The sequence below is a fragment of the Providencia vermicola genome (assembly GCF_010748935.1).
In the GTDB taxonomy this organism is placed as follows: Bacteria; Pseudomonadota; Gammaproteobacteria; order Enterobacterales; family Enterobacteriaceae; genus Providencia; species Providencia zhejiangensis.
In genome coordinates this window covers 3867900-3983242 of the sequence record NZ_CP048796.1, presented here as the reverse complement: position 1 = coordinate 3983242, position 115343 = coordinate 3867900, and the positions used below count along the sequence as shown (strand labels likewise).

106 protein-coding genes, 5 tRNA genes and 4 pseudogenes (1 of these 115 only partly in view) are annotated in these 115343 nt (G+C 42.6%); 71 read left to right on the top strand and 44 right to left on the bottom strand.

Annotated features, from left to right (window positions below; translation table 11 throughout):
- Positions 1-338, bottom strand: the 5' portion of a protein-coding gene (gene rsgA, locus G3341_RS18055; protein WP_163863233.1) for a small ribosomal subunit biogenesis GTPase RsgA. 715 nt of this gene lie to the left of the window's left edge; only the first 338 of its 1053 coding nucleotides appear in the window; its start codon is at positions 336-338; the stop codon falls past the left edge of the window.
- Between the two features lie 117 nt (positions 339-455).
- Here rsgA and orn point away from each other — a divergent pair, with 117 nt between their 5' ends.
- The 5 genes from orn (at position 456) to G3341_RS18030 (ending at position 2168) form a co-directional block, all read left to right on the top strand.
- Positions 456-998 carry an oligoribonuclease gene (orn, locus tag G3341_RS18050; RefSeq protein WP_154624509.1) on the top strand — a complete coding sequence of 181 codons (543 nt, stop codon included), beginning with the start codon at positions 456-458 and terminating at the stop codon, positions 996-998.
- Positions 999-1279: 281 nt separating this feature from the next.
- On the top strand, positions 1280-1492 hold the full coding sequence (locus G3341_RS18045; protein WP_154624508.1) for a DUF1471 domain-containing protein: 213 nt from the start codon (positions 1280-1282) through the stop codon (positions 1490-1492).
- 370 nt (positions 1493-1862) lie between these two features.
- Positions 1863-1938 (top strand) — tRNA-Gly (locus G3341_RS18040).
- Between the two features lie 39 nt (positions 1939-1977).
- Positions 1978-2053: transfer RNA gene (locus G3341_RS18035), tRNA-Gly, on the top strand.
- Positions 2054-2092: 39 nt separating this feature from the next.
- Positions 2093-2168: transfer RNA gene (locus G3341_RS18030), tRNA-Gly, on the top strand.
- A 687-nt stretch (positions 2169-2855) separates the two neighbouring features.
- Here the strand turns inward: G3341_RS18030 and queG are convergent.
- Positions 2856-4013: a tRNA epoxyqueuosine(34) reductase QueG gene (gene queG / locus G3341_RS18025; protein WP_163863231.1), complete on the bottom strand. Its 1158-nt coding sequence runs from the start codon at positions 4011-4013 to the stop codon at positions 2856-2858.
- A gap of 345 nt (positions 4014-4358) precedes the next feature.
- Here queG and tsaE point away from each other — a divergent pair, with 345 nt between their 5' ends.
- From tsaE to hflC, 8 genes are all read left to right on the top strand, one after another.
- The gene (gene tsaE / locus G3341_RS18020) at positions 4359-4823 is read left to right on the top strand and encodes a tRNA (adenosine(37)-N6)-threonylcarbamoyltransferase complex ATPase subunit type 1 TsaE (protein WP_154623468.1); all 465 of its coding nucleotides are present in this window, start codon (positions 4359-4361) and stop codon (positions 4821-4823) included.
- A 13-nt stretch (positions 4824-4836) separates the two neighbouring features.
- Positions 4837-6129: an N-acetylmuramoyl-L-alanine amidase AmiB gene (gene amiB, locus G3341_RS18015; RefSeq protein WP_163863229.1), complete on the top strand. Its 1293-nt coding sequence runs from the start codon at positions 4837-4839 to the stop codon at positions 6127-6129.
- Between the two features lie 12 nt (positions 6130-6141).
- Positions 6142-8106: a DNA mismatch repair endonuclease MutL gene (gene mutL, locus G3341_RS18010; protein ID WP_154623466.1), complete on the top strand. Its 1965-nt coding sequence runs from the start codon at positions 6142-6144 to the stop codon at positions 8104-8106.
- Positions 8099-9040 carry a tRNA (adenosine(37)-N6)-dimethylallyltransferase MiaA gene (miaA, locus tag G3341_RS18005; protein WP_163863227.1) on the top strand — a complete coding sequence of 314 codons (942 nt, stop codon included), beginning with the start codon at positions 8099-8101 and terminating at the stop codon, positions 9038-9040. The genes mutL and miaA overlap by 8 nt, the downstream gene beginning before the upstream one ends.
- Positions 9041-9146: 106 nt before the next feature.
- Entirely contained in the window at positions 9147-9443 is a 297-nt protein-coding gene (hfq, locus tag G3341_RS18000; protein ID WP_154623464.1) for an RNA chaperone Hfq, read from the top strand.
- 101 nt (positions 9444-9544) lie between these two features.
- Complete coding sequence (gene hflX / locus G3341_RS17995; protein WP_154623463.1) at positions 9545-10825, top strand: ribosome rescue GTPase HflX; 1281 nt, start codon at positions 9545-9547, stop codon at positions 10823-10825.
- An 86-nt stretch (positions 10826-10911) separates the two neighbouring features.
- Positions 10912-12117, top strand: coding sequence for an FtsH protease activity modulator HflK (gene hflK, locus G3341_RS17990; RefSeq protein WP_154623462.1), 1206 nt, complete (start codon positions 10912-10914; stop codon positions 12115-12117).
- A gap of 2 nt (positions 12118-12119) precedes the next feature.
- Positions 12120-13124 (top strand): protease modulator HflC, encoded by a 1005-nt coding sequence (gene hflC / locus G3341_RS17985; protein ID WP_154623461.1) that lies wholly within the window; start codon positions 12120-12122, stop codon positions 13122-13124.
- Between the two features lie 27 nt (positions 13125-13151).
- Here the strand turns inward: hflC and G3341_RS17980 are convergent, their stop codons facing one another.
- Positions 13152-13289 carry a hypothetical protein gene (locus G3341_RS17980; RefSeq protein ID WP_163863225.1) on the bottom strand — a complete coding sequence of 46 codons (138 nt, stop codon included), beginning with the start codon at positions 13287-13289 and terminating at the stop codon, positions 13152-13154.
- 105 nt (positions 13290-13394) lie between these two features.
- On the opposite strand from G3341_RS17980, the gene G3341_RS17975 reads away from it, so the two are divergent.
- Positions 13395-14693 carry an adenylosuccinate synthase gene (locus tag G3341_RS17975; RefSeq protein ID WP_154622437.1) on the top strand — a complete coding sequence of 433 codons (1299 nt, stop codon included), beginning with the start codon at positions 13395-13397 and terminating at the stop codon, positions 14691-14693.
- Between the two features lie 118 nt (positions 14694-14811).
- Here the strand turns inward: G3341_RS17975 and G3341_RS17970 are convergent, their stop codons facing one another.
- On the bottom strand, positions 14812-16014 hold the full coding sequence (locus G3341_RS17970; protein WP_154622438.1) for a mechanosensitive ion channel family protein: 1203 nt from the start codon (positions 16012-16014) through the stop codon (positions 14812-14814).
- A gap of 642 nt (positions 16015-16656) precedes the next feature.
- On the opposite strand from G3341_RS17970, the gene nsrR reads away from it, so the two are divergent.
- The 7 genes from nsrR to rplI all read left to right on the top strand — a co-directional run bounded on the left by nsrR (position 16657) and on the right by rplI (position 22001).
- On the top strand, positions 16657-17079 hold the full coding sequence (gene nsrR, locus G3341_RS17965) for a nitric oxide-sensing transcriptional repressor NsrR (RefSeq protein ID WP_163863223.1): 423 nt from the start codon (positions 16657-16659) through the stop codon (positions 17077-17079).
- A 42-nt stretch (positions 17080-17121) separates the two neighbouring features.
- The gene (gene rnr, locus G3341_RS17960; protein ID WP_163863220.1) at positions 17122-19587 is read left to right on the top strand and encodes a ribonuclease R; all 2466 of its coding nucleotides are present in this window, start codon (positions 17122-17124) and stop codon (positions 19585-19587) included.
- A gap of 66 nt (positions 19588-19653) precedes the next feature.
- On the top strand, positions 19654-20400 hold the full coding sequence (gene rlmB / locus G3341_RS17955; RefSeq protein WP_154622440.1) for a 23S rRNA (guanosine(2251)-2'-O)-methyltransferase RlmB: 747 nt from the start codon (positions 19654-19656) through the stop codon (positions 20398-20400).
- Between the two features lie 159 nt (positions 20401-20559).
- On the top strand, positions 20560-20955 hold the full coding sequence (gene rpsF / locus G3341_RS17950; RefSeq protein WP_154622441.1) for a 30S ribosomal protein S6: 396 nt from the start codon (positions 20560-20562) through the stop codon (positions 20953-20955).
- A gap of 8 nt (positions 20956-20963) precedes the next feature.
- The gene (gene priB, locus G3341_RS17945; RefSeq protein ID WP_163863218.1) at positions 20964-21281 is read left to right on the top strand and encodes a primosomal replication protein N; all 318 of its coding nucleotides are present in this window, start codon (positions 20964-20966) and stop codon (positions 21279-21281) included.
- Between the two features lie 4 nt (positions 21282-21285).
- Complete coding sequence (gene rpsR / locus G3341_RS17940; RefSeq protein ID WP_000135199.1) at positions 21286-21513, top strand: 30S ribosomal protein S18; 228 nt, start codon at positions 21286-21288, stop codon at positions 21511-21513.
- A 38-nt stretch (positions 21514-21551) separates the two neighbouring features.
- Positions 21552-22001 carry a 50S ribosomal protein L9 gene (rplI, locus tag G3341_RS17935; RefSeq protein WP_154622442.1) on the top strand — a complete coding sequence of 150 codons (450 nt, stop codon included), beginning with the start codon at positions 21552-21554 and terminating at the stop codon, positions 21999-22001.
- Positions 22002-22102: 101 nt separating this feature from the next.
- On the opposite strand, the gene G3341_RS17930 is transcribed toward rplI, so the two are convergent.
- Complete coding sequence (locus tag G3341_RS17930; protein ID WP_163863215.1) at positions 22103-22753, bottom strand: LysM-like peptidoglycan-binding domain-containing protein; 651 nt, start codon at positions 22751-22753, stop codon at positions 22103-22105.
- A 231-nt stretch (positions 22754-22984) separates the two neighbouring features.
- On the opposite strand from G3341_RS17930, the gene fklB reads away from it, so the two are divergent.
- A complete protein-coding gene (fklB, locus tag G3341_RS17925) occupies positions 22985-23605 on the top strand; it encodes an FKBP-type peptidyl-prolyl cis-trans isomerase (RefSeq protein WP_154622444.1) in 621 nt (206 codons plus the stop codon).
- Positions 23606-23700: 95 nt separating this feature from the next.
- Here fklB and G3341_RS17920 read toward each other — a convergent pair whose 3' ends face one another.
- A complete protein-coding gene (locus G3341_RS17920) occupies positions 23701-24669 on the bottom strand; it encodes a hypothetical protein (protein WP_154635666.1) in 969 nt (322 codons plus the stop codon).
- A 571-nt stretch (positions 24670-25240) separates the two neighbouring features.
- Here G3341_RS17920 and cysQ point away from each other — a divergent pair.
- On the top strand, positions 25241-25981 hold the full coding sequence (gene cysQ, locus G3341_RS17915) for a 3'(2'),5'-bisphosphate nucleotidase CysQ (protein ID WP_154623673.1): 741 nt from the start codon (positions 25241-25243) through the stop codon (positions 25979-25981).
- A gap of 53 nt (positions 25982-26034) precedes the next feature.
- Here cysQ and mqo read toward each other — a convergent pair whose 3' ends face one another.
- The 4 genes from mqo to G3341_RS17895 all read right to left on the bottom strand — a co-directional run bounded on the left by mqo (position 26035) and on the right by G3341_RS17895 (position 29488).
- Positions 26035-27528: a malate dehydrogenase (quinone) gene (mqo, locus tag G3341_RS17910; RefSeq protein ID WP_154623672.1), complete on the bottom strand. Its 1494-nt coding sequence runs from the start codon at positions 27526-27528 to the stop codon at positions 26035-26037.
- Positions 27529-27537: 9 nt separating this feature from the next.
- Positions 27538-27927, bottom strand: a complete 390-nt coding sequence (locus tag G3341_RS17905; protein ID WP_154623671.1) for a hypothetical protein — start codon at positions 27925-27927, stop codon at positions 27538-27540.
- A gap of 419 nt (positions 27928-28346) precedes the next feature.
- The gene (locus G3341_RS17900; protein ID WP_163863213.1) at positions 28347-28937 is read right to left on the bottom strand and encodes an NUDIX domain-containing protein; all 591 of its coding nucleotides are present in this window, start codon (positions 28935-28937) and stop codon (positions 28347-28349) included.
- A 146-nt stretch (positions 28938-29083) separates the two neighbouring features.
- Positions 29084-29488, bottom strand: a complete 405-nt coding sequence (locus tag G3341_RS17895) for a YgiW/YdeI family stress tolerance OB fold protein (RefSeq protein ID WP_154624524.1) — start codon at positions 29486-29488, stop codon at positions 29084-29086.
- Between the two features lie 178 nt (positions 29489-29666).
- Between G3341_RS17895 and qseB the strand changes: the two genes are divergently transcribed.
- Both qseB and qseC read left to right on the top strand, forming a co-directional pair.
- Positions 29667-30329, top strand: a complete 663-nt coding sequence (gene qseB, locus G3341_RS17890) for a quorum sensing response regulator transcription factor QseB (protein ID WP_154624525.1) — start codon at positions 29667-29669, stop codon at positions 30327-30329.
- Positions 30326-31675 (top strand): quorum sensing histidine kinase QseC, encoded by a 1350-nt coding sequence (qseC, locus tag G3341_RS17885; protein ID WP_163863211.1) that lies wholly within the window; start codon positions 30326-30328, stop codon positions 31673-31675. Before qseB ends, qseC begins: the two co-directional genes overlap by 4 nt.
- 167 nt (positions 31676-31842) lie before the next feature.
- On the opposite strand, the gene G3341_RS17880 is transcribed toward qseC, so the two are convergent.
- The gene (locus G3341_RS17880; RefSeq protein WP_163863209.1) at positions 31843-32403 is read right to left on the bottom strand and encodes a YtfJ family protein; all 561 of its coding nucleotides are present in this window, start codon (positions 32401-32403) and stop codon (positions 31843-31845) included.
- Between the two features lie 303 nt (positions 32404-32706).
- Here G3341_RS17880 and G3341_RS17875 point away from each other — a divergent pair, with 303 nt between their 5' ends.
- On the top strand, positions 32707-32913 hold the full coding sequence (locus tag G3341_RS17875) for a DUF1107 domain-containing protein (RefSeq protein ID WP_014657315.1): 207 nt from the start codon (positions 32707-32709) through the stop codon (positions 32911-32913).
- Between the two features lie 91 nt (positions 32914-33004).
- Here G3341_RS17875 and G3341_RS17870 read toward each other — a convergent pair whose 3' ends face one another.
- Positions 33005-34372, bottom strand: coding sequence for a hemolysin family protein (locus tag G3341_RS17870; RefSeq protein WP_154624528.1), 1368 nt, complete (start codon positions 34370-34372; stop codon positions 33005-33007).
- A gap of 148 nt (positions 34373-34520) precedes the next feature.
- Positions 34521-35162, bottom strand: coding sequence for a peptide-methionine (S)-S-oxide reductase MsrA (gene msrA / locus G3341_RS17865; RefSeq protein ID WP_163863207.1), 642 nt, complete (start codon positions 35160-35162; stop codon positions 34521-34523).
- Positions 35163-35295: 133 nt separating this feature from the next.
- On the opposite strand from msrA, the gene tamA reads away from it, so the two are divergent.
- From tamA to G3341_RS17850, 3 genes are read left to right on the top strand one after another with little or no spacing between them, the layout of a single operon-like run.
- Entirely contained in the window at positions 35296-37038 is a 1743-nt protein-coding gene (gene tamA / locus G3341_RS17860) for an autotransporter assembly complex protein TamA (protein WP_163863204.1), read from the top strand.
- Positions 37035-40805 carry an autotransporter assembly complex protein TamB gene (gene tamB / locus G3341_RS17855; protein WP_163863202.1) on the top strand — a complete coding sequence of 1257 codons (3771 nt, stop codon included), beginning with the start codon at positions 37035-37037 and terminating at the stop codon, positions 40803-40805. The genes tamA and tamB overlap by 4 nt, the downstream gene beginning before the upstream one ends.
- A 3-nt stretch (positions 40806-40808) precedes the next feature.
- Positions 40809-41159 (top strand): gamma-glutamylcyclotransferase family protein, encoded by a 351-nt coding sequence (locus tag G3341_RS17850; RefSeq protein WP_154624531.1) that lies wholly within the window; start codon positions 40809-40811, stop codon positions 41157-41159.
- Positions 41160-41265: 106 nt separating this feature from the next.
- Here G3341_RS17850 and ppa read toward each other — a convergent pair whose 3' ends face one another.
- On the bottom strand, positions 41266-41796 hold the full coding sequence (gene ppa, locus G3341_RS17845; RefSeq protein ID WP_154624532.1) for an inorganic diphosphatase: 531 nt from the start codon (positions 41794-41796) through the stop codon (positions 41266-41268).
- A 211-nt stretch (positions 41797-42007) separates the two neighbouring features.
- Complete coding sequence (gene fbp, locus G3341_RS17840; protein WP_154624533.1) at positions 42008-43015, bottom strand: class 1 fructose-bisphosphatase; 1008 nt, start codon at positions 43013-43015, stop codon at positions 42008-42010.
- A gap of 301 nt (positions 43016-43316) precedes the next feature.
- Between fbp and mpl the strand changes: the two genes are divergently transcribed.
- Positions 43317-44696 carry a UDP-N-acetylmuramate:L-alanyl-gamma-D-glutamyl-meso-diaminopimelate ligase gene (mpl, locus tag G3341_RS17835; protein WP_154624534.1) on the top strand — a complete coding sequence of 460 codons (1380 nt, stop codon included), beginning with the start codon at positions 43317-43319 and terminating at the stop codon, positions 44694-44696.
- Between the two features lie 184 nt (positions 44697-44880).
- Here the strand turns inward: mpl and argR are convergent, their stop codons facing one another.
- Complete coding sequence (gene argR / locus G3341_RS17830; RefSeq protein WP_154624535.1) at positions 44881-45351, bottom strand: transcriptional regulator ArgR; 471 nt, start codon at positions 45349-45351, stop codon at positions 44881-44883.
- A gap of 439 nt (positions 45352-45790) precedes the next feature.
- Between argR and mdh the strand changes: the two genes are divergently transcribed.
- Positions 45791-46729, top strand: coding sequence for a malate dehydrogenase (gene mdh / locus G3341_RS17825; RefSeq protein WP_154624536.1), 939 nt, complete (start codon positions 45791-45793; stop codon positions 46727-46729).
- A gap of 79 nt (positions 46730-46808) precedes the next feature.
- On the opposite strand, the gene G3341_RS17820 is transcribed toward mdh, so the two are convergent.
- Positions 46809-47081 (bottom strand): helix-turn-helix domain-containing protein, encoded by a 273-nt coding sequence (locus G3341_RS17820; RefSeq protein WP_154624537.1) that lies wholly within the window; start codon positions 47079-47081, stop codon positions 46809-46811.
- A gap of 517 nt (positions 47082-47598) precedes the next feature.
- On the opposite strand from G3341_RS17820, the gene G3341_RS17815 reads away from it, so the two are divergent.
- A complete protein-coding gene (locus G3341_RS17815; RefSeq protein WP_154622861.1) occupies positions 47599-47946 on the top strand; it encodes a DNA-binding protein in 348 nt (115 codons plus the stop codon).
- A gap of 146 nt (positions 47947-48092) precedes the next feature.
- Positions 48093-48455 carry a DNA-binding protein gene (locus tag G3341_RS17810; protein ID WP_154622860.1) on the top strand — a complete coding sequence of 121 codons (363 nt, stop codon included), beginning with the start codon at positions 48093-48095 and terminating at the stop codon, positions 48453-48455.
- A gap of 25 nt (positions 48456-48480) precedes the next feature.
- Here G3341_RS17810 and ispB read toward each other — a convergent pair whose 3' ends face one another.
- Entirely contained in the window at positions 48481-49452 is a 972-nt protein-coding gene (ispB, locus tag G3341_RS17805; protein ID WP_154622859.1) for an octaprenyl diphosphate synthase, read from the bottom strand.
- Between the two features lie 335 nt (positions 49453-49787).
- On the opposite strand from ispB, the gene rplU reads away from it, so the two are divergent.
- The 3 genes from rplU (at position 49788) to cgtA (ending at position 51676) form a co-directional block, all read left to right on the top strand.
- Positions 49788-50096 carry a 50S ribosomal protein L21 gene (gene rplU, locus G3341_RS17800; RefSeq protein ID WP_004915752.1) on the top strand — a complete coding sequence of 103 codons (309 nt, stop codon included), beginning with the start codon at positions 49788-49790 and terminating at the stop codon, positions 50094-50096.
- 19 nt (positions 50097-50115) lie between these two features.
- Positions 50116-50373 (top strand): 50S ribosomal protein L27, encoded by a 258-nt coding sequence (gene rpmA / locus G3341_RS17795; RefSeq protein WP_004915755.1) that lies wholly within the window; start codon positions 50116-50118, stop codon positions 50371-50373.
- Between the two features lie 130 nt (positions 50374-50503).
- Positions 50504-51676, top strand: coding sequence for an Obg family GTPase CgtA (gene cgtA / locus G3341_RS17790; protein ID WP_154622858.1), 1173 nt, complete (start codon positions 50504-50506; stop codon positions 51674-51676).
- A gap of 75 nt (positions 51677-51751) precedes the next feature.
- On the opposite strand, the gene dacB is transcribed toward cgtA, so the two are convergent.
- Positions 51752-53200: a serine-type D-Ala-D-Ala carboxypeptidase gene (gene dacB, locus G3341_RS17785; RefSeq protein ID WP_154622857.1), complete on the bottom strand. Its 1449-nt coding sequence runs from the start codon at positions 53198-53200 to the stop codon at positions 51752-51754.
- Positions 53201-53460: 260 nt separating this feature from the next.
- Between dacB and greA the strand changes: the two genes are divergently transcribed.
- Positions 53461-53937 (top strand): transcription elongation factor GreA, encoded by a 477-nt coding sequence (greA, locus tag G3341_RS17780; RefSeq protein ID WP_154622856.1) that lies wholly within the window; start codon positions 53461-53463, stop codon positions 53935-53937.
- 118 nt (positions 53938-54055) lie between these two features.
- Here the strand turns inward: greA and yhbY are convergent, their stop codons facing one another.
- A complete protein-coding gene (gene yhbY, locus G3341_RS17775) occupies positions 54056-54349 on the bottom strand; it encodes a ribosome assembly RNA-binding protein YhbY (protein ID WP_154622855.1) in 294 nt (97 codons plus the stop codon).
- 207 nt (positions 54350-54556) lie between these two features.
- On the opposite strand from yhbY, the gene rlmE reads away from it, so the two are divergent.
- The 16 genes from rlmE (at position 54557) to G3341_RS17695 (ending at position 72904) form a co-directional block, all read left to right on the top strand.
- The gene (gene rlmE / locus G3341_RS17770; RefSeq protein WP_154622854.1) at positions 54557-55186 is read left to right on the top strand and encodes a 23S rRNA (uridine(2552)-2'-O)-methyltransferase RlmE; all 630 of its coding nucleotides are present in this window, start codon (positions 54557-54559) and stop codon (positions 55184-55186) included.
- A gap of 57 nt (positions 55187-55243) precedes the next feature.
- Complete coding sequence (gene ftsH, locus G3341_RS17765) at positions 55244-57220, top strand: ATP-dependent zinc metalloprotease FtsH (RefSeq protein WP_154622853.1); 1977 nt, start codon at positions 55244-55246, stop codon at positions 57218-57220.
- Between the two features lie 68 nt (positions 57221-57288).
- Positions 57289-58137: a dihydropteroate synthase gene (folP, locus tag G3341_RS17760; protein WP_154622852.1), complete on the top strand. Its 849-nt coding sequence runs from the start codon at positions 57289-57291 to the stop codon at positions 58135-58137.
- A complete protein-coding gene (gene glmM, locus G3341_RS17755; protein ID WP_154622851.1) occupies positions 58130-59467 on the top strand; it encodes a phosphoglucosamine mutase in 1338 nt (445 codons plus the stop codon). The genes folP and glmM overlap by 8 nt, the downstream gene beginning before the upstream one ends.
- Positions 59468-59728: 261 nt before the next feature.
- Complete coding sequence (gene secG / locus G3341_RS17750; RefSeq protein ID WP_154622850.1) at positions 59729-60067, top strand: preprotein translocase subunit SecG; 339 nt, start codon at positions 59729-59731, stop codon at positions 60065-60067.
- Between the two features lie 93 nt (positions 60068-60160).
- Positions 60161-60250 (top strand) — tRNA-Leu (locus G3341_RS17745).
- A gap of 58 nt (positions 60251-60308) precedes the next feature.
- Positions 60309-60385, top strand: a tRNA-Met gene (locus G3341_RS17740).
- 207 nt (positions 60386-60592) lie between these two features.
- A complete protein-coding gene (rimP, locus tag G3341_RS17735) occupies positions 60593-61045 on the top strand; it encodes a ribosome maturation factor RimP (RefSeq protein ID WP_014657325.1) in 453 nt (150 codons plus the stop codon).
- A gap of 23 nt (positions 61046-61068) precedes the next feature.
- Positions 61069-62577 carry a transcription termination factor NusA gene (gene nusA / locus G3341_RS17730; RefSeq protein ID WP_154622849.1) on the top strand — a complete coding sequence of 503 codons (1509 nt, stop codon included), beginning with the start codon at positions 61069-61071 and terminating at the stop codon, positions 62575-62577.
- A gap of 23 nt (positions 62578-62600) precedes the next feature.
- Entirely contained in the window at positions 62601-65333 is a 2733-nt protein-coding gene (gene infB / locus G3341_RS17725; protein WP_154622848.1) for a translation initiation factor IF-2, read from the top strand.
- A gap of 202 nt (positions 65334-65535) precedes the next feature.
- Positions 65536-65946 (top strand): 30S ribosome-binding factor RbfA, encoded by a 411-nt coding sequence (gene rbfA, locus G3341_RS17720; protein WP_154622847.1) that lies wholly within the window; start codon positions 65536-65538, stop codon positions 65944-65946.
- The gene (gene truB, locus G3341_RS17715) at positions 65946-66890 is read left to right on the top strand and encodes a tRNA pseudouridine(55) synthase TruB (RefSeq protein ID WP_163863200.1); all 945 of its coding nucleotides are present in this window, start codon (positions 65946-65948) and stop codon (positions 66888-66890) included. The genes rbfA and truB overlap by 1 nt, the downstream gene beginning before the upstream one ends.
- A gap of 122 nt (positions 66891-67012) precedes the next feature.
- A complete protein-coding gene (gene rpsO / locus G3341_RS17710; RefSeq protein ID WP_154622845.1) occupies positions 67013-67282 on the top strand; it encodes a 30S ribosomal protein S15 in 270 nt (89 codons plus the stop codon).
- Between the two features lie 401 nt (positions 67283-67683).
- Positions 67684-69807, top strand: coding sequence for a polyribonucleotide nucleotidyltransferase (gene pnp / locus G3341_RS17705; protein ID WP_154622844.1), 2124 nt, complete (start codon positions 67684-67686; stop codon positions 69805-69807).
- Positions 69808-69885: 78 nt separating this feature from the next.
- Positions 69886-70803 (top strand): lipoprotein NlpI, encoded by a 918-nt coding sequence (gene nlpI, locus G3341_RS17700; protein ID WP_154622843.1) that lies wholly within the window; start codon positions 69886-69888, stop codon positions 70801-70803.
- A 169-nt stretch (positions 70804-70972) separates the two neighbouring features.
- The gene (locus G3341_RS17695; protein WP_163863198.1) at positions 70973-72904 is read left to right on the top strand and encodes a DEAD/DEAH family ATP-dependent RNA helicase; all 1932 of its coding nucleotides are present in this window, start codon (positions 70973-70975) and stop codon (positions 72902-72904) included.
- A 237-nt stretch (positions 72905-73141) separates the two neighbouring features.
- On the opposite strand, the gene G3341_RS17690 is transcribed toward G3341_RS17695, so the two are convergent.
- The 3 genes from G3341_RS17690 to G3341_RS17680 all read right to left on the bottom strand — a co-directional run bounded on the left by G3341_RS17690 (position 73142) and on the right by G3341_RS17680 (position 76036).
- The gene (locus G3341_RS17690; RefSeq protein WP_154622841.1) at positions 73142-73516 is read right to left on the bottom strand and encodes a YjaA family stress response protein; all 375 of its coding nucleotides are present in this window, start codon (positions 73514-73516) and stop codon (positions 73142-73144) included.
- A gap of 102 nt (positions 73517-73618) precedes the next feature.
- Positions 73619-74335: a two-component system response regulator BtsR gene (btsR, locus tag G3341_RS17685; protein ID WP_154622840.1), complete on the bottom strand. Its 717-nt coding sequence runs from the start codon at positions 74333-74335 to the stop codon at positions 73619-73621.
- Between the two features lie 15 nt (positions 74336-74350).
- Complete coding sequence (locus G3341_RS17680; RefSeq protein ID WP_154622839.1) at positions 74351-76036, bottom strand: sensor histidine kinase; 1686 nt, start codon at positions 76034-76036, stop codon at positions 74351-74353.
- 240 nt (positions 76037-76276) lie between these two features.
- On the opposite strand from G3341_RS17680, the gene G3341_RS17675 reads away from it, so the two are divergent.
- The 7 genes and pseudogenes from G3341_RS17675 to G3341_RS17645 all read left to right on the top strand — a co-directional run.
- A complete protein-coding gene (locus tag G3341_RS17675; RefSeq protein WP_163863196.1) occupies positions 76277-77248 on the top strand; it encodes an HlyD family secretion protein in 972 nt (323 codons plus the stop codon).
- A gap of 11 nt (positions 77249-77259) precedes the next feature.
- Entirely contained in the window at positions 77260-78405 is a 1146-nt protein-coding gene (locus tag G3341_RS17670) for an ABC transporter permease (RefSeq protein WP_163863194.1), read from the top strand.
- Positions 78405-79565 (top strand): ABC transporter permease, encoded by a 1161-nt coding sequence (locus G3341_RS17665; RefSeq protein ID WP_154622836.1) that lies wholly within the window; start codon positions 78405-78407, stop codon positions 79563-79565. Before G3341_RS17670 ends, G3341_RS17665 begins: the two co-directional genes overlap by 1 nt.
- A 267-nt stretch (positions 79566-79832) precedes the next feature.
- A complete protein-coding gene (locus tag G3341_RS17660; protein ID WP_163863192.1) occupies positions 79833-80240 on the top strand; it encodes a DUF350 domain-containing protein in 408 nt (135 codons plus the stop codon).
- Positions 80241-80256: 16 nt separating this feature from the next.
- Positions 80257-80973: a DUF1190 domain-containing protein gene (locus G3341_RS17655; protein WP_163863190.1), complete on the top strand. Its 717-nt coding sequence runs from the start codon at positions 80257-80259 to the stop codon at positions 80971-80973.
- 2 nt (positions 80974-80975) lie between these two features.
- Positions 80976-82169 carry a glutathionylspermidine synthase family protein gene (locus G3341_RS17650; RefSeq protein ID WP_163863188.1) on the top strand — a complete coding sequence of 398 codons (1194 nt, stop codon included), beginning with the start codon at positions 80976-80978 and terminating at the stop codon, positions 82167-82169.
- A 158-nt stretch (positions 82170-82327) separates the two neighbouring features.
- Positions 82328-82495: pseudogene (locus G3341_RS17645) on the top strand (PAAR domain-containing protein); the annotation flags it as partial.
- 256 nt (positions 82496-82751) lie between these two features.
- Here the strand turns inward: G3341_RS17645 and G3341_RS17640 are convergent.
- A complete protein-coding gene (locus tag G3341_RS17640; protein ID WP_154622831.1) occupies positions 82752-83627 on the bottom strand; it encodes a U32 family peptidase in 876 nt (291 codons plus the stop codon).
- Between the two features lie 13 nt (positions 83628-83640).
- Positions 83641-84636 (bottom strand): ubiquinone anaerobic biosynthesis protein UbiU, encoded by a 996-nt coding sequence (gene ubiU, locus G3341_RS17635; RefSeq protein ID WP_154622830.1) that lies wholly within the window; start codon positions 84634-84636, stop codon positions 83641-83643.
- A gap of 419 nt (positions 84637-85055) precedes the next feature.
- Between ubiU and ubiT the strand changes: the two genes are divergently transcribed.
- Positions 85056-85580 (top strand): ubiquinone anaerobic biosynthesis accessory factor UbiT, encoded by a 525-nt coding sequence (gene ubiT, locus G3341_RS17630; RefSeq protein WP_163863186.1) that lies wholly within the window; start codon positions 85056-85058, stop codon positions 85578-85580.
- Positions 85574-86077 (top strand): GNAT family N-acetyltransferase, encoded by a 504-nt coding sequence (locus tag G3341_RS17625; protein WP_154622829.1) that lies wholly within the window; start codon positions 85574-85576, stop codon positions 86075-86077. Before ubiT ends, G3341_RS17625 begins: the two co-directional genes overlap by 7 nt.
- Here the strand turns inward: G3341_RS17625 and G3341_RS17620 are convergent.
- The gene (locus G3341_RS17620) at positions 86059-86361 is read right to left on the bottom strand and encodes a GIY-YIG nuclease family protein (RefSeq protein WP_154622828.1); all 303 of its coding nucleotides are present in this window, start codon (positions 86359-86361) and stop codon (positions 86059-86061) included. The two genes, G3341_RS17625 and G3341_RS17620, sit on opposite strands and share 19 nt — an antisense overlap.
- A 297-nt stretch (positions 86362-86658) precedes the next feature.
- Between G3341_RS17620 and G3341_RS17615 the strand changes: the two genes are divergently transcribed.
- The gene (locus G3341_RS17615) at positions 86659-86910 is read left to right on the top strand and encodes a DUF1471 domain-containing protein (protein WP_154624840.1); all 252 of its coding nucleotides are present in this window, start codon (positions 86659-86661) and stop codon (positions 86908-86910) included.
- A gap of 114 nt (positions 86911-87024) precedes the next feature.
- On the top strand, positions 87025-87462 hold the full coding sequence (locus tag G3341_RS17610; RefSeq protein ID WP_163863184.1) for a YhbP family protein: 438 nt from the start codon (positions 87025-87027) through the stop codon (positions 87460-87462).
- Here G3341_RS17610 and nrdG read toward each other — a convergent pair.
- The 7 genes and pseudogenes from nrdG to G3341_RS17575 form a co-directional block, all read right to left on the bottom strand.
- A complete protein-coding gene (gene nrdG / locus G3341_RS17605) occupies positions 87459-87923 on the bottom strand; it encodes an anaerobic ribonucleoside-triphosphate reductase-activating protein (RefSeq protein WP_163863182.1) in 465 nt (154 codons plus the stop codon). The two genes, G3341_RS17610 and nrdG, sit on opposite strands and share 4 nt — an antisense overlap.
- Before the next feature lie 4 nt (positions 87924-87927).
- Positions 87928-90066: an anaerobic ribonucleoside-triphosphate reductase gene (gene nrdD, locus G3341_RS17600; RefSeq protein WP_163863180.1), complete on the bottom strand. Its 2139-nt coding sequence runs from the start codon at positions 90064-90066 to the stop codon at positions 87928-87930.
- Between the two features lie 655 nt (positions 90067-90721).
- Positions 90722-91168: a GNAT family N-acetyltransferase gene (locus G3341_RS17595; protein ID WP_154624843.1), complete on the bottom strand. Its 447-nt coding sequence runs from the start codon at positions 91166-91168 to the stop codon at positions 90722-90724.
- 335 nt (positions 91169-91503) lie between these two features.
- Entirely contained in the window at positions 91504-91890 is a 387-nt protein-coding gene (gene ridA, locus G3341_RS17590; protein WP_004915899.1) for a 2-iminobutanoate/2-iminopropanoate deaminase, read from the bottom strand.
- A 98-nt stretch (positions 91891-91988) separates the two neighbouring features.
- Positions 91989-92453 carry an aspartate carbamoyltransferase regulatory subunit gene (gene pyrI, locus G3341_RS17585; RefSeq protein WP_154624844.1) on the bottom strand — a complete coding sequence of 155 codons (465 nt, stop codon included), beginning with the start codon at positions 92451-92453 and terminating at the stop codon, positions 91989-91991.
- 13 nt (positions 92454-92466) lie between these two features.
- Positions 92467-93402, bottom strand: a complete 936-nt coding sequence (pyrB, locus tag G3341_RS17580) for an aspartate carbamoyltransferase (RefSeq protein WP_154624845.1) — start codon at positions 93400-93402, stop codon at positions 92467-92469.
- Between the two features lie 313 nt (positions 93403-93715).
- Positions 93716-93904 (bottom strand): annotated as a pseudogene (locus G3341_RS17575) (phosphonate ABC transporter permease); the annotation flags it as partial.
- Between the two features lie 38 nt (positions 93905-93942).
- On the opposite strand from G3341_RS17575, the pseudogene G3341_RS17570 reads away from it, so the two are divergent.
- Positions 93943-94149: pseudogene (locus G3341_RS17570) on the top strand (HAD-IA family hydrolase); the annotation flags it as partial.
- Between the two features lie 140 nt (positions 94150-94289).
- Here G3341_RS17570 and argF read toward each other — a convergent pair.
- Positions 94290-95315, bottom strand: coding sequence for an ornithine carbamoyltransferase (gene argF / locus G3341_RS17565; RefSeq protein WP_163863178.1), 1026 nt, complete (start codon positions 95313-95315; stop codon positions 94290-94292).
- 163 nt (positions 95316-95478) lie between these two features.
- Between argF and rraB the strand changes: the two genes are divergently transcribed.
- The gene (gene rraB, locus G3341_RS17560; protein WP_195848196.1) at positions 95479-95889 is read left to right on the top strand and encodes a ribonuclease E inhibitor RraB; all 411 of its coding nucleotides are present in this window, start codon (positions 95479-95481) and stop codon (positions 95887-95889) included.
- Between the two features lie 196 nt (positions 95890-96085).
- Here the strand turns inward: rraB and G3341_RS17555 are convergent, their stop codons facing one another.
- The 6 genes and pseudogenes from G3341_RS17555 to G3341_RS17530 all read right to left on the bottom strand — a co-directional run bounded on the left by G3341_RS17555 (position 96086) and on the right by G3341_RS17530 (position 104247).
- Complete coding sequence (locus G3341_RS17555) at positions 96086-96283, bottom strand: heavy-metal-associated domain-containing protein (RefSeq protein ID WP_163863176.1); 198 nt, start codon at positions 96281-96283, stop codon at positions 96086-96088.
- 58 nt (positions 96284-96341) lie between these two features.
- A complete protein-coding gene (gene cueR / locus G3341_RS17550; protein ID WP_154624849.1) occupies positions 96342-96806 on the bottom strand; it encodes a Cu(I)-responsive transcriptional regulator in 465 nt (154 codons plus the stop codon).
- Between the two features lie 44 nt (positions 96807-96850).
- On the bottom strand, positions 96851-97120 hold the full coding sequence (locus G3341_RS17545) for a glutaredoxin family protein (protein WP_163863173.1): 270 nt from the start codon (positions 97118-97120) through the stop codon (positions 96851-96853).
- Between the two features lie 58 nt (positions 97121-97178).
- Positions 97179-99677, bottom strand: coding sequence for a heavy metal translocating P-type ATPase (locus G3341_RS17540; protein WP_163863171.1), 2499 nt, complete (start codon positions 99675-99677; stop codon positions 97179-97181).
- Positions 99678-99878: 201 nt separating this feature from the next.
- Positions 99879-103018, bottom strand: a pseudogene (locus G3341_RS17535) (efflux RND transporter permease subunit).
- On the bottom strand, positions 103018-104247 hold the full coding sequence (locus G3341_RS17530; RefSeq protein ID WP_244316450.1) for an efflux RND transporter periplasmic adaptor subunit: 1230 nt from the start codon (positions 104245-104247) through the stop codon (positions 103018-103020). Before G3341_RS17530 ends, G3341_RS17535 begins: the two are co-directional and overlap by 1 nt.
- 286 nt (positions 104248-104533) lie before the next feature.
- Here G3341_RS17530 and G3341_RS17525 point away from each other — a divergent pair, with 286 nt between their 5' ends.
- The 3 genes from G3341_RS17525 to G3341_RS17515 all read left to right on the top strand — a co-directional run bounded on the left by G3341_RS17525 (position 104534) and on the right by G3341_RS17515 (position 105822).
- A complete protein-coding gene (locus G3341_RS17525) occupies positions 104534-104824 on the top strand; it encodes a DUF1471 domain-containing protein (protein ID WP_244316449.1) in 291 nt (96 codons plus the stop codon).
- Positions 104825-104853: 29 nt separating this feature from the next.
- Positions 104854-105213, top strand: a complete 360-nt coding sequence (locus G3341_RS17520) for a helix-turn-helix domain-containing protein (RefSeq protein ID WP_154624855.1) — start codon at positions 104854-104856, stop codon at positions 105211-105213.
- A 210-nt stretch (positions 105214-105423) separates the two neighbouring features.
- On the top strand, positions 105424-105822 hold the full coding sequence (locus G3341_RS17515; RefSeq protein ID WP_154624856.1) for a MerR family transcriptional regulator: 399 nt from the start codon (positions 105424-105426) through the stop codon (positions 105820-105822).
- A 52-nt stretch (positions 105823-105874) separates the two neighbouring features.
- Here the strand turns inward: G3341_RS17515 and G3341_RS17510 are convergent, their stop codons facing one another.
- The 4 genes from G3341_RS17510 to pepA all read right to left on the bottom strand — a co-directional run bounded on the left by G3341_RS17510 (position 105875) and on the right by pepA (position 111792).
- The gene (locus tag G3341_RS17510; protein ID WP_004915956.1) at positions 105875-106375 is read right to left on the bottom strand and encodes a GNAT family N-acetyltransferase; all 501 of its coding nucleotides are present in this window, start codon (positions 106373-106375) and stop codon (positions 105875-105877) included.
- Between the two features lie 304 nt (positions 106376-106679).
- The gene (locus G3341_RS17505; protein WP_163863168.1) at positions 106680-109574 is read right to left on the bottom strand and encodes a valine--tRNA ligase; all 2895 of its coding nucleotides are present in this window, start codon (positions 109572-109574) and stop codon (positions 106680-106682) included.
- Positions 109575-109587: 13 nt separating this feature from the next.
- On the bottom strand, positions 109588-110037 hold the full coding sequence (locus G3341_RS17500) for a DNA polymerase III subunit chi (RefSeq protein ID WP_154624858.1): 450 nt from the start codon (positions 110035-110037) through the stop codon (positions 109588-109590).
- Positions 110038-110280: 243 nt separating this feature from the next.
- Positions 110281-111792, bottom strand: coding sequence for a leucyl aminopeptidase (gene pepA, locus G3341_RS17495; protein ID WP_154624859.1), 1512 nt, complete (start codon positions 111790-111792; stop codon positions 110281-110283).
- A gap of 278 nt (positions 111793-112070) precedes the next feature.
- Here pepA and lptF point away from each other — a divergent pair, with 278 nt between their 5' ends.
- On the top strand, positions 112071-113168 hold the full coding sequence (lptF, locus tag G3341_RS17490; protein WP_163863162.1) for an LPS export ABC transporter permease LptF: 1098 nt from the start codon (positions 112071-112073) through the stop codon (positions 113166-113168).
- Complete coding sequence (gene lptG / locus G3341_RS17485) at positions 113168-114244, top strand: LPS export ABC transporter permease LptG (RefSeq protein ID WP_163863161.1); 1077 nt, start codon at positions 113168-113170, stop codon at positions 114242-114244. Before lptF ends, lptG begins: the two co-directional genes overlap by 1 nt.
- The last annotated feature ends 1099 nt before the right edge of the window (positions 114245-115343 follow it).

Below are 115343 nucleotides of genomic sequence, written 5' to 3'. Positions count from 1 at the left end.
TCATAATAGTCAGGTCGTGTTAAGACTGAGCGGCGCTCATGAACCGCTTCGACAATGCCGTTCACCTTGTTATCTGTTTGCGTATTCAGTGCCGGGCGCCAAACAACACGGTCGCCAGTCACAAGAGACGAGATAGTGCGGCGCAAGTTACAACGCTGCAATGTACCGTCATTGGCTTCAATATCAGCATGTTGTCCAAACCGGCTGATAACTAGCCCTTCTTGTGCTTCTCCTAGTTGACTATCATCAATTTCAGTGACATTTTGTTTTTTCAGTCTTTTTTGATGATTTGCCTGCACGCGGCGCTGCTGGCCTTTTGACAATTTCTGCTTAGCCACCTGACCTCTCTTGATATTGTTGGCTGAGTTTTTTTGTTTGCTTCATTGAGTGGATCGCGTCGATACCTCAAACGCGCTATCATACACGAATTCCACCGGATCAAGTTAGGGTATATGATGCAAAAGAATGAGAATAATTTAATCTGGATCGATTTAGAAATGACCGGTCTCGATCCTGAGCGTGACCGTATTATCGAAATCGCGACTATTGTTACGGACAGTCAACTTAATATTTTAGCACAAGGTCCTGTCATTGCGATTCATCAAACACAAGCGCAATTGGATTTGATGGACGAATGGAATGTCAATACGCATACAGGAAGTGGATTAGTTGAACGTGTTAAAAGCAGTACGTTCAGTGAACATGACGCTGAATTAGCGACGATTGCTTTCTTAGAGCAGTGGGTGCCAAAAGGCGCTTCACCAATTTGTGGTAATAGTGTTGGTCAAGATCGTCGTTTTTTATTTCGCTATATGCCTGAATTAGAAAGTTATTTCCATTATCGCTACCTTGATGTCAGCACATTAAAAGAGCTAGCTCGTCGTTGGAAACCGGAAATACTGGGGGGATTTACGAAAAAAGGTACTCATCAAGCATTAGATGATATTCGTGAATCCATTGCTGAATTAGCCTATTACCGCGAAACTTTTATTAAATAAAGCCTATTAGACCAGGCGATTAAAAATAGATGGGCCACCGATAAGTGGCCTATTTATGTTAGTAACTGACCTTCTTTAACTCCTCGTTATTGTTGACGTATTCATGACTTATTTTCCTAATAGGATGAAGTGCTGATCTCGCTATTTTTATTCAAAAAAATTGATAAACAAAGCAAAATTTAGTTGCTTTTATTTGCGGTAACTTGAGGTTAAATTAATGGCATAGCAGATAACAAGGGTTATCAAGTCAATTTTAACGATAAAATTAAAGGATAAAAATTATGAACATGATTAAAACATTAACAACAGCTTCATTGTTATCTTTAGTGGCTTTCGGCGCTTCAGCTCAAACGGTTACAGCAACGGGTGACACGCTAGCTTCTACCGAAGCTATGATTGCTCAGAAAGCAAAAGAGGCGGGTGCGGACAGCTACAAAATTACCAGTGCGCGTGTTGGTAATTTCGTGACAATGAGTGCAGATCTCAATAAATAAGCCTTGTTGCTAAGTCGAGTTAACGGAATGCCTATTGAAGGCACTCCGTTGCTTGCGATATTAACTGCTTACCGCTATTTATCTCATCTCTCTTTATCATCAAATGGCTGTCAACATGTCTGTTAGCGTGCTTTATTGTTGAGTGCGTTATGCGGAATAACACAAAAGTAAAAAAGTGTTAACCGATTGAAATCAGAAGGTTACTTTCATCGTTGATAAAATCATCACAATGCCCAATTTATCAGCAAACGAACAAAAAAATGAAAAATTTGCGACAAGGGACTTGCCTGCCGTGCAATTTCTCGTATAATGCGCTCCCCGTACCGATGAAGATTTTTATCTGTACGGTAAAGCAAAAAGATGCAGTTTTGCGGGAATAGCTCAGTTGGTAGAGCACGACCTTGCCAAGGTCGGGGTCGCGAGTTCGAGTCTCGTTTCCCGCTCCAAACTCTCTTAATGTTTTGCTAAAACACTATTTTCGGTCTGCGGGAATAGCTCAGTTGGTAGAGCACGACCTTGCCAAGGTCGGGGTCGCGAGTTCGAGTCTCGTTTCCCGCTCCAATCTCTCTTAGTGTTTTAGTTGCAGTACTCACACCAAATGCGGGAATAGCTCAGTTGGTAGAGCACGACCTTGCCAAGGTCGGGGTCGCGAGTTCGAGTCTCGTTTCCCGCTCCAAAATTCACTGTATTTTCGACGCCATCCACACTCATTTTAAAGCCACAGATCGTTTACCTAAGCAAAAACCGTTATTTATCGATATTGAATATCGTGAACGATATGGCGATTATTCTTTTAAGCCTAAGCGAAAGGCGCTGCCTTGATACGGTTCGGGATCTTTTTAGGATCTTGGGGATTTTTCTGCTTGCATTCATTAGGTTGCCGCCATAGAATAGCCACCCCTTACTGATTGGGGAAATAAATTATTATTTCAAATGTTATAGTTTTGGTTGCGTAGTATACAAAAGATCTATTTTTTGCCGTTTTAGTTAATTTTATTGTTCCAATCTTACATTTTTATAACTTTACTTCTGTTGTGAGTAGCAAAAAGTCGCTTTATTTTAGTTTCCTGCCGTGAATAAGTTATCCACAATCTATTATCGAAACAAAGTCGCTTATAAGTCTCTGTAATACTTTATTACACAGAGTTATCCACAGGATGTGTCTGTGAGTATTTTTACATAATTGAAAAAATAATTTCCAAGAGTTATTAATTATCTTATTGAATTTAAAGTATAAAAAAATTTGCTGAAAATGTGGGTGTCATAACTTGCAAATCCTTTAACCATTGTCAGTTAAGCAATTTTTTATTTTATTCACACGAGGTTGACTTTTGTCTATTTAGGATATAATGACGTATTATTTTTAAGCGTCTCTAGGCAAACCTTTAGATATGGCACGTACAAGGCGTTTCTGTTGTGAAGTTTGAATAGTCACTTGGTTTTCTTCTCTACGATTCAATTGTTGTTGTATCGCCCATTGGACATGTTCATCTAGCATTTCCCCCATGCCTAAGCGGGAACGTAAAGCGATGACGATATTGTCTTGATAAGGCGCATTTCCCAATGCCACACTGATGTTTCTTAGCCATTTCAGGTAACCAATGCGGCGAATTGCAGAGCCTTCAGTGACTTTTAAAAAAGTGGCTTCATCCCAACTAAAGAGATCGAGAAGCTCCGGTGTGTGTAGCACCCGTCTTGGGCTGAAATCCTCTTCGTCAGTTAATTGAGAAAAACGATTCCAAGGACAAATTAATTGGCAATCATCACAACCGTAGATACGGTTTCCCATTAGGGGGCGAAACGCTTCTGGGATTGGGCCGTCCAGTTCAATTGTGAGGTAAGAAATACAGCGGCGAGCATCCACAACGTATGGTTCAACAATTGCCCCCGTCGGACAAGTTGTCATACAGGCAACACAACGGCCACATTGCTCCTCAACGGGCTGATCGACAGGAAGGGGTAAGTTGACCAGCAATTCACCGAGAAAAAACCAGGATCCAGCTTCACGATTGAGGATCAACGAATGTTTACCCGTCCAGCCCAAACCGGCTTTGACGGCGAGTGGACGTTCTAAGATGGGAGCAGAATCAACAAAAGGGCGAAAATTGAGTTCTTCTGAACAGATGTGTTCTCGACAATAGGCTAAAATACGGTCACTCAGCATTTTTAAGCGTTTTTTAAGTAGCTTGTGATAATCTCTACCTAAGGCATAACGGCTAATATACCCCAGTTTAGGGTCATTGAGAGTGCTCGCAAAAGCGGCTTTTGCAGGAAGGTAATTCATACGTACACTAATGACGCGCAATGTGCCAGGGTGTAACTCATGTGGCCTTGCTCGCATCATTCCATGGCGTTCCATCCACGCCATATCGCCATGATACTGTTTATCCAGCCATGCCTGCAATTTTGGTTCTTCTAATGAAAGGTCAGTGTCACAAATACCGACTTGCTGGAAGCCAATTTCTACTCCCCATTGCTTGATATTTTGAGCGAGAAGGTTGAGATCAAGAAGTGTTGCCATGAGATTTTATCGTGATACTAGGCTCTATACCTTGCTAAGCGTTATTGACGTTTGGTGGTCTGTTTGTCTGTGAATGCATCTTATTTGAGTGAGACCCCAAATACCGTGTTCAGTCATCTAAGCTGGACGCCCTCCATTTCTTGAGAACTTTATCATGGCTAGGTGAATTCACAAAATATCGACTTGTTAATCTCGTTGTGTGATTAAGTTCGATGACTAATTTAATATCCATGATGCCAATATTTCTGTAATGTTATTTAAGAAAAATGGATCGGCTTGAGTTAATATAGTCGTTAATATCAACATTGATCTGTTTTTTCCTTACTATAGCTGATTGAATAATTCATGAAAGAACGCATATTACAACTTGCCAACGAAGAGCAAACCGTGGCACTAGGGCGTGCAGTTGCACAGGCCTGCAAACAAGGTGCAGTGATTAACTTGTATGGCGATCTTGGGGCGGGTAAAACAACGTTTAGTCGAGGTTTTTTGCAGGCATTAGGGCATCAAGGTCATGTGAAAAGCCCGACTTACACACTGGTTGAGCCTTATGATCTCCCTGAGCGACAAGTTTTTCATTTTGATCTTTATCGTTTAGCCGACCCAGAAGAATTGGAATTTATGGGGATCCGTGACTATTTTTCCCCTGAGTCGATCTGCCTAGTTGAATGGCCTCAACAAGGTAAAGGTTTTCTACCTGAGGCGGACTTGGAACTTCATTTGACCTATCAGGATAAAGGACGTCAGGCTCACTTGATTGCTTTTTCTGCAAATGGGGAGTCGTTGTTAGAAGAACTACCCGCTCTTTAAGGATATATTGCTCATGACGAATGCATTACCAAGAAAAATAACCGATAGGCGCATTGCTTCCTACTTATTACTATTGATGATTTTTGCGCTCTGTCTCGTTGCACGGCCTGTTCAGGCAGCAACGTTAGCGAACATTCAAGTAGATAACAGCCCATCAAGTGCACAGGTCACACTCTCCTTTGCTGGAGGTAACCCTGACTACAAATATTTTCCCCTGCATTCGCCAGAGCGTCTCGTCATTGATATTAAACAAAATGGCGAAATTATGGGTTTACCGATGAAACTCCCTGCGGGTGATTTAGTGAAAGTTGTTCGCACGAGTCAGCCACCGGATAGTCGGCATAAACGTATTGTTTTGGAGCTGACAAAAGCAGCCAAGGTACAAACGTCGCTGAAACAAGTTGCTGGTCAATATCAAGTGGTGTTTAGCCTTTCGACAGGGAAAGGTGGGACATCTGCACCGTCGAATAACATAACTCAACCAGTACAGGCCGTTGGCAATAATAGTGCACAGGATAAGCCGTTAAAAATGAACGCGGCGGGACAACAAAAAACGCCTGTACCAGTGCAAGCCAATAAAACGATGCCAAAAGGTGCTAAACAGGTGGTGATTGCAATTGATGCGGGCCATGGTGGTAAAGACCCCGGTGCGATTGGTAAAAATGGTTATCGTGAAAAAGATGTTACCTTGAGTGTGGCGCGCAAACTGTATGCCAAATTGGCGGCAGACCCCATGTTTAAGCCGGCAATGACCCGTGACGGTGATTATTTTATTTCAGTGAGTGGCCGTTCTGATGTTGCACGTAAGAAAGGCGCCAATATGTTAGTGTCTATTCATGCTGACTCCGCGCCAAACAGCAGTGCGAGAGGGGCATCGGTATGGGTTCTTTCTAATCGTCGTGCTAACAGTGAATTAGGTAACTGGCTTGAGCAGCGCGAAAAACAATCTGAATTATTAGGTGGAGCTGGTGATGCCTTAAGTGGTGCGGATCCTTATTTGAGCCAAGCGGTCCTTGATTTGCAATTTGGTCATTCACAGCGAGTGGGGTATGACGTTGCCGTCCAAGTGATTAAACAACTCAGAAAAGTTGGCAATATTCATAAACGTAGCCCTGAGCATGCCAGTTTAGGCGTACTGCGTTCGCCGGATATCCCTTCAATTTTGGTTGAAACAGGGTTCATTAGTAATAGTGCGGAAGAACAATTGCTAAAATCAGACGCTTATCAAGAGCAAGTTGCTGAAGCAATTCATCAAGGTTTGCGCCAATATTTCCTAGCAAACCCTCTGCAAGCCGCACCTAATTAAGAGGTGATAGCGATGGCGATCCAGATTCTTTCCCCTCAACTTGCTAACCAGATTGCTGCTGGAGAGGTAGTGGAGCGTCCTGCCTCGGTTGTTAAAGAGTTAGTTGAAAATAGCTTAGATGCTGGTGCAACACGCATTGATATCGATATTGAGCGTGGTGGGGAGAAATTAATTCGTATTCGCGATAATGGTAATGGCATCAGTAAAGATGAATTAGTTTTGGCTTTAGCACGTCATGCAACCAGTAAGATAGCGACATTAGATGATCTTGAAGCCATTATGAGTATGGGCTTTCGAGGGGAAGCGCTGGCCAGTATTAGTTCAGTTTCACGCTTAACGTTAACGTCAAAGCCCGCGGAACAATCCGAAGCATGGCAAGCGTATGCGGAAGGGCGGGATATGACGGTGACGGTAAAACCTGCTGCTCACCCAAACGGCACTACGGTAGAAGTGCTTGATCTGTTTTATAACACCCCCGCTCGCCGCAAATTTATGCGTACTGAGAAAACGGAATTTGGTCATATCGACGAAATTGTGCGACGTATTGCACTTTCTCGGCCTGACGTAGCGATTAATTTGAATCATAACGGTAAGCTTGTTAAGCAATACCGAGCGGCTCATGATGAAGTGCAACAAGAACGTCGATTAGCAACGGTTTGTGGAACAGGGTTTATGCAAGGCGCACTGGCAATCGCGTGGGAGCACGGCGATCTCGGTATAAAAGGCTGGGTAGTCTCCCCTGACAATACGCTTTCTGTCAGTGATATTCAGTACTGTTATGTGAATGGCCGCATGATGCGAGATAGGTTAATCAATCATGCTATTCGTCAAGCTTATGAAGGACACCTTGATGATAATCAACAGCCTGCTTATGTCCTTTACTTGACCATAGATCCTCAACAAGTTGATGTGAATGTGCATCCTGCTAAGCATGAGGTGCGTTTTCATCAAGCTCGCTTAGTCCATGATTTTATTTATCAAGGGGTTCGGACAGCATTGTTGAATGCTCATGGCGCCGATGAATTGCCTGGCATTGAGCCTGTTACGCATGAATTAGCCAATCGGACTTCCGCAGGTGATAATTATTTTTCATCACCAACAGGTTTTAGTGCGCAGGAAAATAAACAAGCGGCCTATACTCAAGAAGAACGCGAACAAGAGCATGATGAGCAATCAAAAAAAGCGCGTTTTACGCCATCACTATCGGCCCAGCCAGCGGTATCAGTCAATCGTGATATTCAAGGAAAAAGCGCTTATTCCCCTTCTTCCTCAAATTATGACCGAAAAGCAGGGCAGTTATATCAGGCGTTAATGTCGGTTCCTGTGGCTGAAGAGGATAAAAAACCATTATTTCCGGCTCGACAACCACTAGATGTTTCAACAATTTCTTCCCAATCAGTCGCAGAAAATGCCAACAACTTCACATTTGGCAAAGTATTGACAATTTACGCAAAAAACTTTGCATTAATTGAGTCTTCATTAGGGCTAATCCTGTTATCCTTAACAGAAGCAAATTATTTGCTGAAGTTGGCTCAATTATCACCAAAGGGTGAAGCGTTGAAACCTCAGCCATTATTGATCCCGTTAAAATTATCATTGAGTGCTGATGAAATTGCGGTTTTTCAACGTAACAAGGAACAATTGACATTATTTGGTGTTGAAGCCACGATATCTCATGGAAAAGTAACTATTCATGCGGTATCGTTACCGCTAAGAACACAAAATTTATCTCAGCTTTTTTCAGGTTTGCTGAATTTTTTGTCGACAAAAGAGCATGTCTCTCATCAAGATATTGCTCAATGGCTTGCAAAAACAGTTTCTCGAGAAAAAATGCAAGAAAGCTGGAGCTTAGCACAAGCAGTTCAGTTACTCGCTGATGTTGAGCGGCTTTGTCCACAGTATGTCAAAAAGCCGTCACCAACATTATTACAATTAATTAATTTACAACCCGTGGTAGCTACACTAACAAATGAGTGAACTGTTAACTCAGAAAAAACCGAATGCTATATTCCTGATGGGGCCGACAGCCTCCGGTAAGACCGCGTTGGCAATTGCTTTGCGTCAACACTTGCCTGTGGAGATAATCAGTGTCGATTCGGCGTTGATCTACCGTGGTATGGATATCGGTACAGCGAAGCCAAATGCAGAGGAACTTAGTCAAGCCCCTCACCATCTGATCGATATTCTCGATCCTTCTTTGCCGTATTCCGCCGCCGATTTCCGGCGAGACGCATTAAATGTAATGGATGAGATTACTTCTCAAGGTAAAATTCCATTACTGGTGGGTGGCACAATGCTTTATTTTAAGGCGTTGTTAGAAGGGCTTTCACCATTGCCTTCAGCGGATCCTGCTATCCGTGCTGAGATTGAAGATATTGCACAGCAACACGGATGGGCTGACATTCACCGTCGTTTAGCTGAGGTTGATCCGGTTGCGGCGGCTAGGATTCATCCTAATGATCCGCAAAGATTATCTCGAGCTTTAGAGGTATATCTCATTTCAGGGAAAACTTTGACTGAAATGACTCAAACAGCGGGTGAAGAATTACCTTATAATGTGTTTCAGTTTGCTATTGCGCCTCAAGATCGTAAAATTTTACATCAGCGCATTGAACAACGCTTTCATCAGATGTTAGATGCTGGATTTGAAGAGGAAGTTAGAGCGCTTTATAACAGAGGTGACCTCCATGTTGACTTGCCCTCTATCCGTTGTGTGGGGTATCGACAAATGTGGTCTTATCTGGAAGGCGAAACAGATTATGATGAAATGGTTTATCGGGGAATTTGTGCAACACGCCAATTGGCAAAACGTCAAATTACCTGGTTGAGAAGCTGGGAAAATGTTCACTGGCTAGATAGTGAACAACCACAGCTAGCGCTTAAGTCTGTTATGCAGGTTATATGTGCATAGAGCCAAGGTTTGTGTACAATTAGAATGTTAAGCGCAATTTTTGAGTAGTTACTTTTTGGAATCGAAAGATTCTCATTTAAAAACAACAAAATAAGGAAAACATAGAATGGCTAAGGGGCAATCTTTGCAAGATCCGTTCCTGAACGCATTACGTCGTGAAAGGGTTCCGGTCTCAATTTATTTGGTTAACGGCATCAAATTGCAGGGTCAGATTGAATCTTTTGACCAGTTTGTCATTTTACTAAAAAACACGGTTAGCCAGATGGTTTATAAGCATGCTATCTCTACCGTTGTCCCTGCTCGTCCTGTTTCTCATCATAGCGGTAGTGCTGCTGGTGGGGCAGGTAATGGCAATTATAACACTGGTGCTCCTACTCAACAGGATGGCGAAGCCGCTGAGTAAGGCCAGTTGTGCGTTAAAATTCAAGGAAAACATAGGTAGGGAGACTTTACCTGTGTTTTTCCTTTGTATTGATAGTGATTAAGCCTAAGAGGTTATAGCCCTTGTTTGATAGGTATGAAGGCGGTGAGCTGGCTGTATTAGTGCATGTTTTTTTCTCACAAGAAAAGGACACGGAAAATCTAACCGAATTTGAGTCACTCGTGACATCGGCAGGCGTTAAACCTGTACAGATAGTCACAGGCAGTCGTAAGTCTCCTCATCCTAAGTATTATGTCGGAGAAGGGAAAGCGGAAGAAATCGCGGAGGCGGTGAAGGAAAGTGGCGCGGATGTGGTGTTATTCAACCATACTCTGAGTCCAGCGCAAGAACGTAATCTCGAAAGGCTATGCCAATGTCGGGTCGTCGACCGCACAGGGGTCATTTTAGATATCTTTGCTCAAAGGGCGCGCACGCATGAAGGGAAGCTTCAAGTTGAGCTTGCGCAATTACGCCATCTATCAACTCGCTTAGTGAGGGGATGGACGCACCTTGAGCGACAAAAAGGCGGAATTGGCTTACGTGGCCCTGGTGAAACTCAGTTAGAGACTGACCGTCGGTTATTAAGGGGAAAAATCAGTCAGATTTTATCCCGTCTCGGCCGAGTAGAAAGACAACGTGAACAAGGGCGTCAGGCGCGAAATAAAGCGGATATTCCAACGATTTCGCTTGTTGGTTATACCAACGCCGGTAAATCGAGTTTATTTAACCGGATGACGGCTTCTGACGTTTACGCTGCGGATCAACTGTTTGCGACACTGGATCCCACATTAAGACGTATTGATGTCGATGATGTAGGAACTGTTGTGCTTGCAGATACTGTTGGTTTCATTCGCCATCTGCCTCATGATTTAGTTGCTGCCTTTAAAGCAACACTGCAGGAAACTCGCGAAGCAACATTATTGCTTCATGTGATTGATGCAGCAGATAGCCGTTTGGATGAAAATATTCATGCGGTCGAAAGTGTATTGGAAGAAATTGAAGCTGATGAAATTCCGACACTTTTAGTTATGAATAAAGTGGATATGCTGGAAGAATTTATCCCGCGTATCGACAGAAATGAGGATAACAAACCGGTTCGTGTCTGGGTATCAGCGCAAACGGGTGAAGGTATCCCCTTGTTGCTACAAGCATTGACGGAACGCCTTTCAGGTGAAATCGCACATGTTGAAATGCGTTTACCACCTAGTGAAGGCCGCTTACGTAGCCGTTTTTATCAACTTCATGCGATTGAACGTGAATGGCTTGAAGAGGACGGCTCAATTGGCCTTGAGGTGCGTATGCCAATGGTTGATTGGCAGCGTTTGTGCAAACAGGAACAACAATTACCTAGTTATGTTATCTAACATGTCGCTAGGAAATGGAATTGATATTAAGAGTTATTTGTTGCTCTTAACCCGAAAAATCAATCATAAAGATATGGAGCTAAAACATGGCGTGGAATCAGCCCGGTAATGACGGACAAGACCGCGATCCGTGGGGAAGCGGCAATAAAGGCGGCAACTCTGGCGGGAACAAAGGTGGTCGAAAACGTGGGGCTTCTGATCTCGACGATCTCTTTCGTAAACTGAGCAGTAAGCTTGGTGGTAAAAAAGGCGGCGGTGGTGATGGTGATAATAAACAACCCTCTCAAATCAGCGGTCGTCTTGGTGTATTGGCTCTTGCTGCCATCGTAGTTGTATGGGCTGGATCAGGTTTCTATACCATTAAGGAAAGTGACCGAGGTGTTATATTACGCTTTGGCGAGTATAGCGGTGTTGTCGGACCTGGTCTGAACTGGAAGCCAACATTTATTGACAAGGTTATCCCTGTTAACGTTGAAACCGTTCGTGAACAAGCGACTAACGGTATGATGCTAACGTCAGATGAAAACGTGATCCGCGTTGAAATGAACGTTCAGTATCGTGTCACTGATCCTGCTGAATACCTGTTCAGTGTGACCAACCCAGATAACAGTTTACGTCAGGCTCTTGATAGTGCTGTGCGTGGCGTTATCGGTCAGTCAGCAATGGAACAAGTGTTGACAACAAACCGTGCATTTATCCGTGATGTTACGCAAAAAGAGCTAGAAGCAACAATTGCGCCATACAAAATGGGTATCACACTGCTCGATGTCAACTTCCAAGCTGCTCGTCCGCCTGAAGATGTTAAAGCCGCATTCGATGACGTAATCGCTGCAAGGGAAGAAGAACAAAAAACCATTCGTGAAGCTCATGCTTACCGTAACGAAGTTCTGCCAATGGCAAAAGGTAACGCACAAAAGCTAATCGAAGAAGCTGAAGCTTATAAGGCAAGTGTTGTCTTTAAAGCAGAGGGTGAGGTTGCAAGCTTTGCGAAGATGTTGCCTGAGTATCGTGCAGCACCTGAAATTACGCGTGAGCGTCTCTACATTGATACGATGGAACGTGTTTTAAGCAATACACGTAAAGTTATCGCCAATGATAAGAGCAACAGCATGTTAGTTCTGCCATTAGAGCAATTGATGCGTGGTGGCAACAGCAGTGCGCCAGCACCAAAAACGAGCTTAGCGCCTAAAGTGATGAATCCTAATACCAATAATTCATCATCTTATGGTTCGGCACCCGCGCAACAAAACAGTGGTGTTCGTGGTGATGCCGTTAGAGTAGGGAGACAATAATCATGCGTAAATCGCTAATTGTTATCGTTATTGCCATCTTGGCAGTTGCTTACGCATCCATCTTTATTGTTCCTCAAACCGATCGTGGCATTGTGTTACGTTTTGGTAAGGTATTGCGTGACTCAGAAAATAAACCCATTATTTATGAGCCAGGCTTACACTTTAAAGTGCCGTTTATTGAAACGGTGAAAATGCTTGATGCGCGTATCCAGACTTTGGAAATTCAAGCTGACCGTTACTTAACAAGTGAAAACAAAGACTTGATGGTAGACTCTTACCTGAAATGGCGTGTTACAGACTTTAGCCGTTACTATGTAGCGACGGGAGGTGGTAACCCTTATCAAGCCGAAACACTGTTAAAACGTAAGTTCAGTGACCGTTTACGTTCTGAGTTTGGTCGTTTAAGCGTTAAAGACATCATTACGGACTCTCGTGGCCGTTTAACCATTGATGTGCGTGATGCATTGAACAAAGGTACGGCAACGGATGATGCTACGAAAGATGCCGATGCTGCTATCGCATCTGCGGCTGCACGCGTTGAGCAAGAAACTAACCTAGCGCCATTGGTTGTGAATGCAAACAGTATGGCTGCATTAGGGATTGAAGTGGTTGACGTTCGTATCAAACGTATTGAGTTACCGAACGAAGTTTCTGAGGCTATCTATGCGCGTATGCGTGCTGAACGTGAAGCGGTTGCCCGTCAACATCGTTCACAAGGTCAGGAAGAAGCCACTAAGATCCGTGCGGTTGCTGATAAAACGGTAACAGAAACGTTGGCAGAAGCTGAACGTACAGCATTGACACTACGCGGTGAAGGGGATGCGATGGCAACAAAACTGTTTGCTGACGCTTTCAACCAAGATCCTGAGTTCTATGCCTTTATCCGTAGTTTACGTGCCTATGAGCAGAGCTTTAAAGGTGGCGATGATGTGATGGTGCTTAGTCCTGACACAGATTTCTTCCGCTTTATGAAAGCGCCAACTAAGTTGCGTTCTACTGATGATTAAGTTACGTGCAACAGATTAAAATAACTGTTAAGCTAGTAAAGAAAAGCCCGCTTCGCGGGCTTTTTTTTCGCCTACCATTTTAAGTGTTGGATTTTTCAGGGAAAATTCAATCTGGTCGAGCTGGCTATTATCAGTTGGAGTTATGGTAGAAATAAAAAATGCCATTTTTGCTTGCTTTCCAGAAAAATAATTTTTGCTGTGCCAAAAATTACTGGAACAGAATATTTTAGATGGTAGAATTCATTTTTAAGCAACCGAGTGTATTTTGAAATGGGTAAGAACGTTGTCGTACTGGGCACCCAATGGGGTGACGAAGGAAAGGGCAAGATCGTCGACTTGCTGACAGAGCGTGCTAAATATGTAGTTCGCTATCAGGGCGGCCATAATGCTGGCCATACTCTTGTTGTAAACGGTGAAAAAACCGTTCTCCACTTAATTCCATCCGGTATTCTTCGTGAAAATGTCATCAGCATTATTGGTAATGGTGTAGTACTTGCACCTGACGCTTTAATGAAAGAGATGAAGCAATTAGAAGATCGCGGTGTTCCTGTTCGCGAACGCTTACATATTTCTGAAGCATGCCCACTGATCCTACCTTATCATATCGCATTAGATAATGCGCGCGAAAAAGCGCGTGGTGCGAAAGCGATTGGTACAACGGGTCGTGGAATTGGTCCTGCTTATGAAGACAAAGTTGCTCGTCGTGGTTTGCGAGTTGGCGACCTGTTTGATAAAGCAAGTTTTGCTGAAAAGCTAAAAGAAATCATTGAGTATCACAATTTCCAACTGGTGAACTACTACAAAGAGCCTGCGGTTGATTATCAGAAAACCCTCGATGACATCATGGCAGTCGCGGATATTCTGACTAGCATGGTAGTTGATGTTTCTGATCTGCTCTATAAAGCACATCAGAAGAATGAATTAGTGATGTTCGAAGGTGCACAAGGCACTTTATTGGATATTGACCACGGTACTTATCCGTATGTCACCTCTTCTAATACCACTGCTGGTGGAGTTGCAACAGGTTCTGGTTTAGGTCCTCGCTACGTCAGCTATGTGTTAGGTATTATTAAAGCATACTCTACGCGTGTTGGTGCAGGCCCATTCCCTACAGAGCTTTTTGACGAGACAGGTGAATTCCTGCGTGAAAAAGGCCAAGAGTTTGGTGCGACTACAGGTCGTAAACGTCGTACAGGTTGGTTAGACATTGTTGCGATTAATCGCGCTGTTCAGATCAACTCCCTGTCTGGTTTCTGCTTGACTAAACTTGATGTGTTAGATGGTCTGAAAGAAGTGAAAATCTGTGTAGGCTACCGCCGCCCAGATGGTCAAGTGCTAGAAACGACACCACTGGCAGCAGATGAGTGGGAAGGTTTAGAGCCTGTCTACGAAACTATGCCGGGTTGGAGCGAAACAACTTTTGGTGTTAAAGACAGAGCGCTGTTACCACAAGCCGCTTTAGATTACATCAAGCGTATTGAAGAGCTGACGGGTATTCCAGTTGATATTATTTCAACAGGACCTGATCGTTCTGAAACGATGATCCTGCGCGATCCATTTGATGCATAGTTCAGCCATAGCAGTTTCTTAGATAAGAAGCTGCTCATTATCCGCTGAGAGCCTGTGTATTGAACAGGCGTCTAGGCAGATTAAAAACACCGATTTATTCGGTGTTTTTTGTTATTGGTTATTCACGTTTTAAATTCGCCAGATCACTGCCGGATGGGTGTTGGTAAATTCTTAGCTTAAAGTATTTTGCTGAAGCATTAACATATTCAAAAATTTCAGATTGTACTTCCTCATACTCAACCCAAGTCGTTGAGCGAGTGAAACAATAAATTTCGACGGGTAACCCGTTGGGGGTTGGTGGCATCGTTCTTATGACTAAGTACATATCAGTCCTAACATCACCACGCATTTTTATCCAATTCAAAATATATTTTCTGAATAGTTGTAGGTTCGTTACACCATTATTAATCATCCATTCATTGATATTAGTGATGTCACTTCGTGCTTCTAGCATATTTTCTATACTTTGGCGTAAGGGCGCTGTATTTTTTAGCTCATTAAATAAAGCTTCAGTGGCAAATGAAATTGAAGATTGATCAATGTAAAAACTGCGTTTGATGCGACGACCTCCCGATGAAAACATGGGTTGCCAGTTAGTGTATTTTTCAGTCAAAAAATCCTTTGTCGGGATACGTGAAATCGTATTATCCCAATTTCGAACGGTGATCGTATGCAAGGCGATATCAATTACTTCGCCACTAATATTACTGCTTGGTAATTCAATCCAATCGTAAAGTTTCAGTACCTTACCATTTGATACAAGTATGTTGGCAACAAATGATAGCAATGTATGCTGGAAGACAAACATTAATACTGCGGCAATAGCACCAAAACTCGAAATAATAATGATCGGTGATTGGTCGGTCATTAGGGCGATGATCAAGATAAATGAAATTATCCATACAATAATTTTTGCGATCTCGATATAGCCTTTTATTGAGTTATTGCGATGCAGGGTCTTTTTGGCTTGGCGCAGAATAAAAACATCTAAGCCATCGTTTATCAGAGCGGCAACATTAATAATAATCAACGCCCAACAGATGGTTTTAAAGGTGATATTCACTTCATCAGAAAATGAAGGCAGCATCTGATTGAGATAAAGCACAAAAGTGACGGCAACAATGGATGCAATTTTTCGTGCAACGCCATCAATTAAGTCATCGTCAGTTAAATTGGTTAATAATGGTAATAACCTTCTGGCAAATCGTAAGAAAATGACTTTGCCAACGATCCATGTCAGCAGTAAAACGACGACTAAGATCGCTGTCATTAATAAGGTGTTCCCTGATATAAAATCATAAATTTCGATAATTTGTTCCATAACGTCCTATATCACCTACTTAGCGTGCCGACTGTTCATTGTAAAACGGAAAAAATAAAAAGATTTGATGTTAAAAGTGATAAGCAGCCTATCGATTCAACTCACTCTTGTTCAAACAGTATAGACAATAGGGAGTGAGTCAGGAATCTCGAGTGGCTTAAGGAATCTGTGCTATTATGTGTTCGATTATTCTTTGATATTATTTGTTTGTCAGTATCTGGCTTGCATCGATAGGCAAAAACAGGAGATGGTAGGAGTGTTTATCTCGCTCTGAAAACCGACATGTTTCCTGCATAGTAAGCTAAACTAGAATAAACGGTATTTGATGATGTCAAATGCAGACGTAATGGCATTCGTTATCGTCTAGGTTATTGTTGTTAACGTGAATGTCTTTGTTGAGCGTTGAAGAGCGGCTTGATTTGATGAAGCCTATTGGCATTAATTTGTTTGCCTTTTGAAGCAAGGTCAACATGAGGTACGGAACATGTACCGTGCCGAGTATAACTTGAATTATTTGAAAGATATCCTTAGGTTATTTTGGCCTAGCGCAAACAATATGGATACCATTTCGTGATAATTTGAGTTTAATAAGAGAGAAGTGGTGAGATAACCATTGGCTAAGCCAAAAATTTTGAGGTGATTGTGCAGCTAACGAGTTTTACAGATTATGGGTTACGTGCTCTGATTTATTTGGCATCACTCCCTGAAGGGAAAATGACCAGTATCACAGAAGTCACTGACGTCTATGGTGTCTCCCGCAATCATATGGTTAAGATTATCAATCAACTCAGCCATCTTGGCTATGTTAAAGCGACTCGTGGTAAAAATGGTGGGATAACGCTTGGACAACCCGCAGAAACCATCCGGATCGGGGACGTTGTCAGAGCACTAGAGCCCCTCACGTTAGTGAATTGCAGTGGTGAGTTTTGCCATATAACACCCGCCTGCCGTTTGAAGGGTGTACTTCATCAGGCGATACAACAGTTTTTAAAGGAACTCGATAAACATACGCTAGCTGACATGGTTAAAGATAACAGTCCGCTTTATCAATTACTGCTCGATTAGACAACGCAGTAATAGCAAATTCTGATGACAACGGAGGTAACGATGTCACAAGATCCTTTTCAGGAAAGAGAAGCAGAAAAATACGAATCCCCAATTCCTAGCAGAGAATTCATACTCGAACTCCTCACTAAACGCTCGGCCCCTGCAAAGCGCGAAGAAATAGCACAATTATTGAATCTCTCTTCAGAAGAAGAGTTAGAAGCCTTACGCCGCCGTTTACGAGCGATGGAGCGTGATGGGCAATTAGTGTTTACTCGCCGTCAATGCTATGCGCTACCAGAGCGTTTAGATTTACTTAAAGGCAAAGTGATAGGCCACCGTGATGGCTATGGTTTCTTGCGCGTTGAAGGTAAAAAAGAAGACTACTACCTATCACAAGATGAGATGAAACGTGCATTACATGGCGATGTCATTTTAGCACAGCCTTATGGTCAAGACCGTAAAGGGCGCACTGAAGTGCGTGTTGTTCGTGTACTTGAACCTCGTAACAATCAAATTGTTGGGCGCTATTTTATTGAATCAGGGATGGGGTTTGTGGTTCCTGATGATAGCCGTTTAAGTTTTGATATTTTAATTCCTAAAGACCAAATCAACGGTGCTCGTATGGGTAACGTGGTGGTGGTTGAATTGGTCACAAGACCACAGCGCCGTTCTCAAGCGGTTGGACATATTATTGAAGTATTAGGCGAAAGTATGGGTACAGGTATGGCAGTTGAGATTGCCTTGCGTACTCATGAAATCCCACATTCATGGCCACCTCAAGTCGAAAAACAGGTGGCGGATTTAAGTGAGCAGGTTCCTGAATCAGCAAAAAAAGGGCGTGTCGATTTACGTGATTTACCCCTTGTGACGATTGATGGTGAAGATGCTCGTGACTTTGATGACGCCGTACATTGTGCTCCGAAAAAAGGAGGGGGGTGGCGTTTATGGGTGGCGATTGCTGATGTAAGTTATTATGTTCGTCCACAAACTGCACTTGATGATGAAGCACGTAGTCGGGGTAACTCCGTCTATTTTCCTTCGCAAGTGGTACCTATGCTGCCAGAAGTGCTCTCAAATGGCCTCTGTTCACTGAACCCAGGTGTTGATCGCCTTTGTATGGTGTGTGAAATGACGGTATCTGCGTCAGGTCGCCTATCTTCCTACAAATTCTATGAAGCCGTGATGAATTCACACGCAAGGCTGACGTACACCAAAGTATGGAAGATTTTACAAGGTGATGAGGAGTTGCGTGAACACTATAAGGCATTGGTTCCGCATATTGAGCAATTACATGCGCTTTATAAAGCTCTGGATGATGCACGTATTGAACGTGGTGCAATTTCGTTTGAATCAGAAGAAGCAAAATTCATCTTTAACGCTGAACGCCGTATAGAACGCATCGAGCCTGTAGAGCGTAATGACGCTCATAAACTGATTGAAGAGTGTATGATTCTAGCCAACATCGCAGCGGCTCGCTATGTTGAGAAAAATGAAGAGCCTGCACTGTATCGTGTGCATGATCGCCCAAAAGAAGAGAGCGTGATGAACTTACGTTCCGTCTTTAGTGAATTGGGCTTAACGCTACCAGGTGGCATGAAGCCTGAGCCGAAAGATTATGCTCAAGTCATGAATGAGGTTGCTGACCGTCCTGACCATGAATTACTGCAAACGATGATCTTGCGTTCAATGAAGCAGGCGATTTATGATCCTGAAAATCGCGGTCACTTTGGGCTGGCTTTAAAATCCTACGCGCATTTTACGTCACCTATCCGCCGTTACCCTGATCTAACGTTGCATAGAGGGATTAAATACCTACTTGCGAAAGAACGTGGGCACTCCGATCATCGTTGGACGCCGACAGGTGGCTGGCATTCTGATATGGATAGCATGTTACAGCTCGGAGAGCATTGTTCCATGACGGAACGCCGTGCCGATGAAGCGACACGCGATGTCGCCGATTGGTTAAAATGTGACTTTATGCAAGACCAAGTCGGTCAAGTCTTTACAGGGCTAATTACCAGCGTGACAGGTTTTGGTTTCTTTGTTCGCTTAAATGACCTGTTTATTGATGGCTTAGTGCATGTATCGACGCTAGATAATGATTACTACCGTTATGATGCGGTGGGACAACGCTTGATTGGTGAGTCTTCCGGAACCACTTATCGACTTGGCGATGAAGTGGAGATTCGCGTTGAAGCGGTGCATATGGATGAACGTACCATTGATTTCGCATTGATTTCAACTACGCGTAAAGCCAAGAATCCCGGTAAAACAGCACGTGATAGAATGAAAAAAGAAGTTAAAAATGCAACTAAATCAGCACGCAGTAAACGTGGTGATGTGAGCAAAGATAAAAACTTCGAGCCTGATTCAGCTTTTCGTCGTTCAGAGAAGAAAGGCAAGAAAACAGATAAAAAATCAGATAATAAGGCTAAAGGGAAAAAAGCCTCTGATAAAACCAAGAAAATTAGTGCAAAATTAAAAGCTAAACGCGCAGCGAAAAAAGCCCAAAAACAAGAAGGGTAATGGATCCGCTGAGTTAACTAAGGTGGCGTCATGCCACCTTGAATTCCATCAACAAAAAAGAGATTTATGAGCGAAATTATTTACGGCATTCATGCGGTGAAAGCCCTACTTGATCGTGATGCATCACGACTCAAAGAAGTCTATATTTTAAAAGGGCGCGAAGATCGCCGTCTGATGCCGATTATTCATGAAATCGAAGCGCTTGGCATTGTGGTGCAAGTCGCGAATCGTCAATGGATGGATGCACAAACAGAAGGTGCGGTACACCAAGGCATCATTGCAAAAGTATTGCCGGGTAAGCAGTATCAAGAAGGGGATTTGCCTGATTTTCTTGAAAATACAGAAACCCCTTTCCTATTGGTGTTAGATGGCGTTACAGACCCTCATAACTTAGGGGCATGTTTGCGTAGCGCAGATGCAGCGGGCGTTCATGCAGTGATTGTGCCGAAAGATAAATCAGCACAACTTAATGCAACCGCGAAAAAAGTTGCTTGTGGCGCAGCGGAAAGCGTTCCTTTGATTCGCGTGACTAATTTAGCGAGAACGTTGCGTTTATTGAAAGAGTACAATGTCTGGATTGTGGGTACCGCGGGTGAAGCCGACCACACCTTGTATCAAAGTAAATTAACTGGGGCAATGGCACTCGTGATGGGAGCTGAAGGGGAAGGCATGCGCCGTTTAACCCGTGAGCACTGTGATGAGTTGATCAGCATCCCAATGGCGGGAACGGTTTCTTCATTAAATGTTTCTGTTGCAACAGGTATTTGCCTGTTTGAAGCTGTGCGTCAACGTACTGATAAGTCACCCGAATAATAAATATTCAGTGATATTTGTCGCCATCTCTTGAGTTTTCTCTCGGGGATGGGTATAGTGACGCGTCAATTTTTTAGCCGCACTCAACAAGTTCCTTGCCTCCGCGGGCCGCGGTTAACCCTGACAGGAGGCTGAATAATCCGTAAGGAGCAACTACTAATGCGTCATTACGAAATCGTTTTTATGGTCCATCCTGACCAAAGCGAACAGGTTCCGGGTATGATCGAGCGTTACAGTGCTGTAATCACTAACGCACAAGGTCAGATCCACCGTCTGGAAGACTGGGGCCGTCGTCAACTGGCTTACCCAATCAATAAACTGCACAAAGCTCACTATGTTCTGTTGAACGTAGAAGCTCCACAGGAAGCGATTGATGAGCTGGAAACTAACTTCCGCTTCAACGATGCCGTTATCCGCAGCATGGTTATGCGCTTAAAACACGCAGTAACAGAAGCTTCTCCAATGGTTAAAGCTAAAGACGAACGTCGTAGCCGTGACCTGGCTGATGAATATCAGGATGAAGAAGCTGAAGAAGCTGGGGATTCTGAAGAGTAATTGCGCAGGTGTTCACTAATCGTTTGGTGCTCACAGGCACAGTCTGTAAAGCATTGATTCGAAAAGTGAGTCCGTCGGGTATCCCTCACTGCCAGTTTGTTTTAGAACATCGTTCACAACAACAGGAAGCAGGATTAACCCGACAAGCATGGTGCAGAATGCCCATAATTGTTAGCGGACAAACCTTACAAGCCCATACTCACAGTATAACGGTCGGCAGTCGAATTACAGTCACTGGTTTTATTAGTACCCATCAAGGGCGCAATGGATTAAGTAAACTGGTTCTTCATGCCGAGCAGATTGATTTGATAGATTCTGGAGACTAGCCATATGGCACGTTATTTCCGTCGTCGCAAGTTCTGCCGTTTCACAGCGGAAGGCGTTCAAGAGATCGACTATAAAGATATCGCAACGCTGAAAAACTACATCACTGAAAGTGGTAAAATTGTACCAAGCCGTATCACCGGTACTCGTGCAAAATATCAGCGTCAGCTCGCTCGTGCTATCAAGCGCGCTCGCTACCTGTCTCTGTTGCCATATACTGATCGTCATCAGTAATTGGTACAGTCCATTAACGACTTTAAGAGGATAAGGTAATGCAAGTTATTCTGCTTGATAAAGTAGCTAACCTAGGTAGCCTGGGTGATCAGGTTAACGTTAAATCGGGCTATGCTCGTAACTACTTAGTTCCACAGGGCAAAGCTGTTCCTGCAACTAAGAAAAACATCGAATTCTTCGAAGCTCGCCGCGCTGAACTGGAAGCTAAATTAGCTGACGTTCTGGCAGCAGCTCAGGCTCGTGCAGCAGCTGTTACTGCGCTGGGTTCTGTTACTCTAGCTTCTAAAGCGGGTGACGAAGGTAAACTGTTTGGTTCTATCGGTACTCGTGACATCGCTGATGCAGTAACTGCTGCTGGCGTTGCAATCGCGAAAAGCGAAGTTCGCCTACCAAATGGCGTTCTGCGTACTACTGGTGACCACGAAGTTCACTTCCAGTTACACAGCGATGTTTTTGCTGAGCTGAACGTTATCATCGTTGCTGAGTAATCAAAAATGATGGTAGTGCCATCGGTTTTCCGATAGCACAAAAAAAACACCGGCTAGTCCGGTGTTTTTTATTGCCTGTAATCGCGCTTGTTCAAGTCAAACTACGGTGTTCGGTAGTAACTACCATCACTTAGACGCGCAAAGCTAAATGTTTTACCTTCAGCGGTCGTAATCTCCAATAGCTGTACTTCCCCTTTTGCATTTGCCTTCAAACGTATTTTCTGACCCTGCCGTAAACTACTGAGAGGTTTTTCCGCTCCCTCAACACGGGCCATAACAAATGCATCATTGGCTTGCAGGTGGTTATCACGAAACAGTTGTGCCAATGTTTTGCCCTTTTGTATCTGATAGTTTTGCCATTCATTGGTTGTAGGGCGAGTTGCAGGCTGTTGTGTCTGCTTTGGTGGTGTGGTGGTCGTTGGTGGTGTGGTGGTCGTTGGTGGTGTGGTGGTCGTTGGTGGTGATGTAACCTCAGGTGGAGTCTGCTCCACTGGCGGTTCTTGGATGATCTCTGGTTCAGCAGGCACGCCTGCGGGCGCACCTTCCGTTTGACCGTTATCTATTGGTTCTTCTGATGGTGTGGGAGTCACTATCTCGGGAGTCGTTGGTGGCGGTACAACAATAGGCTGTGGCTGACTTTGAGGTGTTTTATTACCTTGGTTTTCATCACCAGTAGGCCAGAAAAGGGCTGCAATAACGATAATCGCTAAGATAGTGATACCAATGCGATGAAATCTTGAAAATTTAAGCATGACTCCTCCTTGATTGAGGAACGAACGGTGACGAACTAAATTCATTTGTGATGATAGGAATAGTAGCACTGATTTTTAGTAATTTGATTACCCTAGGTTATTTTTCAGAGAACACTGAGCTGAATCATACAAAATAGCTTACTTTTAACGCACAGAGGTATGGTTTAGGTTTACCCATAAGGTAGGGGCTGTTATTCTTGCTTTTTTATCAAAAACCATACAGGTATTTTCATGGCAAACCCAAATTTTGATTCAGTAGAAGCTCAAGCAAGCTATGGTATTGGCTTACAAATCGGTCAGCAATTATTAGAGTCTGGTTTAGAAGGCCTAGAACCTGCTGCTATTTTAGCAGGCCTCACTGATGCGTTAGAAGGTAATATGCCTTCAGTTCCTGTTGAAGCACTTCATAAAGCGCTACGTGAAATTCATGAGCGTGCAGATGCAGTCCGTGCTTCTCGCCAAGAAGCCATGGCGGCTGAAGGTCGTGCATTCCTTGAAGAAAACCAAAAGCGTGAAGGTGTATCAACCACTGATTCTGGTTTGCAATTCTCTGTGATTAACCAAGGTGAAGGTGCGATCCCTGCACGTACTGACCGTGTTCGCGTCCATTATACAGGTCGTCTCATTGACGGTACTGTTTTTGATAGCTCAGTTCAACGTGGCCAACCCGCAGAATTCCCTGTGAGTGGCGTTATCCAAGGTTGGATAGAGGCTCTGACTCTGATGCCTGTCGGTTCTAAGTGGGAACTGTACATCCCTTCTGAGCTGGCTTATGGTGAGCGTGGTGCAGGCGCATCTATCCCGCCATTCAGTACGCTAGTCTTTGAAGTCGAATTACTCGAAATTCTGTAATCTTGGCGGTCAGTATAACTGACTAAGCCAATATCAGGGCGTTGCAGGCCTGCCTTTTTATGATGAAGGCAAGGTCGCAAAGCCCTTTTTATGTTTTAAGCTGTAGGTGTTATTGAAGGGGAATCTTTTTTAGTTCTAAACACCCGTTTATTTACAAGACGTGCAATGATAATAAAAATTACAAAACCAACGATGACAAATAACTCATCTAAAGTGGTGATTTGTTGAGAGACCTCTATTGATAAATACAGTAAGAAAGCTAATAGGCTCATTATTGCCAGTAGTATGATGGTATTAATGAACGAAAGAAGCATTAAACGTTTTATCTTGAGTTGATTTCCTTGGAAAGGAATTGACCTATATATACTTAAAAGCAATATAACGATAGCAGCGGCTGTTGCAGGAAATAACATGTCAGATGCTTGGTAACTCAGAAGCAAAAAAATTTTTAATATCAGTTGATTTTCCTTGAGTAACGCAATGCAATATATCGTGAGAGAGGCGATAACAAGCGTAAAACATAGCATGGTTATGGTATAGAGTGCATTGTAAATTAACCCATGATTTTTTTCTGTTAATACGAAATCATGACGGGCTTTTTTACAAAAAAATATTCTTGGTATAAATAGTAAAATAAGTATCAAGACGTTGATAATGTTAAATATAATGGAAAAGCTATAGGTATATATTAAGCTAGGGCGATGATATAACTGTACCTCTCCAAACATCTTATGCATGGCTATCTCATTTACGTATTGCGTAAATTTGAGAATAAAAAAGTAGACGATGGCAATACCCGCAACAATAAGGATATTTTTAAGGTTAGCTTGGTTCAATTTGGTGTAGTAAAAGATAAGGCAAGTGGAAAATAGGAAGATAAAAATCTTAATGAACCACTCTACCCTTAGGCTATATATAATCGCATTTAAATAATGAGGCGGTACGTATAATAATGGTTGAATTGTCACGCTATAAAACCAAAAGTACTCCGTGAGGATCCAAACACTCACAAATATGGCGGGTAATCTAAAAAAAGAGAGCTTGGCTGTATTTGATTGACTCATTTTTATTCCTAAATTTTAGAGAATCACATCATTGATAGTGGTGATATATAAATAGCAGGTTAGATTCCTATTCAAAAATGCGATTAAGCTTATTGTCATTTTTACTTATTGTTCTGTATAGCATTAAATCATAATGCGTTGTTGCAACTCGAGAATGGGGTATAAAGTTTGCTACCTTAATGTTGTCATCGAGCCTAAATATAGGCATTTTTCTTAGCGGCATTAGCGCTAAAAACCTAAAGTCACTTCTTATATATTCACAATCTATAATTGCCTTTCTTTAAAAGAAGCTCACCGCTCTCTCTTATTTGTTTCTTATGGATACAAAACAATGGATTAAACAATATTACTATTGCAAATGTCGAGTGATAAATCAAACCTAAAGCATAATATAAAGCGCTGTTTCTGATATAACGCAATATTTCCCCAAGAACACTATTCTTTTCATTAATTGAAACTACTTGGAAAGAAAATAATGTAAATTGATAAGGTAAGTGTGAACGGTTTCTGTGGTTCCAATGATCTATGGCTGTTAAGCTAAAGGTACAGAGTGATGGAAAAGAGGTGAATCATGCTAAAACAAATTTGCGAATTGGCTATCGATGCAGGCTCCGCCATTATGGCTATTTATACCAGCCAAGAGCCGTTACATATTGATCATAAAAGCGATCAATCTCCTGTGACAGAGGCTGATATTGCTGCTCATAACATTATTACTGCCGGTTTAACACGTATTGCACCCGATATTCCTCAATTATCTGAAGAAGCGCCACCGTCATGGGATGAACGTAAAAATTGGCAGCGTTATTGGTTGATTGACCCTCTGGATGGAACAAAAGAATTTATTCATCGCAATGGTGATTTTACAGTCAATATTGCGTTGATTGAAAAGGGTATACCGATTATGGGCGTTGTTTATGCGCCCGCCAAAGGGTTACTCTATTACGCTGAAGGTAATCAAGCGTGGAAAGAAGAAGGTGGGCACAAGCAACCGATTCATGTTAAAGATTCAATGCCACCTATCATAGTGATCAGCCGCTCTCATCAAGATGGTGAATTGCGCGATTATCTTGCTCAAATGGGAAGCCATGAAACGGTTGAAATTGGTTCTTCATTAAAGTTTTGTTTAGTGGCAGAAGGCAAAGCGCAACTGTACCCGCGTTTCGGGCCAACCAATATTTGGGATACGGCAGCAGGGCATGCTGTGGCAATCGCATCCGGTGCTAAGGTTTTAGATTGGAACGGTAAAACGCTAGATTACACCCCACGAGAGTCTTTTTTAAACCCTGGTTTCCGTGTAACTTTGTTCTGACTGGAAATGAGAACATGTCGGGTAAATTGGTATATTTACCCGACAAAACGCGATTAGTTATCGAGTTTGAGTACTTTTGCCGTTGCAGCGCGAATATCTAAGCAAGCTTTTGCGTCGACTTTTAAATCAATTCCATAAGTTGGAATGATCTCTTTTAAACGCGCTTCCCAGCCATCTGAATTAAGCTGATCCGCAAAGCAAGTCTTCAAGACATTCAATGCAATAAACGCAGCGGTAGAAGCACCCGGTGATGCGCCCATCAAGACAGTCAGTGACTTATCTGCGCTGGTAATCAATTCAGTACCAAATTCTAGGATACCTTTTTTATCGTGATCTGGTTTTATGATCTGAACACGTTGTCCCGCAACCACTTCTTTCCAGTCTTCACGCTGTGCTTCTGGGTAGAATTGTTGCAGCATAGCAAATTGGTGGGCTGAAGTTTGGAGCACTTGCCCAACTAAGTACTCAGCTAGCGCCCAGTTATCTTTAGCAACGGCAAGCATTGGCTCTATGTTATTTAATTTAACCGATTCAAATAAATCTAAATAAGAGCCGTGTTTGAGGAATTTGCTAGAAAATCCAGCATAAGGACCAAACAATAATGAGCGTTTACCATCAATGATACGTGTATCTAAGTGTGGAACGGACATAGGTGGGGAGCCTTTGTCTGCTTTGCCATACACTTTTGCATGATGGCGAGCTGCAATTTCTTCATTATCACAACGTAGCCAGATACCGCTAACAGGGAAGCCACCATAGCCTTTACCTTCAGGAATACCTGATTTTTGGAGTAATTCGATAGCTCGTCCGCCTGCACCGATAAAGACAAATTTAGCAGTCGTAATGGTTTTTTCATGAGTGAGCAGGTTTTTGACTTCGATATTCCATCTGCCGTCAGCGGCTCTTTTAATATCGATAACTTCATGTTTGTAGTGAACAGCAAAACCTGACTGCTGGCTCAATTGTTCCATTAATAGATGCGTCAGCGCGCCGTAATCCACATCGGCACCGGTTGCAACCCGTGTCATCGCGATGGTTTCTTTTGGATCACGGCCTTCCATGATCAGTGGTGCCCACTCATTGATCTTTTGCGGATCCTCAGTGTATTCCATGTTCTGATAACAGTGGTGAGCTGACATCTGGGTATAGCGCTGTTTCAAAAACTTGACGTTATCTTCACCCCAAACAAAGCTCATATGTGGGCAAGGATGGATGAAATCACGGGGATCTTTGATTTTGCCTTTCGTGACTAAGTAAGACCAGAGTTGGCGAGACAGATCAAACTCGGTATTCACTTCAAGGGCTTTACTGATATCAACCGTGCCATCTGGATTCGGTGGCGTATAGTTCATTTCACAGTTTGCAGCATGACCTGTACCGGCGTTGTTCCAAGGATGAGAACTTTCTTGCGCACAGTCATTCAGTCTTTCAAAAACCGCAATATTCAGTGATGGTTCAAGTTCTTTTAAAAAAGTGCCGAGGGTAGTACTCATGATACCTGCACCGATGAGCGCGATATCTACTTGTTCTGAAATAGGCTTACTCATTAAAAACTCCTAAGACTTAGAGGGTTTAAAACACAGCTCAGTGCCTTCTTGATAGACAACATACGCGCGACGCCATGGTTCATCGCCGATTAAACGCCATTTATGGCCGGTTCCCGTGTTATCTTGGGCGAGTAAAATATCACCCGGTTTAATAATAAACGTTGAACCATCTTTGGTTTCAAACTCTAAAGTACCAGTAAGTGTGATGACATAACGTGGAACAGGATCTTTGTGCCAATCCCATGACCCGCCTGAAGAGGTTTCGCGGAAGGATAATTCACTAACGGCAATAGCAGGAGTTTCGCTATCTCCTCTCGCTTCTCCACTTAATTCAATCGTGCCTTCTTCAAACAGAGAATTACCATCTTCACCGGTCCACATACGAACACAACGTATCATATTATTAACCTCTTAAGTTTTGTATGGATGAACAAACAAGCTAATAGGTAAACATGAAGCACTTTTAACAAAAGATATTGTCAAATAGTCATATTAAGATAACTCTAAATAAGTGTACTTTTAGAATAAATATTCTATTCAACTATTGTATCCTATTCTATTTAAAATAAATACTGTAGGAATTGGTAGGATGTTTTCCGATGATATTTATTTGAATGACAAAAAATAAAATAAATGGTGACGTAACTTATTGATAATAAATAAACTATTTATTTTGTTTATTATGGGTCAAACAACACATCAATAAATAGAAAATTAACGTAATAAATAAAAAAATATAAATAGAAATAAACACGATTTAATTTTCCTTCCTAATTCTAATCAAGAAGGAAAATAGAATAATATAAATAGCATTATTTTTAATGAGTTAAAATATTATTTAAGGCAAGATGCTGAATAAGCATGATGGTTTTACCATCGACAATTTCGCCCGTTTTTATGGCGGCCAATGCTTTAGGAAATGGCCACTCTAATACCTCAATATCTTCACCTTCTTCAGCAAGGCCACCACCTGAGCTAATTCGATCTTGGTCATGATATTCTGCGATATAAAAATACAGTTTTTCAGTTACAGAGCCTGGGCTCATATAAGCTTCAAAAATTTTTTCAATTTTTTCAATACGAAATCCGGTTTCTTCTTCCGCTTCAGCACGTATACGTTGTTCTGGTGAGGCGTTATCCAGTAATCCAGCGGCGGCTTCGATGAGTAAATGCTGGTATCCATTAATATATAAAGGAAAACGAAACTGGCGGATCAGTACAATCGTATTTTTCACTCGATTGTATAGCAAAATCACCGCACCATTTCCTCTATCATAGGATTCGCGGGTTTGTTGTTGCCAACTGCCATCACGGCGCTGAAGTTCATAAGTGTATTTCTTCAGTGTATACCAATTATCAGAGAGCAAAGTTTCTTGAATATTACGAACTTGAGGGATTTTAGTCGACATGATATGACCTTCGTAATGATGATAGCTGTTAATCTAGCATTGTCATCAATATCTCGAAATAGGAAATCATGCTAGTTGCACCCTATTGAAGGGAATAAAGGATAGATAAGGCAGCTTGGATGCCAAGCCACCTTATCAAATCAACGTTATTTAATCAGTTGGATCTGTTTCACTTCCACTTCTCGTGAGTTCCAATCTTTGTCAATTTTACCGCGGATCTCCACTTTATCTTTTGGCGTTACGTTAAGGCCATTCCATCTTTTTGGACTAATTTCAAGATTGATGGTGCCTGTACCATCGGTAAATTCATAATGTTTCTGATCCAACTGTTTAACGATATTACCACGCAGAATTACCCAGCTATCATCAGAGAGATCTAATGCTTTAGCGACAGTGGTTTCGCCACTACTTGGTCCCGTGAAACCACCTGATTGGGAAGTTTGAGCGGTGGTATTTTGGGTTGCACCTGGTCCATCAAAGCCACCATTTACAGCCAGTACTGGTGCAGAAGCTAATGCCGCAATCAAGGTAATTAAAGGTAATGTTTTCATAGTGGTCCTCTCCATTTGGTTACCAAAATTTGTTTACGGGAGCTATTAAAACAAAAAATTCTTAACAGGATCTTAAGGGAATCCCATAAAAAAATATATTTTAAATTTAGCCGATAACAGCTGGTCATCGCTAAACGAATCGGATAAATATAATAATATGCTAACACAGGAGAGAAGCATGCGTATTTTGCTGATAGAAGATGACCGATTAATTGGTGATGGTTTAAAAGTGGGCTTAAGCCAGTTAGGCTTTACCATTGATTGGTTTACTGATGGAAAACAGGGGCAAGTTGCGCTACTTGATGCACCATACGATGCCGTGATCCTCGATCTTTCTCTACCGAGTTTAGACGGCATGGATATTTTGAAATATTGGCGTCAAGAAGGGCGCGATGAGCCTGTTCTCATACTGACTGCCAGAGATGCATTGGATCAGCGTGTTCAGGGGTTACAGCAAGGTGCCGATGATTATCTCTGTAAACCTTTTGCCCTCGCTGAGGTTGCCGCGCGGTTACAGGCTTTAATTCGTCGGCGAAGCGGGCAGTTATCACCCATACTCAAACATGGTGATGTAGAAATGGATCCTGTGGCGATGACGGTAACTTGTCATGGTAAATTTATCGAATTAAAAAGCAAAGAGTTATCCTTGTTATCGCTATTTCTACATAATCCAAATAAGGTCTTGTCCCGAACGATGATAGAGGAAAAATTATATAACTGGGATGAAGAAGTATCGAGCAATGCTGTTGAGGTGCATATTCATCATTTACGCCGCAAATTAGGATCGGGTTTTATCCGGACGGTTCATGGTGTTGGTTACCGTTTAGGTGAAGCGGTATGAAAACCTTTAGTTTACGTTTAAAGCTAACGCTGATACTGCTGTTACTTGCCTTAATGACATGGGGTATCGCGAGTTTACTCGCATGGCATCAAACCTATAAAACCATTAATGAATTATTTGATACCCAGCAAATGGTTTTCGCCAAACGCTTATCCGTATTACCTTCTGACCTTGACTTTAATAATACGTCATTAGCAAAAACGAAAAAAATCTTACGTAAAAATCGGGGCCATCAAGATGATGATGCACTGGCATTCGCTATTTTTACACCTCAAGGCGAAATGGTCCTCAACGATGGTGATAATGGGCGTAAAATTCCCTTCAGTTTTTCTCGGGAAGGTTTTACTGAAGGCAAAATTAAAGGGAGTGATGATGAATGGCGTTTTGTCTGGTTAAAGTCCTCGGAAGGGCAATATATTATTGCAGTAGGGCAAGAGTGGGAGTATCGGCAAGATCTGGCAATGGACATTATGGTTGCCCAGTTTTTGCCTTGGTTAATCGCTTTACCGACGCTGTTGATTGTATTTTTATGGTTATTAACCCGAGCATTGCGCCCCTTACATCAAGTGGCTACTCAGCTCTATCAACGGCGGCCAGATGAATTAACGTCGGTTCAGGTCGAACGCTTGCCGTCAGAAGTTAAGCCTATGTTAGATGCGCTTAACCACTTATTTGAACGGATCCAGACGATGTTTGCCCGCGAACGGCAATTTACCTCCGATGCGGCACATGAGTTACGTAGCCCATTAGCCGCCCTTAAAGTTCAGGCTGAAGTCGTGCAAATTGCAGGGCAAGACTCGGCAATCCGCGAACATGCGGTGGCCAATTTATCCGAAGGTATCGATAGAGCAACACGCCTTGTTGACCAACTCCTGACACTTTCGCGCTTAGAATCACTGTCACAACTGGACGATATTGAGCAGCTATCATGGCTTGCATTAATTCAGTCATCAATTAAAGACATTGAGTTAGAGGCTAAGGCGGCACAAGTTACCATTGATGTCAGTGTGCTCAGTGAACCATCATCATTTACAGGACAACGTTTGTTATTAGCTATCTTACTGAGAAATATACTGCATAATGCGATCCGTTATGGGAAGACGGGTGGGAAAGTTGAAATAGAATTAAATAATAATGACCTAACGATTAAGGATGATGGGGCGGGAGTTCCGCTAGAGGTGCTGAAGCGATTAGGTGAACGTTTTTATCGTCCAGCAGGGCAAGAAAAAACGGGCAGTGGATTAGGATTATCGATTGTTAAACGTATCGCTGAATTACATCATTTTAAATTAGCGTTTACGAATGGTGAAAATGGCGGTTTTTGTGTGAAAATACATTGGTCATAATGATTGGTTATTAATATATTTCAAATAATTATTCACCGTGTAAATTTAAAGGTAATACGCTTTCTTTAGAATAACGCTCTCTTGGTATGGAAATCTGTGCCTCTCGATACGATGCCATTCTCTATGTGCACGACAGCAATATTTCCGTGCACTAGAGAGGGTGAAATTTATTGTCCTAGTTCTGCTTTTATCAGGGTTATCACTTTATTAATTTCAGGTTCAGTCAGTGCCCCATCTTTGAAATACAGTACTTTTCCTTCTTTATTCAATAGGATAATCGCTGAGCTTTCAGGGGCGAGGCTCCATGCTTTTTTAACGACACCATCACTATCAACAATAAATTGTGAGTAAGGAAACTCTTTCTTGCTATCCTCAACGCTATTACTCACAAAAACACCGGTGCCGAAAATGGCATCATCGGCATTAATAATTGAGGTTGTTTGATAGGTATCATGAGGAAAGCGGGCTTTTTTGATCGCTTCAATCAGTGGTGCATTGAGTTCTTTAGCTGAAGAGCGCCCCGCAATATGTTGAATTGTCCGAACTTTTCCAGGTAGCTGTTGGCTTTTCCATTCTTGATAAGAAAATTTTCCATCAGGACTTAATTGCATTTCACCTTTATCAGTCACTGAAACAGGGGGAACGGATTGGTTAAGTTGGATTTGGCTTGCCAAGGCGGTAGAGGAGAGGGTTAGTAGGCAAGCAAATAAAAAACTCTTCTTAATCATTATATTACCTCTTTTGTTATATTTTGATGCATCAACGAGAAATGAACCATCACAAAAATGTGTTGTGCTTACAGTTATAGCATAGCTCATCCGATGAGTTGTGAAACCAAAATTAACATTTTTGCAAAATTTAGCATAACTACAAAGTTTTTGAGGTTATTGACAGAATGTTTGTAGTGTCATTTTCTGTAAATGAATTGAATAAAACTGCAATAATCGAACCAAAGTAAATATTCCTGGTCTATTATTAACGAGCGGTATGAGTGAAGAGTATCGTAAGACAAAAGGAAAGGAAAAGTTCTAATGAAAATATTTAACCGTTATAACCCATCCAAAATTGCACTCTACGTTAAAACGCTATTCCGTGGTCGTATCTACATCAAAGGCTTTGGGGCTTTTGAGTTTAATTATGGCAAAATCTTACCACCAAAGGTGGGCGACAAGCGCCACTACAATGTGATGAGTGAGGTGAACAAACAAGTATTGGTACTACAGTCTGAGTTGGGGTAGTTGCTGTTAGCCTAAATAGCAAATTGCTATTGAGCTAAAAACAGCGCCACATAGAGTGGCGCGTTAAGCGAAACGGCTTCGCTGTAAAGCATTAATGCTTAGTTTGTTGTGTTGGTTGTTCTGCGTTAGCCGTTTCCACGTTACTTTTTCCTGCTTGAACCACGACGGCTGCTGGCGGTGTTGTGACTCGGGTAACAAGTAATTGATCGATCTTGTAGTTATCAATATCAACCACTTCAAATTTATACCCCGCATATTTGACATAATCAGTACGCTTTGGCATTTTTCTTAAGCGATACATCATAAAACCAGCAATGGTCTCATAGTTGCTAACGTCAGGAAATTCATCAATATCCAAAATACGTTGCACATCTTCAATAGGGGTTCCGCCTTCAACTAACCATGAGTTTTCATCTCGTGAGATGATCTGCTCTTCTTGGCCTGGCCCGATAAGATCCCCCATTAACGTGATCATCACATCATTAATTGTGATCAGCCCCATAACGAGAGCGTATTCATTGAGGATCACCGCAAAGTCAACGCCATTAGCTTTAAAGGCCTCAAGAGTGTCAGACAAAGAGAGCGTATCAGGGATCATTAAGGCATTTTGAATATGAACACCATCTTGTAAATTAAGACTTTGGCCATTCAATACACGGTTTAATAGGACCTTCGAGTCAACATAACCAATGACATGATCAATATCACCGCTACACACTAAAAATTTGGAGTGTGGCTCGGTTGAAATTTTGTGTTTGATGCTCTCTTCGGATTCATCTTTATCAAAGTAAATAATACTTTCACGCGGGGTCATTGCCGATGGAACCGTGCGAGATTCCAGTTCAAAGACATTTTCAATCAACTCATGCTCTTGTTTACGCAATACGCCAGCAACAGCACCTGCTTCAACAACAGCAAAAATATCATCTGAAGTGATATCTTCATTACGCGCAGTGGGTAACTTGAAAATTTTGAAAATCAAGTTAGCAAGGCCATTGAAGAACCAAACCAGTGGGCTGAGTAGGGTTAAACACAAACGCATTGGGTTAACAATCCGTACAGCGATAGCTTCGGGTTTTACCATTCCAATACGTTTAGGGGTTAAGTCTGCCACTAAAATAAATAGGCTGGTGACAATGGTAAATGACAGAATAGATGCAGTTTGTTGTGCCCACTCGGGAGAAAGGAAATTAATAAAAATGTCTTGTAATGCAGGTGAAAAGGCAGATTCACCGACAATCCCCGCCAAGATGGCGACCGCATTTAGGCCGATTTGAACCACAGTAAAAAACATACCGGGCATTTCCTGTAATTTCAGGACTCGTGCCGCATTAATGTTGCCCTCATCGGCCATTAACTTGAGTTTGATACGACGAGAAGCTGCCAGTGAAATTTCTGACAACGAAAAAAATGCGCTAATTGCACATAATAAAAGAACGATCAGTAAACTATTAAGCATAAATTATCCAAATATTACCTTCAGGAACCTCTGACCCTTTATGGAGGATCCCCTGAAGGCAACTCTTTCTACTACAGAGATAAAATAGCGCGGAGGTGCGCAAAATTGGGTTAGTGACGTTATTATAGCATTAGGTTAAATTTTCTGCCTAGTTTATGTTCTGTGGCGGTAAACAAATTCCAGTTCCTCCTAATCCACAATAGCCTGCTGGATTTTTATGGAGGTATTGTTGGTGGTAATCTTCCGCAAAATAAAAGGTTTCTAATGGTGCGATTTCTGTGGTGATTTGGCGAGTATCATTTTGAGCAACCATCGCTTGTTGATAAGCCGCTCGTGTCTCTTGTGCTTGCTGTAATTGTGAATCAGAAACGGTATAGAGGGCTGAACGATATTGCGTGCCAATATCACCGCCTTGACGCATGCCTTGGGCTGGATCATGGTTTTCCCAAAACAGAGTTAATAGATCAGTATAGCGGATAGTCTGTGGATCAAAGACCACTCTAACAATCTCGGTATGGCCTGTCAGTCCTGTGCAAACTTCTTCATAGGTTGGGTTTGGGGTAATCCCTCCACTATAGCCAACAGAGGTGGAATAAACGCCGGACTGCTGCCAAAACAAGCGCTCAGCGCCCCAAAAACAACCCATCGCAAAATAGGCAACTTCAGCATTCTTCGGAATATTATCAATCGAATACTGGTTCACCGCATGGTATGGTGAATGGGGAATGGCGGTTTCTCTACCGGGTAGCGCTTGCGAAATACTCACGGGTTGTAATTTATTAGAAGACATAACAGATTCCTATGTGTGGTAATGTGCATTTTCGGTAAAAATTAGGATAAAAACTTGTATCTAGAGTTTATTTTACTCAAAATAAATTGATATGAAGTGTTTAGTCAAATTATCAATGATCTTAGGAGCGGGCGTGTCAAAATACCCTATCATCTGTTTTCTAACCTTAATGGCGACAGTTCCTGCTGCGTATAGCGCAAATCTACGCCTTAATATTGAAGGACTTGAAGGGCAACCTAATCAGAACGTCCGTGTTCAGCTTTCTAATATTTCTCAGGATGAAGTGGTGCCTAATGGTCGCTTTCGTGCTCGTGTCACAAAAGCAATCGAGGAAGGTCTGAAACCACTTGGATACTATCAGCCTAAAATTGAGTTCACTTATCAAGAAAATAAGCCACCAGCACGTTCCGTATTAACGGCGAAAGTCACACTGGGCGAACCTGTTCGAGTACAAGGTGTTAATATTACATTAGAAGGGGGAGCGAAAAACGACCCTGACTATGCAAAAATGATAAAAAATAACACACCTAAGATCGGTACGATCCAGAATGATGGCGAATATGAAAGCTTTAAAGGTAAATTTAGTGGGCTTGCGATCCGTAAAGGTTATTTTGATGCGATCATGGAAAAAAGCCAACTAGGCATATCACTTGATCACCATGCCTCTTATTGGGACTTTGACTTTAATAGTGGAGAGCGTTACCGATTTGGTGACATTTCCTATGAAGGTTCTCAAATCCGCACTGATTATCTGAACAACCTCGCGCCTTTTAAAGAAGGTGAATATTACACTTCAGAACAACTGGCCGAATTTAACCGCCGATTAGTGGAAACGGGTTGGTTTACTTCCGCCATTGTGACTCCCAATATCGCTAAAGCTCGGGAAGAGCACACTGACCTGTTGCCGATGGAAGGGGTGATGGTTCCTCGTGCAAAAAACTTCGTTGAATTAGGTGGTGGTTATGCCACTGACGTTGGTCCTCGTGTTAAAGCAACATGGAATAGGCCTTGGGTAAACTCGCGAGGGCAAAGTATTACCTCAAATATCAGTTTATCGCAGCCTGAACAGATTATTGATGCTAGCTATAAGATCCCCCTTAAAGCCAATCCTTTAGAACAATATTATGCGGTTCAAGGGGGGTATAAACGTACTGACTTAAACGATACAGAGTCCGATACGACGACCCTAAACGTGTCACGTAATTGGGATTATTCCAGCGGCTGGCAATATGGCGTGAACATGCGTTGGATGTTGAGCCACTTTACCCAAGCGGATGTCACGAATACCACGATGTTGCTTTATCCTGGGGCTAATGTTAGCCGAATTCGCCAACGTGGTGGTGTGATGCCAAGTTGGGGGGACAGTCAGCGTTACTCTATTGATTATTCGAATGAAATTTGGGGCTCCGATATCGATTTTCTTGTATTGCAAACTAAGCAAGTGTGGATCCGCTCCCCATGGGAAGGCCATCGTTTTGTATTCAGAGGAAATTTAGGGTGGATTGAAACGAATAATTTTGACAAGGTGCCACCAGACTTACGTTTCTTTGCCGGTGGTGATGGCAGTGTACGTGGTTATGGTTACCAAAAAATCTCACCAGAGGATAGCAAAGGTAAACTAACAGGGGCATCTAAACTGGTCGTGGGTTCCATTGAGTACGATTATAACTTCACGGGTAACTGGTGGGGTGCTGTGTTTATTGATAGTGGTGAAGCCGTTAACGATATTAAGAAAAGTGATTTTAAAACGGGGGCTGGTGTTGGTGTCCGCTGGGTTTCTCCGGTAGGACCGATAAAATTCGACCTAGCGACTCCGATCGGGGATCCTGATAATAATAAAATACAATTTTATATCGGCTTGGGGACTGAACTATGAAATGGATGAAGTGGTTAAAATGGACAGCTCTTGCCGTTTTACTTGTATTGATCTTGATTGTTGCCGCACTAAGTTGGGTATTGGGTACGCAATCAGGCCTCCATTTTGCACTTAATAGTGCGACACGTTTTGTACCTGGGCTAGAGATCCGCTCTATTGATGGGGATATCAATAATTTGACCTTGGCTGGGGTAAAATACCAAATGCCGGGCGTCGATGTTGATGCAGAAAAACTGCATCTTGCATTACGTTTAGGCTGTTTGACTAGTCGCGAGCTTTGCATTGATGATCTTTCGACTGAAAATGTTATCGTCAATGTTGATACCTCAAAAATGCCTCCTTCAGAAGAAACGCCTCCTTCTGAGCCATTAACCGAATTGAATGCGCCACTCACGATTAATCTCAATCAATTACAATTAACATCAACCAAAGTTAATGTTGATGGGATGGCGATTGACCTCGAAAAGTTTAAGACAGGTATTCACTGGCAGCAAAAAGCACTGATATTAGCACCCACGGATGTGATTAATTTAGCGATTAATCTGCCAGTAAGCGAAGAACCGCAGCCAGATGAACCCGTGACAGAAGTTCCTGTTGGAGAAGAAAAATCGATTGGCGAAACGCTGAAGGAACTGTTCGCTAAACCATTACTGGCGGAATTACCGGAAGTGATCCTTCCTGTCGATTTAAATGTTGAAGGGATCAACGGTTCGAATTTACAGCTAACGGGCGCGACGGACGTTGTGATCAATAGCTTGAATTTAACGCTTTCAAATGATGGGCAAAATGTCCTACTGAAGAAATTTACGGTTGATTCGCCCCAAGGTCACCTTGCCTTATCGGGAACAGCAACATTAGCCGATAAATGGCCTGTTTCTCTGTCGATTACTGGGGAAAGCCGTCTAGAAGACCTTGATGGTCAAAAAGTCGATTTATCACTCAAAGGTGGGTTACTTGAGGAGCTAAAACTCGCACTGAACTTAAGTGGACCGGTGAACGCAACCTTAGCGGCTCAAGCCGACCTTGCCCAAGCTGACTTGCCTATTCAGTTAACGTTAGAAAGCCAGAAACTGAGTTGGCCATTAGTGGGTGATGCTCAATATCAACTTGATGGTACACGTTTACGTTTGAATGGCCGACCTTCTGCTTATGATTTATCTCTTCGCTCAGCGATAACTGGGCAGGAAATTCCACCATCCACATTGATGTTGGATGCGAAAGGGAATGAAGAGCAAGTCAATATTACTCGTCTGCGATTAGCGGCTTTACAGGGTAATGCTGATATTACGGGTGTCGCTGATTGGAGCAAAGCAATCAGTTGGAATGCCGTATTGACCTTATCAGGTATCAATACGGCTAAGCAATGGCCGGAATGGCCTGCAAAAGTCGATGGTAAGATTGCGACCCGGGGTAGCCTTTATGGTGGCAGCTGGCAGTTACAAATACCTGAAATTACGTTAGATGGTAATGTTAAGAATAACTTACTGAAAGCGCGAGGTGAGGCGACTGGTAATGCTGCTGGACAGTGGAATATTCCAGCGCTGAAACTTTCACTCGGAAAAAACCACCTTGATGTTAAAGGAAACCTATCAGATAAATGGAATTTAGACACGAAAATCAATGCGCCGGGATTAGATGGCATATTGCCGGGCCTTGGTGGGGTGATTATCGGTGATGTTAAATTACGAGGTGACCTGCAAGCGCCTGAAATATTGGCGGATTTAACAGCTCGTGGCGTAAGATGGCAAAAAGAGCTGTCTGTCGATAATGTTGTTATCAAAGGTAAAGTGGCTTCAGGTGAACAGATCAAAGGTGACTTATCCGTCGTTGTTCGCCAGTTAAAACAAGCTGACCTCGTCATCAGTCGCTTAACTTTGGATGCGAAAGGTAGCGAAAAGCAACATACCTTAAAGCTGGATGTGAGTGGGGAACCCGTCTCTGGCCATCTAACATTAGCAGGTGGGTTTGATCGCCAAACTGAGGTTTGGAAAGGCAACCTGAGTAATACCTTGTTTGAAACCCCCGTTGGTGAATGGAAACTCAGCAAGGCCATGGCTCTTGATTATGCAAATCAAACTCAAGAAGTGACGATTGGTACCCATTGCTGGGTGAATATCAATGCGCGCCTTTGTGTGCCAAAACCAATTAAAGCAGGTAAAAACGGTAGCGCGGATATTGTGCTAGAACGTTTTGATCTTGCAATGTTGAAACCCTTCCTCACGGATGAAACACGTGTTCGCGGTGTGTTTAGTGGTAAGGCGAATGTTATTTGGAAAGATGATGGTAGCTTGCCACAAGCGAAAGTGGATCTAAAAGGCGATGGTGTTAAAGCCGTTCAGTTAGTTGATGGTACTTGGATACCGCTAGAGTTTGATACCTTGACGTTAAGTGCGGCGTTGAAAAATGGTAAAGCCAATTTGGATTGGTTATTCAAAATCGCCAATAATGGTCAATTGAAAGGCAGTGTACAAATTGCGGATCTAGAAAAGAGACGTCAGCTTTCAGGTAATGTTGAGATCAATCGCATTACATTAGCGCTGATTAAGCCATTATTAGGTGAAAAAGAAGTCGCAAATGGGGATTTAAATGCCAACTTACGCCTTGGGGGAACGGCAAATAATCCATTGCTCAACGGTAACTTGGCGCTTTCCGGTTTGGAAATCAAATCATCATTGATTCCGTTTGATATTAAAAGCGGTAACTTAGGGATTGCCTTTAATGGCACGAGTTCCGTAATGACAGGGCAAATCAATACGCCAGAAGGTTATCTCAATATCAGCGGTGATGCAGATTGGCGTAAAGTTGATGCATGGCGAGCGAAAGTGATGGCAGTCGGTAATAACTTACGTGTTTCCATGCCTCCAATGGTTAAAGTTGATGTACAGCCTGATATTGTGTTTGAAGCGTCACCGACGTTACTGACATTAAATGGTAGCGTGACAATTCCATGGGCGAGGATTACGGTACAAGAGCTACCAGAATCTGCCGTTGGTGCATCTTCAGATGTGGTCATGTTAGATAGCGACTTGAAACCTATCGATAAAACCAGCACGCCAATTCCAATTCAAACTAACTTGGATATTAAGATTGGTAATGATGTTCAGTTGGATGCTTTTGGCCTGAAAGCCCGTTTGACGGGGATGTTAAAGGTATTACAAAACAAACAAGGTCTGAGCCTTAATGGACAGATCGATATTCCATCGGGGCGTTTCCGCGCTTATGGACAGGATCTGATCGTACGTAAAGGTCAGATACAGTTCTCGGGACCTGCGGATCAACCATTCTTGAACTTAGAAGCAATTCGTAATCCAGATAACACTGCCGATAATGTTATTGCAGGTGTTAAGGTCACAGGACTTGCAGACAAGCCAAAAGTCGAGATATTCTCTGAGCCAGCCAAAACACAGCAAGAAGCTTTATCCTATCTGCTACGCGGGGAAGGATTAGAAAGCGGAGATGCTAATGGTTCACAAATGACATCGATGCTAATTGGACTCGGCGTTGCGCAAAGTGGCCAACTTGTCGGTAAAATTGGCGAAACATTTGGAGTCTCTGATTTGGCACTCGATACGCAAGGGGTTGGTGATAAATCTCAAGTCGTGGTGAGTGGAAAAATTACTAACGACCTACAAATTAAGTATGGTGTTGGTATATTTGATTCATTGGCAACGTTAACGTTACGTTATCGATTAATGCCGAAGTTATATTTGGAAGCAGTGTCTGGTGTCAATCAGGCCTTGGATCTTCTTTATCAATTTGAGTTTTAAAATATGCGTGTAATTGTTTATGGCAGTTTAAGGCGCAAGCAAGGGAATCATCACTGGATGACTTATGCTCAGTTGCTAGGAGAGCATAGCTTAGAAGGTTATGAGCTTTATGACCTTGGCTATTATCCAGCGGTTATTAAAGGTGAAGGTGTGATTGAATGCGAAGTTTATCGCATCAATCCGTCTATTCTGACTGAATTAGACGAATTAAAGAAAAATTCGCAAGACTATGTCCGTGAGTTAATCCCTACGCCATATGGTAATGCTTGGATTTACCTGTATCGGCATTCTGTTGAAGGCTTACGCAAAATTAAGTCTGGTGATTGGCTCAAGCGCCACGAAGAAGAAGAGTAGTTAAATGCCGGTATACGTCATCGTTGCCGGCATTTTTGTTTGTTCATATCCACAAAAAAGGTGCTCACGTTACCGTTAGCACCTTTCATTTCCCCAGAAAAGGGAATTATTTTTTAGCTGCGCGTTCGAAAGAAGAGATAATTTCAGCTTTAGCCGCTTCAGCATTATCCCAACCATCAACTTTAACCCATTTGCCTTTTTCGAGATCTTTGTAGTGTTCAAAGAAATGGGTGATCTGTGCACGTAGCAATTCAGGCAGGTCGTTTACGTCTTTAATGTGATCGTATTCTTTGCTTAGTTTAGTGTGCGGTACTGCCACTAATTTAGCATCTTCACCAGACTCATCTGTCATTTTCAGCACACCAACTGGACGGCAGCGAATAACGGAACCTGGTTGTAATGGATAAGGTGTTGGTACCAACACATCAACAGGATCACCATCTAAAGACAGCGTGTGATTGATGTAACCATAGTTACATGGATAGAACATCGCTGTAGACATAAAACGATCTACAAACAGAGCGCCAGAGTCTTTATCAACTTCATATTTGATAGGATCTGCATTAGCAGGGATTTCGATGATAACGTAGATATCTTCTGGCAGATCTTTACCTGCCGGTACATTGTTCAGGCCCATGAAAAAGTATCCTTTATGTTAAAAACTAATATGTCCATCAATATATTAGATCATATCTAAACAATCTAACCTATTTTGGTCCATAGCGTGGGGGGTATTATAGCCGTAAAGAGGGACAAAACTCACTAGTTGGTAAGCTATTCATAAAAAAAAGCTGAATAAAGAGAACAAAAAAGGCGGGATAACCCCCGCCTTAGCGTAAGAAATCAAGTTATTCAGCGTCAGGGAACTCACGCATGAATGATTCTGCTTTTTCCACCATCGATGCGGTACCGACAAAAAAGGGTACGCGTTGGTGAAGCTCACTTGGTTCGATATCTAAAATACGGTCACGACCATTGCTAGCCTTACCACCTGCTTGTTCAGCAAGGAAGGCAATTGGGTTGCATTCGTATAGTAAACGCAATTTACCATTTGGGTGGCTCGCTGTGCTTGGGTAGATATAAATACCTCCCTTGAGCAAGTTACGGTGGAAGTCCGCAACGAGTGAACCAATATAGCGCGTCGTGTATGGACGACCTGTTGCTTCGTCTTGTTCTTGGCAGTACTTAATGTATTTCTTAACCCCCATAGGGAACTTAATGTAGTTACCCTCGTTGATTGAATACATTTTGCCTTCCGCTGGATACATCACTTTTTCGTGAGACAGGCAGAATACGCCAAGTGATGGATCATAGGTAAAGGCATGAACACCACAACCAGTCGTATAAACCAACATAGTGGATGAGCCATAAACGACGTAGCCAGCAGCCACTTGGCGATGGCCTGGTTGCAAGAAGTCGGCTTCAGTCACAGGCTGACCAATTGGGGTAATACGATGGTAAATAGAGAAGATTGTTCCGACGGAAACGTTTACATCGATATTAGAAGAACCATCTAATGGATCCATTAATACGACATATTTCGCGTTTTCTGCACGATCACCTTCGAAAATGACGATTTCATCTTCTTCTTCAGAGGCAATACCGGCAACTTCCCCGCGAGCTTTCAAAGCTGCTTTTAATTTTTCATTTGCATACAGGTCAAGCTTCATCTGGACTTCACCTTGTACATTCGAAACACCACTTGTGCCTAGAATGTCGACCAGTCCAGCTTTGTTAATATCACGATGGATAATTTTAGCGCCCAGTTTAATTGCTGACAGTAGTGCGGTCAGCTCTCCTGTTGCATGAGGAAAATCTTGTTGCTTATCGACGATGAATTCGCCTAATGTTTTCATGACGAAGGTCCTGAATATAATTGACAGAGGTTTGCAGGGGGGAATTGTACCCTTGCGCGGGGAGTTTATCTATACCCTTCATACTTGCTATCGCAGCGTTATGGGCTGAGTTTTGTTACCTGAGTCACATACTTGCGTATGCCCCCTTAAAATTGTTGTTGCTTGCCGCGTGTTGTCGCTTGAATGATTTTGGGAATACTCTGCATTTTTTGTTGTGGTAAGAATTCGAATTTTTGGTCTATATAAACCTAACATTGATGGGTAGAATAATGATAAACCTCATGCTATTGGATGGAAAATAATGCACATACATATTCTGGGTATCTGCGGTACGTTTATGGGTAGTTTGGCAATACTGGCTCGTTCGCTCGGGCATAAAGTGACAGGCTCCGATGCAAACGTGTACCCTCCGATGAGTACATTGCTAGAAAAACAAGGCATTGAACTCATTCAGGGCTATGACCCTAGCCAGCTTGAACCTGCACCGGATATGGTTGTTATCGGTAATGCGATGACACGCGGTAACCCTTGTGTAGAAGCGGTATTAGAAAAAGGCCTAACTTACACATCGGGCCCTCAGTGGTTACATGACCATGTTTTACCCGAGCGCTGGGTGCTTGCCGTAGCAGGAACACACGGTAAAACAACCACAGCGGGCATGTTAACATGGATATTAGAAGATTGTGGTTATAAGCCTGGCTTTCTGATCGGCGGTGTACCCGGAAACTTTGAGGCCTCTGCTCAAATTGGAGAAAGTCCTTTCTTTGTGATTGAAGCGGATGAATACGATTGTGCATTTTTTGATAAACGCTCGAAATTCGTTCATTACAGCCCAAGAACCTTAGTGTTGAATAATCTCGAATTTGATCACGCTGATATTTTCGACAACCTTGAAGCTATCCAAAAGCAATTCCACCATCTCGTCCGCATTGTGCCGAGTAACGGCAAAATTTTTATGCCCGATAATGACTCAAATCTGAAACAGGTTATTGGAATGGGGTGCTGGAGTGAACAAGAATTTATTGGTGAACATGGAGAGTGGCAAGCTAATAAATTAAACCATGATGGAAGCCATTTTGAAGTTTTCTACCAACAAGAAAAAGTGGGCGACGTTATTTGGTCACAAGTCGGCAACCATAACATCCATAATGCGTTAATGGCGATTGCAGCTGCACATCATGTTGGTGTTCCCGCAGCAGAAGCGTGTCGAGCATTACATAAGTTTATTAACGCGCGTCGTCGTTTAGAGTTACGGGGTGTTGAATATGGCGTGAGTGTTTACGATGATTTTGCTCATCACCCAACGGCAATCTTAGCGACCTTAGAAGCGTTACGCAGTAAAGTTGGCGGTACTTCACGGATTATTGCGGTACTTGAGCCTCGCTCAAATACCATGAAGATGGGGATCAGTAAAAACGATATTGCACCATCATTAGGCCGTGCTGATGAAGTGTTTCTCTTCCAACCTGCGAATATTCCTTGGATGGTGACAGAAATCGCTGAAAATTGTGTGCAACCTGCACGTTGGAGTTCTGATATTGAAGCGTTAGCGAACATGGTGATTGAGACCGCACAGCCAGGTGATCATATTTTGGTCATGAGTAATGGTGGTTTTGGTGATATCCACGGTAAATTGCTTGCGGGACTTAAAAAGAAATCCGAAGCCGAAGGCGAAAATTAAAATAAGCCTTAATAAAAAAGGCAGCTTAACGAAAGTGTTTCATTGGTTGAGTCACTTCTGAAGCTGCTTTTTTATTGCAGATGATCATCGGGCGGTCATGAGATAAGGTCAGAATTGACGACTACAGTGACCGCATCGATGTGAAAGAAGGGGCGAGAGGCTTCCCGCCTGAGTGATAACAGTCTTAGAGTTCTTGATCAAAAAGCGCAAGGATCGCTTCATAAAGCTCTTTAGTGGTGAAATTATTCGCTGGCGTAGAAAAAATAGTATCGTCACCCGCTATGCTACCTAAAATACCCTCCGCTTTCCCCAAAGAATCCAGTAAACGTGCGATCAGCTGCGCTGCACCTGGGCTGGTTCTAATCACAACAACAGAGTGATTGTAATCAATATCAAGTACAAGGTTTTTTAGTGGGCTGGTGGCAGTAGGAACACCGGGTTCAGTAGGTAAACAGTAAACCATTTCCATTTTAGCGTTACGAGTACGAACGGCACCGAACTTAGTTAACATTCTGGAAATTTTTGATTGGTTGATATTTTCAAAGCCTTGCTCTTGCAGTGCGATCACAATTTCAGCCTGAGAGCTAAATTTTTCTTCTTTAAGTAGAGCTTTAAAAGCTTTAACCAAGTCTTCTTGTTTAGACGGTGTACGCATAATTAACCCATCCTATGACAATAAATTAAGTTGTATTATCCGTAAATGTGAATTTTTATGCAACAAAATTGCGTTATGATGGTTTCGTATACAGGAACGATCTGCCTTTATGAATCGAGCACTCAACGCGGAGATGGTTTTAGCGTGAAACACTCAATTCGCACAGAAAAAAATGCGCTAATGTATTATTTGTAACAAATCCGTAAAAACTATTTATTATGTAAAGGTCAATAGTGATAAAAACTATTTGTTAAAAAAGTGCCCCTTATCTCATTAACAGATAAGGATTTTGTTTAGAATAGATAAAATGAGTACGTAAGCGTATTAACTTTAATATGCTTCAACATCTGTTAATGAATTGTTTTTTATCAGTAATGTGTTTAATGCATAACAAGATGAATCCATATACTTTTTAAAGTACAAATAAAGGAGTTTCAGAATGAAAGTTGCAGTTCTAGGCGCAGCAGGTGGTATTGGTCAAGCTCTGGCCCTTCTTCTTAAAAACCAGCTTCCAGCAGGTTCAGAACTCTCTCTATACGATATCGCACCAGTAACTCCGGGTGTTGCTGCAGACCTTAGCCATATCCCAACTGATGTGAAAGTAGTTGGTTTTTCAGGTGAAGATGCGACCCCTGCACTGAAAGGTGCCGATGTTGTACTGATCTCAGCTGGTGTTGCTCGTAAACCAGGTATGGATCGTTCAGACCTGTTTAATGTTAACGCTGGTATTATTCGTAATTTGACTCAACAAATTGCGACAACCTGTCCAAAAGCTTTGATCGGTATCATTACTAACCCTGTTAACACGACAGTGGCTATTGCTGCTGAAGTACTGAAAAAAGCAGGTGTGTATGATAAAAACCGTCTGTTTGGTGTGACAACGCTGGATATTATCCGTTCGAATACTTTCGTTGCAGAACTGAAAGGTAAGAAACCTCATGAAATCGAAGTGCCTGTCATTGGTGGTCACTCAGGCGTCACGATCCTACCTTTATTATCTCAAGTTCCAGGTGTTGAGTTCACCGAAGAGGAAATTGCTGCACTGACTAAGCGTATTCAAAACGCAGGTACTGAAGTTGTTGAAGCAAAAGCAGGTGGTGGATCTGCAACCCTGTCTATGGGTCAAGCAGCTGCACGTCTCGGCCTCTCTCTGATCCGCGGTCTGCAAGGTGAACCTAACGTGATCGAGTGTGTTTATACTGAAGGCGAAGGTGAACATGCCCGTTTCTTTGCTCAACCCGTTCGTTTAGGCAAAAACGGGATTGAAGAGCACATCTCTTACGGTAAATTAAGTGATTTTGAACAAAAAGCACTGAAAGATATGCTAGATGTACTGAAAAAAGATATCGAACTAGGCGAAAAATTCATTAACGGCTAATTGTCGCTCAGTTTTTTACTGAATTTTAAGAAAACCGCTGCTCCTAACGAATTGGGTCAGCGGTTTTTTTTATTGGTTTTTAGCGTGATGTTGATACTTTTTCTCTTATCTTTCTTTCTAATAATTCACCTGTAATGGGATTAAAATAGCGGCTTGGCCATATTTCTGATGGGTGGATTTCAAGAAAATTTGCAATAATCCATTCTCCTTTTGGCCAAGGGCGAGATAAAGCGTTCGCCAGTGTGGAAGAGCTTAAACCCGCATGTCGAGATATTGCTGCTAGAGTTGTTCCGCGTTTACGTAATGCGGCAATTATATCTGCTGGATGCCAATCCGATTTCCGTAAGATCATTTTTTAGTCCTTTTTTTACTCAGAATCATGTAGAGTTAGTAGTACATCTAACAGGACTTTGTGATACATTCACTGCAATCGTCCTGTTATTGGAAATAAAATAACAGAAATTTCCCAAAAATATTTCTAATTTTTTCTAAAAATTCAGTTTTATGAAAGGGATTCTATTTTTGTGAAATATTAGAAAGCGTTAGCAAATATATTTGTGGGTGCATCTAACATATTGAAAATAAAAACTAACTACTTATAGTTATCTGAGGGAAATGGCATATTAATGATTATAGTTATAACTACTAATAATATATAAATATTATTCAGCAAAAAAAGAGAATTGTATGCTGATTTCAACTCAATTTGTTGTTATTAAAAGAAATTAAAATACACTTTACATGTATAACTCATATATTAATTAATAATAAGTTTTAATAAAAACAAATGAGAATAAGGTTATTGAGAAAATAAGCACATTTTTCAGCAATTATTATTGAATTGTAAATAATGACCAGGAGGGTCAAGTATGCAAAAAGAGTGGTTAACAGCGAAAGAGTTAGTTGGTTTAAAGGGACTGCCAATGACAACTCAGGGGATAAATGCGATGGCTCGTCGGGAAAACTGGCTATGCCGCAAACGGCGAGGTATTCAAGGAAAGGCGTTGGAATATCATATTCATAGTTTACCTGAAGGTTTATTTGATTCCTTTTCTGTTTATGAGACGCCTGCATTATATCAAGTAAAACATAATGATAATGCATTTATTTGGCAGGAAATATATTACCAGCTTTCACCGGAAGAGCGCAGCGCCATTTTGGCATTTATTATGCGCGAAGGGGTAATAGCATTAGTGGATTTAATAAATAAAAAATGACCTACCTTAAAAAGAGGTCTGATGTAATTAATTAATGAAGAATACTTATATTTAAGCTCAATTAATTCTTTGTTAACAAGGTAGAGATATAGTTCTAGATATAGCCTCAACGGCAGATTTCATCATATAAATTCGAAAGAGATAATATGAAAAAAATGTGGTTCACTGCGAAAGAATTAGCAGGTTTAGAAGGCTTACCAACTTCCCCCCAAGGCGTTAATTTAATGGCGAGAAGGGAAGGATGGAAAAATCGTCGTAAGCGTGGTGTTCAAGGTAAAGCTGTAGAATATCATTTAGATAGCTTGCCTGGAGAAATACAGGGTCAACTGAGTCTTGCGGAACCTTCTGTGGGGTATCAAAGCCAAAGGATGGATGCTTTACAAATATGGACGGGCGCGTATTACCAACTGACAGAGGCTGAGCGCAATAAAATCGTTAAATATATTTTGCGCTATGGTTTATCATCATTGCTCGCTCGAATAGAACAAGAAGAAAAAGGGGAAGAATAATTTCATCCCCTAATGGCATAGAGAACTATGAATGACGTGAAATCGCGACGTTAGCAAGACCAATAAGCGCTTCTTTGTATATTGAATCATCGAGAACACTTAAGGCATCAATGGCTTTTTGCGACTCTTCCTGTGCGCGGGTATAAGTATACTCGAGCGAGCCACAACGTTTCATGGTAGCGAGTACTGTCTCTAGCAGATGACGACCATTACCTTGCTCGATCGCTTGGCGGATCAATTTAGCTTCTTCTTCAGTGCCATGATTCATTGCATGCAGAAGAGGAAGCGTTGGTTTCCCTTCATCAAGATCATCACCCGTATTTTTACCGAGTTGCGTATTATCGGCATCATAATCTAACAGATCATCAATCAATTGAAAGGCTGTACCTAAATAACGGCCATAGTCCTGTAAGGCTTTCTCTTGCTCGGGAGTTGCAGAGGCTAAAATCGCCGAAGCATGTGCAGCAGCTTCAAATAAGCGGGCTGTTTTACTGTAGATCACTTGCATATAGTTTTCTTCAGTAATGTTCGGATCGTTACAGTTCATTAGCTGTAAAACTTCACCTTCTGCGATGACGTTTGTGGCTTCTGACATCAACTTCAATACGCGCATAGAGTCAAGATCCGTCATCATCTGGAAGGATCGAGTATAAATAAAGTCTCCTACCAGTACGCTTGCCGCATTGCCGAAAACAGCATTGGCAGTTTGTTTGCCACGGCGCATATCCGATTCGTCGACCACATCATCATGTAATAAAGTGGCTGTATGGATAAACTCGATCAGGGCAGCAACTTGAATATGTTTATGCCCGGAATAGCCAAGAGATCGTCCTGCCAGCACTGCGATCATTGGACGGATCCTTTTCCCACCACCGCTAACAATGTAATAACCAAGCTGGTTAATGAGCGCAACGTCTGAATTCAATTGACTGAGGATTGCCTCGTTAACCGCTGACATATCCTCTGTAGTTAGTTCAACAATAGATTCTAAATTCATCGTAATTTATTCATATTATAAGATTTTAGCCGTCACCTGTTGCTAAAAAAAGGTGCCGCCAATAAAACAGTTATCCTGTAAGCATAACATTAATATTTCTAAGATAATTAGTTGTAATGCAAAAAATGTTTAAATAAGTAACAATTCGAGTTATTCATCATAATTTAGCGGCTAACCTGTGCATGGAATAAAAAAGTCGGTTTTTTTGTGATCTAACTGCATTATTGGCTTGTGTTCTGACGCTTTTTTGCGTAGAATTCGCGCCCTATTGTGAATATTTTATAGCGTACTCTGGAATTAAATTATTTAGCGAGTACGCGGAAAGCGGAGTTAATATGTACGCGGTTTTCCAAAGTGGTGGTAAACAACACCGAGTTAGCGAAGGTCAAACTGTCCGCCTAGAAAAGCTGGACATCGCAACAGGTGAAACTGTTGAATTTGATCACGTTCTGATGGTTGCTAATGGCGACGATATCAAAATTGGCGCTCCTGTCGTTGAAGGCGTAAAAGTGAAAGCGGAAGTGGTTGCACACGGTCGTGGCGATAAAGTTAAGATCGTCAAATTCCGTCGTCGTAAACACAGCCGTAAACAACAGGGTCACCGTCAGTGGTTCACTGATGTTAAGATCACTGGCATCGCTTAAGATTTAGGAGAGCAGATTAATGGCACACAAAAAGGCTGGCGGCTCGACTCGTAACGGTCGCGATTCAGAAGCAAAACGTCTGGGTGTAAAACGTTTCGGTGGCGAAGCTGTATTAGCAGGTAGCATCATCGTTCGTCAACGTGGTACTAAGTTCCACGCAGGTAACAACGTAGGTTGTGGCCGTGACCACACTCTGTACGCTTTAGCGGACGGAAAAGTTAAATTTGAAGTTAAAGGTCCTCAAAATCGTAAATTTATCAGCATCGAAGCTGAATAAGTTTTCTGACTTTTAATTCGAATTAAAGCCCTGCAAAAACTTTTTGCGGGGCTTTTTATATTCAAAATACGCCATCTCTGGGTAACGCGGCCATCCAGCACTATAATGGCTATCATACGGAGAAAGAGTTATGAAATTTGTAGATGAAGCCAAGATTTTGGTTGTGGCGGGAGATGGCGGCAATGGTTGTGTCAGCTTCCGTCGTGAAAAATATATTCCAAAAGGTGGACCTGACGGCGGTGACGGCGGTGACGGCGGTGACGTTTACCTGCAAGCAGATGAGAACCTCAATACACTCATCGATTATCGCTTTGAAAAATCTTTCCGCGCTGAGCGTGGGCAAAATGGACAAAGCCGTGACTGTACCGGTAAGCGTGGTCAAGATATCACGATTAAAGTCCCTGTAGGAACGCGTATACGCGATCTTGGTACCGGTGAGGTACTGGGTGATATGACGCGCCATGAACAGCGTCAAATGGTTGCTAAGGGCGGTTTTCATGGCCTAGGTAACACCCGTTTTAAATCTTCAGTTAACCGTGCACCACGTCAACGCACGATGGGTACTCCAGGTGAAACGCGTGAACTGATGTTAGAATTAATGCTCTTGGCAGATGTCGGTATGTTAGGGATGCCGAATGCAGGTAAGTCTACCTTTATTCGCTCTGTATCAGCTGCAAAGCCAAAAGTTGCAGATTATCCATTCACCACCTTAGTGCCAAGTCTCGGTGTCGTACGGATGGATAACGAAAAAAGCTTTGTGGTTGCAGATATTCCTGGATTGATCGAGGGGGCAGCTGAAGGCGCAGGTCTAGGGATCCGTTTCCTTAAGCACCTAGAGCGTTGTCGCGTTTTATTGCATTTAATCGACATTTGCCCAATTGATGAATCTGATCCAGTAGAAAATGCGAAGATCATTATTAGCGAACTCGAAAAATACAGTGAAAAACTCGCTGAAAAACCACGTTGGTTGGTCTTTAACAAAGTCGACATTCTTGGCCCTGAAGAGTCTGCTAAGCGTGCGGCTGAAATTGCCAAAGCCATGGGCTGGGAAGACAAATACTACATGATCTCTGCGGTGAATCATGAAGGCGTAAAAGCCCTGTGCTGGGATATCATGGAGTTTATGGAAACTCAACCACGTGATATGGCCGTCACTGAAGATGAAAAACAACCTGAAAAAGTTGAATTTATGTGGGATGACTACCACAAAGAGCAACTAGAGGGTGCCGAAGATCTGGATGATTGGGATGACGATTGGGATGAAGATGATGACGAAGGTGTCGAAATCATCTATCAAAAATAAGTCAATCGACTGATATGAAAAAGGCGCGGATGCTTATTACCGCGCCTTTTTATTTGTCTTGATCATGTTAGGTGATCAATTTTTTTGGAAAAGATCTTTATAGAGTCTGCTTTCAAAACGCACCAAAGGAACACGTCGACTACGTTGTTGATTCTGTGGTACTGCATAGGCAGAAATAAATTGTACAAAGGCGACTCGTTGACCACTGGCAGTAGTTATAAAGCCAGCAAGGTTATAGACTCCTTGTAACGCACCTGTTTTTGCTGAAACTTTGCCATTGACGCCCGCTTCATCTAACCCACCACGATAGCGTAACGTGCCATCGTGTCCTGCAAGAGGCAGCATCGAAATAAAATCAAGTTGCTGATCATTTTTGGCAATAAACTGTAAAATTTCCATCATAGTTGCAGGCGTAATTAGGTTATGGCGTGATAAGCCTGAGCCATCGACCATTACGGTGTTTCCTAAATCAATGCCTGCCTTCTGCTTTAAAATCTGTCTAACCGCATCGGAGCCGGAACGCCATGTTCCGGGGACACCATAATAGTCACGCCCGATAGTACGAAATACGGTATCAGCAATCATGTTGTCAGATTTTTTCAGCATGACTTTGAGCAGATCATGCAGTGGCTGTGATTCCGTTTTGACTAAAACCTGTGATGGCGCCGTTGGTAGCGTGCGTTTTTTCACATGACCGGTTAATTCAATGTCTGCATTTTGTAGTTCATTTTTAACAATAGCGCCAGAATAGCTAGCCCCATTTTGTACAGCAAACGCGAGTGGTAGAGGTTCACTGCGTTGAGCTAGGCACCCTGTTAAGGTATAACGATTTAACTCGCCCGGCACGACGTCAAGTTCACAATAGCGACCTTCAGGAGCGCCTGGGGCTAATGTTTTGACTTCACTAAACATATTAACGGGGTAGAAACTCGCAGCCTTGATATAGGCCATATCACCCGCTTTCTGGGCGGGGTAAAGTGAGACCGAAAAACAGTTTCTATCGATAATAGCCGCAGCAGGGGGCGCACTGAAGCATTGTGTCATATCGTTCCACACCCAGCCTGGCGCTTTATCATGGCTGGTAAATGCCGAAATATCGACAATGAGATCCCCCTCTATTTTGTGGATCCCCAACTGCCTTAATGCATTCACCATATTGCGAATCTGTTGGCGAGTGAGCGTTGGATCGCCACTAAAGCGGATAACAAGATCGCCCGTTAATGTATTACCACTTAATTTGGCGTCCGTTTCAAAGTTGGTCACAAAACGGTAATCAGGGCCAAGCTGTAAAAGTGCAGCGAGAGCAGTAACGACTTTTTGAGTACTAGCAGGCAGTGCCATTTGCTGTGCGTTGTAATCAATAATAGGCGTATCGCTACCGACTTTTTGCGCAACCAGAGCGAGGTTAGTACCATCGGGTAAATATTGTTTATAATCATCAATCGGAATAGCAACTGCTTGTCCTGTCGCCAAAACAAGTCCTAAAGTGATGATCCATTTTCTGGTGAGTGTTAATAACGGCATAAATTTCACGCATTAGGGTAGACATACTGTACATACTAAAGTGTAATGCCTGAAAAAGTAAACGATGACCCGCTATTAACTCTACGTTAGAATGGCAAGCATTGTGATAAGATAAGTGTGTGAATGGTTACTAAAGAGTCATTCACGGCCTGTGTATTGTTCGAACGCCCCCTTTTTTCTTACGGGGGGTAGTGTGCTGTTGTTACAAAAATCAGGAAGATACTTATTTTTAGATAGGATTGAAACAGAGGTATTTATCAATGAAACAGATTCCAATGACGGTATTGGGTGCAGATAAATTACGAGAAGAGCTCGATCATCTTAAATCTGTCCGCCGCCCGGAAATTATTGCAGCAATTGCCGAAGCTCGTGAACACGGTGACTTGAAAGAAAACGCAGAATATCATGCTGCGCGCGAACAACAGGGTTTCTGTGAAGGTCGAATTCAAGAAATCGAATCAAAGCTTTCCCATGCTCAGGTGATTGATGTCACTAAAATGGCAAATAATGGTCGTGTGATCTTTGGTGCAACAGTAACTGTTCTGAATGTTGATACAGATGAAGAACTGACTTACCGTATTGTGGGTGATGATGAAGCAGATATTAAAATTAATCTAATCTCTGTCAATTCACCGATTGCACGCGGGTTGATAGGTAAAGAACTCGATGATGTGGTTGTGATTAAAACCCCAGGCGGTGATGTTGAGTTCGAAATTCTTAAAGTTGAGTATATCTGATTCCTATTTCACTGAATTGGTTATATTATTTTACTGTATTAGCGAAAAAGGCCGCTAGCGGCCTTTTTCTTCATATAAAAGCTGCCTTCAATGGCATTTTTATATAAATTAAGGGTGATTATTTAGGTAAAATAATTTTGCGCTCAGCCGATGGACGGTAGAGAACAAGTATCTTGCCTATAATTTGTACATTAGCAGCACCCGTTTCGCGAACGATTGCCGCCGCGATCAAATTTTTAGTTTCGCGATCTTCGCCTGCGATTTTGACTTTGATAAGCTCATGATGAGCTAATGAAAGTTCAATCTCTGCTAATACGCCTTCAGTTAATCCATTGTTGCCAATCATAACAACTGGGTTTAAGTGATGAGCAAGGCTTTTCAGGTGCTGGATTTGTTTTTTGTTAAGATTCATCGATTTTTTACTTCGTTAGTATTGAAAATGGCTTATTCTACCGCCATCTGATATCTATCACCATCAATTAATCTCTGTCGGATGGTAAAGAAGTAACAATGAATACCCAAAATAATTCGTGTTACATGTCTGTGAAGTGATGAATAGTCATGTAGTTTGAAAAATAGTGGGGATAGATGTGTTCTATTAGTATAGTTGGAAAATGCAATGGCCAATAAAAAACGTTCGGCAAGCTCAAGTCGCTGGTTGCAAGAACATTTTAGTGATAAATATGTTCAGCAAGCACAAAAGAAAGGGCTTCGCTCACGTGCATGGTTTAAACTGGATGAAATCCAGCAAGGTGATAAAATTTTTAAACCAGGCATGACCGTTGTTGATTTGGGGGCAGCACCCGGAGGTTGGTCACAGTATGTTGTCAGCCAAATAGGCAATAATGGCCGGGTGATTGCTTGTGATATTTTACCTATGGACCCGATTGTCGGCGTTGATTTCCTTCAAGGGGATTTTCGTGAAGAAGCAGTGTTGGCAGCATTGTTAGAGCGGGTTGGTGATAAAAAAGTCCAGGTAGTCATGTCTGACATGGCTCCCAATATGAGTGGGACTCCCGCGGTCGATATACCTCGATCGATGTATCTGGTTGAGTTAGCATTGGATATGTGCCGTGCTGTGCTGGCACCTGGGGGAAGTTTTATTGTTAAAGTGTTTCAGGGAGAAGGCTTTGACGAGTACCTCAGGGATATCCGCTCCCTATTTACGAAGGTAAAAGTTCGTAAACCCGAATCTTCGCGGGCACGATCGCGTGAAGTATACATTGTAGCGACAGGGCTAAAACTGTAGTACCCTGAACGTTATTTGTTAACACAGTTGTAATATGAGGTTAATCCCTTGAGTGACATGGCGAAAAACCTGATTCTCTGGTTAGTCATCGCAGTTGTTCTGATGTCCTTGTTCCAGAGTTTTGGCCCAAGCGATTCGAATAATCGCAGAGTTGATTATTCTACGTTTATCAATGAGTTAGCCCAGGATCAGGTACGTGAAGTTCGTATCACAGGTCGTGAATTAAACGTCAGAAAAGCTGATAATAGCCGCTATACAACTTATCTTCCTATGCAGGACGAGAAGCTGTTAGACACGCTACTAAATAAGCACGTAACTGTCGTTGGTGAGCCACCAGAAGAACCTAGCTTTCTGCAAACTATCTTTATTTCCTGGTTCCCAATGCTTCTGCTAATCGGTGTCTGGATCTTCTTTATGCGCCAAATGCAAGGTGGTGGCGGTAAGGGAGCGATGTCATTCGGTAAAAGCAAAGCTAGAATGCTGACGGAAGATCAAATCAAAACAACTTTTGCGGATGTTGCAGGTTGTGATGAAGCAAAAGAAGAAGTCGGTGAAATCGTTGATTTCCTCCGTGAACCTGCTCGTTTCCAAAAGCTGGGTGGTAAAATTCCTAAAGGCGTTTTGATGGTAGGCCCTCCAGGTACGGGTAAGACGTTGCTTGCTAAAGCCATTGCTGGTGAAGCAAAAGTCCCCTTCTTTACCATCTCAGGCTCTGATTTCGTTGAAATGTTTGTGGGTGTTGGTGCATCTCGTGTTCGTGATATGTTTGAACAAGCGAAAAAAGCCGCGCCTTGTATTATTTTCATCGATGAAATCGATGCTGTAGGTCGTCAACGTGGTGCCGGTTTAGGTGGTGGTCACGATGAGCGTGAACAGACATTGAACCAAATGTTGGTTGAAATGGATGGTTTCGAAGGCAATGAAGGGATTATCGTTATTGCTGCGACCAACCGTGCTGATGTTCTTGACCCTGCATTATTGCGTCCAGGCCGTTTCGACCGTCAGGTTGTTGTTGGACTACCGGATGTTCGTGGTCGTGAACAAATTTTAAAAGTTCATATTCGTCGTGTTCCTATCGACCCAAGTGTTGATACCTTTATCTTAGCTCGTGCGACACCGGGTTTCTCGGGTGCTGAGTTAGCAAACTTAGTTAACGAAGCCGCTTTATTCGCCGCTCGTGCAAATAAACGTGTTGTTTCGATGGTTGAGTTTGAAAAAGCGCGTGACAAAATTTGGATGGGTGCTGAGCGTCGTTCTCTGATGATGACGGAAGAACAAAAAGAATCAACCGCCTATCATGAAGGTGGGCATATGATTGTTGGTCACTTAATGCCTGAACATGACCCTGTTCATAAGGTGACTATTGTTCCTCGTGGACAAGCGCTCGGTGTGGCCTTCTTCTTACCTGAAGGGGATGAAGTCAGCCGTAGCCGCCTAAAACTGGAAGGGATGATTGCAACGGCATATGCGGGTCGTATCGCAGAAGAGTTGATTTATGGTCGTGAAAAAGTCACAACCGGTGCGTCATCTGATATTCAGTTTGCGACAAACTTAGCACGTAACATGGTCACACAATGGGGCTTCTCAGATCGTTTAGGTCCAATGCAGTATTCTAAAGAGGAAGGTCCAGCGTTCTTAGGTCGTTCTTCTGGTAATGGTTCTGGCATTTCTGATGAAACCGCTCGCATTGTCGATGAAGAAATTAAAATTATCTTAGACCACTGTTATCAGTTGGCTTATAAAACGTTAACAGACAATATTGATATTTTGCATGCAACTAAAGATGCATTGTTGAAATATGAAACTATCGATATGCCTCAGATTGATGATCTGATGAATCGACGTCCAGTGCGTGAGCCAGCAGGTTGGGATGAAGATAAAAAGGTAAGTAACGTAACGGGTTCCTTTGGTACTGGTGCAAGCGCATCAAAGCCTGAAATCAATACGGAAAAACCTCAACAATCTGAAGAACCAAAAGACAGTGAAGGTGGATCGCATTCACCAGATAATACAAACGATAACAAACCTCAGTAAGCTATCGTGAAGTCTATATAGAAAAACCCCAGGTCTCTGGGGTTTTTTACGTTAAGGTGAGATAACGAATGAAAATCAGAGCGAAAGGTTGTGAACTTGATTTGTCGGCTCCCAAGGTGATGGGGATTTTGAATGTTACTCCTGACTCATTTTCAGACGGTGGCACTCATAATCGTTATCATGATGCACTCGAGCATGCCGCTAAAATGGTTAATGAAGGAGCATCGATTATCGATATCGGCGGTGAATCGACCCGTCCCGGTGCTGCCGATGTTTCGATTAACGAAGAACTCGATAGAGTCATTCCTATTGTTGAAGCAATCGCAAAACGATTTGATGTCTGGATTTCTGTTGATACCTCAAAAGCAGAAGTCATGTCAGAGGCGGCAAAAGCAGGCATGCACTTAATCAATGATATCCGCTCATTACATGAAGAGGGTAGCCTCGAAGTTGCGGCTCAAAGTGGTTTACCTGTGTGTATTATGCATATGCAAGGTCAACCACGAACCATGCAGGACGCGCCTAATTATGAAAATGTGGTAAGAGAAGTTAAAGAATATTTTAATACTGAAATTGAGCGCTGTGTCGCGGCAGGAATTGATAGGCAACAGATAATACTCGATCCAGGTTTTGGTTTTGGCAAAAATTTGCAGCATAATTACCAGCTATTGGCAAATTTGGATCAGTTTCATGATTTCGGACTACCGCTATTGGCAGGCATGTCTCGTAAATCTATGATTGGAAACTTATTGAATGTTCCACCACAAGAACGGCTTGTGGGAAGTGTTGCTTGCGCGACAATTGCCGCAATGAAAGGTGCACAAATTATTCGTGTGCATGATGTCAAAGAAACCGTTCAAGCAATGCAGATCGTTCAGATGACTCTGTCAGAAAAGGAAAAGTTAGCGTATGAGTAACCGTAAATTTTTTGGTACCGATGGTATTCGTGGCAAAGTGGGTGATAGCCCAATCACGCCTGATTTTGTCTTAAAATTAGGTTGGGCAGCAGGAAAAGTCCTTGCGCGCCATGGTTCACGGAAAATTATTATTGGTAAAGATACGCGTATCTCTGGTTATATGTTGGAGTCATCTTTAGAGGCTGGCTTGGCGGCGGCAGGATTATCTGCTTCATTCACAGGTCCAATGCCAACCCCTGCCGTTGCTTACCTTACTCGAACTTTCCGTGCTGAAGCAGGTATCGTTATCTCCGCTTCTCATAACCCATATGATGACAATGGCATTAAATTCTTCTCTATTGATGGTACAAAATTACCTGATGAAGTCGAAGAAGCGATAGAAGCAGAAATGGAAAAGCCGATCACTTGTGTCGAGTCAGCTGAATTAGGTCGTGCAAATCGTATCGTTGATGCGGCAGGGCGTTACATTGAATTTTGTAAGGGCACCTTCCCAAGTGAGCAAAGTCTATCTAGCTTAAAAGTGGTTATTGATTGCGCGAATGGTGCCACTTATCACATTGCACCGAATGTTTTTCGTGAATTAGGCGCGGAAGTGATCGCAATTGGCTGCGAGCCTAATGGCATTAACATTAATGAAAAATGCGGTGCTACCGACGTACGCATGCTGCAAGAGCGTGTTTTAGCAGAAAAAGCGGATGTTGGCTTGGCGTTTGATGGTGATGGTGACCGTTTAATTATGGTTGACCATGAAGGTAACAAAGTCGATGGTGACCAAATCCTGTATATCATCGCACGTGAAGCCTTACGTCAAGGTCAGCTAAAAGGTGGCGTTGTTGGCACACTAATGAGTAATATGGGGTTAGAGATTGCGCTGAAACAGCTCGGTATTCCGTTTGAACGTGCAAAAGTAGGTGACCGTTATGTCCTTGAGAAGCTTCAAGAAAAAGGCTGGCGTATGGGAGCTGAAAACTCAGGTCATATTATCTTATTAGATAAGACGACAACAGGAGATGGCATTGTTGCTGGTTTGCAAGTATTGAGTGCGATGGTACGTAACCAAATGAGCCTGCATGATCTCTGTAGTGGAATGAAATTACTTCCTCAAGTCTTGGTCAACGTGCGTTTTTCTGGTTCCCATGATCCACTGCAAAGTGAAGCGGTATTGGCGGCAAATGAGCAAGTGGAGAAGGAATTGGCAGGTAAAGGCCGTGTGTTACTGAGAAAATCAGGAACTGAACCACTGATTCGTGTTATGGTGGAAGGCGAAAATGAAGCTGAAGTTTTAGCCATGGCAAATCGTATTGCTGACGCTGTCAAAGCTGAAGGTTAATCACATTCAGCATATATGCTGTTTAAAAATAAGGGACTCGCTGAAAGCATGACAAAGTGGCAAGCCGTTTGACTTATTTGCTGTTTTTTTCCGCAAATAAACCGCAGAAATAAAATTTGGCTTGCTTGTCTGCTCAGCTTTGGTTAGTATTCGCACCTGCTCAATCCTGTAAAGGTCTTCCTGAAAGGTAAAATGAGTAGGTGTGCAGTACTTTAGGTCATAGTGGTAACACTATGTGCCGCAACTGAATAGGTAACTCGAATGTACATAGCTCTTTTAATTGTTTTCTTGTTGGTAGCTATCGGCCTTATTGGTCTGATCATGTTGCAACAAGGTAAAGGTGCTGACATGGGTGCGTCATTCGGTGCGGGTGCATCTGCAACACTGTTTGGTTCATCGGGTTCTGGTAACTTCATGACTCGTATGACTGGAATCTTGGCTGCTGCGTTTTTCATTATCAGTTTGATTCTTGGCAACATGACTGCCAACAAATATGGAACTGGTAGTAAGTGGGAAAACATCAGTGAACCGGCAAAAGTCGAGCAACCAACAGACGTTCCGGCAGCACCAGCTACACCAACGAGTGATATTCCTCGTTAAGTGTTAAAGATTCCGGATGAAGGCCTTTAGCCATCATCAAAATAAAGAATTTGAGGTTATTGTTTATTAATAAATGAATAACCTCGCCTCAGTGCCGAGGTGGTGAAATTGGTATACACGCTACCTTGAGGTGGTAGTGCCTACAAAACGGGCGTACGGGTTCAAGTCCCGTCCTCGGCACCATTATTTAGATAACTTGTGCTATACGAGTTATTTGTGTAGAATATGTCACGTTTTCGAACGCGGGATGGAGCAGCTTGGTAGCTCGTCGGGCTCATAACCCGAAGGTCGTCGGTTCAAATCCGGCTCCCGCAACCAATTCTTAGTCAGCATATCTTGTCAGATGTATTTATCGGAATTTCTCATCGATTTATCTAGATTTTAAAGATATACTAAGAACATGGTAGAACCCGTTGGCACTACAGGGTCCAGTTTCATAAAGCCCCGAAATTTCGGGGTTTTTTGTTATTTGACAATCGAATTAACTGGGCTTTTATAGCCCTTTTTTTATGTCTGGGGGTGGGCTTGTCCACATTAGAACAAAAATTGACAGAGATGATTTCAGCACCGGTGGAAGCACTTGGCTTTGAATTTGTAGGCTTAGAGTTTGTCCGTGCGCGTACATCGACATTGCGTGTTTTCATCGATAGTGAAGAAGGCATCACTGTTGATGATTGTGCTGATGTCAGCCATCAGGTGAGTGCAGTGTTGGATGTCGAAGATCCAATCTCTGTGGTCTATAACCTAGAAATATCGTCACCAGGGCTAGAGCGCCCGCTATTCACTGTCGCCCATTATGAGCGTTTTGTCGGTGAAGAGGTGGCACTGACTTTACGCATAGCGATGCAGAACCGCCGTAGATGGCAAGGCATTATTAAAGCCGTCGAAGGTGAAATGATAACGGTTACTGTGGATGGTAAGGATGAAGTGTTCGCCCTTGGCAACATCCAGAAAGCTAACTTGGTACCCCACTTTTAATTAAGTTCAATGAGGCAACTAGGATGAACAAAGAAATTCTGGCTGTTGTAGAAGCGGTTTCTAACGAAAAATCCCTCCCTCGTGAAAAAATATTCGAGGCTCTGGAAACAGCACTAGCGACAGCAACCAAAAAGAAATATGAACAAGAAATCGACGTTCGTGTAGCGATTGATCGTAAATCGGGTGATTTTGACACTTTTCGTCGTTGGTTAATTGTTGAAGATGTTACTATGCCAACGCGTGAAATTACGCTGGAAGCTGCACAATTTGAAAACCCAGAATTTCAACTGGGCGAATACGTTGAAGATCAGATTGAATCTGTTGCGTTTGACCGTATTACAACACAAACAGCAAAACAAGTTATCGTTCAGAAAGTTCGTGAAGCTGAACGTGCAATGGTCGTTGACCAGTTCCGTGAGCAGCAAGGCGAAATCATCACTGCTCAAGTTAAAAAAGTTAATCGTGAAAATATTACGTTAGATCTTGGCAATAATGCTGAAGCCGTTATCTTACGTGAAGATATGTTACCGCGTGAAAACTTCCGTCCAGGTGACCGAATTCGTGGTGTGCTGTATGATGTCCGTCCTGAAGCACGCGGTGCGCAACTTTTTGTGACCCGTTCTCGCCCTGAAATGCTGATTGAACTATTCCGCATTGAAGTGCCAGAAATCGGTGAAGAAATTATTGAAATCAAAGCTGCTGCTCGTGATCCCGGTTCTCGTGCCAAGATTGCAGTTAAAACTAACGATAAGCGTATTGATCCAGTCGGTGCTTGTGTTGGTATGCGTGGTGCGCGAGTTCAAGCGGTTTCTAGTGAGTTAGGCGGCGAGCGAATTGATATTGTGTTATGGGATGATAACCCAGCTCAATTCGTGATTAATGCAATGGCTCCGGCTGATGTGGCATCTATTGTGGTCGATGAAGACAAATGTACAATGGATGTTGCCGTAGAAAGCAGTAATTTGGCTCAAGCGATCGGCCGTAATGGTCAAAACGTTCGTTTGGCGGCACAATTACTGAAAAAACACCGTGGTGATGACAAATGGGAACTGAATGTCATGACCGCAGAAGAGCTGAATGCAAAACATCAGGCAGAAGCACATGCTTCTATTGACACATTCACCAAGCATCTTGATATTGATGAAGAGTTCGCCACTGCACTTGTTGAAGAAGGCTTCTCGACGTTAGAAGAACTGGCCTACGTGCCTATCAAAGAGCTTCTGGAAATTGACGGTTTAGATGAAGAAACTGTTGAAGTTCTACGTGAAAGAGCGAAAGCGGCCCTTACCACAATTGAATTGGCTCAAAAAGAGAGCCTAGGTGATAATCAGCCAGCAGAAGATTTATTAAATCTGGAAGGTATGGATAATACTTTGGCCTATAATTTGGCTACTCGCGGTATCTGTACACTGGAAGATCTTGCTGAGCAGGGCATCGACGACCTTATTGATATTGAAGGTCTGGATGGTGAGAAAGCAGGTGCACTCATCATGGCCGCACGTAATATTTGCTGGTTCGGTAACGATGCGTAAACACTGTAGCAGGAAGGAACGGCATGACAGAAACTGTAAAATCATTGGCAGCAGAAATTCAAACCACAGTTGAACGCCTGATACAGCAATTTGCTGAAGCAGGGATCAAAAAAGGTGAGAATGACTCTGTTAGTCAGTCAGAAAAAGAGACATTGCTGGGCCATTTGAATCGTGAACAAGGCGGTTCTGCGGGTCAGCCAAGTAAGTTAACACTACAACGTAAAACGCGTAGTACGTTGAGTGTTCCAGTCACCGGTGGTAAGAGCAAATCGGTAAATGTAGAAGTCCGCAAAAAACGCACTTATGTGAACCGCGACGCTGAGCAAGCGCAAGCGGAAGAGCAGGCGAAGCGTGAAGCGGAAGAGCAAGCACGGCGCGAAGCTGAAGAACTGGCCAAACGCGAAGCAGAAGCAAAACGTATTGCAGAAGAAAATGCGAAACGTGAAGCAGAAGCAAAGCGCGAGGCCGAAGAGAAAGCAAAACGTGAAGCAGCTGAAAAAGCTACGCGCGAAGTAGCGGAAAGAGAAAAAGTGAAACCAAGCGAAAATCATCAAAAAGCTGGCAAAGCCGGTGAAAACAACTCTGAAAAACAGCGCCGTGAAGCTGAAGCTGCGGCTCTGAAACGTAAAGTTGAAGAAGAAACCCAGCGTAAAGTTGAAGCTGAAGCGAGACGTGTAGCTGAAGAAGCCCGCAAAATGGCAGAAGAAAATAACGATAAGTGGAATAATGATTCCAAAGTCGACGATGATAGTGATTATCACACGACAACTTCTCGTCATGCTCGTGCCGCGGAAGATGAAAACGACGAGAAAGAAGAAGGCCGTCGTTCTCGTAACCGTAGCGCTAAAGCGCCTCGCCAGAAGAAAGGGAATAAACTTTCGGAGAAGGCTGATCGCGAAGAAGAACGCGCTGTGGGTCGCTCTAATCGTGTCAAAGGTAAACAACGTAAAGGTAGCTCACTGCAACAAAGCTTTAATAAGCCAGCCGCAGCAGTTAACCGTGATGTTGTTATCGGCGAAACGATCACTGTCGGTGAACTGGCGAATAAAATGGCCGTTAAAGGCTCACAAGTGATTAAAACAATGATGAAGATGGGCGCGATGGCGACTATCAACCAAGTCATTGACCAAGAAACTGCACAACTGGTTGCAGAAGAAATGGGACACAAAGTTATCCTTCGCCGTGAAAACGAGCTAGAAGAAGCGGTAATGAACGATCGTGATACAGGTTCAGCGGGTGAAGAACCTCGTGCACCTGTCGTCACTATCATGGGGCACGTTGACCATGGTAAAACGTCGCTACTTGACTATATTCGTTCGACCAAAGTTGCTTCTGGTGAAGCGGGTGGTATCACCCAGCACATTGGTGCTTACCATGTGCAGACAGACAAAGGTATGATTACCTTCTTAGACACCCCAGGTCACGCTGCGTTTACGTCAATGCGTGCTCGTGGTGCACAGGCAACGGATATCGTTGTTCTGGTTGTTGCAGCAGATGATGGCGTGATGCCACAAACGATTGAAGCCATCCAACACGCGAAAGCGGCGGGTGTGCCAATTGTTGTTGCTGTGAACAAAATTGATAAACCAGAAGCTGACCCAGATCGCGTTAGAAATGAGCTGTCACAATACGGCGTTATTTCTGAAGATTGGGGTGGTGATACACAATTTATCAGTGTATCAGCGAAAAAAGGAACGGGTATTGATGACCTGCTCGATGCTATCTTGCTGCAAGCTGAAGTATTAGAACTGAAAGCGGTTTATGCAGGTATGGCAAGCGGTGTGGTTGTTGAGTCTTATCTTGATAAAGGACGTGGTCCAGTTGCGACTATCCTTGTTCAAGAAGGGACCCTTAACAAAGGCGATATCGTTCTGTGTGGCTTTGAATACGGCCGTATTCGTGCAATGCGTAACGAATTAGGTAAAGAGGTGCAATCTGCGGGTCCATCCATGCCTGTTGAAATCCTCGGCCTATCAAATGTACCGTCAGCCGGTGATGAAGCAACGGTTGTTCGTGACGAGAAAAAAGCACGTGAAGTTGCATTGTATCGCCAAGGTAAATTCCGTGATGTGAAACTGGCTCGCCAGCAGAAATCTAAACTGGAAAACATGTTTGCTAACATGGAAGACGGTAAAGTGTCTGAATTGAACATTGTTCTGAAAACCGATGTTCAAGGTACTTGTGAAGCCATTACTGACTCACTGATGAAACTGTCTACTGATGAAGTGAAAATCAAAATCATCGGTTCTGGCGTGGGTGGTATCACAGAAACTGACGCGACATTGGCAGCTGCGTCAAATGCGATTATTCTTGGCTTTAACGTTCGTGCGGATGCATCTGCTCGTCGTGTTATCGAGAGTGAAAGTGTTGACTTACGTTACTATTCCGTCATCTATAGCTTGATTGATGAGATCAAACAAGCGATGAGCGGTATGCTGGCGCCTGAATACAAACAGCAAATCATGGGGCTTGCCGAAGTCCGTGATGTATTTAAGTCACCAAAATTTGGTGCAATCGCAGGTTGTATGGTGACAGAAGGTACTATCAAGCGTAATAACCCAATCCGCGTCCTACGTGATAACGTTGTTATTTACGAAGGTGAGCTGGAGTCATTACGTCGCTTTAAAGATGACGTCAACGAAGTACGTAACGGTATGGAATGTGGTATCGGTGTTAAGAACTACAATGACGTCCGTGTTGGCGATATGATTGAAGTCTTTGAAGTGATTGAAGTTAAGCGTTCTATTGACGGTTAATTTCTTTGATATACTGTAATTACAGATTAATATTTATTCTAAATCATTTAGGATGCCGTTAGGCGACAAGTGAATGAGTGCTTAAGAAGATACATCGGTATGTGATTAGGACGAATCAGCGTAGTCAACAACACGGCATCTTAAAAGTAGGATGAGTATATTTGGGGGGCTTATGCCCCCCTTAATGTCAGGAGATATAACGATGGCAAGAGAATTTAGTCGTTCTCAGCGCGTAGCACAAGAAATGCAAAAAGAAATTGCGATTATCTTGCAGCGTGAAGTTAAAGATCCCCGCATTGGAATGGCAACGGTTTCAGGTGTTGAGCTCTCAAGAGATTTAGCGTATGGCAAGGTGTTTGTTACCTTCCTTAATATCTCTCATGAAGAGCATGAATCTCAAATGGTGCAAGATGGCATTAAAGCTCTGAATGAAGCCTCAGGTTTTATTCGTTCTTTGCTAGGTAAAGCGATGCGCTTACGTGTTATTCCTGAGTTAACGTTTTCTTACGATAGCTCACTGGTTGATGGTATGCGTATGTCTAACTTAGTTTCGAATGTGATTCGCAATGATGAAATGCGTCGTGCGGATGCGGATAGTAAAGAGGAAAAATAATGGGGCGTCGTCGTAGCGGCCGTGATATACATGGCGTTTTGCTGCTGGATAAACCCACGGATATTTCTTCAAATGATGCGCTGCAAAAAGTGCGGCGCTTCTTCAATGCAAATAAAGCGGGTCACACGGGTGCGTTAGATCCACTTGCAACAGGGATGCTCCCTGTTTGTCTCGGTGAAGCAACCAAATTTTCTCAATTTTTACTCGATTCAGATAAGCGCTATCGTGTGATTGCACGGTTGGGTCAACGTACGGATACGTCTGATTCTCATGGTGAAATTATTAGTGAGCGCGATGTTGAGTTTACACAGGCTCAGCTGGACGCTGCATTAGCGCATTATCGTGGTGATACCTTACAAGTGCCCTCTATGTACTCGGCATTGAAACATCAGGGGCGTCCATTGTATGAATATGCACGAAAAGGGATCACTGTTGAACGAGAAGCCCGTCCGATAACGGTTTATGAGTTGCAATTTCTTCGTTTAGAGAATAATGAACTTGAGCTGGAAATTCACTGCTCTAAAGGCACCTATATTCGGACAATTATAGATGATTTAGGTGAAATGTTAGGCTGTGGTGCTCATGTGATTTATTTGCGTCGAGTTCAAGTCGCCAATTATCCATACGAACGTATGGTTACATTGGAGCAACTCGCCGAACTAAGAGCGAAGGTTGATGAGGGTGAAGGCACTTTCGAGTCGTTACTTGATCCTTTATTGCTACCAATGGATACCGCGGTTATTCATTTTCCAGTCATTAATTTGACCGACGAAACGGCCGCTTATTTCAAGCAAGGCCAGCCGGTCAGGGCGGATATCGGTCAACTTGCCGAAGGTACAATGGTACGTATTACTTGTGGTGCAGCGCAGCGTTTTATTGGTATCGCATTAATCAGTGAAGACCTACGAATTGCCCCACGGCGTTTAGTTGTCGAAAATGAATAATCTGCATAGCGGCGCTTATTGCTTTGCTGCTACAAGCAGCGTAGAATAGCGGCGCTTAATCTGTGAGATACTAAATTAGAGATTGGGTCTCATTACATACATTTATACATTTGGAGTTTATTATGTCTCTAAGTACTGAAGCGAAAGCAAAAATCGTTGCTGAATTCGGCCGCGATGCTAACGACACTGGTTCAAGTGAAGTGCAAATCGCACTGTTAACTGCGCAAATCAACCACCTGCAAAGCCACTTTTCAGAGCACAAAAAAGATCACCACAGCCGTCGTGGTCTGCTGCGTATGGTTGCTCAGCGTCGTAGATTGCAAGCTTACCTGAAAGGTAAAGATATCGCACGTTACACAGCTCTGATCGAGCGTCTGGGTCTGCGTCGCTAATCTATACTCTAAATAATTCTAGGTGCAGCTAGTCAATAAGTGAATTGAAAGGCTAGGCGCAGAGTTATGTGGCTAGCTTAAATTAGCCTAGTTAACATCGCTGCAACTCGAAATATGACGACTATAGTCAGTTTCAGTGGAAAGGGGCCAAATGGCCCCTTTTCTTCTAAAAGTTATACATAAAGTTGAAGTAGTACTCGAATTATACTTAACTTAAATGCTAAGCTATAGTTCCTAATTAATTGTTTTATTAACGCCTCTTCAGCTACACCGATTCGCGCGGCTAATGAGAACATTGATTATATGAACATCAGTGTTCTCATTAGTCGCGAGGCTGTAGTAGGAAGAGAAAGCCAATGCCACTAGAGAAGCTCAGGTGGCCTAAAATAAAGGGTGATATTTTGTTAAATCCTATTGTTCGTAAATTTCAATACGGTCAGCATACTGTATCCATCGAAACTGGCATGATCGCGCGTCAAGCGACGGCGGCTGTGATGGTAAATATGGATGATACAGCAGTATTTGTTACTGCGGTTGCTCAGAAAAAAGTTAAAGAAGGTCAGGATTTCTTCCCTCTGACGGTTAACTATCAAGAGCGCTCTTATGCGGCAGGTCGTATCCCGGGTAGCTTTTTCCGTCGTGAAGGTCGCCCAGGCGAAGGCGAAACACTGATCGCTCGTTTGATTGACCGTCCTCTACGTCCTCTGTTCCCAGAAGGTTTCCTCAACGAAATCCAAATCATTGCAACGGTTGTTTCAGTTAACCCTCAAGTTAACCCTGATATCGTCGCTATGATTGGTGCTTCAGCTGCACTGGCCTTGTCCGGCGTTCCTTTCAATGGTCCAATTGGTGCGGCACGTGTTGGTTTCATTAATGATCAATATGTTCTGAACCCAACAGCAGATGAGCTGAAATCAAGCCGTCTCGACTTAGTTGTTGCGGGCACTGAAGGTGCTGTTCTGATGGTTGAATCAGAAGCAGAGCTGTTAAGCGAAGAGCAAATGCTAGGTGCTGTTGTTTTTGGTCATGACCAACAACAAGTTGTCATTAAAGAGATTAACGAATTAGTTAAAGAAGCAGGCAAAGAAAAATGGGATTGGCAACCAGAGCCAGTTAACCAAGCTCTGCGTGATAAAGTGGCTGCACTGGCTGAAAGCCGTATGGGCGACGCATACCGCATTACTGAAAAACAAGAGCGTTATGCGCAAGTTGACTTGATTAAAGAAGAAGTGACCGCTGCTATCGTTGCTGAAGACGAAAACGTTGATGTCGCTGAAGTTGCTGAAATTTTGGCTAACTTAGAAAAACAAGTTGTTCGTAGCCGTGTTATTCGTGGTGAGCCACGTATCGATGGTCGTGAGAAAGACATGGTGCGTGCTCTCGACGTGCGTACGGGTGTTCTACCTCGTACCCATGGTTCCGCCCTGTTTACACGTGGTGAAACTCAGGCTCTGGTTACCGCAACATTGGGTACTGAGCGTGATGCACAGGTTATTGACCAGTTAATGGGCGAATATACTGATCGTTTCTTGTTCCATTATAATTTCCCTCCATATTCTGTCGGTGAAACGGGCATGGTAGGTTCACCTAAGCGCCGTGAAATTGGTCATGGTCGTTTAGCAAAACGTGGTGTATTGGCTGTTATGCCTGACCATGCTGACTTCCCATATACTGTTCGTGTGGTATCAGAAATCACTGAATCAAATGGTTCATCATCAATGGCGTCAGTTTGTGGTGCTTCGTTGGCTCTGATGGATGCTGGCGTACCAATTAAAGCGGCTGTTGCTGGTATTGCAATGGGTCTCGTGAAAGAAGGTGATGATTTTGTTGTTCTGTCCGATATCCTAGGTGATGAAGACCACTTGGGTGATATGGACTTTAAAGTGGCGGGTAGCCGTGATGGTATCAGCGCACTGCAAATGGACATCAAAATTGAAGGTATCACTCGCGAAATCATGCAAGTGGCATTGAACCAAGCAAAAGGTGCTCGTCTGCATATTTTAGGGACAATGGAACAAGCGATTAACAGTCCTCGCGAAGAGATCTCTGAATTTGCTCCGCGTATTTATACTATTCGTATTAATCCGGACAAGATTAAAGATGTTATCGGTAAAGGTGGTTCTGTGATCCGTGCACTGACAGAAGAAACGGGGACAACCATCGAAATCGAAGATGACGGTACAGTGAAGATCGCCGCGACCGACGGTCTAAAAGCGAAAGAAGCTATTCGTCGTATTGAAGAAATTACCGCTGAAGTTGAAGTGGGTCGTATTTACCAAGGTAAAGTGACTCGTATTGTTGATTTCGGAGCATTTGTTGCTATCGGTGGCGGTAAAGAAGGTTTGGTTCACATTTCTCAAATCGCGGACAAGCGTGTTGAGAAAGTGACTGACTATCTGCAAATGGGTCAAGAAGTTCCTGTTAAGGTATTGGAAATCGACCGTCAAGGCCGTATCCGCCTGAGCATGAAAGAAGCTGTCGCGACTGAAGAAACTCCAGCACAGCAGCAGGACTCAGCAGAATAGGCTGAATCTGAACAGCGCCCTATGTTTTAGGGCGCATAGCCATAATTTGCTGACACAGTGGTAATGTAAGGACGGAGTATGCTGAACAGTATCTGTCTTCGGTTTAGGGGCTTAAACGCGTTAACTCGCGGGGTCTCTGCGCTTATCTTTTTTGTGCTCCTTGGATGCAGTAACAAAGATTGGCGTAAAAACGAGGTATTTGCTGTTCCTCTGCAACCTTCACTACAACAAGAAGTAATATTGGCTCGTATGGAACAAATCCTTGCGAGCCGATCTTTGACCGATGATGAATACGCCCAGCTTTTATATGAGCGCGGAGTGTTGTATGATAGTCTCGGTTTGAGGGCGTTAGCGCGCAATGATTTTTCAACAGCGTTAGCTATTCGTCCCGATATTCCTGAAATCTTTAACTTTTTAGGAATATATTTTACGCAGGCTGGCAACTATGATGCCGCCTATGAAGCGTTTGATTCTGTATTAGAGCTTGATCCAACTTACAATTTCGCGCGTATGAATCGTGGCATCGCATTATATTACGGTGGCCGATACAAATTAGCGCAGGATGATCTGCTGGCGTATTATCAGATAGATCCAAATGATCCTTTTCGTACACTATGGCTTTATCTAGTAGAGAAAGACATAGACCCGCGTGTAGCACAGGATAACCTGGCTGCTCGTTATAACAGCGCGGAGAAAGGGCTATGGGGCTGGAATATCGTAGAGTTTTATCTAGGCAATATCAGTGAGAACACATTGATGGCGCGTTTGAAAGAAACTTCTGCGGATAACACTTCGCTCGCTGAGCATCTCAGTGAAACTAACTTCTATTTAGGTAAGCATTACCTAAGTCTGGGGGATAAGGATAGCGCAACTGCGTTATTCAAACTGACGGTGGCTAACAACGCCCACAGCTTTGTTGAACACCGCTATGCATTGTTGGAATTGGCGCTGTTAGGCCAAGAACAAGACGACCTTTTAGAATCGGGCCAGCAATAGCTGACGAACATTTCATGATTATTTTTTGAGTCATCATCCTTCGGGGTGACGGCCTATTTGTTCGTTTAATAACACAATTTGAGCCAGTTCACATTTTAAATGAAAATGACCGAAATGAATTTCGCACGGTTATGTAAACTGGCCGCCATTAAGTATGAGGCACCTTTACATGACCACCGAGACTGATATCTCTTTCGCTGATTTAGGTTTATCAGCGTCTATTTTGACTGCACTAAACGACCTGGGATATGAAAAACCTTCGCCAATCCAAAAACAATGTATCCCATTGTTGATGGATGGTAATGATGTGCTGGGTATGGCTCAGACGGGTAGTGGTAAAACCGCTGCATTCAGTCTGCCACTGCTCCATAACATTGACCCTGATTTAAAAGCTCCGCAAATTTTAGTCCTAGCACCAACGCGTGAGTTGGCGGTGCAGGTTGCTGAAGCGATGAGCGATTTTTCTAAACACATGAGCCGCGTTAACGTTGTTGCCCTGTATGGCGGTCAACGTTATGACGTTCAGTTGCGTGCTCTACGCCAAGGACCACAAGTGGTTGTTGGTACACCAGGTCGTCTACTTGACCACCTGAAGCGTGGTACTTTAGACCTGTCTAAACTGAAAGGTTTAGTATTGGATGAAGCTGATGAAATGCTGCGTATGGGCTTTATTGAAGATGTAGAAAACATCATGAGCCAAATCCCAGCAGAACATCAAACAGCACTGTTCTCTGCAACGATGCCAGAACCGATTCGTCGTATTACACGTCGTTTCATGAAAGAGCCTAAAGAAATTCGCATTCAGGCTAGTATTACAACACGTCCAGATATTGCTCAAAGTTATTGGACTGTTTACGGTATGCGTAAAAATGAAGCGTTGGTTCGTTTCTTGGAAGCAGAAGACTTTGATGCGGCAATCATCTTTGTTCGTACTAAGAACGCAACGCTAGAAGTGGCTGAAGCCCTTGAGCGTAATGGCTATAACAGTGCGGCACTGAATGGTGATATGAACCAAGCACTGCGTGAGCAGACTCTGGAACGTTTAAAAGACGGTCGTTTAGATATTCTGATCGCAACAGATGTTGCGGCGCGTGGCCTTGACGTTGATCGTATTAGTTTAGTTGTTAACTACGACATCCCTATGGATGCAGAATCTTATGTTCACCGTATCGGTCGTACAGGTCGTGCAGGCCGTGCTGGTCGCGCATTACTGTTCGTTGAGAACCGTGAACGCCGCTTGCTGCGTAACGTTGAACGTACGATGAAACTGACGATCCCAGAAGTTGAGCTGCCAGATTCTCAATTGCTGAGTGAACGTCGTCAGGCGAAATTTGCTGAGAAAATTCAACAGCAATTTGAAAGCAGCGACTTAGATCAATACCGTGCACTGCTGAAAAAACTGTCACCGTCAGAAGATGTTGATATGGAAACATTAGCAGCAGCACTACTGAAAATGGCACAAGGTGAGCGTGCGCTGATCCTGCCACCTGATGCACCACGTCGTCCACGTCGTGAATTCAATGACCGTGATGACCGTCGTCGTGACCGTAATGGTAATGGTTTCGAGCGTGCAGAACGTGGTGATCGCGGCGGTCGTCGTGAACGCCGTGATGTTGGTGATATGGAAATGTATCGTATCGAAGTGGGTCGCGATGATGGTGTGGAAGTTCGTCACATCGTTGGTGCGATTGCTAACGAAGCCGATATCAGCAGCCGTTATATCGGTAATATCAAGTTGTACGGGACTCACTCGACGATTGAATTACCAAAAGGCATGCCGACTGACGTATTAACGCATTTAAGCCGTGCGCGCATTCTGAACAAACCAACACAAATGCAATTGATTGGTGATGCACAACCATTTGAGCGCCGTGAGCGTCGTGGTGGTCCACGTCGTGATGGTGGCAATGAAGGTGGTTTCGGTGCGGGTCGTCGTCACGATCGTGATGGTGGAAACCGCCGTGGTGGTGATCGTGATAATGCGGGGGGTAACCGCCGTGGTGGTAACCGTGATCGCGGTAATAGCAACGGTCCACGTGGTCGCAATGAAGACCACAATACCGCCTCACCGCGTCGTCGTAGCGCTAGCCATAATGCGTAATTAGTCACGCATTTACCGAGTTCTTAGTGTAAAACGTTATCGGTAAGATCTAAAAACCCGCTTTCCATTGGATTGCGGGTTTTTTTATTATTTCAATCTATCGTCGCAACAATCGCTTTCTATATTGTGTTGCGGATTAAGACACAGCCAAGCGGTCACTCTTCCTTGTGGATGGCTACTTTGGTGCTTATGCGTGAATGGGTATACGCAGTAAGTGGATAACAATAGGTTTTACTACTAGTTGTTTTCTAATAACTCTTCCGCTTGCCTTTGTGGCATGGGTAACTCGTCATGGCTGACAATCACTTTTTTGAGTTTATGATTAAACGCTGCAACCGTAATTTCTTCTAATAGCCTGACTTCAACGGGACTGAGTCCACCTTCATTTTTTTCTAAGGCCTGTATCACAATACGGTGATGAGTCGTTAAAGGAAGCCGAACATTGAGTTTCATGGCATCAATAAGTTGTACTAGAAGGCTTTGTGCAACGTAGAAATCCCCAATAATTAACCGAGACGATGAGAATTCCCCTTCAGCGGTGTATTCCTCATGAGTCTCTAAGTTTTTTAAGGTCATTGAGTTGGTTCGAAGCTGTAAGTAGAAGTCAGCCATGTGTGATCTCCCTATATATTCGTCATATTTCAGGTTACAGCGTTAATGGCTAGGCTTACTCGCATTAATCAGCCTAGCTGCAATTGGTATCATTTAAAGTCATTAAATTAATCCAAGTGCTTCTTTTAACGGCTTTAAATAGCGGCGGCTTACAGGAATGTGCTCCCCTGAGCTTAAGACTAGCTCTGCTTGACCATTATCACCAAACAAAATTTCACTTAACTGCGTCATGTTGACTAAATATTGACGATGACAACGAACTAATGGTGTGCGTAATTCTAAGGTTCTTAAGGTGAGTTCAGTAAAGCCTTCTTGTCCTTGGGTGCTCATCACATAAACGCCACTCATGCGTGAAGTGACATATTGAACTTCATCTAATTTCATCAGCCAAATACGGCTATGTCCTGTACATGGAATAAACTTTAGAGGTTCATGATCGCTAAGAACGTCAAGGTCTTGCTTCTGCTTACCTTGACGTAGTCGATTCAGGGTTTTATTCAGCCTTTCGCTTTCTAATGGCTTTAATAAATAATCAAAGGCATGTTCTTCAAAAGCTTGTATAGCAAACTGATTAAAGGCCGTTAAAAAGACGATATACGGCCTATCCTCAGGGTCAAGCATGCGAACCATCTCAAGGCCTGTGATACGAGGCATTTGGATATCAAGAAAGACGACATCGGGCTTCTTTTTATGAATAACACTTATCGCTTCAATAGCGTTAGCACACTCATCCATGATCTCAATATCATCATGCTCTTCTAATAAACAACGTAAGTTTTCCCGTGCAAGTGGTTCATCATCAACAATCAATACATTCATATAAATTTAATCATTTTATTGCTTTAACATGTAGGGAAGCCGTAATTGCACTCGCGTAAATTGTTCTGGTTCATACTCCACGCTAACGCCATATTGCTCGCCATATTTTAGACGTAGGCGTTTATCAACTAAACTCATTCCTAGGCCATCGTTTTGTGCTGTGGGCTGATAGAGGCCTGCATTATCTTCTATTTCAATATAAACCTGTTCACAGCGTATATAGCTTCTTATTGTAATATATCCAGTATCTAATAACTGTGAGGTGCCATGTTTAATTGCATTTTCAACGATAGGTTGCAGCGAGAATGCCGGTAATTGCACCTGTTTTAATGTGTCTGGAATATCGAGCGCTATTTGTAAGTTTTCACAGAAGCGGGCTTTTTCTATTTGTAAGTAAGCATTCACATGCTCTAATTCTTCACCGAGTGTCGCATTTTGTTCAGGGCGTTTGAGGTTATTGCGAAAGAATGTTGAGAGGTATTGGACTAATTGTCCAGCTTGCCGACTGTCTCGGCGTATAACAGCTTGTAGTGTATTAAGTACGTTAAATAAAAAGTGAGGATTCACTTGCGCGTGAAGTAGCTTTACTTCCGACTGTAGCAGTGATTGTTTATTACGCTCATATTGTCCAGCGAGAATCTGTGCTGAAAATAAGCTCGCGATGCCTTCACCGAGAGTGCGGTTAATTGAGCTGAATAAACGATTTTTAGCTTCATAGAGTTTAATCGTGCCGATAACTCGCTCATTCTCCCCACGAAGGGGGATAACCAACGCGGAGCCAAGTTTACAAGTTGGGCTTAAAGAGCATTTATATGGGGTTTCATTACCATCAGCATAGACGACTTCATTATTATCGATCGCTCGCCGCGATTGCTCGGAAGCTATCGGTGTGCCTGGGCAGTGGTGATCGGCTCCGATACCAATAAAGGCTAAAATCTTTTCTCTATCCGTGATGGCGACGGCACCAATCTCTAATTCTTGATAGATGATCTTGGCTACTTTCATACTGTTATCAGTATTGAACCCTTTGCGTAAAATACCATCTGTACATAATGCGATTTTCAAGGCTTGAGCCGAAAAGGCTGTCGTGTATTTTTCAACAATCGCTCGGCGATCGAGCAAAATACGAATAAACATAGCGGCACCAATCGTGTTGGCAATCACCATGGGCGCTGCAATATTTTTCACCAGTTCTAATGCTTCATCGAAAGGACGTGCCAGTAATAGAATAATGAGCATTTGGATAATTTCAGCGACAAAGGTGACACAACTGGCGGTAATTGGGTTAAAAATTTTATCGATTTGGCCTCGTTTCATGTAATAACGATGCACTAAACCGCCAATCAATCCTTCGGCGATAGTGGAAACCATACAACTAAATGCGGTCATACCGCCGAGTGAATAACGGTGCAATCCCCCAGTGAATCCCACTGCAAAGCCAACCGCTGGCCCACCCAGTAGCCCTCCAAGCACGGAACCAATCGCACGTGTATTGGCGATAGAGTCATTGATATGTAAGCCAAAATAAGTTCCCATCACACAAAAAACAGAGAAAATAAGGTAGCACATGACCTTATGCGGCAGGCGGATAGTGACTTTTAATAGAGGGATAACAAGAGGCGTTTTACTCAATGCCCATGCAATGACTAAATAAACGCACATCTGTTGTAATAGCAGCAAAATGAGATCAAATTCGTACATAAAGGGTTCCAATTTTGGCATTTTAGCCGCGCAATTTTAGCGTAAGCTGCTGATTTAATAATAGCGATTTAGTCAAAGTTAGCTATCTTTATTTGACATAAGGGGAAAGTCGCTTCAATATTATATCTCCCCCCTCTTGTTTGTGACCTTGCGCACAAATTTATTAACGCTGTATCGGCAATTATTGCGATAATTTGATGATTATAGTTTCCTCCGTGATTATTTAGGGTTTTACTAATAATGAAAAAAAGAACAATAGCACTGATTTTGTTGATGCTGATTTTGATAGCGGCGGCGGCACTTTTCCATTCCCACAATCAATTCTTATTATTGCAAGGTGAAGTCGATGCGCCTGAGGTTATGGTGACCTCTAAGGCAAAAGGTCGTGTTATTGAACGCCATGTGGAACGCGGGGATGACGTTCAAAAAGGGCAATTGTTATTAACATTAGATAGCCCTGAACTAACGGCACAATACGCAGCTTTAAAAGCCGCGAGAGACCAAGCGAAAGCGCAATTAGCTCAATCAATTAATGGAACACGTGAAGAAACAATTCGTAATTTACAAGCGTCATTGGCACAAGCTAACTCACAGTATCAAAATGCGACACGTGAATATACTCGCTTAAATAACTTGTCTGCTAAAGGCTATGTTTCTGCTAATGAGTTAGATAATGCACGTAAAGCAAAAGAGGTGGCTTTCCAGCAAGTACAAGGCGCAAAGGCGCAGCTTGAAGAAGCCAAAAATGGTGACCGTATTGAATTACGTCAAAAATATGCGGCACAACTGAGTGAAGCTGAACAGAAACTGGCTGAGCTGCAAGTGCAGTTAGATGACTTACAAGTGAAAGCTCCCGTTGATGGCGAAATAGGGCCTATACCCGCGGAAATTGGTGAAATTTTCAATGCAGGTAGCCCATTAATGACCATGGTCCGCATCCCACAGGCTTATTTCATTTATAACTTGCGTGAAGATATCCTTGTTGATATTAAAAAAGGTGACAAGATTCAACTTGATGTTCCCGCTTTAGGCGATAAAAAAATTGAAGCAGAGGTTCGTTATATCGCACCAAAAGGGGATTACGCAACAAAAAGGGCAACACGTGCGACAGGGGATTTCGATTTGAAAACCTTTGAAGTTCGTTTGTATCCATTAGAACCGGTTGATGGCTTAAGACCGGGTATGAGCGTGTTATGGCGCTGGGATAAATAAAAGGCGCTGTTATGAGATTAAAATTCGCTTGGCATGGTTTTGAACATGCATTCAGTCGAGAAACACAAGCCGCTATCCGCAGCCCTGTTTTTCACTGGTTAAGTTGGCTGTTTCCGTTAATGTTATTTACGTTAATAAGCGCTAACTTCTCAGAAGGAACACTGATGGATCTGCCGGTATCCGTCGTTGATAATGACCGAAGCCCAGCGTCTAGGCAGATGATTCGGGATCTGAATGCAGGCCCCCATGCAGATGTAAAAGCGATTGATAACAACCTTAACAGCTCAATAAAACGCTTAGCTAGTGCGCAAGATTATGCGCTTTTATATATTCCTACCAATTTTGAAGCGGATGTATTACGGGGGCGCCAACCTGAAATACGCATGTACTACAATGCGTTGTTTTATGCGTCGGGAAGTTATGCGATCCAAGATTTCAGTGGACTGGTGGCTGAGCTGAATGCCAAGTACCGTACTCAACTGGCGAGTTCAATGGGAAAAGCCTTACCCCCATTAGCACAAGTGACTCTTTCTTACGACAGTTTATTTAACCCCAGCGGCAGCTATATCTATTACCAGCAATTCGCAGCAACTATTCATATGCTGCAATTGTTCGTGGTGACGTGTACGATTTATACTTTATCGCGTAGCTCAATATTACAGAGTGTGAAGCCATTTGGTATGGCCGTGCTCGGAAAAATGGCCCCTTATACATTATTTTTTACCACATTATTAGTGGTTGAACTTGCGGCATTGGTGAGTATCTTTGACGCTAAGGTGGTGGGAAATCCCCTCTATATGATAATGGTTGGCTTCTTCTATGTGATAGCGGCACAAAGTATTGGGCTATTGCTATTTAGTTTCACGTCTAGTGCAATTATGGCTTATAGCCTTATTGGGATGCTAGTGAGTATTGCATTAGCCTTCTCGGGAATGGCAGTACCTGAATTATCCATGATTTTGCCCGCACAAATTATTTCGAATATTGAGCCATTAACCCACACACTCAACGCGATGTTTGATATTTTCTTACGTGAAATTTCATTTAAACGTATTGTCGAAGTCTGTTTGTTCTTACTGATTTATCCCATCGTAACGGCATTTTTGATCCGTAAACGCTTGCCGAAAAGAATTGCGGCACAAGGAGGGGAGCTCTAATGCAGATGTATTTTGCAACCTTCCGTAAAGTACTGATTGGCATGTTAGATAAGCCAATGTGGTTATTATTGATCGTCTCGTTGTGTGTGATGAGTTTAGTCTATGCGAAGCCGGTGTTATGGGATTTACCTGTTGCAGTGATCGACCAAGATCATAGTGTGGCAAGTCGAGCACTTATCCGTGACTTAGATGCTGCTCCGAAAGTGAAACTGCACAGTTATGATAGTTTAGATCAAGCTCGCAAGGATATGATCGGTCGGCAATTGTTCGCTATCATTATCATTCCAACCGATTTTGAAAAGTTTTTATTGAATGGTAAAACTATTACGATCCCTGTTTATGGTGACGCGACCAACCGTTTGGCGAGCGGCCAGATCCAACAAGAATTAGTCAGTGCTTATCAAACATTATTAAATAGCTATAACACACAATTATTAATTAATTCTGGTTATAGCAAAGAGCAAGCTAAAGTCATTATTACTCCAATTCGTAGCTTAACGGAGCCTTTGTATAATCCAGGTGTCAGCTTTGCCGCCATTGTGTTTCCCGGTTTGCTCGTCATGTTGTTACAGCATTCACTGCTTATTGCCTGTGTTCGCGTGAGTATTGCTATTCGTGGCACGCCAAAAGGTAAACCGCCATTAGCAGTATATTTAGGGGCATTATCTGCATTGATCCCAATTTGGTTATTTTTATCCACCGTCTTTTTTGCTTTGTGGCCATGGATCCTAGGTTATCGCCAAGAAGCACCACTGTATCAATTATGGATGCTGACTTTTCCTTTCTTATTGGCAGTAATTGGGTTAGGTAAGTTAGTGACTGAATGTTTACGTAGTGTTGAGATGATTTATTTAACCTTAGCGTTTATTACCACACCGGTTTTCTATATGTCAGGAACGATATGGCCATTGCAAGCAATGCCTGAGTGGGTACGCATGATCGCGTCAGCATTACCATCAACATGGGCAACCAGTGCCATGGCGGGGATCAACCAAATGGGTCTACCGTTTAGTGGCGTATTGATGGATATTGTGATGATGCTGGTTCTTGGGGTCATTTATACTGTGATTGGTGTGTTTATTGGTATGCTACGTGACGGTGAATTACGTCATATTTCCCATATTATGCATCGTTGGCGGAAGCAGCGTCATGATTCATAATGTTGTTTAAGATGTCTAATGAATAGAAGGCCTGATAAAGATTAAAAGTCATTGCGATGTTGAGATAAATAACCGGCCTTCATTCTAATATGACGGTGAGTTTTTAAGTCATTATTAGATAATCCCAATTATGAATAAATAGTTTTACGCATTATAAGATATTAATAGCCTGAACTTTAAAATTAAGTTAATTTAATTCTTTATAAATGCTTTATTTTAAAAAAAGCTTAAGTTACATTTATTCCTTTTTTAAAGGAATAAATCTCTATGGACTTTTCGACTATCCTTTCTGCGTTACTTTCGTTTATGAGTTATTTTGCGATAGGTACTGTCATGGTGCTTGTGTTTCTTTTTATTTATACACGGATATCGCGTCATAATGAGTGGGCATTAATCAAACAGAATAATACCGCTGCTGGGCTTGCATTTATTGGTGCTATGCTAGGTTATATCACTCCACTATCGAGTGCTATCTCTCACTCTATTAGTCTTCTAGACTGTATTATTTGGGGCGTTATTGCATTATTTGTTCAATTACTTGTTCTCGGCGCAACCAAAATATATATGCCAAAGATCAGCGAGAAAATAGAACAGAATAATATTTCTGCTGGGCTATTTTTAGGAGGTACATCACTTGGGTTTGGTATTTTGAATGCCGTTAGTATGAGCTATTAACAAATAAAGATGTTCTATGAGTAAGAAAAATAAAATAAAGAAACATAAAAGTCATCAGCCCCATGCTAACGCTCAATTAAAACGAATTGGTACCGTAAAAAAAGAAGTACGTAAAGGCCCTAGCATACTGACGCTAGCCATTATGGGAGGGGCTGTTATTTTTGGTATACGTAGTTGTAGCAAAGAATCTCCAACCTCTACGGTGACGATCTTTAAAAATAGCGATGATTGTGTATTAGCGGGGTATAGCCGATCTTTTTGTACGCAAAAACAAGAAGAAGCTCAGCAACAATTAATTCAGCACATGGCTTACTATAATCAACTAAATAGCTGTGAATCTATTTATGGGCAAGGCAATTGCTCATTAATAAATCGCAAATTGACTCCGTATGAAAATTTGGAGTGCTTATCCCAAAACCATGACAATGAGTATTGTGATGCCCAAGAGCGCGAGGCTTATGCGCCTACACTAGCAGGCTTTTCGGTTGATAATTATCCCAGTGAAGTGAGTCGTTCTTCAACGTCTGCGCATTCAGGATTGCATTATTACTCAAGGGCTAGACCATTTTATCGTTCTAAAAGTGAACCGAATGTTTATTATGAGCCTGGTTCATCGGATAAATGGGTTTCCGATGGTTCAAATAAGTTGAAACCCGCTAAATACAGTAATAACTCGACTAAAACGACTTCACGAGGCGGCTTCGGACATAAATCCAGTCGTAAAGGTGGCTGAGTATGTTGCGAATACCATTAAAGCCGCGTGAGAATTTAGATAAAATAGCTCAAGATTATGGTTTTGATTTTCATATTATTGATGATGAAATTTATTGGGATGAATCACATGCCTATTGTTTTACCTTAGAGCAAATTGAAAATGGTATTGAAGATCCCACCGAAGAATTACATCAGATGTGTTTAGAGGTTGTTGATCTTGCTATTAACGATGAGGCTATCTTAGAAGAACTTGCAATCCCTGAATTATATTGGGATGCGATTGCAAATAGTTGGCGAAAGAATAAAGCGTCATTATATGGAAGAATGGATTTCTCATGGAATGGATATCAGACAGCAAAATTACTTGAATATAATGCAGATACTCCGACATCACTCTACGAATCCGCATTCTTTCAATGGCAGTGGCTGTCTGATATGACAGCAAGAGGTTTAATTCCAGCTAATGCCGACCAGTTTAATTCGATTCAGGAAAAACTGATTCAGCGTTTTTTATTATGGCGTAACGAGCACCCTTTTTATTTTTGCTGTTGCGAAGACTCGATAGAAGATCGCGGAACTGTTTTATATTTGGAAGACTGTGCTCGCCAAGCGGGATTACAAACGCAATTTATTTACATGGAAGATATCGGGTTAGGCCTCGGTGGGGTTTTTACGGATTTACAAGATCAGATTATTCATCAAGGTTTTAAATTATACCCCTATGAGTGGATGTTCCAAGATGATTATGGCCCGATATTGCGTAGCCAACGGACCGAATGGTTGGAACCGTTATGGAAATCAATTTTAAGTAATAAAGGGCTATTACCTTTGTTATGGCGTTATTTCCCTAACCATCCTAATTTGTTACCTGCTTATTTTGCCGATGAGCAAATTAATATTGTTGGAAAACTTAAACAGGATATGGGGAGTCATTGGCAAGGTTTTACAACCAAACCGTTATTCTCACGCGAAGGTGCGAATGTTTCATTATTCATGAATAGCGAACAAGAAATTATTACAGAAGAATTTGGTGAATATGCTCATGAACCCCGTATTTATCAGGCCAGTGCATTACTGCCTAAATTTGGTTCCGATTATACCTTAATAGGAAGCTGGGTGATTGGTGATGAACCTGCTGGCATTGCTATCCGAGAAGATGGTTCGTTAATAACCAAAGACACATCTCGATTTATTCCTCATTATATTATGAATTAATGCAGCTTATTTGTGAAAGGGACCTATGAACCGCGAATTGATCTCATTTCTCGCATGGTGATAGTGATCAAGCGCGAACTCTATCTCCCCATAAAAGAGTCATACTCAATCATTTCATCGTTCATGAATTTCTATAAAATACATCAATTCAAACTTAAGGAGTCGCCCATACAGGCGACTTGGTTGATGGCCCATCGGGTAAAAAAATAGGCACTATTGCCGAGGGCGACAGTTTAATGAAAATCAACGGGATCGCCGTAACACTGGAAGGCCACAAAGTGGCTTGTGGTGGCTTCAATGGTTGTGTACATGTCACGTTGGGATAAGTGATGACTTGCTGATATCACCGCATATCACTGAAACTACTACCCCGTCATACTGCTAATCGCAGCAGTATTGGCGATGCACATTTGCGTTAGCCATATCATTTTCTATCACTCCAAGTGATTCGTTGACTTGCCGCCGAGATACGCTGCGAATTATTTGGGAGACTATCTGTACGAGTACGAATAAAGGCAGCCGATATCCCATCGACATAAAAAAGCAATCAGAGTGTTTCGCTCATGGATGTATGGCTAACCTCTAATCAACCATCTCTAAACCTGCAACTTGTCGCCAATAGCCATTACAACTCCTGTCTGTAATCGTTAGTGGTGCTAGGCCTGTTTGGTTGGCTTTAAATTGTGACAGTATTTTTAGAGAATCATGACTTTCAGGAGAAATACGTACAATATCCACTAAATCCATCATGGATAGCTGTTCATTGCCTAAGTTGTAGCAATAGCCACTTTGTGTCTGCAATCCATTGAGCGTGAAAACCTGTTGCTGTTCTTGAGAAAAAACTTTTCGGCCTTGTGGATAGTTGATACAGCAAGTTTCACACTCATCTTTTGCACGATTTTCTGAGCGCGCGGTAAAGCAGCGGGCCGAATAGGCGAGAGGTAGGTGTCCATAACTCATCACTTCAACTTCGAATTTGTCACGTATTCCTAGCTCGTCACATTGATTGAGTAAATTGACTAGCCAATCACGAGACAATTCGACAGGCATACACCAGCGTTGCATACCTTGTCGGAGTAGGATATTAAGCGTTTGAGCGTTATAACAATTCAAACCATGACCGGCGACAAAAGGCAGGTTGCGCTCAATTAACATATTAATCACCCCAAAGTCGTGTGCTTCCACGAGGAATTCGCCATTATCGACTAATTTACTGATCTCTTTAAGTTCAGAAGGGGCTTGTAATAGTGCGAGGGTACTTAAAATAATCTGTTTTCCGCTAGCAGACAGTGCCTTAGCCAAATCAATCCAGTCAGCTGGTTTCATTTCACGACGCTTACTACAGACGGTCTCACCGAGATAAATAATATCAGCTTCACTTTGCATAGCCTGCTGATAAAACGCTTCAAGTTGCTGTTTTGGCCAGTAATAAAGAACTGATCCTAATGCATATTTCATGACGTATTCCTTATTATTGCCATTTACGATGGTAAGCGCCAAGGGTTGTTTGGCTACCTTCAGACAGTTCTCCCAAAACTTTCAACCATTGTGGGTCCGCAATAAATTGTTTCGGATTTGCATTGTATTTGTCGATGGCTTTGCGCCAGATACGAGTGACGTCGGTCACATAGGCTGGGCTGCGTTGGCGACCTTCAATTTTGACCGATGCAATATTTGCGGCCATCAAATCTGGCAGTAGTTCTATGGTGTTAAGGCTGGTAGGCTCCTCCAGTACATGGTATTGATGGTCATCAACCAAATAGCGTCCTTTGCATAGTGTCGGATAACCAGCATTTTCATTGCCTTGATAGCGGTCTATCAGGACTTCATTTAAACGTGATTCCATGCCTTGTGGCGTTTGCTGCCAACGAACAAATCGTGCAGGCGAGCAAGCACCAACCGTATTGGGGGATTCGCCGGTGAGATAAGATGAGAGATAACAGCGTCCTTCTGCCATGATGCATAGGCTACCAAAAGCAAAGACTTCTAAGGGAACAGGGCTAGTTTTGGCGAGTTGCTTGACTTGATGGATAGAGAGAACGCGCGGCAATACGATACGATGAACATCAAAATTACGTGCATAAAAGCGAATCGCTTCGGTATTTGTCGCTGAAGCTTGCACAGACACATGTCGCTCAATATGTGGATACTTATTCGCGGCATATTCAAGCATTGCTAAATCAGCAAGAATTAATGCATCTGCGCCCAAAGATGCAGCAAGGTCGACAGAGTCTCTCCAGCGTTGAAAACCATCGGGATGAGCAAAGGTATTAATTGCAATATGCAGTTTGCGCTTGTGATTATGTATATAGCGTTCTGCTTCACGTAATTTTTTTTCAGTAAAATTCAGGCCTGCAAAATGGCGTGCGTTGGTATCATTTTTCAAGCCGATATAAACCGCATCGGCACCATTATCGACAGCCGCTTTGAGAGCTGGTAGGTTGCCCGCAGGGCAGAGTAATTCCATGGTGTCTATTCCAGTGTAAAATTTCGACAACTTAGCATTCTAGTCAACTCGGTAGAGACAGATTTTGATTTAAGGCAGTGAATTGGTTGTTTACCTGTTGAATTTGCATCGTTATTTTGATGTTAACACTCCAATATCAAAAAACTGATGCGTTTTAGTTAGGTGGATTTACTGGCAAATAGGCGAGTAGACAGAGTATTCATGATATTTCTGGCAGAATAAAAAATAAATACTGGCGAGAAGAGCAAACCTTGATATAGGATCAAATGAGTGCTTATTTTCTTTGGCATTATATGAATATTCTATTATTGAGTATGTCGATATATATGTCTGTTATCACACTGATTTGCTAGCCATAAGCCATAGCGGGTGCTGTGTTGTATTTAATAGGCAGTCAATTGATATAGGGAGTCAGAGCTGTGTTAGGAAAAATTCGTTCTCAACTTATCTTAAAAGGGCCTTCACTACTGAAGTTTCCTTTAAAAGTGACCCCATTTGCTGTGCAGCGTCAGGTGCTTGAGCAGCTACTTAGCTGGCAATTCCGTGAATCGGTCAAAGAAGGTGAGCTGGATTTCCTTGAGGGTAAATGGCTAAGAGTTGAAGTCAGTGACCTTAACTTAGTCTGGTTTATTAGCTTACAAAATGGTGTGTTAGTCGCGAGTGCTCAGGAACAAGCCGATGTTAGCGTAAGTGGTAAAGCGAATGACCTGATCCTTATCGCGGCTCGTAAAGAGGATCCCGATACGTTGTTTTTCCAACGCCGCTTAGTGATTGAAGGCGATACAGAATTAGGCTTGTACGTGAAAAACCTGATGGATGCTTTTGAATTAGAGAATATGCCAACACCATTGCGTTTTACATTGTTACAGCTGGCGGATTTTATCAAAACCGCTCAACAAGACGAGGACACTGAGCATAAAAACTCGGTGGCATCCCCATGTTAATTCGAGTTGAAATACCGGTTGATGCAATAGGCATCGATAAATTATTGCGTGAGACATTCCCCACGCAAGCTGAAGCAGAATTAGTGCATAAACTACGTGAAGACGGTTTATTAACATTAGGTGTTGTTGCAACCAATGATGACGGCGAAGTGATTGGTTATGTAGGTTTTACGCCTGTAGATGTCAATAATGAAGATGTGCAATGGGTTGGCCTTGCGCCTATTGCTGTCAGTCAACAATATCAAAACCAAGGTATTGGTAGCCAATTGATTTACGAAGGTCTCGATAGCTTAAATGAGTTTGGTTACGGTGCTGTGGTGGTGGTAGGGGATAGCAACTATTATCGTCGTTTTGGTTTTGAACCCGCATCACAGCACAATATTGTAAGCCAATGGCCTGAGTTACAAGACCATTTTATGATTTGTGGATTAGAAAATGGCACCTTAAGTGATCATACAGGGCGCGTGACTTATTCTGCTCATTTTGATGCACTGTGATTCACTAAGTAATTTATAATATTGTCTGGCTGATCAAGGATCAGCCTTTCTTTTGCCTTTTTACTGAGTTTTTTGACCTGAAATTCCAATTTTGATGCTGCTGAGCGATCCCCCACTAAACAATGAAAAACAAGAGTCAGTGGCATTTTTCCTTTCAATGCTTTTGCACCTTTTCCTTCTTGATGCTGAGTAAAACGGCGTTGAATGTCTGTTGTAATCCCACAATACAATCTGTTATTTTTCTCTCTTATTAGGTAAATATACCAATTTTTCTGTGTGGTCATTAGATCCTAGCGCCTTATTTTTGCCTTTCTGTGCTGAAATTTAAGGGGAAATAATTTGGGTATAAACTAAAAATCTCGCTGATCAGTGGAAATATAACTTATTAAATTATATATAAAAAATGACACATTAAAGTCATAAATTTGTAACCTAAAGATTGGTTTTGATTCAAATTTTTTGAATGATAACAGCAAAATTAGCTAATTTTCATTACGATTTAAAGTGCATAATATGATCCATATCACAGGGGGACGATAAAACGCCCTGATAATAATTGAATATACAATGAGGAACACATTATGAAAAAATCAACACTAGTCGCTGCAACTTTGGCTTTAAGTGCTATTTCATTTGGCTCAATGGCTGCTGAAGAAGTTCAACACTCTAGCCAACCCGCTGCTGGTTATGTTTCTGTAACAGGTGCTGTTAGCGTTAATGACCTAACTGAAAAGTTAGCCAAAAAAGCTGAAGAAGCTGGTGCAAGTTCATTCCGTGTTATTTCCGCAGGCGGTGAAAACTCAATGAATGGTGTTGCTGCAATCTATAAATAATTTATAGTACCTAGCAAATACAATACCAAACGTTCAGAACAGCTTAAGCACGCTCAGCGATAGACAAACGATATTCAAAGAGCGTGTTCTGAACGGACAATGTGAGTTTTTGCGATGAATGACCAACAGGCATTACAACATATCCAACGTTATCTTTCCCGCCAGCACGTTTTTTCTTTCTTTACGTATCACGAGCATGATATCTGGCCAGCCACTTGTTACTATGCATTTGATGCTAACCAAATGAGTTTATTTTTTATGACCGATCCCGATTCGCGTCATGGTCAACTTATGCGAGCCAATCCTCGCATTGCAGGCACAGTTTCCGCACAAACAAAAGTTGTCAGCCAAATCCAAGGGATCCAATTTATTGGCGATGTGATAGCCTTGGATGAAACGTTATTACCGCAAGCTCGCCAATTTTACTGTCGCCGCTTTCCTGTGGCGTTGACCGCAAAACTCCCTGTATGGCGCTTAGATTTACAGGAAGTCAAAATGGTCAATAATAAATTAGGTTTTGGTCGCAAACTGCATTGGTCACGAGAGCATTAACGTAAAGTGTGAATAACTTGATTACTGCTTCCTCGCCAAAGTAGAGCGGGATCATACAACTCTTGAACAAATTTCCCATCGACCAGTACGTTAATCAGACTAACCACTTTCTGTTGCTCTGGTGTCAATTCTGCAAGCTGATAACCTGTCCATAGCCAAATATCTTTATCAGGGCAAACTGTTTTGACACGATGAACTAATTGAAAAATAGCCGCGAGGTTAGCAGGGTGCAAGGGATCTCCGCCGGAGAGAGACAACCCCTGCCGACGGATTCGTGTATCCTGTAAATCCTGTATGATCCGATCTTCCATTGCTTGGGTAAACGGGATGCCAGAGTCGAGACGCCATGTACTTTGGTTGTAGCATCCACGACATTGATGCACACAGCCAGAGACAAACAGTGTACATCGGGTTCCAGGGCCATTGACGACATCAACAGGGTAATATTGATGATAATGCATAGTCTTAACCTAGCTGCCCATTGCCTAAATGTTTGATGCGTCGTTTGACTTCTTCTTGTTTACCCGCGTTAAATGGGCGAGCATCAGGGCTTCCTAGGTAACCACAGACACGGCGGATGACTGAAACGCGGTTGGTGTCGTGATTACCACAACGTGGGCAAACAAAACCCTTGCTAGTGCAGCTAAATTCACCCGTAAAGCCACACTCATAACATTCATCAATTGGTGTGTTTGTTCCATAATAAGGAACATGTTCATAGCTATAATCCCAAACGTCTTCAAGGGCTTTCAGGTTGTGTTGTAAGTTAGGATATTCTCCATAACAGATGAAACCACCATTGGCGAGTGAAGGGTAAGGTTGTTCAAAGTCGATTTTGTCGTAAGGGTTAACACGTTTTTCAACATCAAGATGAAAACTATTAGTGTAGTAACCTTTGTCTGTCACATGGGGAATCACACCAAATTCAGCGGTATCAAGGCGGCAAAAACGGTCACACAGGTTTTCACTTGGTGTGCTATACAAGCTAAAGCCATAACCAGTCTCCGTCTTCCATTCGTCTGTTGCTTGGCGTAATCGACTAACAATAGCGATGGCCTTTTCTCTTAATTGGGCATTGTCATAAACATGTTCTTGAGCGCCGAAGAGCGCATTGATGGTTTCATGCAGTCCAATATAACCTAATGAAATGGAGGCACGGCCATTTTTAAATATCTCGGCAACACTATCATCGGCTTTGAGTCTCACACCACACGCGCCTTCCATATACAGAATCGGTGCAACACGTGCTTTCACATTTTCTAGGCGTGCAATACGTGTCATGAGTGCTTTTTTGGCGATGAACAAACGCTCTTCTAGTAATTGCCAGAAGGCATCTTCATTACCTTGAGCTTCAATCGCAATGCGCGGTAAGTTAAGGCTGATCACACCTAAATTATTGCGACCATCATGAATTTGTTGCCCATTTTCTTCATAAACGCCTAAGAAGCTACGGCAGCCCATTGGGGTTTTAAAGGAACCAGTGACATTAACGACTTGGTCATAGTTCAGAATGTCTGGATACATACGTTTACTGGCGCATTCCAAAGCTAACTGTTTGATATCATAGTTAGGATCCCCAAATTGGTGGTTCAATCCTTTTTTAATCGCAAACACCAGTTTAGGGAACACCGCGGTTTTACGGTTTTTACCTAAGCCAGCAATACGGTTTTTTAAAATAGATTGCTGGATCAAACGTGCTTCTGTTGAGGTGCCAAGGCCAAAGCCAAAGGTGACGAAAGGCGTTTGTCCATTTGCGGTATGTAATGTATTAACCTCATATTCAAGGGATTGGAATGCGTCATAGCATTCTTTTTCTGTTTGGCATTCAGCATAGCGCTGAGCATCACTGATCCCCCAAGCTTCCGCTGTTTTAAGGTGTTTTTCATAGCTGATATGTACATAGGGTGCCAGTATTTCGTCAATACGATTGATAGTCGTACCGCCATAAATGTGGCTAGCTACTTGAGCAATAATTTGTGCAGTCACGGCAGTTGCTGTTGAAATAGACTTTGGTGGCTCAATTTCTGCATTGCCCATTTTAAACCCATTGGTTAGCATGCCTTCAAGGTCGATAAGCATACAGTTAAACATAGGGAAAAAGGGCGCGTAATCCAGATCATGATAGTGGATTTCGCCTCGTTCATGAGCAATGACAACATCTCGAGGCAAAATATACTGTTTAGCATAGTGTTTTGCCACAATACCAGCGAGTAAATCACGTTGAGTAGGGATCACTTTACTGTCTTTGTTGGCATTTTCGTTTAGCAGTGAAACATTGCTTTGCTCAATAAGGCCTCGGATATCATGGGTGAGCTGGCTACGTTTTTCACGTGCACTATCTCTATCATGACGATATTCAATGTAAGCGCGCGCTAGGTTTTTATAAGGGCCGGACATGAGCTGATTCTCTACGGCATCTTGGATCTCGCGAATGTCTACTTTTTCACGATGGCCGAGTTGCTCTGTGACAGCAGTTGCAACGTGAAGACAGTAGTCATTATCTTGAATATTCACAGCCGTAGATGCACGCTTTATGGCCTCTTGAATTCTTTGGGCGTCAAAATTGACTTGGCAACCGTCTCGTTTAATCACAACCGTTTTCACTGAAATGCTCCTTATTGAGTTATCCACAATATCAAACCGTCAGATAATGCCGCAGTAGCAGGAGTGGCTGTCTTGTGGATAAAACTGTGAATAAATACTATATGTAGTATGTGTTGATGCAATTAAAGCACAATATATAGGTTATTGCTCTTTTTTAGCTACACTAAACTTGATCCACAACAAGGAAAAAAATAAATTGTATGAATATCAAAAGCCGAGATAACAAAAATAAAAACCTATTATGAAATTGATCGTGGCAGCAAACGATGGCCTGTGTGAGCGCCGGTAAAATACGAAACAGTCAAATCACATCATAGCGATCTGTCAGTGCATAAATCATATGAGAAATCCAAAATAGCAACTTGATTGCTAATAAAATGGTTTTCCGATTAAAACCGCCTAGTAATAAGGTAATAAAAGGGCCGGAAATCGCGATAACCACGACATAAATACTGACAAAAAAACCAACTTGCGGGGCAGTTATATGACGTTGAGTGGATTAATTGAGGTAATAAACCGAACACGCCACTTCAGTCGTCATAGCACCAAATACGGGCAAAGAAAGGATATTAAGAGTAGAGAAAAAGTTGATCATGGTGGATTTATCTAACAAAAAAAGGCCACTTATGTGGCCTTTATATTGAGTTATAGCGAATTAGTTAAGCAAATCAAATTTTGCTAAGTATTCACCCCAGTCTGCAACACCTTGAAATTCAAAGCCGACACTTTGGTAAAAATGATGCGCACCAAGGTTATCAATATGATAGCCAATCATAATGGCTGGAATTTTCTCTTGATTTGATGACTTTATTTCATCAATCAATACCTGCATCGCTTGCCGACCATAGCCGAGACGTTGGTGCTTCTCGTCTATCATAAAGCGATAAATCCAATAATTGCCATCATCGGGGTCAATACCATACATGACTAACCCCACTAATGTATCTTGATGCTGAATACCTTTAACGATAAACCGAGGTAAAAATTGAACTTCCGCAATTGAATATAAGTTGGAAGCAATAAATTGTGCTTGTTCTTCTGAAACTTGTAAATCAGCACAATCTTCCCAGTTATCTTGATTCAACCCAACGAGTGTTACCATTAACTTCTCCTGTTTAGAGAAGCAAACCTTCTCTAAATTATGAATGAATAGAATATGTTTTGAATGTATTTAGATTATTTTTACGCATGGTAACCCCCTTAGTTCGGATGAGTGATAGGGCCTAATTGGCGACTAAAAATGCGGCTCAAATATGCCGGAATGGCAATAAAATAACAAGATGTTTTGAAAAATATATTGTTGGCAGGAAAGTGAATAAAAAATAGTCCGTATAGCGAGTTAGCGCATGATTATTTGGATAAGTTCGGGGAAGTGAAAGGTGATAACACAAAGCAGAAAAAACGCCATTTTTCCCGCTTTGTGTTATCTGTTATTTATTACTTACGCACAGCGATCGCTTCGATCTCGATTTTTACATCTTTCGGTAAACGGGCAACTTCAACACAAGAGCGCGCAGGGAAAGGGGCATTATGTTGTTTGAAGAACTCTTCGTAAGTTGCATTCACGGTTGCGAAATCGTTTAAATCTTTCACAAAGACCGTGGTTTTCACGATATTGGCAGCGCTAAGACCCGCTTTTTCTAAGATAGCAGCAACATTCGCCAGTGATTGGCGAGTTTGTGCAGCGATATCTTCGGGAACTTCCCCTGTTTTTGGATCAACAGGGATCTGACCTGAAGTGATAACCATACTGCCTAGGTCAACACCTTGTACATAAGGGCCGATTGCTGCTGGTGCATTTTCTGTACTGATTTCGTATGACATAATGACTCCATTTAAGCAGATAAAATTAGCGTGATAGATGAAACATAGTATAAAGCTTTGCTATTCACATACAAAGTCGCAGTCTACGTTTATCTTGTTTACTGATTATTGATCACGGCGTCTCTATCGAACTCTTTTTCACAGAATTTACAGGTTAATGCAACTTCTTTGCCGACTTTTTTCACTCTAAAGCTGCTGGAGACTGGCTCATTATGGCTAATGCAGTTACTGTTTGGACAAATCAGCACATTGTCGATATGTTCCGGTAATCTTAGCTCCAGCTTTTCTACGACTTGGTAGTCCTCAATACGATTGACGGTTGCTTCTGGCGCATACATCGCTAATTGGTTGGCTTGCTCTGGCGTTAAAAAAGTATTTTCAATTTTGATTAAATCTTTTTTACCTAAATTATTCGAAGGCAAATTTAAACCGATAGTAATTCGTTCATCAGTTAATGTCAGTTTAAACAGGCTCAGCAATTTGAAACCAATTTGAGCAGGAATGTGGTCGATGACAGTGCCGCAGCTTATCGCTTCAACTTGTAATTTATGGTCGTGTGTCATGATGGGTTTCTCCTCAGATGGCCAATTCTTTATTTAAAACCAGTGACAGTAAGGCTTGTCTTGCATATATGCCATTGCCTGCTTGTTGGAAGTAGTAAGCATAAGGTGTTTTATCAACATCGACACTGATTTCATCAATGCGCGGTAATGGATGTAATACTTTCAAGTTAGGTTTTGCAACATGCAGATCTGCTGCTCGCAGTACAAATTGTGCTTTGACATTGGCATATTCTGAAGGGTCTAAACGCTCTTTTTGTACTCGAGTCATGTAGAGAATATCGAGTTCAGGCAAGACTTCATCAATATTGTTATGCAGGCTGTATGTAGAACCTTTTTCTTCAAGTAGGTGAAGAATATGCACAGGCATCGATAGGGCTTCCGGAGCGATGAAGTAAAAATGATTGCCCTCGAACTTAGACAGCGCTTGCGTGAGAGAATGCACGGTTCTGCCATATTTTAAGTCACCGACCATGGCCACTTGCAAGTTTTCAAGGCGGCCTTGTGTTTCTTGAATAGTAAATAAATCCAATAGCGTTTGTGTTGGATGCTGATTTGAACCATCACCCGCATTGATAACGGGAATATTGCCTGAAAATTGGCTAGCTAAACGTGCGGCACCTTCTTGTGGATGGCGCATCACAATGGCATCCACATATTGGCTAATGACCGAAATAGTATCGGCGAGCGTTTCACCTTTTTTACCTAACGAAGTGTTCGAACTGTCAGAAAATCCGACAACAGATGCCCCTAAGCGATGAATGGCTGTTTCAAAGGATAAACGCGTACGGGTCGATGCCTCGAAGAAACAACTGGCGATAACTTTATGTTTTAGAAATTCAGGTTGTGGTTGTTGTTTTAAAGAAGCGGCAACCTTGAGCACGAGCTCAAGATCGGCGCGATCTAAATCATTAATTGAAATTATATCGCGATGGTATAAAGGGTTCGGCATCGTTGTTCTCCTGTGTCAGCAAGACGTGTTAGGTGATAGGCCAAAAAAAAGCCCCTCAATGAGGGGCTTTTCTTGAAATACGGAGGGGAAAAACAGGCTGTCCAGACCGCCAGAAGGCAGTGCAATGGAGGTGTTCTTTGAAACAAATAGAGCAACAGCGTTCATGGTTTCTCCCAGCAAATTGTGGCGCATTATACGCGTGTCTCCTCTCGACGCAAGCGTTTGCATACAGAAAAATAAATTTTTTTACTGGTATGCTGATATTCCTTTTTTGTTATTTTGTATAAAAATAATAAAATCAGAGAGCTATTCATTATTGGCTAAGTCGCTTAGCGATCCTCTCTAATTTGACCATTAACAAAAGCGTCACGCTGACTAACACAATGGTGAGTGCGGCACCATCGGCAATATTTCCTCTATCCGTTAAACTGAAAATTGACACAGGCAGTGTTGCCCAACCAGGGGGATACAGCATCATGGTTGCACCTCGCTCCCCTAAGCTGAATGCTACATTTTCAATATCAGGTGAAATACGGGCTTGTTGGCCTCGCTTTATCAGGGAATGAGTTTGGTAAAACATGGGATGAATATCAACGCATGTCAGCCGATGACGTTGCGCATTTGCGTCAGCAAGCCGCCAATAAGTTATTTGCCGCAGGTGCGCACTATGTTATTGATACATTAGCTGATCTACCTGACCTCATAGAGAAGATAAATGTGCGACTGGCTAATGGCGAAAGACCCTAAGTGGCCGTATCGCTTATAGGTTGAGTTCGAATCTGTACAATATTGTGGCGCCTATTATCTCGATGCCTATTAGTAGGCACCACAGCTTCAAATACAGATTCGAATACAGCTTCAAATAAGTGCCGACCTAATCTATACAATTAAATGATACCACTCGGTAATTCAGGTGCTAATGTTGCAACCATTACCGCTTTTATTGTATGCAAGCGGTTTTCCGCTTCATCGAAAACAATACTGTATGGAGATTCAAAAACCTCTTCAGTGACTTCCAGTCCACCCCACAGATTAAACTCTTGGGCAAGTTGAGAGCCGAGCGTTGTATCTTCGTTATGAAATGCGGGTAAACAATGTAGGAATTTAACATCAGGGTTACCGGTTAACTGAATCGTATCCATATTCACTTGATACGGTTTAAGCAAATGAATCCGTTCGGCCCAAACCGCTTTTGCTTCCCCCATTGACACCCAAACATCGGTATACAGGAAATCAGCATCTTTAACACCTTCTGCAACATTTTCAGTGAGCGTGATTTTTCCTCCTGTTTTCAACGCTGCTTTTTGACAAATTTCAACGAGTTCTGCTTCTGGCCAACAACTTTTTGGTGCGACTAAACGAACATCCATGCCTGTGAGCGCCGCAGCCTCTAACATGGAATTTCCCATGTTGTTACGAGCATCGCCTAAATAAGCAAATTTGATCTCTGAAAGAGGTTTGTTTGGTTGATGTTCTTGGATGGTCAGTAGGTCGGCCAATAACTGTGTGGGATGGAATTCATTTGTTAATCCATTCCATACAGGCACTCCCGAATGCGCAGCTAAAGTTTCAACCGTTGATTGACTAAAACCCCGATATTGGATCCCATCATACATCCGTCCTAAAACCCTTGCGGTATCTTTCATGGTTTCTTTGTGACCAATTTGGCTACCTGAAGGGCCTAAGTAAGTGACTCTTGCACCTTGGTCAAAAGCACCGACTTCAAAGGCGCAGCGTGTACGAGTAGAATCTTTTTCAAAAATAAGGGCGATGTTTTTGCCTGTGAGCAGTGGGGTTTCGAGTCCGGCTTTCTTTTGTGCTTTTAACCAAGCTGATAGTTTTAATAATGAATGAATTTCGTTGGGTGTAAAATCAAGTAACCTAAGAAAATGCTTTTTATAGAAGGGGTTCATAAAATGCAGCCTTTTGTGATTGAATTAATATTCAATTTATATTCATAAAAATTCAAAATCAACCCCTGTAAGAAAAGAAATTATTCATTCAGGTATGGTGTCACTGGCAGCCCTATGGGAGAATGGCCCAGAGACTAGCGATAATGAAAAAAGAGGTGTGGATATGGTGGATAAAGCTGAATTAGAGGCTCAATACGAAGAAACTCGTCTAATTATAGAAGAATTACTGGAAGATGGCAGTGATCCTGATGCATTGTATGCAATTGAACACCATTTCTCTGCTGATAATTTTGAATTATTAGAAAAAGCAGCCGTAGAAGCTTTTAAATTAGGTTATGAAGTCACTGATGCGGAAGAGTTGGAAGTTGAAAACGGTGTGACGCTGATGTGCTGTGATGTGATTAGTGAGAGTGCATTAAACGCAGAGCTGATAGATGCTCAAGTTGAACAACTGATGAAATTGGCTGAAAAACTCGGAATCAACTATGACGGCTGGGGAACTTATTTCGAAGATCCTGATGCTGAATATGATGATGAAGAAGGTGATGACGACGAAGGTGATCGAATCCACTAATTCAATAAGCTAAGATTCAACTCCCTATGTGCCTGCTCTTGTAAAATCAACAAAAGCAGGCATTTTGCTATCAACAGTCACTAAAATCGTTAACGTAGTAGGCGTGAAAGGGCCATTAAAGAAGGTATCGTCGATAAATGTCTTAGTAGAACGTCGACTACACATTTATTCGCCTGATATCTGCTCTTATCACTGATTATTCTGGATCTGCTGGATATCCCGCCGTACTGAGGGCTGTACGGAAAATACTTTCTTCCATATTGCTGGTGATCTGCACTTTTTTTGTTGAGGGATCGGCGTCCACTTGCGCATTGTCATCAATATCCAAAATGATTTTTGTGATTGATTTAGCGCAGCCGCCACATGCCATTTTCGGTATTGTAAGACTTATCATTTTTCTAACTCCTATGATTAACATTATGATAAATATAAAGCTTTACCCTATTGGAAGGTCAATCAGTTTTTACTGAATGCGCGGGAAAATTGCCAAACAGCCCCTTTTTGACCTCTTGGGTTTCAAGGTATTCATGTGAATTAACTAAATTTTCAATAATCGGGCAATCAGGATCATCATTACCATGGCAGTGTCGAGTGAGAGCTTCAAGCGTATTTGCGATACCTTGCAGCTCATGAATCTTTCTTTTTAATTCAGAAAGGTGTGTTAGTGCCATATTTTTAACATCGGCGCTAGCACGCTCTCTATTGCGCCATAGGCACAATAAAACTGAAATCTGCTCGGTTGAGAAACCTAGCGAACGCGCACGGCGAATAAGATTCAGGCTATTAACGTCCAATTGGTTGTAATAGCGATACCCTGCGGTTGTGCGCTTTGCTTTGGGGAGCAAGCCCGTCTGTTCGTAATAACGGATCATTTTTGCTGAGATACCAGAAAGTTTGGCTGCTTGACCAATATTCATTATTTTATCTCCTCAACAATCGGATACTTTAAGAAATAAAATAGCTAGTTCTTTGTTGTCGCTTGTTTAAGAATCGCCATAATGCTCGGTTTTTGCGATGAAAAAGTGCCATAAAAGATATGCTCACCAATGAGGGTAATCGGTGCGACGCGTACACCCGTTCGAGCTTTGGCTTCTGCCATTATTTGCGGGTCTGTCAGGTCGCGCTCTTCAAATGAGAGTTGTTCTTTCACCAACCACTCTTTGAGCAATTTGCAGTCAGGGCACGTTGGTGTGGTATAAATCAGAATTGGCGGTTGTGGTGTGAGCGTCATCGTGATCTCCTTTTTACGGATATAGCCAGACTTAATACAGTCTGGCTATTAAAATGATTTATTGAGTGGCGCTATCTTTCATTGGTGCTTGAAAGCGTTTTAGGCGTAAGGCATTACCCAATACGAAGACACTGGAAAGTGCCATTGCTGCCGCAGCCAGAATAGGTGAAAGCAGGGTACCGTTAATTGGATAGAGCAAGCCTGCTGCCACAGGGATCAATAGCGCATTGTAAGCAAAGGCCCAAAACAGGTTCTGTTTGATGTTGCGGATAGTTGCTTGGCTTAATGCAATTGCATCGACAACACCACGTAGATCCCCAGACATCAATACAACATCCGCAGCTTCAATAGCGACATCTGTTCCTGTACCGATTGCTAATCCAACATCGGCTTCGGCAAGTGCAGGTGCATCGTTAATTCCATCGCCAACAAACGCGACTTTATTGTGATTACGACGAAACTGTTTTAAAGCTGCAACCTTACCATCTGGCAAGACTTCCGCTGCCACTTCATCAATGCCAAGCTGTTTAGCGATAGCAGCGGCTGTCGCAGCATTATCACCGGTGATCATTGCTACTCTTAACCCTAAAGCGTGTAATGCATTGATAGCTTCTGGCGTTGTTTCTTTAATTGGGTCAGCAACGGCGATAATTGCTGCTAACCGTCCATCAATAGCCGCGTAGAGTGGACTTTTTCCTTGTTCACCTAGGCGTTGCGCAGATTGCTGGAAGTGACTCACATCCAATCCAAGCTGTTTCATAAAGCGATCGGCACCAACAGAGATGGCACGACCACTGACTTTTGCCGAGATACCAAATCCTGGAACGGCTTCAAACTCTTCTATAGCCGCCAGTGCAAGACCTTTGTCGTTTGCAGCAGTCACAATCGCTTCAGCTATCGGATGTTCAGAGCGCGTTTCGATGGCAGCAACTAAGGACAAAACCTCATCATATTCAAAGCCGTCAGCTGGGATCAGGTCAGTGAGTTCTGGACGACCTTTCGTTAATGTTCCGGTTTTATCAAGAGCGACGACTGTTACATCACGCAGCGCTTGTAAGGCTTCACCTTTGCGAAATAGAACACCTAATTCAGCAGCTCGTCCAGTACCGACCATAATTGAGGTTGGTGTTGCCAGCCCCATCGCACATGGACATGCGATAATTAAAACAGCAACAGCATTAATCAGTGCAAAGGTTAGTGCTGGATCTGGACCAAAAATAAGCCAAATGAAGAAGGTGATCACCGCGCCTGTCATCACCGCAGGAACAAACCACATCGTCACCTTATCAACTAATGCTTGAATAGGTAGTTTTGAGCCTTGCGCTTCTTCTACTAAACGAATGATCTGAGCTAATACGGTGTTCGAACCAATTTTAGTCACTCGGAAACTAAAGGCGCCTGTTTTATTGATGGTGCCCCCAACAACCTCAGAGCCTATTTCTTTGGATACAGGTACAGGTTCACCGGTGATCATGCTTTCATCAACATAAGAAGCCCCTTCAATGACTTCACCATCAACAGGGATTTTCTCGCCTGGGCGCACAAAAACGATATCATTTGTCATGACCTGATCCAGCGGGATCTCAATCATTTTCCCATCACGTTCTACACGGGCCGTTTTAGCTTGTAGCCCAACAAGACGTTTGATGGCTTGGGAGGTTTTGCCTTTTGCGCGGGCTTCTAATGTACGACCGAGCAGAATTAAGGTCACAATAACGACGGCCGCTTCAAAGTATACATTCGCCGTCCCGACAGGCAGCACCTGTGGTATAAAGGTGGCCACCACAGAATAGCCATAGGCAGCGGCTGTACCGACAGCGACAAGTGAGTTCATATCAGGCGCTGCACGTAATAGTGCCGGAACCCCTTTTTGGAAAAACCGTAAACCAGGGCCGAATAGTACAATGGTCGCGAAGACAAATTGGATATACCAATTGAGTTGTTGTCCAAGGTTCTCCGATACCCAATGATGAATACCTAGAATAAAGTGTGAACCCATTTCAATAATAAATACTGGCAATGTGAATATTGCAGCAGTAAATAATGCACGCCGTAGCGAACGCTCTTCATTCTCACGACGTTCATTGGCTTGATCATTCGCATTAGTCGTTGTTTCTGACAGACGACGAGGTTTATAACCAGCTTGCACTATCGCGGCTTCGAGATCATCGATAGTGACAGCGCCGGAGAAATGGCGAATGCGGGCGCGTTCTGTTGCCAAGTTAACAGTCGCTTCAATAACGCCGGGGATTTGTGATAATGCTTTCTCAACGCGACCAACACAAGATGCACAGGTCATCTCTTCAATCGCTAATTCAGTTGTCTCTTCACGGACTTTATAACCTGAACTCTCTATTGCACGAACAGCCGCAGCCGGATCAGCTTGGCCTTTGAACGTGATGTCTGCACGCTCAGTTGTTAAATTCACGGTTGCCGTTTCAATATTCGTGACAGCGTTTAATGCTTTTTCAACACGACCAACACAGGATGCACAGGTCATGCCTTCTACTGGTAAACTCAGCCTATTAACGGAAGAGTGAGATATATTCGTTGTCATGGACTTACCCTCTTGGATTTCTTCATTACGTAAAGACTAACGTTTACCTTAAGGGGAAGGTCAAGAATTATTTTGAATTATTGTATAGATTGATAATGATTATTTGTACTCTATTGTTTTATAGATGTTTTTTTGTGTTGAAAAAGTGGTTCACTAAACTATCCCTGTTTAGTGAACCATTTATTAGCGATAAAGAGTTTGTTAGGCTGATTTTTTAGACGTTAGTTTTCGTATCGCCATATAAAATACAGGCGTTAATAGTAAGCCGAAGAAAGTGACGCCTAACATGCCAAAGAAGACGGCGATCCCCACTGCTTGCCGCATTTCAGAACCTGCTCCAGTCGCTAAGACCAGTGGAATAACTCCTGCAATAAAGGCAAAGGATGTCATTAAAATAGGGCGTAATCGAAGGTGTGACGCTTCCAAGACGGCCGTTAGCGGATCTTTTTCTTGTTTCTCTTGGGCTATTGCGAACTCAACAATCAAAATAGCATTTTTCGCCGCAAGGCCTACCAGCACAATAAAGGCAATTTGCGTGAAAATATTATTATCACCACCCAGTAACCAGACTCCCGTCATAGCTGAAAGCAGCGCCATTGGGGCGATTAATAATACAGAGAACGGTAACGACCAGCTGTTGTATTGAGCAGCGAGTATTAAGAATGCAAATAGCACCGCTAATGGGAAAATATAGAGTGCAGAGTTACCCGCTAATTGTTCTTGGTAGGTTAAATCCGTCCATTCAAAATCCATTCCTTCTGGTAATGTTTCACGTAAGATTTTTTCCATTGCGTCAGTTGCTTGGCCAGAGGTATAACCTGGGGCTGCATTGCCAGTGATATCAACTGAAGGATAGCCATTATAGTGGATCACGCGATCTGGACCATTGGTACGCGTAATAGTGACTAATGCACTGAGTGGGATCATCTCTCCATGTTGGTTGCGAACGTTGATCAGTTCAATATCCTTTGGATCCATTCTAAATGGTGTATCCGCTTGAACAATAACCCGATAAGTGCGGCCAAAACGATTGAAATCATTGACGTAGAGAGAACCTAAATTGATTTGTAAGGCATCAAAGATATCGGTAAGTGTTACGCCTTGAGATTTCGCTTTTTCCCGATCAATATCCACATCGATTTGTGGAGAATTAGTTTGAAAACTTGCCATCATCCCTGTTAATTCAGGTGTTTGCATCGCTTTCATGAGAACTTGCTCTTGCACTTGTGCTAAAGCCTCAAAACCTAGATCCGCCCTATCTTCAATTTGCACCTTAAAGCCGCCCATTGAACCTAATCCCGGAACAGGGGGAGGTGGAAATATGCCTACAAATCCATCGGGTATTTGGCTGAATTTTTTCATCAAACGATCTGCAATGGCGTTCGCAGAGAGGGAGGGATCCGTGCGTTCATCAAAAGGTTTGAGCATAGCAAACATGAGGGCCGAGTTAGGTAAATTAACAGGCCCATTCACAGAGAGTCCTGGGAATGCGACTACGTTTTCAACGCCAGGCTCCATGAGAGCAAGACGTGACATCTCTTTGACGACCTCTTCGGTACGATCAAGAGAGGAACCCGGAGGTAATTGAGCAACCCCGATTAAATAGTATTTATCTTGTGCGGGAACAAAACCATTAGGAACCACTTTAAAACCTAATGCGGTTAGTCCAACAAACCCCAGATACAATACAAAAATAATCAGACTTCCTCGGATACAACGTCGGACTATCTGAACGTATTTGTTAGACAAGGTATTAAAGAAGACATTAAATTTTGCAAAAAGGCGGCTAAATATTACGTTGATAACGCGAGTCAGCCAGTCTGCTTTTACGTTTTTACCCTGTGGTTTGAGTAAAATTGCACTAAGGGCGGGAGATAACGTCAGTGAGTTAATCGCTGAAATAATGGTTGAAATGACGATGGTGAGTGAAAATTGACGATAAAACTCCCCTTGTAAACCAGATAAAAATGCGGTGGGGATAAAAACAGCGGCGAGAACTGAGGTAATAGCCAGTATTGGCCCCGTAACTTCATCCATTGCCTTAAATGCAGCTTCTTTTGGGGTTAAGCCATCCGAGATGTGCCTTTCAACGTTTTCAACCACGACAATTGCGTCATCGACAACGATTCCTATGGAAATAACTAAACCAAATAACGATAACGTATTGAGTGAAAAACCAAAGAGATACATAAAGGCAAATGTACCAATTAAAGATACTGGTACTGCCACCAATGGAATAATAGAGGCACGCCAGCTTTGTAAAAATAAAACCACAACCAGTACCACTAATACAGTTGCTTCAAGCAGCGTGATGGCAACAGACTTTAAAGATGCGCTCACAAATATGGTGGGATCATAGGCAATTTTGTAATCGATTCCGTCGATAAAGTTAGTTTGCAAACGGGCCATGGTTTCTCTGACGGATTCGGCGACTTCTAATGCATTCGCGCCCGGACTCATGACAATTTGTAGTCCGACGGCATTTTGCCCATTTAGTAAGCTACGAAGTGAATAATTATCAGCGCCTAGCTCCAATCTAGCGACATCTCTTAAATAAGTTGCCTGCCCATCTTTTCCGGAATGAATAATAATATTACCGAATTGCTCCTCAGTTGTGAGTCGACCGAGTGCATTTATACTGATTTGAAACGATGATGTTGAATTGGGTTGTTGTCCAATAGAACCTGTGGCGACTTGGACATTTTGTTCTTGGATAGCCGCAACAATATCATTTGCAGTTAATCCTAAGGCGGCTATTTTGGTTGGATCAATCCATGCTCGCATCGCATATTCACCTTCTCCCCACACTAACGCACTGAAACACCGGGTAACCTTGCGATTTCATCACGTACATTCAGTAACGCATAGTTAGACACAAACAGAGGGTCGTAAACATTATTCGGCGAATACATATGAACAACCATTAACACATCAGGAGATGTTTTTTCTGTGGTGACACCAATTTGCTGTACTTCTTGAGGTAAGCGAGGGATAACCCGTGATACTAAGTTTTGCACTTGGATCTGAGCGATATCAGGATCCACATCTTGCCTAAAAGAGATGGTGAGGACCATTTTTCCATCAGTTGACATCTGCGAACTCATATAGAGCATGCCTTCGACGCCATTGACCGCTTGCTCGATGGGAGAAGCCACCGTATCCGCAATCACTTTGGGTGTTGCCCCAGGATAACTCGCAATAACTTGAACTGTCGGTGGCGTTACCGACGGATATTCGCTAAGCGGCAGTTTATAGAAACTTAATATCCCCGCTATTAATATAAATATTGATAGCACCATAGCGAAAATAGGGCGCTGTATAAAGAAATGGGGAAACTTCATTATTGTTTCTCCTCAACTTTATTGGCTGTGGTCTGTTTGTTATTTGTCGTTGATGGTGTTGTTTCTGCTGCTGGTGTGGACTGCATAGCTACAGGTGCGACTTCCATCCCCGGTCTGACCAAACCTTTAATAATAATTTTCTCACCCGCAACTAAACCGTGATTAATGACTCTGAGACCATCAACCATGGCACCTAATTCGACAGGGCGGTATTCTGCTTTATTATTTTTATCGAGAACTAAGACATAGTTTTGGCCTTGATTAGAACCTATGGCTTGGTCATCAATTAAAATAGAAGGACTTTTTTCTCCAATAGGCAGTTGTGCACGAATAAATGCACCGGGGATCAGCTTGCCATCTTTATTATCGATAACTGCTCTAACTTTCACCGTGCCGGTCGTTCGTTCGATTTGGTTACCAATAAAATTAAGATTGCCAATATAGGGTGTGCTCTTGTTATTTGGTAACGTTATGGTCACGGGAGGCAAGGATACATCGGTATTTTTTATCGACGATGAATATAAATCTGTTAATTTATGGAAAGTAGCTTCATCAATATCAAAATAAGCATATATTGGATCAATGGACACTACCGTCGTTAAGCGAGTGGCTTCATTTGTCTCGCCACCAGTCACTAAATTGCCTTCCGTTATTAACGCTCTATCAACTCGACCTGCAATGGGCGAGTGAATTTTGGTATAGGATAAATTTAATTTAGCGGATGCTACAGCGGCTTTGGCTGATTTCACTTGTGCGTTATTTGCGGTGAGTATAGCAAGTGCGTCGTCATAATCTTTACGGGAAACCGCGCCTTTATTAATCAACCCTTTAAGGCGTTGGTAATTTCGATTGGCTTGCGCGGCTAAAGCCTCTGCTTGGCTTAATTTCCCCTCCGCTTCAAGTAGCGCTATTTGAAAAGGTTGGGGGTCGATTTGAAAGAGTAAATCTCCTTTTTTAACCCGTTGTCCTTCAGGTATGTCGACTGAATTAATACGTCCGCCAACGCGGGGGCGAACATCAACGGTTTTTGGGGAGGCGAGATAACCAGTAAATTCAGCAGAAGGGATAATGTGTCGTTGAATAACTTCCGCGACAGGAACTTTAGGCAGCATAGCAGAATTCGCGGCTGCTGATTTATTATCATTATTTGTCTCTTGTGCGATAGCTAGGTCGCTTATACTCATCGCTACAATAAATGCAGCATATATTCCGATTTTCATTTTTATCATAAACCTTACCTAATTATTGATCTCGTTGTTAGCTTTAACGTTAAATAAAAAATGTTTTGGCAGGGTAAAGGTTACAGTAGTTGTAAGGTCAACTTTTAAATACGATAAAGGTTGATTTAGTGATAAAGATGAATTTATTGTTAATTAAATCAATTCTGATATTGGGTTTTAATGATTAAAGAAAAGTCTGCTATGTAAAGTTAAAATAAACTATTGACCTTGTATCTACTTTAAGGTTTTTAATGATTGTCATTAATTTAAATACATAGAGAAATAAGGATTAATGATGAAGAAAATAACATTTTTATTGGCTTTAAGTTTATTAAGTTATCAAAGCTTAGCATCAAGTGATACGTCGAATACTCAACCTGTATTACCTCACATCACGGAAACCAACGCTTCAGAAGAACCTGATAAAAAAATTTTGTTTTCAATGACTTTTATTGGTGATGCGAGTTTGTCATCAATCGAAAAACAGGCACAGGAGATGGCTAAAAAACGAGGAGCAAGTCACTATAAAATTATTGGAGCAAGTGGCGAAAATCAACTTAGAGGTCATGTGACATTTTATCAATAACGCTATTTGTTTTAGTCAGGAGGTGAGTAATGAGCCATCACACCATTAGAGAAAATGTAATACAAGATATTCTTTTGTGGATCGATATGAATGTGGATAAGCCATTACAAATAGAAGAAATCTCTAACCGTGCAGGCTATTCAAAGTGGTATTTTCAACGTGTTTTTAAAAATACGGTTGGTGTAAGTTTAGGACAGTATCTGTTAATCAGGAGGTTACTAAGAGTCTCCACGGATTTGAAAGAAACCAACGATAAGATTATTGATATCGCTTTCAGGTATGGCTTTGATGGTCAACAAGGGCTAACAAGAGCCTTTAAACGAAAGCTAAAAGTGACGCCTGGCAAATATAGGAAAGAAACGATGCTAAGATATCATACATCTTATTAATCAATATCTTTTATAAACGTAGGTATAGAATACGCTTATGGGCAAATTCTATACCTAAAACAGTCGCAACAGAAAATGAAAACTCACATCTAATAAGGTATTGAATAAACAAAATAAATAAAATTGTTTTTTTCTTGACCTTGCAATGGTGGTAAGGATTAACATGAAAAAAACTTAAAATGATCTGTATCTGTTTTTAGGTGGTAAATAATGAAAATAGGTGAAGTATCAAAACTATTTAATATTCCAAGAGAGACGATTCGTTTCTATGAAAAAGAGGGATTGATTATTCCTCCTAATAGAAATGACAATAACTATCGAAGCTATAGTGAAAAGCATATTCAACGACTCAGGTTTATAAAGAATTGCCGTAGTCTTAATATGTCTCATCGTGAAATAAAAACATTATTAGATTTGGTTGATAATAATAGTGATGATTGCCAATTAGTTGAAGCCGTGATCAATACTCATTTACTGAATGTTCGAAAGAATATTGAGAAACTCACTCATTTAGAGCGAGAGCTGGTTATTTTACAAGATCACAGCGATGAAATAGATTCTCGGCATAAATGTGGAATAATAAAAAACTTATTATCGAAAAAGCGTTAAGCGATAAGACAAATAAGGATAGCGTATTTGGCTATCCTTATAGAGACGGCGATTATAACGCTTTTAACATCCGAATTTCACAATCGCTGTGGCCTGTATTTCCAAGTGGCTCATCAATAAACTCAAAGCCTAATTTCTCATACAGTTTAATAGCGGCTTGTAAGTCTGCTGTTGTTTCAAGATAACAGCGTGTATAGCCTTGTGCTTTAGCAAACTCTAATGACATTAATACAATCTGCTTTGCCACTCCCTTGCCTCTTAGTACAGAGGATAGGTACATTTTTTGTAGTTCGGCAGTTTCATTATCACCACCGGCCAGTTGTGATATACCACCACCACCGACAATTTTACCGTCCATCTCAACCACCCAGTATGCACTGCGGGGTTTGCTATAAACTTCATACAGTGTATCTAAAATAGGATCCGCAACTGCAAAGCCTTTATCGGCGGTTAAACCATGCTCTGCTGAAACTTCACGAATAACGGCAGCAATACCTGCATTATCTTTTTGTTCAATTAAACGGATCGTGTGGGTTGTTGTATTTGTTGTCATGAGAGACTCTCTTTATTTATTGTTTTGTACTACTCAGTGAGAGAGAACCAGAAGGGAACTTCAATCTGAGATCTGCGAACGCAGCCAGCTAATGATAATCGATTAATTACGATGGGTATAGATCTGTAATACATTCCTATGATGTATTAATTTATGCTTATACGTAGTTATTCGCATGATTTGTTTACGGAAGGTTGACTCCGCTATCGCTGGTGGCCTGCCTCTAATTATGCCGAGCTGTAAAAAAAGAAAAGCCCTTATTGGCTAACCAATAAGGGCTTAGGCTAGGTTGCACAAGGAAAAATTACAGTGATGCGATAGTCACTTTCTGTGCTTCTAACTTACCTTTCGCTTCAATATTCGCGGCTAAACGCTCACGTTCTTTTTCAACGACAGCTGCTGGCGCACGGCTAACAAAACCTTCATTTGCCAGTTTGCTTTCAATTGAGTCAATTTCTTTGATGACTTTCTCTAGCTCTTTGTCCAAACGGGCTAGCTCAGCATCTTTGTCGATTAAGCCAGCCATAGGGATCAACAGTTCGGTACCACTCACTAGCTTAGTTACAGAAACGGGGGCTTCTTCACTATCAGCCAAGACGGTGATACTGGCGAGGCGAGCCATGGACTTAATAAAATTTTCATTTTCAGCAACGCGACGTTTGGCATCCTGCGATGCACTACGCAATAAGACATCCAGAGGTTTACCCGGCGAGATATTCATTTCTGCACGAATATTACGTACCGCAATGATAGCTTCTTTGATCCACTCCAAGTCACTTAATGCCAGCTCATCGACCTTCTCGGCATTAAATTCTGGGAAGGGTTGTAGCATGATGGTATCAGCATCAATGCCTTTTACCACTTTTACACGTTGCCAGATGGTTTCCGTGATAAATGGAATAATTGGATGAGCTAGACGCAGTAATGCTTCCAGTACTTCAATTAATGTGAAGCGTGCTGCACGGGCCTGTGCTTCGTTGCCTTTATGAACCGCTGGTTTAGAAAGCTCTAAATACCAGTCACAGAATTCGTTCCAAGTGAAGTCGTACAGAATACCTGCCGCGATATCATAACGATGCGTATCTAGCGCTTCACGATATGCTTTAATTGTTTGGTTGAATTGAGCCATGATCCAGCGATCTGCCAGAGAGAAGCTCATTTCACCGCCATTCTGACCACAGTCTTGGTTTTCTGTGTTCATGAGTACGAAACGGCTCGCATTCCACAATTTATTACAGAAGTTACGATAGCCAGACAGACGTTTCATATCCCAGTTGATATCGCGTCCCGTAGAAGCAAGAGCCGCTAAGGTGAAACGTAATGCATCTGTACCATGTGCCTCGATACCGTTTGGATACTCTTTACGCGTACGCTTAGCAATTTTTTCAGCCAGCTGTGGCTGCATCATGTTGCCAGTACGTTTTTCCAATAGGTCTTCGAGCGAAATACCGTCGATCATATCCAATGGGTCGATAACGTTCCCTTTGGATTTAGACATTTTTTGTCCTTCTTCATCGCGGATGAGGCCTGTCATATAAACCGTTTTGAACGGTACTTGAGGGACGCCGTTTTCGTCTTTGATGAAATGCATGGTCAACATGATCATGCGGGCAATCCAGAAGAAGATAATATCGAAACCACTTACCAACACATCTGTTGGGTGGAACGTTTTTAAAGCTTCAGTATTTTCAGGCCAGCCTAATGTTGAGAAAGTCCACAGACCAGAAGAGAACCAAGTATCGAGAACGTCGTCGTCTTGACGTAAGGCAACGTCTGTACCAAGGTTGTTTTCACGACGAACTTCATCTTCATCACGACCAACGTAAACATTGCCTTTATCGTCATACCATGCAGGAATACGATGTCCCCACCAGAGTTGGCGAGAAATACACCAGTCTTGGATATCACGCATCCAAGAGTAGTACATGTTTTCATATTGGCGTGGTACGAATTGAATGCGACCATCTTCAACGGCTTTGATCGCATTTTCAGCGAGAGGTTTAGTGCGAACATACCATTGGTCAGTTAGCATGGGTTCGATAACGACACCACCACGGTCACCATAAGGTACCGTCAAGTCGTGAGGCTTAACTTCAACCAGTAAACCGAGCTGTTCAAATTCCGCGACAAGGGCTTTACGGGCCGCAAAACGTTCCATGCCACGGTATGCTTCAGGAAGTTCGCTACTATACGCAGTGGAAGGATTGCCATGAGTATCGAAAACTTCAGCTTCGTGGCGCACGTTACCATCTAAATCCATCATGTTAATCATGATCAATTGATGACGTTTGCCCACTTCATAGTCATTGAAATCATGAGCTGGCGTGATTTTTACGCACCCCGTGCCTTTTTCCATATCGGCATGTTCATCACCAACGATTGGAATACGGCGGTTAACTATCGGAAGAATAATTTCTTTACCGATTAAATCCTTATAACGTGGATCTTCTGGGTTAACAGCAACCCCTGTATCCCCAAGCATCGTTTCCGGACGTGTTGTAGCAACAACGAGGTAATCTTTCCCTTCAGCTGTTTTTACGCCGTCAGCGAGTGGATAGCGCAGATGCCACATGGAACCTTTTATTTCACGGTTTTCCACTTCGAGATCAGAAATAGCGGTATGCAGTTTTGGATCCCAGTTAACTAGGCGTTTACCACGATAGATCAAGTTATCTTTATAGAGACGAACGAACGCTTCTTTAACGGCTTTCGATAAGCCTTCATCCATAGTAAAACGTTCACGTTCCCAATCAACAGAGTCACCTAAACGACGCATCTGTTGTGAAATTGTGCCGCCAGACTCTGCTTTCCACTGCCAAATTTTGTCGATAAATGCATCACGGCCATAATCATGACGAGTTTTATTCTCTTCAGCCGCGATTTTACGCTCAACAACCATCTGAGTCGCGATACCAGCATGGTCAGTGCCCGTTTGCCATAGCGTATTTTTACCTTGCATACGCTGGTAACGGATCATGGTATCCATGATAGTTTGCTGGAAAGCATGCCCCATATGTAGGCTACCCGTCACGTTTGGTGGCGGGATAACGACACAGAAACTGTCTTTACTGGTATCACCATTTGGTTTGAAATAGCCGCTTTTTTCCCAATGAGCATAACGTGATTGCTCAATTTCAGCAGGATTATAAGTTTTATCTAGCGAAGGCTCAGCAATCGCATTATCTGGTTTTTTATCCATTTTTATATCGTATTCAGTTAGTTGGCGGCGTCGCCATAGTCAAATTGAAGCCGACGCTACGGTAAACCTTATACCGTTCACGCGCCAACTGTTTTAAAGTTTCATCAATAGGCACAAAGTCTATCACTTCATGGAATGCGGTGGCAAAGTCTGCAAACTGAGTTTGAAGATTGATCAGTACATCGCGTTGAGCATTACCTCGTTTTCCTGGCCAGCAAATTTCAATGGGCGCGCCATAACGGGGGCCTTCACCTGCAAGATTATGAGGAACAAACTGATGAGGATCCCTTTGCCACAGAGCTTCATCCAATTTTTCGGCTTGTTCGGCACTTTCACACGCGATTAAAACTCGTTTACTATTACGCCACATTTGCGCCGCAAGCTCGCAAGCAAGCCATTCATGGGCCTCAAGCTCAACTTGTGGTGATGGTTTTTCAAGCAAATAAAAGGTGGCGTTTTTCATCTCTTTCTTTATGGAATAGAAATATTTATGCAAAAAGGGTATTGCGACAGGCAATACCCTGAAATGAAGTTGGGTGCTATTTTAACGTATAGCACACCATAGTGCTATATACTCATCATACTTCCAGTGGCAACGTTATGGGTGGCATTGATTAGCAACCCGTTCCCCTTGAAATATTTAGCGTATAGACCCTAAACGTCAAGTGACAGCATGGTTGGCTGTCACTTGACGCATTATAGAGTATTACTCGTCACCATTTAGGCCAGCGCGGTTCAGTAAAAACTGTGACAGCATTGATACAGGGCGACCGGTTGCCCCTTTCGCTTTACCTGAACGCCATGCGGTACCTGCGATGTCTAAATGCGCCCAATTATATTTAGTGGCAAAGCGAGCCAAGAAGCAACCTGCGGTAATCGCACCCGCTGGTCGACCACCAGTATTCGCTAAATCAGCAAAATTGGAGCTGATTTGCTCATAATAATCATCGGCTAATGGTAAACGCCATGCACGGTCACCTGCTTGTTCAGAAGCATTGAGCAACTCGTGAGCCAGAGGGTTATGGTTAGACATCAAACCGGTATAGTGGCTACCTAATGCGATGACACAAGCACCGGTCAGTGTTGCGACGTCGATAACCAAATCAGGCTCGAAACGCTCGACATAAGTCAGCGTATCACACAGTACTAAACGCCCTTCAGCATCGGTATTCAGTACTTCCACTGTTTGCCCTGACATCGTGGTAAGAATATCGCCAGGGCGATAAGCTCGGCCACCCGGCATGTTTTCACAGCCAGCAAGTACCCCAATGACATTGATTGGTAACTGTAATTCAGTGATAAAACGCATTACACCATAAACAGTTGCAGCACCGCACATGTCATATTTCATCTCATCCATACTATCGGCAGGTTTGATAGAAATACCGCCAGAGTCAAATGTGAGACCCTTACCGACGAGGACAATAGGTCTCGCTTCAGGATCCGGATTCCCTTTGTACTCCATGATAGACATGAGTGACTCATTTTGTGAGCCTTGACCAACAGCCAGATAGGCATTCATGCCTAACTCTTTCATTTGCTCTTCACCGATGACACGCGTGGTGAGCCTATTTTCAGAAATGTCTGCCAGCTGACGAGCTTGGGAGGCTAAATAAGCTGCATTACAGATATTGGGTGGCATATTGCTGAGGTCTTTCGCTGCCTTAACGCCTGATGCAATTGCTAGCCCATGAGAGATAGCACGTTCACCACTGGTTAATTCACGACGTGTTGGTACATTGAAAACCAATTTACGCAGTGGACGGCGATGCTCAGTTTTATTACTCTTTAACTGATCAAAGACGTAAAGAGATTCTTTAGCCGTTTCAACGGCTTGACGTACTTTCCAGTAATTATTACGGCCTTTAACATGTAATTCAGTTAAGAAACAAACCGCTTCCATTGAGCCTGTTTCATTCAGGGTGCTGATTGTTTTCTGAATGATTTGTTTGAATTGACGTTCATCTAGCTCACGCTCTTTACCGCAGCCAATGAGTAGAATACGTTCAGACAGGATATTTGGCACATGATGGAGTAGTAGGGATTGCCCTACTTTACCTTCAAGTTCCCCGCGGCGCAGCAGGGCGCTGATATATCCGTCGCTTATTTTGTCCAGCTGTTCAGCTATAGGGGACAGACGGCGTGGTTCGAAGACTCCGACAACGATACATGCGCTACGTTGTTTTTCCGGGCTGCCACTTTTTACACTAAACTCCATGCGTTCTCCTGAATCTTAAAGACAAAGGCCCATGCTCCCGCTAAAATTAGCGTTACCGCATAATCTACCTCATAGAGAATGAACTCTTTATGTTAAACTGAGCAGATATCTGGTTTTTCAATAATATTAAGCATGTTCTGATTGGGTAATCAGTATAGAGAATGCTTTTATATCATTCTAGCCATACAATGAGCCAGAGTATATGTTAACAAATGGTAGATATTGAACGAACTTAGCCATTTTCCACCCAAAAGACAAGTTTTCACAGGCGTATAAGCGTGATCATTATTAGATATTTGGTACGGGAGACCCTGAAAAGTCAGTTAGCTATCCTTTTTGTGCTAATGTTGATTTTTTTTAGTCAGAAGTCCATCGATATACTCGGGGCTGCTGTTCAGGGAAATATTCCTTCAGACTTAGTGTTACCGTTACTGGGATTAGGGGTGCCTGAAATGGCACAATTGATCCTCCCTTTGAGCCTATTTCTTGGGCTATTGATGACGTATAGCAAATTGTATACCGAAAGTGAGATCACGGTGATGCATGCTTGCGGATTAGGGAAAAGTGTTCTGGTCAAAGCCGCTCTGGTGCTGGCAACACTTACCGCATTGATCGCGATAGGCAATATTACGTGGATGCTGCCTTGGTCCTCGCAATATCAAGAACGGGTGCTCGCCGACGCGAAGGCGAACCCAGGATTGGCTGCGATGGTTGAAGGGCAATTTAAAACCACCAAAGACCGTAACATCGTACTTTATATCGGCGAAGTCAAAGGTAACGATTTTAAAAACGTCTTCTTAGCGCAATTGCGCGCAACTAATGAACAACGTCCATCGGTGGTCGTGGCGGATAGTGGTCATATGAAAGAAGATGCGGACGGGCGTCAAACCGTAGTGCTTGACGAAGGTACTCGTTATGAAGGAACCGCATTGTTACGTGACTTCCGTATTACGGATTTTAAAAATTATCAGGCGGTTATCGACCATAAAACGAGCGATACCCGTAATGATAGAGTTGAGCAAAAAAATATGCTTGAACTCTGGAAGGCGAACGATCCCGATTCTAATGCCGAATTCCATTGGCGTTTGACGATCGTTTTCTCTGTCGTCGTGATGGCATTAATGGTTGTGCCATTGAGTGAAGTTAACCCTCGTCAAGGTCGAGTATTAAGCATGCTACCTGCCATGTTGCTCTATCTGATTTTCTTCCTATTACAAAGTACATTACGTAATAGTGCAGAAAAAGGCGATGTTGACCCGAAATATGCCATGTGGGCTGTTAACTTAGGTTATCTGGCCTTAGCAATTATCTTAAATATTTGGAATACCGTGCCAATGCGCCGCTTGCGGGTCAAATTTAATAGAGGGGTTGCTTGATGTTTGGTGTTTTAGACAGGTATATAGGTCGAACCATCCTGAACTCTATTTTAATGACCTTGTTCATGCTGGTTTCCCTTTCTGGGATTATCAAGTTCGTTGAGCAGTTGCGTAAAGTCGGGGATGGTGAATATACCACGTTAGGTGCGGGGGTATTCACGTTACTGACCATCCCAAAAGATATTGATATTTTTTTCCCGATGGCGGCATTGCTCGGTGCACTCTTAGGATTAGGTGCATTAGCTTCACGCAGTGAATTAGTCGTCATGCAGGCGTCGGGTTTTACACGTTTGCAAATCGCGCTCTCAGTGATGAAAACCGCGATTCCACTGGTTATTGTGGCAATGTTAATTGGTGAGTGGATTGCTCCAGCGGGCGACCAATGGGCGCGAAACTATCGTGCCGAAAAGATTGTGGGTAACTCATTAGTGGTTACCGATGAAGGTATGTGGGCAAAAGATGGACGTGATTTTATTCATATCCAGCGGGTCACTGATACGACATCGATTCAAGAAGTCTCCATTTATCGCTTTGATGAACAACATAAGCTGACCTCAGTGATGTTTGCTTCAAGCGGAACGTATGACAAGGATAACCAACAGTGGTCACTGTCTCAGGTCGATGAATCTATTTTAAATAATGAGAAAAAAATCACAGGTTCTCAGCGTTTAACATACGATTGGAAAACGAATCTTACGCCTGAAAAACTCGGTATAGTGTCACTTAGCGCGGATTCACTTTCTATTCGAGGGCTTTATCAATATATCGCCTACTTAAAAGAAAGTGGGCAAGTCGCGGCAGTCTATGAATTAAGCATGTGGAAGAAAATATTGGCGCCGTTATCTGCCGCTGTGATGATGTTAATGGCAGTTTCATTTATTTTTGGCCCATTACGGACTGTACCAATGGGCGTTCGGGTTGTTTCTGGGATTGTCGGTGGTTTCTTGTTCTATATCCTTAACCAAGGATTTGGGAACTGGAGTTTGGTTTATTCCGTGCCACCGATCATTGCAGCGCTACTACCTAGCGTCCTATTCCTCGGGATCAGTATTGCCCTGCTGGTGAAACGTAAGTAGCTCCATTTCGAAATCGATAAAACGTTAATAAGCCATCGTATAGCGTTATACGGTGGCTTATTTATGGGTATTAAACGACTCAGTGTTTGAAAACGTCAGGGATAGTGAGATGAGCCATAAAAATTCTCATTTTTATTGTCAGCCTTAAAACACCTGAAGGCCGTTTATGTTAAAAAAACATTCTCTTACTCACCACACATAAAGAGGATATACAAGTTCATGACATGTCTAGCGGCGTTACAAATATCATCTAGTGTGACTCGGTGGGTGTGATGAAACCCTCATCAGGCGTTATGTAAGGCCTCAAAATACCGTTGCCCCAGAGCTCAACTAACAAATGGAATTGCTAGAGGGTGAATAAAGTATATAGCTCTTGATCGGGGTCGCAATTTAAAGCCATTTTTTAGAGGCGGTATTTTATTAAGTTAGCGATAAACCCGTTACTTAGCTCACTTATTTTGGCATGTACTTTATTTTCTTGGGGGAGAGAAAATAGCGGGATTGCCAATAGCGGATTCCATAAGCTTCTCGAGAATCACGTCATAAAGACCCATTCTAGAAAGTGTTAAGTGATTTGCCATTACTTGCACGTTGGAGAGTCATCCGTTCTTCGGTGCTATGGCAATTGGTATTCGTCATTTTGGCAAAGTGCTCACTCGTATTTGCAGTAACCCTGTTTAATCATGTGTTTTAATGATAATTGATGGCATAGGATTCCCCTCTTGAATGATTTATGCCATTAGCATTGTGGGAGTGGGGGAGACTTGCAAAAAGCAATGATGGGTTGTTATACGCTAAGAAGAGCATTAATAAGCTATTAATATGATGCAAAAAAGGTTCGTACTGTGGTGGAGGTGACCACTTGGTGTAATAGCCTTTTATCGGTTGTCATCGTCAACGTGAAAAGGGAATAAAAGCGAGACTTTGTTTGTCTATTTTTGTGGTATTTCAAATACTGTTACCGAGCAAAACTGTTCGGTAACAGTGAACAAAGTTTTATTTATCAACCTATTGCTAATTTAAGAGCCACAAGCTGAACAAAATAGTGTTTTAGGGTTGGGGTGTAACTCGCCAGTGCATTCATTGCGTCGGCGGTACG

Coding starts and splice junctions, on each gene's coding strand:
- hflK (WP_154623462.1), top strand. CDS start 10,912: ATGGCGTGGAATCAGCCCGGTAATGACGGACAAGACCGCGATCCGTGG.
- nlpI (WP_154622843.1), top strand. CDS start 69,886: ATGCTGAACAGTATCTGTCTTCGGTTTAGGGGCTTAAACGCGTTAACT.
- hflC (WP_154623461.1), top strand. CDS start 12,120: ATGCGTAAATCGCTAATTGTTATCGTTATTGCCATCTTGGCAGTTGCT.
- cgtA (WP_154622858.1), top strand. CDS start 50,504: ATGAAATTTGTAGATGAAGCCAAGATTTTGGTTGTGGCGGGAGATGGC.
- G3341_RS17525 (WP_244316449.1), top strand. CDS start 104,534: ATGAAGAAAATAACATTTTTATTGGCTTTAAGTTTATTAAGTTATCAA.
- greA (WP_154622856.1), top strand. CDS start 53,461: ATGAAACAGATTCCAATGACGGTATTGGGTGCAGATAAATTACGAGAA.
- G3341_RS17820 (WP_154624537.1), bottom strand. CDS start 47,081: ATGATCTTACGGAAATCGGATTGGCATCCAGCAGATATAATTGCCGCA.
- mdh (WP_154624536.1), top strand. CDS start 45,791: ATGAAAGTTGCAGTTCTAGGCGCAGCAGGTGGTATTGGTCAAGCTCTG.
- ridA (WP_004915899.1), bottom strand. CDS start 91,890: ATGTCATACGAAATCAGTACAGAAAATGCACCAGCAGCAATCGGCCCT.
- qseB (WP_154624525.1), top strand. CDS start 29,667: ATGCGTATTTTGCTGATAGAAGATGACCGATTAATTGGTGATGGTTTA.
- G3341_RS17520 (WP_154624855.1), top strand. CDS start 104,854: ATGAGCCATCACACCATTAGAGAAAATGTAATACAAGATATTCTTTTG.
- rlmE (WP_154622854.1), top strand. CDS start 54,557: ATGGCCAATAAAAAACGTTCGGCAAGCTCAAGTCGCTGGTTGCAAGAA.
- mpl (WP_154624534.1), top strand. CDS start 43,317: ATGCACATACATATTCTGGGTATCTGCGGTACGTTTATGGGTAGTTTG.
- queG (WP_163863231.1), bottom strand. CDS start 4,013: ATGGCAACACTTCTTGATCTCAACCTTCTCGCTCAAAATATCAAGCAA.
- rpmA (WP_004915755.1), top strand. CDS start 50,116: ATGGCACACAAAAAGGCTGGCGGCTCGACTCGTAACGGTCGCGATTCA.
- G3341_RS17680 (WP_154622839.1), bottom strand. CDS start 76,036: ATGTACGAATTTGATCTCATTTTGCTGCTATTACAACAGATGTGCGTT.
- rlmB (WP_154622440.1), top strand. CDS start 19,654: ATGAGCGAAATTATTTACGGCATTCATGCGGTGAAAGCCCTACTTGAT.
- ispB (WP_154622859.1), bottom strand. CDS start 49,452: ATGAATTTAGAATCTATTGTTGAACTAACTACAGAGGATATGTCAGCG.
- G3341_RS17555 (WP_163863176.1), bottom strand. CDS start 96,283: ATGATAAGTCTTACAATACCGAAAATGGCATGTGGCGGCTGCGCTAAA.
- miaA (WP_163863227.1), top strand. CDS start 8,099: ATGAGTGAACTGTTAACTCAGAAAAAACCGAATGCTATATTCCTGATG.
- argR (WP_154624535.1), bottom strand. CDS start 45,351: ATGCGTACACCGTCTAAACAAGAAGACTTGGTTAAAGCTTTTAAAGCT.
- G3341_RS17540 (WP_163863171.1), bottom strand. CDS start 99,677: ATGACAACGAATATATCTCACTCTTCCGTTAATAGGCTGAGTTTACCA.
- cysQ (WP_154623673.1), top strand. CDS start 25,241: ATGCTAAAACAAATTTGCGAATTGGCTATCGATGCAGGCTCCGCCATT.
- G3341_RS17655 (WP_163863190.1), top strand. CDS start 80,257: ATGAGTAAGAAAAATAAAATAAAGAAACATAAAAGTCATCAGCCCCAT.
- fbp (WP_154624533.1), bottom strand. CDS start 43,015: ATGAAAACATTAGGCGAATTCATCGTCGATAAGCAACAAGATTTTCCT.
- G3341_RS17690 (WP_154622841.1), bottom strand. CDS start 73,516: ATGGCTGACTTCTACTTACAGCTTCGAACCAACTCAATGACCTTAAAA.
- pyrB (WP_154624845.1), bottom strand. CDS start 93,402: ATGCCGAACCCTTTATACCATCGCGATATAATTTCAATTAATGATTTA.
- G3341_RS17850 (WP_154624531.1), top strand. CDS start 40,809: ATGCGTGTAATTGTTTATGGCAGTTTAAGGCGCAAGCAAGGGAATCAT.
- tamB (WP_163863202.1), top strand. CDS start 37,035: ATGAAATGGATGAAGTGGTTAAAATGGACAGCTCTTGCCGTTTTACTT.
- G3341_RS17625 (WP_154622829.1), top strand. CDS start 85,574: ATGTTAATTCGAGTTGAAATACCGGTTGATGCAATAGGCATCGATAAA.
- amiB (WP_163863229.1), top strand. CDS start 4,837: ATGACGAATGCATTACCAAGAAAAATAACCGATAGGCGCATTGCTTCC.
- G3341_RS17670 (WP_163863194.1), top strand. CDS start 77,260: ATGAGATTAAAATTCGCTTGGCATGGTTTTGAACATGCATTCAGTCGA.
- hfq (WP_154623464.1), top strand. CDS start 9,147: ATGGCTAAGGGGCAATCTTTGCAAGATCCGTTCCTGAACGCATTACGT.
- pyrI (WP_154624844.1), bottom strand. CDS start 92,453: ATGACACACGACCATAAATTACAAGTTGAAGCGATAAGCTGCGGCACT.
- G3341_RS17970 (WP_154622438.1), bottom strand. CDS start 16,014: ATGGAACAAATTATCGAAATTTATGATTTTATATCAGGGAACACCTTA.
- G3341_RS17610 (WP_163863184.1), top strand. CDS start 87,025: ATGAATGACCAACAGGCATTACAACATATCCAACGTTATCTTTCCCGC.
- tsaE (WP_154623468.1), top strand. CDS start 4,359: ATGAAAGAACGCATATTACAACTTGCCAACGAAGAGCAAACCGTGGCA.
- rraB (WP_195848196.1), top strand. CDS start 95,479: ATGGTGGATAAAGCTGAATTAGAGGCTCAATACGAAGAAACTCGTCTA.
- ftsH (WP_154622853.1), top strand. CDS start 55,244: ATGGCGAAAAACCTGATTCTCTGGTTAGTCATCGCAGTTGTTCTGATG.
- secG (WP_154622850.1), top strand. CDS start 59,729: ATGTACATAGCTCTTTTAATTGTTTTCTTGTTGGTAGCTATCGGCCTT.
- G3341_RS18045 (WP_154624508.1), top strand. CDS start 1,280: ATGAACATGATTAAAACATTAACAACAGCTTCATTGTTATCTTTAGTG.
- nrdG (WP_163863182.1), bottom strand. CDS start 87,923: ATGCATTATCATCAATATTACCCTGTTGATGTCGTCAATGGCCCTGGA.
- glmM (WP_154622851.1), top strand. CDS start 58,130: ATGAGTAACCGTAAATTTTTTGGTACCGATGGTATTCGTGGCAAAGTG.
- dacB (WP_154622857.1), bottom strand. CDS start 53,200: ATGCCGTTATTAACACTCACCAGAAAATGGATCATCACTTTAGGACTT.
- G3341_RS17675 (WP_163863196.1), top strand. CDS start 76,277: ATGAAAAAAAGAACAATAGCACTGATTTTGTTGATGCTGATTTTGATA.
- ppa (WP_154624532.1), bottom strand. CDS start 41,796: ATGGGCCTGAACAATGTACCGGCAGGTAAAGATCTGCCAGAAGATATC.
- G3341_RS17880 (WP_163863209.1), bottom strand. CDS start 32,403: ATGATTAAGAAGAGTTTTTTATTTGCTTGCCTACTAACCCTCTCCTCT.
- yhbY (WP_154622855.1), bottom strand. CDS start 54,349: ATGAATCTTAACAAAAAACAAATCCAGCACCTGAAAAGCCTTGCTCAT.
- truB (WP_163863200.1), top strand. CDS start 65,946: ATGGGGCGTCGTCGTAGCGGCCGTGATATACATGGCGTTTTGCTGCTG.
- G3341_RS17510 (WP_004915956.1), bottom strand. CDS start 106,375: ATGACAACAAATACAACAACCCACACGATCCGTTTAATTGAACAAAAA.
- pepA (WP_154624859.1), bottom strand. CDS start 111,792: ATGGAGTTTAGTGTAAAAAGTGGCAGCCCGGAAAAACAACGTAGCGCA.
- G3341_RS17980 (WP_163863225.1), bottom strand. CDS start 13,289: ATGGCATTTTTTATTTCTACCATAACTCCAACTGATAATAGCCAGCTC.
- G3341_RS17650 (WP_163863188.1), top strand. CDS start 80,976: ATGTTGCGAATACCATTAAAGCCGCGTGAGAATTTAGATAAAATAGCT.
- argF (WP_163863178.1), bottom strand. CDS start 95,315: ATGAACCCCTTCTATAAAAAGCATTTTCTTAGGTTACTTGATTTTACA.
- infB (WP_154622848.1), top strand. CDS start 62,601: ATGACAGAAACTGTAAAATCATTGGCAGCAGAAATTCAAACCACAGTT.
- mqo (WP_154623672.1), bottom strand. CDS start 27,528: ATGAGTAAGCCTATTTCAGAACAAGTAGATATCGCGCTCATCGGTGCA.
- G3341_RS17975 (WP_154622437.1), top strand. CDS start 13,395: ATGGGTAAGAACGTTGTCGTACTGGGCACCCAATGGGGTGACGAAGGA.
- G3341_RS17505 (WP_163863168.1), bottom strand. CDS start 109,574: ATGGATAAAAAACCAGATAATGCGATTGCTGAGCCTTCGCTAGATAAA.
- G3341_RS17515 (WP_154624856.1), top strand. CDS start 105,424: ATGAAAATAGGTGAAGTATCAAAACTATTTAATATTCCAAGAGAGACG.
- G3341_RS17640 (WP_154622831.1), bottom strand. CDS start 83,627: ATGAAATATGCATTAGGATCAGTTCTTTATTACTGGCCAAAACAGCAA.
- G3341_RS17500 (WP_154624858.1), bottom strand. CDS start 110,037: ATGAAAAACGCCACCTTTTATTTGCTTGAAAAACCATCACCACAAGTT.
- G3341_RS17665 (WP_154622836.1), top strand. CDS start 78,405: ATGCAGATGTATTTTGCAACCTTCCGTAAAGTACTGATTGGCATGTTA.
- G3341_RS17660 (WP_163863192.1), top strand. CDS start 79,833: ATGGACTTTTCGACTATCCTTTCTGCGTTACTTTCGTTTATGAGTTAT.
- mutL (WP_154623466.1), top strand. CDS start 6,142: ATGGCGATCCAGATTCTTTCCCCTCAACTTGCTAACCAGATTGCTGCT.
- G3341_RS17875 (WP_014657315.1), top strand. CDS start 32,707: ATGAAAATATTTAACCGTTATAACCCATCCAAAATTGCACTCTACGTT.
- fklB (WP_154622444.1), top strand. CDS start 22,985: ATGGCAAACCCAAATTTTGATTCAGTAGAAGCTCAAGCAAGCTATGGT.
- qseC (WP_163863211.1), top strand. CDS start 30,326: ATGAAAACCTTTAGTTTACGTTTAAAGCTAACGCTGATACTGCTGTTA.
- G3341_RS17870 (WP_154624528.1), bottom strand. CDS start 34,372: ATGCTTAATAGTTTACTGATCGTTCTTTTATTATGTGCAATTAGCGCA.
- rbfA (WP_154622847.1), top strand. CDS start 65,536: ATGGCAAGAGAATTTAGTCGTTCTCAGCGCGTAGCACAAGAAATGCAA.
- nusA (WP_154622849.1), top strand. CDS start 61,069: ATGAACAAAGAAATTCTGGCTGTTGTAGAAGCGGTTTCTAACGAAAAA.
- G3341_RS17900 (WP_163863213.1), bottom strand. CDS start 28,937: ATGTCGACTAAAATCCCTCAAGTTCGTAATATTCAAGAAACTTTGCTC.
- ubiU (WP_154622830.1), bottom strand. CDS start 84,636: ATGGAATTACTCTGCCCTGCGGGCAACCTACCAGCTCTCAAAGCGGCT.
- rpsF (WP_154622441.1), top strand. CDS start 20,560: ATGCGTCATTACGAAATCGTTTTTATGGTCCATCCTGACCAAAGCGAA.
- G3341_RS17530 (WP_244316450.1), bottom strand. CDS start 104,247: ATGATAAAAATGAAAATCGGAATATATGCTGCATTTATTGTAGCGATG.
- G3341_RS17810 (WP_154622860.1), top strand. CDS start 48,093: ATGAAAAAAATGTGGTTCACTGCGAAAGAATTAGCAGGTTTAGAAGGC.
- G3341_RS17545 (WP_163863173.1), bottom strand. CDS start 97,120: ATGACGCTCACACCACAACCGCCAATTCTGATTTATACCACACCAACG.
- G3341_RS17615 (WP_154624840.1), top strand. CDS start 86,659: ATGAAAAAATCAACACTAGTCGCTGCAACTTTGGCTTTAAGTGCTATT.
- cueR (WP_154624849.1), bottom strand. CDS start 96,806: ATGAATATTGGTCAAGCAGCCAAACTTTCTGGTATCTCAGCAAAAATG.
- rpsR (WP_000135199.1), top strand. CDS start 21,286: ATGGCACGTTATTTCCGTCGTCGCAAGTTCTGCCGTTTCACAGCGGAA.
- G3341_RS17595 (WP_154624843.1), bottom strand. CDS start 91,168: ATGGTAACACTCGTTGGGTTGAATCAAGATAACTGGGAAGATTGTGCT.
- rnr (WP_163863220.1), top strand. CDS start 17,122: ATGTCACAAGATCCTTTTCAGGAAAGAGAAGCAGAAAAATACGAATCC.
- btsR (WP_154622840.1), bottom strand. CDS start 74,335: ATGAATGTATTGATTGTTGATGATGAACCACTTGCACGGGAAAACTTA.
- G3341_RS17620 (WP_154622828.1), bottom strand. CDS start 86,361: ATGACCACACAGAAAAATTGGTATATTTACCTAATAAGAGAGAAAAAT.
- G3341_RS17895 (WP_154624524.1), bottom strand. CDS start 29,488: ATGAAAACATTACCTTTAATTACCTTGATTGCGGCATTAGCTTCTGCA.
- rpsO (WP_154622845.1), top strand. CDS start 67,013: ATGTCTCTAAGTACTGAAGCGAAAGCAAAAATCGTTGCTGAATTCGGC.
- folP (WP_154622852.1), top strand. CDS start 57,289: ATGAAAATCAGAGCGAAAGGTTGTGAACTTGATTTGTCGGCTCCCAAG.
- G3341_RS17920 (WP_154635666.1), bottom strand. CDS start 24,669: ATGAGTCAATCAAATACAGCCAAGCTCTCTTTTTTTAGATTACCCGCC.
- rplI (WP_154622442.1), top strand. CDS start 21,552: ATGCAAGTTATTCTGCTTGATAAAGTAGCTAACCTAGGTAGCCTGGGT.
- lptG (WP_163863161.1), top strand. CDS start 113,168: ATGTTTGGTGTTTTAGACAGGTATATAGGTCGAACCATCCTGAACTCT.
- G3341_RS17815 (WP_154622861.1), top strand. CDS start 47,599: ATGCAAAAAGAGTGGTTAACAGCGAAAGAGTTAGTTGGTTTAAAGGGA.
- orn (WP_154624509.1), top strand. CDS start 456: ATGCAAAAGAATGAGAATAATTTAATCTGGATCGATTTAGAAATGACC.
- G3341_RS17905 (WP_154623671.1), bottom strand. CDS start 27,927: ATGATACGTTGTGTTCGTATGTGGACCGGTGAAGATGGTAATTCTCTG.
- msrA (WP_163863207.1), bottom strand. CDS start 35,162: ATGTCTTCTAATAAATTACAACCCGTGAGTATTTCGCAAGCGCTACCC.
- G3341_RS17695 (WP_163863198.1), top strand. CDS start 70,973: ATGACCACCGAGACTGATATCTCTTTCGCTGATTTAGGTTTATCAGCG.
- rplU (WP_004915752.1), top strand. CDS start 49,788: ATGTACGCGGTTTTCCAAAGTGGTGGTAAACAACACCGAGTTAGCGAA.
- G3341_RS17930 (WP_163863215.1), bottom strand. CDS start 22,753: ATGCTTAAATTTTCAAGATTTCATCGCATTGGTATCACTATCTTAGCG.